Genomic DNA, 110997 nt, shown 5'->3' with positions numbered 1-110997 from the left:
CTCGTGATGGAGCACGGCCGGCCGATCGTGATCGGCACGCCGGAAGCGGTCCGCAACGACCCGCGCGTGATCAAGGCGTATCTGGGGGAAGAGTGATGCTGAAGCTGGAACAGGTCCATACGCACTACGGCGCGGTCGAGGCGCTCGCGGGCGTGTCGATCGAGGTGAACAAGGGCGAGATCGTCACGCTGATCGGCAGCAACGGCGCCGGCAAGACGACGCTGATGATGACCGTGTGCGGCACGCCGCGTGCATCGTCGGGCCGCGTGATGTTCGAGGGCAACGACATTACCGCGATGTCGACGCACCAGATCATGCGGCAGGGGATGGCGATCTCGCCGGAAGGGCGGCGCGTGTTTCCGAGTTTGACGGTGCTCGAGAACCTGAAGATGGGTGGGTTCTTCGCGAGCCGTCATGAGATCGACGACGGCATCGAGCACGTGTTCAAGCTGTTTCCGCGCTTGAAGGAGCGTGCGACGCAGCGGGCCGGCACGATGTCGGGCGGCGAGCAGCAGATGCTGGCGATCGGCCGTGCGCTGATGAGCAAGCCGCGCTTGCTGCTGCTCGATGAACCGACGCTCGGCCTCGCGCCGCTCGTGATCGCGCAGATCTTCGACATCATCCGGACGATTCGCGACGAAGGCGTTACGGTGTTCCTCGTCGAGCAGAACGCGAACAAGGCGCTGGGCGTGGCCGATCGCGGGTATGTGCTCGAAACGGGGCGTGTGGTGCTTGCCGATACGGGCGCGAACCTGCTCGCGAACGATCGGATCAAGCAGGCTTATCTCGGCGGTTGAGGCCGGAAGCCGCCGGCCCGCAACGGGCCGGCGGCGCTTCTGCTTGCCTGGTCGCTTCCGCATGCAAGGCCGGTCGCGGCCTTGTCTTTTCTTTCCTAGCCGATCCTGAACGTGCTTTTCAGCACGTCGCGCAGATGCAGCGCGGCGCGATTGCTGTCGTCGGTCAGGATATAGATCAGGTGCGGCGGGAGATCGGGCAGCACGATCCCCGCGACGTTGCTCGTCAGGTTGCCCGAGACGCGATCGTGTTCGATGAGGCCGACCGCGAGGCCGTTGGCGATACAGGCTTCGACCGCCGGCGAACTCGCGCTCTCGAGCAGCATCCGGTGCGCGATCCGCTCCTTCTTCAGCGCGTTCAGCGCGGTGTCCCGGTACGGGCATCCCTGTAATTGCACCGCGATCGGCAGCGGTGCGTCGGGGTTGAACTTGAACGTTCGCGCGGCCACCCAGACCGGATGGGTCTTGCTGAGCAGCTCGCCATGCGGCAGCGCTTTCGGCACCACGGCGATCGTGATGTCCAGTTGGCCGCGCGCGAACAGGAGCTGCAGTTCCTCGCTGGAGCGTGCTTCGACCGTCAGTTCGAGCAACGGCCGGTCGGCGGCAAAGCGCGGCAGGAACTCGGCCATGAAGTGCGCCGCGTAGGAGTCGGGGATGCCGAGCCGCAGCTTGCCGGTCAGCATCTGCGGCGACAGCGATTCGACGAGCCGGTCGTGGCTCAACAGGAACTCCGTGGTGTCGCTCAACAGTTTATGGCCGTACTGCGTCAGTTCGACCGCCTGATTGTTTCGCGTAAACAAGCGCTGCGCGACCATCTCTTCCAGCTTCTGAATCTGGGCCGTGACCGACGACGGGCTGCGGTTCACATAGACGGCCGCGTCCTTGAAGCGGCCGAGCTTCGCGACGGCGTGGAAGGTACGCAGCAAATCGACGTCCAGGGTGCGCGGCATGATTTTGATTTTCCGAATTAGTGATTCACGTAATCTCGATTGACGGAATTATTGAGCCTCCCTATCCTCGGGTCAACAGGCGGGCATTCGTGCGAGCGTCGCACGTATCCGGGGAACGATTCATGTCTATCGATGATGTTGTCGTGGATGCATGGGTGCGGGACAGGGCGCCGCGGGCGGAGTCGGCATGGACGGTCGAGCATCTCGAAAGGCGGTCGACGTTGAAGCGCATTGACGATGCGGCGCGGCAATGCAAGGCGGATCGAGAAGTATTTTCGTTGATGAGGAATGTGAACGAATCCGCGGTTCGGAATCCTGTGCGTCAACGCAGCCTGCGCGGCGATGTCGAACTGCAATACCGTTGTCCGGGGCTCGAGCCGATCCGAGGCGAAGACCTGGAAGACGCGCGCGCGTCCACGGCAACCTTCAGAAGGGCGCCGCTCGCATGCAACGCTTCCTGATCCAGCTTGTTTTCGTATTGTCGTGGAGTTCGGGCTTCATTGGCGCCAAGCTCGGCGCGGAGACGGCTGGCGCGTTCAACCTGCTGTTCTGGCGTTTTCTGCTCGTGACGCTGTGCCTGGCGATCGTCCTCAACCGGCAGCTCGGGCGACTGACGCTGGAAAAAATCCGCTATCACGCGGTGATCGGCTTCCTGTCGCAGTTCCTGTACCTGAGCTGCGTCTACGTGGCCATTCAGCACGGCCTGCCGCCGGGCATCGCGGCGGTCATCGCCGCGTTGCAGCCACTCATCACCGCGGCGATGACGACCCTGGAAGGCAGCGAGCGCAGCGGGGCGCGACAGTGGGCCGGGCTCGTCGCCGGATTCGTCGGCGTCGGCATCGTGATCGGCGGGCAATACGCGCTGCCGACCGAGTCGGTCGGCATCGTCATGTACATCCTGCCGCTGGTTTCCGCGCTGGGGCTGTCGGTCGCGACGATCTATCAGCGGCGGCGCGCGCTGACGGCCGCGCGCAGCAACGAGGACGGGTTGTTTCTGCCGCTGTTCGTGCAGGGAGGCGTCAGCCTGGTCCTGTTCGCGGTGTGCGGGATCGTCACGGGCGACCTGCACGTGCCGACCCAGCCGAATGTGTGGGTGTCCGTCGTGTGGCTGACGGTATTCTCGACGTTCATGGCTTACCTGACGTTGTGGGCACTGCTCAAGCGCATGCCCGCGACGCGCGTGGCGACCCTCGTCTATCTCGAACCGCCCGTGACGCTGACCTGGGCCGCGTGGATGTTCGGCGACAGCATCCACGTTTCGACTTACCTCGGCATCGTTGTCGTCGCGATCGGCGTGTGGCTGGCCAGCAAGCAAGGCGAGCGAACCGCCCGGGCCCGGCGCGCGGAAATGGAGACGGCCGGCCGCTGAGCCGCTGGTTGCGCGCGCGGTTCCGGTGTAGCTTCGCGATACGACCCGGCCCGCGGAGGAACCCCATGAAAGTCAAACGAATCGTCGCCAATATCGACACGCAATCGGTCGACGACGCGAAGCGTTTCTATCAGCAGATCTTCGGTCTCGACCTGTTGATGGATCACGGTTGGATCGCAACCTACGGCAATGCCGAACGGATGGACGTGCAGATCAGCTTCGCATCGCAGGGTGGGGCGGGCACGCCGACGCCCGACCTGTCGATCGAGGTCGACGATCTCGACGAAGCGCTCGCACGCGTGCATGCGGCAGGCGTTCCGCTCGAATACGGCCCGGCCGACGAGCCATGGGGCGTGCGGCGGTTTTACGTGCGCGATCCGTTCGGCAAGCTCGTCAACGTGCTGGTGCATCGCTGACACGCGGCGGTGCTGTGGCATGCGCGTTCACGCATGCAACGCCAGTCCTTTCACCGCCTTGTCCACAGCCTTCTTCGGCCCGTGCAACGCCAGCCCGACAAGATCCGGATTCTCTGCATCCTCGGCGCGAAACGCCTCGCGATTGGCCGCGTCGTGTCCGGTCGAGAACATCGCGCGCACGTAGGGCACGATCTTGAGTTCGCGCGACAGCGCATGCCGGTGCGCGGCCTGCAGCCCGTTCAAATCAGCCGCGAACACCAGCATCGGCTGGCCGAGCATCCGGCCGTAGCGATTTCCGGCCGCATCCTCATAAGGCTCGCCGAGCGCCTGGGGTGCGCCGGCCGCGACGCCCGTCGCGAGAAACGCGACGACATTGAGTTTCTGCCACGCCGCGAGATCGTCGCGCACGATCAGTGCCACTTTCGTATCGAACATGCTTGCTCCTCATTGGAGCACGCATGATCGGATGCCGCGTGCGATCAGTCTGGAACGTTTGTGCACATCTGCCGGTACGCGGCCGGCGTGATCCGGAACGCGCGGCGGAACCAGCGGCCCAGATGGCTCTGGTCGGCGAAGCCGACGTCCGCGGCCGCCTGTGCGGGCGTGCGGCCGGCCGCCAGCAGCCGACGCGCGGCACGTAACCTCAAGCGCACCAGATACGCATGTGGCGACGTGCCGAATGCGCGCTGGAACAGCCGGGTCAGCCGGAACCGGTCGATCCCGGCGACGCTGGCGAGTTCGTCGAGCCCGATGTTGCCGTCCATCTGCGCATGCAGCAGATCGCGCACGCGCGCGATCGCGGGCGGCACGACACCGCTTTCCAGCGCGAGCGTGCCACGCAGTTCGCCGCCGAGCCGCGTCAGCAGGCGGTCGAGCGTCTGGTCGCGCGCGAGCCGGCCTTCGTTTCCGTGGATTGCGAGAAACGCTTGCCGGATCGCGTCGACGAGGCCGCGGTCGTCGACGAGCGTGTGGCCGAACGCGGCTTCGACGCCGCCGAGGCCCGGCAGATCCAGCCGGCGCGCCGCGCGCTCGACCCATGCTTGCGGCAGGTACAGCATCCCGTAGGTGAAGCCGCCCGCTTCGGGCGCATGGCCGTCGTGCATCGCGCCCGGCTCGATCAGGATCGCGCGGCCGGGCACGCTCGTATGCAGCGACCGGTGGCACTGGAATTGCTGCACGCCCTGTTCGGTGAAGCCGACCAGCATGTCGTCGTGATCGTGTGCATCGTATGCATGGCCGTTGAAATGCGCATGCAGGCTTTCGATGCCGGTTTCCGCATCGCGGCGCGCGACGAGCCAGTGGTCGGTCGTGCCGATGTCCTTTGCTGTTGTCGTCATCGGATGCCTCGCGCGTCGTCGTTGCGTGACCGGTAGTGTACGCAGGTCGCGTGATGGCGGTGGCAGGCACGGGCCATACGTTCGGCGATCGCGCGGGAAGCGGGGCGAGACCCCGGCGCGCATCGCGATACGCGCAGTGGCGGGCATGCGCGGTTCATTCCCCGTTCGCCACCGCCTGTTCGTCACGCGCATATTGCGCCGGCGGCCGCCCGACATGCCGCGTGAACGCGACGCTGAAGGTGCTCGCGGAACTGTAGCCGACGCGCCCCGCGATCTCTGCGATGCGGCCTTCGTTGCGGCGGAGCAGGTCTTTCGCGAGCGCCATGCGCCACGTGAGCAGGTATTCCATCGGCGCGACGCCGACCGCACGGTTGAAGCGTTCGAAGAACGTCGAGCGCGACAGCGCCGCTTCCTTCGCGAGTTCGACGACCGTCCACGGATGCGCGGGGCGTTCGTGCATCCGGCGGATCGCGGCCGCAAGTCGATTGTCGGCGAGCCCGCGCACGAGGCCGGGCGACGCGTTCGTTTCGGTCGTGAACCGCAATGCCTCGATCAGCAGCACTTCCAGCAGGCGCGCCAGCACGATCTCGCGCGCAGGCCGCTGCGCGCGCGATTCGTCGCGCACCAGTTGCACGAGCGTGGTCAGCCGCGGCTCGCCGCGCACGTGCACGAATTGCGGCAGCAGCGACACCAGCAGCGCTGCATCCGGCGAACCGAAGCTACAGTTGCCGGCCATCATCCGCGTGTCGACCGGGTTGCCCGGATCGCCGATCCGGTATTCGCCGTTGTCGAGTGCGACCGGCGGCGCGGTTTCGACGCCCGGCGGCGGCGGTTCGAGGCTGGACATCGCGACGCCGTAGGCCGCCGGAATCAGCACGAAATCGCCCGGCAGCAGCTCGATCGGCGCGTGCCCGTCGATCGCGATCCGGCATCCGCCGTCGAGGATCGCGCAATAGAACGGCTCGCCGGCGACCGTGCGGTTGATCGACCACGGGCTCGCACCGTGAACGGACTTGGAGTACCGCGCGCCCGGTTGCAGCAGCGTCACGACTTCGGTCAACGGGTCGATCATCGCCGGACTCTCGCAAAAGAAAAGCGGATTTTCGATTGTAGCGAATACGGATCCGGCCATCTATCGTACGGACACATGCCCAACACATCCCAGGAGTTCGCATGAAGACCGTACTGATCACCGGCTGTTCCTCCGGCTTCGGCCTCGAGATTGCCCGCCATTTCCTGGCCCGCGACTGGCAGGTCGTCGCAACGATGCGCACGCCGCGCGAGGACGTGCTGCCGCCGTCGGAACGCCTGCGCGTGCTGGCGCTCGACGTGACGAACGCCGACAGCATCCGCGCCGCCATCGACGCGGCCGGCCCGATCGACGTGCTCGTCAATAACGCAGGCTTCGGCGCGGCCGCGCCGGCCGAACTCACGCCGCTCGACACGGTGCGTGCGCTGTTCGAAACCAACACGATCGGCACGATTGCGGTTACGCAGGCCGTGCTGCCGCAGTTTCGCCGGCGTGGGGCCGGCGTGATCGTGAACGTCACGTCGAGCGTCACGCTGAAGGTGTTGCCGCTGGTCGGCGCGTACCGGGCCAGCAAGGCGGCGGTCAATGCGTTCACCGAATCGATGGCGGTCGAACTCGAACCGTTCGGCGTGCGCGCGCATCTCGTGCTGCCGGGCCGTGCACCCGACACGCGTTTCGGCGACAACGCGCGTGCGCACATGCATGGCTTCGAACACGAGGCTTATGCGGAGTTCGTCGGAAAGGCCGTCGCGAGGATGCTCGATGCGTCGGGGCCGATCACCCATGCGCAGGATGTTGCCGAAGCCGTGTGGCGCGCGGCGACGGATCCGTCGAGCCCGATGCGCATTCCGGCCGGTGCCGATGCGAAAGCGTGGGCGGCCGAAGTGCGTTGATCGATCGGGAATCCGTCGCGCCGGTCGCTCGAATCGGCGCGACGAATCGCACGATGCGAAGAAGGGCGTTACCGCGCGGCGGCGTTATACCGCGCGTTCGATCGCCTGTCCGAGCAGCGACAAGCCGAGATCGATCTCGTCCTCGCTGACGGTCAGCGGCGGCGCGATCCGGAACACGCCGCCCATCCCGGGCAACTGCACGATGTTCATGCTGAGCCCGAGGTTCATGCATTCGCGCGTGATCTTCGCGCCGAGCCCGTCCGCCGGTTCTTTCGTGCGGCGATCCTTGACGATCTCGACGCCGAGCAGCAGCCCGCGTCCGCGCACGTCGCCGATGCAGTCGAACCGTTCCATCAGGTCGAGCAGGCCGCGCCTGAGCCGGTCGCCCATCGCGTTCGCGCGTGCGACGAGCCCGTCGCGCTGCACGACGTCCAGCACGCGCAGGCCGACGGCCGCGGGCAGCGGGTCCGACACGTGCGTCGTGTAGAACAGGTAGCCAAGCTCGTGCGCGCGTTCCTCGATCGCCGCGGACGTCACGATGGCCGCGAGCGGCAGCCCGGCGCCGAGCGTTTTCGACAGCGTCAGGATGTCGGGCGTCACGCCGTCGCGCTGGCACGCGAACATCGTGCCGGTGCGCCCGACGCCCGTCTGCGCCTCATCGAGGATCAGCAGCATCCCGCGTTCCTCGCACTTGCGCTTCAGCGCCGCCATATAGCCTGCCGGCAGTTCGATGATCCCGCCCGAACTGAGGATCGGCTCCGCGATGAATGCCGCGAGATTGCCGCTCGACTGGCGATCGATCAGGTCGAACGCGTAGTCGAGTTCGGCGAGATGGTCGTAGGCGCCGTTGCGCTCGAAGCGCGGCCGGTACGTGAACGGCGCCGGAATCGCGAACGAGCCGACGGCAGCCGGGCCGACGCCCTTGCGGCCCGCGCTGTACGTGGCCGATGCGGCCGCGCCCGTCATCCCGTGCCACGACTGCGCGAAGCCGACGATCTCGTACTTGCCGGTGACGAGCTTCGCCATTCGGATCGCCGCTTCGTTCGATTCCGCGCCGGTGCTGAGCAGCAGCGCGCGGTCGAGCCCGTCGGGCGTGATGTCGGCGAGGCGCGTCGCGAGATCGACGACCGGCCGCGACAGCATCCCGCTGAACAGATGGTCGAGCTTGCCCGCGTATTCGCCGATGACGGAGACGATCTCCGGATGGCAGTGGCCGAGCACCGCGCTCATCTGCCCCGACGTGAAATCGAGGATCGCGCGGCCGTCCGCGTCGTAGACGAAGCTGCCTTTCGCGCGCTCGATGATCATCGGCTCGAACGTGCCGCCGTAGCGGACCAGGTGCTGCCTGGCATTGCGCCAGAAGGTTGCGTCGTCGTTCAGGGACATCGGGCTTCTCCGGGCAAAGGGGGCAGGGATCGCTTGCAGTCTAGGCGCGCGTCTGGTTTGATGGAAACGAATAGTTTTTATGCAAGGTAGAAAAGGAGCTAATACCTTGGGACTTTCGCTCGACATCGACCTGCTGCGTTCGTTCGTCGTGATCGCCGAGGTGCGCGCGCTCAGCCGCGCGGCCGCGCGCGTCGGCCGGACCCAGTCCGCGCTCAGCCAGCAGATGAAGCGGCTCGAGGATATCGTCGACCAGCCGCTGTTCCAGCGCACCGGCCGCGGCGTGGTGCTGACCCACCCGGGCGAGCGGCTGCTCGTGCATGCGCAGCGCATCCTGCGGCTGCACGACGAGGCGATGGCCGACCTGTGCGGCACGGGGTTGTCGGGGACGATCCGGTTCGGCTGCCCGGACGATTACGCGGAGGTGTTTCTGCCGTCGCTGCTGCGGCAGTTTTCCAGCCAGCATCCGCAGGCGATCGTTGAAATCGTATGCGGGCCGACGCCGCGGCTGCTCGAACAGCTCGAGAAACGCGCGGTCGATCTCGCGATGATTTCGCTGCCGGACGAAGGGGCGAACGACGACATCATTCGCCGTGAGCAACTGGTCTGGATCGGCTATCCGGGGCTGGAACCCGCGCATTTCGATCCGCTGCCGCTCGCGCTTTCCGATCGCGATACGCTCGATCACATCGCGGCTTGCGAAGCGTTGCATCGCGCCGGCCGCGCTTACCGCGTCGCGTATGCGAGCAGCAGTCTCGCGGGGCTGATCGCGCTGGTGCGCTCGGGGCAGGCGTTCGCGGTGATGACGCAGACGGCGGTGCCGGCCGACCTGGCGATCGTCAACGGCGATCCGCGGTTGCCGGCGTTGCCGGCCGTGGGCATTACGCTGAAGTTCGACCGGAAACGGCCGTCGCATCTGACGGCGGCGTTCGCCGAGCATATCCGGCTGACGCTGCCGCTGTTGTGATGGGCGACGCGCGGCGATTGGCGCCGGCGCGTATGACCGCCGCGCCGCCGTTTGTCGCGGCTTCGAATCAGTCGACCATCGACGAGGTTTGTGCAGGCGTGCGGCCATGCATATCCACTACCGCATCACGCATCCGGATCTTCGCCCGCATGTCCGGCAGATTTAGTTCGGTTTCCTGATATTGATTGACCGGATCGGAATCGGCGACGATGCGGCAGACGATGATTGACCGGAAAACGCGGGGCGCCCGCCGCACCCGTTACGCGCGGGTCAATCGCCGTGCAGCCAGCAACCCGACGGCGAGCAGCACCGCGACATACGCGGCGACGCCCGCCCACGCGCCGTGTTGCCAGAACGACCCGCCGACCGAGCCAAGCACGCTCGACCCGAGATAGTACGCAAGCAGGTACAGCGATGCGGCGTGCCCCTTCGCCGATCCCGCGAGATGGCCGACCCAGCCGCTCGCGACCGCATGGGCGACGAAGAAGCCGATCGTGACGAGCACGATGCCGACAATGATCGCGACGAGCGAATGCGACAGCGTCAGCGCGAGGCCCGCCGCGAATACGAGCATGCCGCTGACCAGCACCGGGGCCCGTCCGACGCGGTCGGCGAGCGCGCCGGCGCTCGATGAAGACACCATCCCGAACAGGTAGGCGCCGAAGATCAGGCCGCACTCGGTCGAGCTCAGATTGAAGGGGGCCGCGGTGAGCCGGAACCCCGCATAGTTGTAGATCGTCACGAACGCGCCCATCACCAGGAAGCCGATCGCGAACACGAACGGGAGCCGGGCGTGACGCAGTTGCGCGTTCCACAGCCGCAAATGGTGGCGCAGCGTCAGGTCGGTGCGCTTCACGAAGCGTCGCGATTGCGGCAGCAGCATCACGAAGGCAACTGCCGCGACGAGATCGACGACGCCGATCGTCAGCATCGCCGTCCGCCACGAGAAGTGCTCTTCCAGCGCGCTCATGCCGATCCGTCCGACCATGCCGCCGAACGCGGTTCCGCCGACATAGAGCCCCATCGAGAAACCGAGCCCGTCGGACGCGATTTCTTCGGCGAGATAGGCCATCGCGACCGCCGGGACGCCGCCCAGCGCGAAACCTTCGAGCGCACGCCAGACCAGCAGCAGGTTCCAGTTGGGCGACAGCGCGGCGAGTACATTGAACAGGGCGGCCAGCGTCATCGACGCGAACATCAGCCCGCGTCGTCCGACGCGTTCGGACAGTGCGCCGGCGCACAAAATCGAGACCGCCAGCATCCCGGTCGACAGCGACAACGACAGCGAACTCGACGCCGCGCCCAGCCCGAACTCCCGTGCGAACGCGGGAAGCAGCGGCTGGACGCAGTACAGCAGCGAGAAGGTGGAAAAGCCGGCGAGGAAGAGCGCCAGCGCGATGCGCTTGTACGCGGCCGAGCGCGGGGAAACGCCGGCAGGCAGCGCATCGGGCGCGGCGTTCCGCGTACCGGGCATGGATCGGGAAATCGAAGCGGAGGACATGGGTGCACTCGATGTGCGACGGAATGTCTGAATTCTTGCGCACCGTCATGTATATGTCCAATATATGAAAGAAACCGTAGCGATATGTTTAACCACTGGCTGACGAGCCGGCCCGGCTCACCGTGAGGTCATGTAGCGAATGGAACTCAGGCATCTCCGATACTTTCTGGCCGTGGCGGCCACGTCGAATTTCACCAAGGCCGCAGAAACGCTCGGCATCGGTCAGCCGCCATTGAGCCAGCAGATCAAGGCGCTCGAGAGCGAACTCGGCGTGGAGCTGTTCAAGCGGACCGCGCGCGGCGCCGAGCTGACGCTGGCGGGCGAGGTCTTCGCGGAAGAGGCGCGCCGCGTGCTCGACGATGCCGAGCGTGCGGCACGGGCGGCAAGGCGGGCCGCACGCGGGGAAACCGGCCATCTGCGTGTCGGCTTCACCGGTACGGCGGCGTTCAATTCGAAAGTGTCGGATCTGATTCGCCGCTTTCGGGAGGCGTTTCCGGATGCGGAGCTGACGTTGCAGGAGGCGACGTCGCGCGTCCTGCTGGAGGCGCTGGATGCCGGGCATCTCGACGTCGCGATCGTGCGGCCGGAACGTCGTGTCGCCGCGACGTTGCGGGTGACCGACTGGGACGAGGAGCCGATGTATGTCGCGCTGCCCGTCGCGCATCGGCTGGCGCAGCGTCGGCGCATCGATTTGGCCGAGCTGGCCGACGAGTCGTTCGTGCAGGTGCCGCGGGAGGCCGGCAGCGCGCTGTTCGACGACATCGTCGCCGCATGCAATGCCGCCGGATTCGAGCCGCGCATGGCGCAACCTGCGCCGCAAATCACGTCTGCGGTGACGCTGGTCGCGGCCGGGCTGGGCGTGTCGGTCGTGCCGAAGGCGATTACGCAGGTGCAGATTGCCGGGGTCGTCTATCGGCCGTTCGCGGGTAATGCGCTTCGTGCAAGGCTGGCCATTGCGTCGCGATGCGACGAGCCGTCGGCGGTCGTGCGCAATTTTCTTTTGCTGGCCTAGCGGGGTGCGTCGAGATGCTTGGGGCGGATCCGTTCCGCGCTTGAATCTCCCGGTGCGCGCCGGGCTTGCATCGGCATCGTGTCGTCGAACGCGATAAAAGCAAAAAACCCGCGAGGCCATGCGCTGTCGCGGGTTTTTGAAAATGCTCGAAACGCGGAGAAACCGCATCTGGTGCCGACGGCGAGACTCGAACTCGCACAGCTTTCGCCACTACCCCCTCAAGATAGCGTGTCTACCAATTTCACCACGTCGGCACTGCACTGCAAGGGGCGCAATTCTAGCGTCACATTGCGCGTTTGTGAAGGGGGTATGACACGGTTGCGGTGTGCGCGAAAGCGATCCCGGTAGAATTCGGGCGATCGGTCCGACGATCATCGCAACCGCAACCCGTTTTCTCCCAGTGACCACCACTCTCGAACAACTGCAGGCCGGACAACTGTCGGGCGCCCGGCAACTCAAGCTCGCGTGCGGGCTGACCGAATTTCCGCGCGAGATTTTCGAGCTCGCCGACACGCTCGAAGTGCTCGACCTGTCCGGCAACGCGCTCGCCGCGCTGCCGGACGATCTGCCGCGGCTGCATCGCCTGCGCATCCTGTTCGCGTCCGGCAACCGCTTCACCGCCTTCCCCGAGGTGCTCGGCGCGTGTGCGCAGCTCGACATGATCGGCTTCAAGGCGAACCGGATCCGCACGGTGCCGCGCGGATCGCTGCCGCGCGCGCTGCGCTGGCTGATCCTCACCGACAACGAAATCGATGCGCTGCCCGCCGAGATCGGCGACTGCTCGCGATTGCAGAAGCTGATGCTCGCGGGCAACCGGCTGCGCGCGCTGCCTGCCGAAATGGCCGCATGCCGTGCGCTCGAACTGGTGCGCCTGTCGGCGAACCGGCTGGACGAACTGCCCGACTGGTTGCCGCGCCTGCCGCGCCTTGCGTGGCTCGCATACTCCGGCAATCCGTTCAGCGCCGCGCCGGAAGCCGCGGCATCAGCCGGGCCGGAGGTCGCGGACGTCGACTGGGCGTCGCTCTCGTGCGAGCAGAAGCTGGGCGAAGGCGCGTCGGGCGTCATTTACCGCGCGCAATGGCGTGCGGACGGTCATGTGCCGCGAGCGGTCGCGGTCAAGCTGTTCAAGGGCGCGGTGACGAGCGACGGGCTGCCCGACTGTGAAATGGCCGCGTGCCTGCACGCCGGCCGCCATCCGAACGTGATTCCGGTGATCGGCAAGGTGCGCGGTCATCCGGACGGCACGCACGGCCTCGTGATGGAACTGGTCGACCCTGCGCTCGCGAACCTGGCCGGGCCGCCGAGCTTCGCAACCTGCACGCGCGACGTGTATGCGGCCGACGCTCGATTCGAGCCGGCGGAGGCGGTGCGGATCGCACACGGCATCGCGTCGGCCGCACGCCATCTGCACGCGCGCGGCATCATGCACGGCGACCTGTATGCGCACAACATCCTGCACGACGGCGAGGGCGGCGCGCTGCTGGGCGACTTCGGTGCGGCATCGTTTTACGACGCGAGCGACGTGCGGCATGGCGCCCGGCTCGAACGGCTGGAAGTTCGCGCGTTCGGCCACCTGCTCGGCGAACTGCTCGCGCACTGCGCGCCGCACACATGGGAGGGGGCGAGGGACCTGGCAGCGCTCGCGGCGGCGTGCGTGAGCGAGGACATCGACACCCGGCCGTCGTTCGACGGGATCGTCGACGCGCTGGCCGCGTGGAAGGTCTGACGGGGATGGGCTGCCCGCCGTGCCGTCCGTTGCCCGGCGTGCGTACGCTTATTAGACCTGCCGCGCAGTCAGCAGCTTGATCCCGAGCCCGACGAACAGCAGCCCGCTGGCGCGTTTGAGCGTGCGCACCGCGCGGCTCATGCCGAAGCCGCGATGGAACCGGCGCACGCCGGCCGAATAGACGCTGTGAACGACCACGACGGTGCACGCGATCGTCACGTACATCACGACGAACTGCAGTGCGAGCGGGCGGTCGTGCACGACGAACTGCGGCATGAACGCCGACAGGAAGATCATCGTCTTCGGATTGCTGCCCGACACGAACAGCGCTTCGCGGAACAGCTTCCCGAGGTCGGGCACGGCGATCTCCGCTGCGCCGGTCGACCCGGCTGCCTTGCGGTTGCCGCGCAGTTGCCGAACGCCCAGCACCATCAGGTACGCGGCGCCGACGACCTTCATCGCGACGAACAGCGGCGGCATCGCGGCGAGCAACGCGCCGACGCCGAGCGCGACCAGCAGCACGACCACGCCCTGCGCGACGAGGTTGCCCGCGATCGTCGCGGCGGTGCCGTGCGTGCCGTAGCGCACCGTGTTGCGGATGACGAGCAGCACGTTGGGCCCAGGCGACAGCGTCGTGGCGAGATAGGCTGCGGCAAACAGCATCCAGGTCTGAATGGACATGCGTCGCTCCGGGAGGCGGTTCCGGCGGGAGGGGTGAAGCGATGATGCCACGCCAAAATGGCGCAGGCACCCGCCGGAACCGGCGCGGTGCGTCAGCGCGCGTCGCGCATGCAGTACGCGGGGATCGACGGCGGCGTATCGATCGCGGCGGGCCGCGTCATCCACGCGATCCACGCGGCCCATAACCCGCAGGCGATCAGCACGGCGACATTCAGCGGCGTCCGGTAGCGGACGATCAGGGCGGCCAGCGGCAGGCGGTTCTTCATGTTCGTCTCCATCGGTAGTTGCGTATGCAACGTTACTGGCCGGCGTACGCCGGCGCCTTCGCGTCGCAGGTCACGGACACCGTCGAGCCGTCCGCGAAATGCAGCCGGAACGGCACCTTCGCGCCGGGCGCGACGGGCTGGCGCGGTTGCTCCAGCATCACGTGATAGCTCTTCGGCTTGAACGTCACGGTGCCATGCGCGGGCACCTCGACCGCGTCGACGTGAACCATCTTCGCGGTGCTGCCGTTCGTCTGCGTTTCATGCACCATCGCCATCCCGTACGCGGGGGTGTCGATGCCTGTCAGCGTGGCGGGCGCATCGCCGTCGTTCTTCAGCGTGAAATAACCGGACGACGGCACCGTCGCCGGCATCGCGCGGATCCAGCAGTTGTCGGCCTGCACGGCCGGTGCGGCGAACGTGACGGGGGCTTGCAGCGCCAGCAGCGCGAAAAGCAGGCCGGTCGGAATCGAGCGTTTCATCGTTTGTTCTCCTTATCGGGTGTGCCGCATGGGGCATCGACGGCAATGCGATCGGCGCAGAACGCCGATGCGCATCGCATGCGTCACTTCAGCGTGAACGTGTAGCGGCCTTTCGTGCGATGGCCGTCGCTGGCTACGGCGATCCACGCGACCGTGTACGTACCGGCCGTCAGGCTGGCCAGCGCGACGTGCATCCGCTTCCGGTTGCCGGCGTCGACGGCCGATTTCCCGTCGGCGACCGACTGCCCGTGGCTGTCGGTGACGGCGATCGAGCTGAAGGCCGGCTCGAGCGCTTCGCTGAAATCGATCGTGACCGTGTGCGGCGCGTTCGAGAGCGTGGCGCCGGCGGCCGGTTCCTGCGTCTTCGGGAGCGCGTGGGCCTGGGCGGCCTGGATGACGACGAAGCCGAGTGCGGCGAGTGCGCCGCGAACGAAAGGGGTGGTTTTCATGGCTGGTTGTGCGAGTGGCGAATCGGATGGACACACGGATTCGACGGACGGATGCGCAAGCGGCATCGCAGCGGCACCGATGCCGGCTGCGGTCGGCGCGACAGTACGCACCGGAAGCGGCCGACCGCACGCACGGCACGACGCCGCGCGCAACACGGTGACACATGATCATCCCTCGAAACGTGACACGTCACGCACGCCGGTGGCGTGCGCGGACCGCGCGATGCGCTACGGCATCACGCGTGACGACGACGGTTCAGGACGCGAGCGGAGGGGCGCGCGGCTGCGCGGCCGTGAGCGGCAGCGCGCGGCGCAGGCTGTCGAAGCGGGTCGCTTCGCGGTGCTGGATGACGCGCACGTCGGCCGCGAACGTCAGTTCGGGCGCGGGCAGTGCGGGTGTATGGGCAAGCAGGCTGCAGTAGCCGCATGCCTGGAGGTGGGCCTGCAGGCTCTTCGACGACGAATCGGCGGAGCGGTCGCCGGTGGCCGGCGCGGCCGTGCAGTAGCCGGCCAGCAATGCATCGACGCGGCCTTGCGTCGTCAGCGCCTGCGAGATCGTCGGCGCGAGCGCCGTCATCAGGATGGCGAGCATCCCGATCAGACTGCCGATCTTCCGGAGACGACGACTCAGCATGCGATGCACGGCGGCGTATGGGCGACGATGGAGCGGATTATGCCACGCACGTCGATTCGCATGTCGGCAGCGGCGTGCGGCATCGCGGCGCGTTATGCGTGCTTCGCCAGATATTTCGTGATCAGCATCATCTGCGCGGCCCAGCCCTGATCGTTCATCTCGCGCGCCTTCGCGCGACGCGCTTCGATCAACTGGTCGAAACCCGTTTCGGTGACCGTCAGCAGCGTGCCGCCGGCCTGCGGGGCGAGCGTGAACGTGACGAGCGTCATCGGCTCGGACGTGTAATCGAAGTTCGGATCGATCGCGAACGGATGCCAGCGAAACGAGAACAGTTGCTTCGGCTCGATGCGATCGACGACGATTTCGAACACAGTGCCCGCATAGGGCTCCTGTGCCTTGGCGATGTCGTCGTCGACGCGCGTCGGCGTGATGCGGCCGAACAGCGGCTGGCCGGCCGCGAACGGCCCGTCGAACGTGACGCCGAACCAGTGGCCGAATTCCCCGGAATTGCTGACGGCTTCCCAGGCGCGGTCGGGCGATGCCGCGAGCAGGGCCTGCTTTTCGATGCGATCGGTTTGCTGGGTCATCACGTTCTCCATGCAGGATCAACCGTTGCAGGACGGCGCGCGCGACCGCGCGCCGCGTCTAGTCGAGCATGACCGCGTCGGGCACGTCGAGCACGAGGTCGGACGTCGCGATGGCCACGCACGGCAGCGTATAGCCGTCGGCCTTTTCCTCGCGGCTCAACCCCGGCCATTCGATCGTATAGCGTACGCTGCCGCCGACGATCCGGCAAAGGCAGCTTCGGCACGTGCCGTTGCGGCACGAGCGCGGCAGCGACACGCGCGCGAACGCGGCGGCCTCGAGCAGCGTCAGCGAGTCGGGCGCATCGAAGGTCGTGCCGAGCGGCTCGATGCGCACGAGGGGAGGGTGTTCCGGGGTGGTCATGGGAAGCGGGCGGCGGATCGGCGGCAACGCGCCAAGCATACCCGAAGCCGCCTGCGGCCGGCGCCCGCCGGCCGCAGGTATCAGTGCCGGCGCAGGTACCGGTACACGGTATTGCGCGCGAGGCCGAGCTCGCGCGCGGCCGCCGACACGTTGCCGCCGTGCCGCGCGAGCACCGCGTCGATCACCGCGGCCTGATGGCTTTGCAGCGTCGTTCCTTCGCGCGGGTCGGCCGGTGCGGTCGCGGCCGCCGCAGCGGGTGCCGCCGTCGCGTCGTCGCAGTCGAGCCAGAAATCGTCGGGCAAATGCGCGAGCGTGATTTCGGCTTCGTCTTCGGCGAGCATGCCGGCCGTGCGCAGCACGTTGGTCATTTGCCGCAGGTTGCCGGGCCAGCGATGGCGCGTGAACGCGTCGAGCACGTCGGCCGCGATGCGGCGCGGCATCGGCTCGCTGCGGGCGAGCCGCGCGAGAATCCGGTCGACGAGCGCGGGCAGGTCGGTACGCGCGGCGAGCGCCGGCAGCGTGACCGCGAGCCCGTTGATCCGGTAGAACAGGTCTTCGCGGAACGTGCCTTCGGCGATCATCGCGCGCAGGTAGCGATGGGTCGCGCAGACCACGCGCACGTCGACCGGCACCGCGCGCGCGCCGCCGAGCGGCATCACCGCGCGTTCCTGGAGCACGCGCATCAGCCTGACCTGCTGTGCGAGCGGCATGTCGCCGATCTCGTCGAGAAACAGCGTGCCGCCGTCGGCCTGCGCGATCTTGCCGGGGCTGCCGCGCTTGCGCGCGCCCGTGAACGCGCCGTCCTCATAGCCGAACAGTTCGGCCTCGATCAGCGAATCGGGCAGTGCCGCGCAGTTGACCGCGACGAACGGGCCGTCCGCGCGCGGCGACGCCTGGTGCAGTGCGCGGGCGAGCCATTCCTTGCCGGTGCCGGTCTGGCCGAGGATCAGCAGCGGCAGGTCGCGCCCGCGGATCTTCGCGACGCGTTCGAGCACGGCGGCCATGCGTGCGTCGCCGGTGTCGAGCGTCGCGAACGTGATCGCGTCGGGGTCCGGCGCGCGCACGCGCGCGGCCGGTGCGGGCGGCGTGACGGCGACGGTCGCGCGCTGCGCTTCCGCGAATTCGCAGCGCGCGAGTACGCGTACGCCGGTCGACAGCGTGAGACGGAACGTCGCGCCGGGCGCGCGCGCCGCCTGCTGCGCGAGCTGGCCGAAGCGCATGCCGAACAGCGCGTCGCAGCCTTGGTGCTGCAATGCATCGAACGGCGCGCCGAGCTGGAATTGTGCGCTGCGGTTCGCGGCGATCAGCCCGCCGTCGGAGCCGAACGCGACGAGCCCCGCAAACAGCGAGTCGACGCAATCCTCGTGCGCGTGAAAGCGCAGCCGCAACGCTTCCGCACACTGGTTAGCGAACAGGTGGTTCTCGATCAGTTGCGCGGACATCCGCACGAGCGCGAGCGTATGCGGGCTCGAGCCGCGCGGGTCGCCGCTGACGTCGAGCGTGCCGAGCGTGCGGCCGAACGGATCGAAGATCGGCGCGCACGAGCAGGTGAGGATGTGATTGGCGCGCAGGAAATGTTCGGCGCCGTGCACCGCGACGGCCTGGCCCGATGCGAGCGCGGTGCCGATCGCGTTGGTGCCGCGCGCGCCTTCGGCCCACGACACGCCGGTGCACAGCGCGACGCGGTTGGCTTTCTCGATGAAGTCCGCGTCGCCGATGCTGTGCAGGATCACACCGTCGGCGTCGGTCAGCAGCACGAGGCTTTGCGTATCGGCGATTTGCGCGTGGAGGTTCTCCATCACCGGGCGGGCGTGCGAGAACAGTGCGTGATTCGTGTCGAGCAGTTCGCGCAGCGCGGTGCGCGACAGCGCCGAGAAATCGGGGCGCTCGTGCGCGCGCAGGCCGACCGCGGTCGAACGCGCATGCGCCTGCGCGAGCAGGTCGGTGCGACCCGCGGTGGCGGGCAGCACGAAGGGTTGCGGCATGACTTGTCTCCTGTCGGCCAGAGTTAGCGCTTCAGCGCTTACTCTGGTCCCATGCTTCTTGATCGGCCAATCCTGTGCCGCGGTGCTTGCCGAAGCCGTATCGCCGAAATCATCTGCGGATTCCACGTTTCGCTTGCGGCGCACCATCGGGCACGAAGGCCGACCATCCGGGTACGCGTCATCATACAAGCGCCACGTGCGATATGCGACCGCGAACAAAATCCACTTGCTTTTAAATGGCCGCCTGCAATGATGGAAATGGAACACGCGCGCGCCGTGTTCCGCATTGCAACATGCATGCGACGCGACATGCATCCGTTCGGGAGACGCATCATGGTTCGGACGGAACTGAGAGTCGTGCTGGCGGCCATCGCCACCTTCATCATGCTGGGCGGCATTGCCGTGGCGATCCACGGGTTGCTGTTCGATCTGACCGATGCGGTGCGATACGGGGCGGCCGCGATTGCGGTGGGCGTCGCGACGGCCGCGATCGCGCTCAACGTCTGGCCCACCGATCCGCGCTGATGCCCGTTTCCGAAACGGTGCCGCAAGCCGCGCTGATCTGATGAAATGCGCGTCGGAACGACGCATGCCGGAAAATTTGTCTCCTGCGCGAAACCGTCTAAAGTGGAAAGCAACCAGCAGGCATTGTCCGCGCCATACCCCGCAGACGGTGCTTCCGCTGGCGAGCCCGCGTACATTTCGTCCGGCCGGTGGCGGACGACGCACGCGGTCATTCGTTTTCTACCGGTCGAGGCGGCTTCCATGCAGATCCATTTCACGAACGAGAAGCCTGAATATTCGGGGCGCGACCTGATGCTCGGGTTTACCGCGCTGGTCAATGGCGAGCGCGTCCAGTGTCAGATCACTGCCGAGGCGCTGGAAGACCACTTCGGCGCGGCATCGCCGCGCTTCGAGGACATGGTCGGCGCATTCGACCAGCACCGCGATCGCATCGAGGCGGCCGCACGTCGCCTGCTGTCGGAGACGCGCGCGCAATGCGTGACGCTGCGCAGCGGTTATGTGCGCTTCTACGAGGCGAACTGGCGCTGAACCGGACGACTGGACAGCGACTGAGCGGGCGCCGAATACCGGCGCCCGTGTCGTATCGGCGCATGCTCGTTCGACCGCACGCTGACGCCGCCTGATGCGCGGCCGATCCGATCGTCGTGCGGCGCGATGGCGTGCCCGTTGTTCCGTTTCGCTCAGTCCGCCCCGGTGAGCGCATACGCGCCACCTGTTTCGCCGTTCGTTCGCGCGATGCGTGCGAAGCCGGTTTCGGCGAGGTGCATTCCCGCAATCAGCAGGTGGTCCGAAGCGGCCTCGGCGAGTGTTGCCGCGCGCGTCGCAAACGCCTGCGACGGATCGTGATCGAACGCGATCGAGACGTCGGGGCGAGCCACCTGAATCGGCGCGAAATGCACGAGATCGCCCCAGATCAGCAGGCGCTCGCCACGCGATTCGATGCGATAGCCGGTGTGACCGGGCGTATGCCCCGGTAGCGGCACGGCCACGATGCCGGGCAGCACGCCGCCTGCTTCGATGGTGCGCAGCTTCGCCCGATAGACGTCGAAAGTGTGCCGCGCGATCCGGAAATTGACGCGAGCTCGCTCATTCGCTCGATCGTACGATTCATCGTCCAGCCAGAACGCGCGTTCCCGTTCGTGAATGACCACCTTCGCATCCGGAAAGGCCGGCTGCCCGCCCGGGTCGAGCAGGCCGCCGATGTGGTCGGGATGCGCGTGCGTCAGCAGGATCGTGTCGATGCCGCGCGCATCGATGCCGGCTCGCGACAGCGACGGAATCAGGCGGCCGCCCCAGTTCCGGATGCCGCCGGCGCCGGCATCGACAAGCACGGTGCGGCCGTTCCCGCGTATCACGTAACAGTTGATGTTCACGCTGGACGGCGTGTGGATGCCCGCCCGGTGCATGATGCCGGCCGCGTCGTCGAGCGCGATGTTCGAAAGCAAGTCGAGGCTGGCCGTCAGCGTGCCGTCGCTTATCGCGGTGACCGAGAAATCGCCGATCCGGCGGAACGGGAAGCAGGGAAGTGGTTCGCTCATGGATCAATGTCGGGCGTGAAGGTGGATCGTGTCGTAGCCGAAGCAGCGGATGCGTGCGACGAATCCGGTGTGGCGGAGAATTTCGCGATCCAGATCGGTCATGAATCGGTTCATTAACTCAGTGGTGCGAAATGATTCGAGGCGATAGCGGATCTCCGCGCTGACGGGATGTCCGCAGCCGTGCCTGACCGGGACATGAACGACATGGACCGTGCCGGGTGCGGCCCGCAACACGTCGGTGCAGAGGGTCGCGCAGGCCGACGAGAGCGCGTCGAGTGCGGCGTTCGACGGCATGCTCGCCTCGGGGATGAAAATCGTGACGCTGGGCATGACTGGGCTCCCGTCAGCGTGCGGACGTCGACGCCGGCGCGCCGACGAGTTGGTCGCCCATCGGCGCGTAGAGCCGGATCGCGGTGTCGGACGGCTCGGACGCGAGCCGCGCCTGATCGTGTGTCAGGACGGCCAGCCAGCGCTGGGCCGGCTGGCGGTCCAGCGCGATCGCGTGAATCGCGCTTGCTGCGATGCCCGCTCGCGCGAATGGGGCAGCGTCGTCGCACACGGCCAGCCACTGATGGCCGGACACGGTCGGCGCGGGTGCTGCGCCGTCGTACACGTTGCGTCTCCACTCGACGATATGCGGCTGCCAGCGCGCGAAATTGCCGCCGCCTTTGTCGCGATACTCGGCCGACGTCAGCACGTCGGGGCTGTCGATCGTGTGAAGCGCGAGGTAGATGGGGCCGTCGCCGCCGACGGCGCGAAAGCGTTGCGACGTGCGGAAGCCGGATACGGAGATCAGCGCCGGAAGTTTGATCCTGCTGTAGAAATCGTTCCACTCGGCTTCGGTGGCACGGTCGGCGAAGCTGCATTCAACGGTATAGATCATCACGCCTCCACGGGGAGCAAGCGGCCTTCAGGATTGATCGCCGCTCGACTGGTTGAGTTTTTGTCATGATAATCAGGCGTTGTAGCGGCGAAAAACGACAATTCGTCACCGTTCATTGATATTTGATCAAGCTTTGACCGACGACCGTCGGACCGGGAGCAATCGTGACGCGACGCAGGATTCCGAGCAATTCGGCATTGATGGCATTCGAGGCCGCGGCGCGGCACGGCAGCTTCGCGCGCGCCGCCGACGAACTGGCATTGACGGAAGGGGCGATCAGCCGGCAGATCGGCCGGCTGGAGACGTTTCTCGGCGTGGCGCTGTTCGAGCGTGTCGGCAACCGCGTTCGGGTTGCGCCGAACGGCGCGCGCTACGCGGCGCAGGTTCGCGAAGTGCTGGACCGGCTCGAGCGCGACAGCCAGTACATGATGGGGCAGCCCGGCGACGGCGGCAGCGTCGATATTGCCGTGACGCCGACATTTGCGACGCGCTGGCTGATTCCACGGCTCAAGCGGTTCCAGGCGCAGCATCCGAACATCACGGTGCATTTCGCGGATCGCGCGGATCCGTTCGTACTGGCCGGCAGCGGATTCGATGCGGCGATTCACTTCGAGCATCCGGCCTGGGCCGGCATGCATACGTACCGGTTATGCGAGGAGGTGCTGGTGCCGGTCTGCCACCCGTCGCTGCTCGCGGGCGGGCATCCGGACGCGTTGCTGGGCACGCTGCCGCGCCTTCACAAGCGCCAGACGCCCGACGCGTGGTCGGCGTACGTGCAGGAGACGGGGGTGCCGGTGAGCAATCCGGCCGCCGGTGCGCGCTACGATCTTTACTCGATGCTGATCGCGGCGGCCCTGGCCGGGCTCGGCGTTGCGCTGGTGCCGCGGCTGTATGTCGACACCGAGATTACGCAAGGGTTGCTCGCCGCGCCCTGGCCGGACGGTCGGGGCGTGGTCAAGCGCTTCTGTCTCGTGCTGCCCGAAGCGCTGGATCTTGGCGACGGGCCGCTGCAGACCTTCGCGCGCTGGGTGCTGGGGGAGGCGGGTACATGATGCGGCGTCGTCCGTGCCGGGCGCATTCGCAAACAAAAACGCCGCCCGAAGGCGGCGTTTCCCATCATGCATCGCGCCGAAGCGCATCCGTCATTCGCTGCCGAGATAGAAGAAGCGGAACAGGAACACGGCCGCGATGATCCACACGATCGGCTTGACCGTGCGGGCCTGGCCCGTCAGCAGCTTGAGGCCGCCGTATGCGATGAAGCCGAACGCGACGCCGTTCGCGATCGAGTACGTGAACGGCATCAGCAGCGCGGTCAGCGCGGCCGGCACGGCTTCCGTCGCATCGTCCCAGGGCACGTCGACCATCTCGCGCAGCATCAGGCACGACACGTACAGCAGCGCAGGAGCCGTCGCATAGCCCGGCACGACGCCGGCGAGCGGCGCGATGAACAGGCACGCGAGGAACAGCACCGCGACGGTGATGGCCGTCACGCCCGTGCGGCCGCCGGCCTGCACGCCCGATGCGCTTTCGATATACGCGGTGGTCGACGACGTGCCGAGCACCGAGCCCGCGACGATCGCCGTGCTGTCGGCGAGCAGCGCCTTGTTCAGGCGGTTCATCTTGCCTTCGACGAGCAGGCCCGCGCGGTTCGCGACGCCCATCAGCGTGCCCGTCGCGTCGAACAGCTCGACGAGGAAGAACACCAGGATCACGTTGATGATGCCGGTCGACAGCGCGGCGCCGATGTCGAGCTTGAACAGCGTCGCGTCGATCGACGGCGGCGCGGAAAACACGCCGTGGAACTGGTTGTTGCCGAAGAAGAACGACAGGATCGTGACGCCGATGATGCCGATCAGGATCGCGCCGCGCACGCGCAGATGGTCGAGCGTGACGATCGCGAAGAAGCCGACGATCGCGAGGATCGTGTCGTGCTTGTGCAGGTCGCCGAGCGTGACGAGCGTGGCCGGGCTGCCGACGATCACGCCCGACGTCTTCAGCGAGATGATGCCGAGGAACAGGCCGATGCCGGCCGTGATCGAGATCCGCAGCGATTTCGGAATGCCGTTGACGATCGCTTCGCGCACGCGGAACAGCGTGACGAGCAGGAACAGGCAGCCGGAGATGAACACCGCGCCGAGCGCGGCCTGCCACGTGAAGCCCATCCCCTTGACGACCGTGTACGCGAAATACGCGTTCAGGCCCATGCCGGGCGCGCACGCGATCGGGTAGTTCGCGTACAGCCCCATGATGATCGAAGCCAGCGCCGCGACGAGGCAGGTCGCGACGAACACGGATTCCTTCGGCATGCCGGCGTCGCCGAGGATCGCGGGGTTGACGAAGATGATGTAGGCCATCGTCAGGAACGTGGTGACGCCCGCGAGTATTTCGGTGCGGAAGTCGGTGCCGGCTTCAGCGAAGCCGAAATACCGCTTGATGGATTCCATTAGGGCGTTTCTCCGGTCGGGTTGTCGTGTTGCTTGTTGTGCCGAATTGTTGTAAAGGCAGCGGCCGGCTTAATGTAACCAGCCACTATTGCCCGGCTATCGGCGGATTGTAATAGCGCGGATAGCTCGGACGATATAGTTGGAGGGCACGATCGGCTGCCGGTGCGCGAACGGTCCGGCAGCCCGGCCTCGCGACGAAGGCGCGCATTTTACCGGTTCGGGCGGAACGGGCAGGCGGAAAGGGTAAAAACGGGAGCGTGACGAACAGGCGGGGGCCGGCCGATGCATGCGCAACGGCACACCGGTCACATTGCGCGCGGCCGGTACGCGATGACATTCGACTGAAACGGAGCGCCTGCATGCTGCACGAATACGGTGCAGGCATGACGTGCGCGATGACGTGCGCGCGAACGCGCGCGCATGGCCGGTGCGAGAGCGCAACGGCGTGCAGCAGCCATTCGTCAGTCCGGGCAGTCGCAGATAACGAGCTATCCTGCGCCGAAGCCGTCCCGCCCGCAACTGTCATTTCGCGATGCGTGGGCGACTGTGGTTTCTGTGTAAAAGATTGCAAGACCCCATCGCATAAACCGGCAAGTCTTTCTAGGATAGATACACCGCGCATGCACACGCCGGCCGGTAATTGCCGACGCGGGGGAGTCGCAGTCCGTGCAGGCCAGGCGGTGAATGGCGGTCAAGGCCGTTGCGCGTTTGGGCAGGCACGGCCGATTGCGATTGCCCGATGCGGGTTCGTCCGTAATCACGGAGGTCAGCATGTTGAACTGGATCAGCCGTTGGGCGATGCGACACGCCCCCACGCCGGAAAAAACCGCTGCGTCGATGCTCGTGACGGCGCGCATGGAACTGTTCGCAGCCGAACAGCGCGTCATCGATGCGAAATTACAGGCGGATTACTGGCGCACACGTGTGTCATTCCTCGAGGAGGTGCAGAAGCAGGGCATCGATCCGTGGGTGACCTCGCAGGCATCGCAACGCCCCGAGCTCGATTCGACTCCCCGCAGCACGGGCCCGCGTCTCGCCGCCAGCACCTGATGCACCTGCTGCATCCGGTTGCTGCGCACGGCGCGCGATCGCTCGCGGCACGCGTTGGCGTGCTGCGTCATTCGATGCGCACCTGCAGCGATTAGCGCCGCAGGTGCGTCTGTTTCCGGTCGCGGCCGTTCCGCGTCTCGCGTGCGTGACGGCGCGTCAATCATCCACTCCTTCTCCATACCCCGACGAGCAAACGTTGCACTTGCGCGAGCGTGCGCCTGAAGCGCTCGCCGCGCCGCACATAGGCGGTCGTGATCGACGCTTCGGCCGATCGGTCGGCATCGGTGCCGATCCAGATGCGGTCGCCGCGTGCGATGCGCAGCACGTCGCCGGGCTGCACCCAGTAGTCGTCGACGCTCGGCGGGCGCGTGATCCATAGCGCCGCGCCGTGTGCGCGGATCTCCGCGTCTTTCGGCGCGCGCCAGGTCATCGTCGTGCGCGGCGCGACCGCGAAACGGATCACGACGGTCGGTAACGCGATCGTGCCGGCGCGGCGCCGGTCGGGACGGTCAAACAGCTGGCTTGCCTGGTCCATCGTCTTCTCCATTCAGTGAGCCGGACGGATGACGCGCACCAGAACAAAAAGGCCTCATCCGTTTCCGGCGAGGCCTTGTGTGACATGCGGTACTGCTCGATTGCTAACGCACAAGCGCCTCCCGTGATCCATTCTTTCGAATGTTCACCGGGCAATGTTTCGCGATGGCGATGAGCTTGAACGTAGGCATGCGAACGAGTTTGTCGTGGCAGCGCGGCGCTGTCAACGACATTTTCGAGATGCGTGGCGGTTACGCGTCGCGTTGCGCGAGCCCGTTCACGAGCAATTCGGACAGCAGGCCCGTCATCCCTTCGGGATGCGTGGCCGCGCGCGCCTTCAGCTGCTCGACGAGTTCGGCGTTGAGCTTGCACGCGAACGGCACGAGGCCCTGTTCCTGGTCGAGCTTGCGCTGCGCGCGGCGGTCGAGCTTTGCCGCGTCTTCGGCGCCCTTGCCGAAACGGGTGGCGCCCGACTGCTTCATCGCATGCGTCAGCTTGAGCGCCTTGTTCTTTTCGAGATCGGTTTTCTTCATGGCCATCGCGGCACCTCCGGGAAATGAAGCCGCGATTGTACGCATTTCGGCGGGCGCCGCCCGCCGCGCCCGCCGGAAACCCGGTTACGCACCCTTCGTGGTGCCCCAGTTGCCGCCGTGCGCGGCTGCCTGCGCGGCGGGCGAGCGCGCGAGGTATTCGAGCGCCTGCTCGGTCGAGCCTTCGTGATGCGGCGTATAGCCTGGCTTGAAATAGCGCAGCGCTGCGCCGATCACCTTCCAGAACGACGGCAGGTGCCCGCGCCGCGAGCCCTGCCGCCACGCGGGCACGAAGCCCGGGTAGCGGCCGGCGTCCGGGTCGCGCCTGTACATGAACTTCGCGCCGGTCGTGATGTAGTAGAGCAGCAGCAGGATCACGAACGCCATGTGCACGCAGCGCTCCGGATAGGTGCCGCCCAGGTGCCGGTAGATGTCGAACGCGACGGTGCGGTGCTCGACTTCCTCGGCGCCGTGCCAGCGCAGCAGGTCGACCATCGTCGGGTCGGCACGGCCTTCGTCGAGCCCGTGCGCGTTGAGCACCCAGTTGCCGAGATAGCCGAAGAAGTGTTCGAGCGACGCGATCACGGCGAGCTGCTGCCGCAGCCAGAAACGCGTATGGCCGATCTTCAGCCCGAGCGGCTGTTCGCCGAGCACGCGCGTGAACAGCCGGTTGAGCTTCTGCGTGAACGGTTTCGTGTCGATCCCGTGCCGGTCGTAATAGTGCTTGAGCACGCCGCCGTGCGAACGCGAGTGCACGGCTTCCTGCCGCAGGAAGCCTTCGGCCTCGTCGCGCAGGCGTGCATCGGTGATCAGCGGCAGTGCCTTGTTGTACACGCGGCAGAACCACAGTTCGCCTTCCGGGAACAGCAGGTTCAGCGTGTTGATGATGTGGGTGCTGCCCGGATCGTTCGGCACCCAGGTGATCGGCGTGTCGCTGAAGTCGAACTTCACGTGCCGGGCCTTGATCTTGTGGTAGTCGGCGGTAGCGGTCATTTGTGTCTGTCTCCCTGTGCGGCGTCATGCGCCGTCAATGCGATGCCATGCTGACGCGGGCGATCATCCGGCCGAGCCACGGCATGAGGCGGCCGACCAAGTGCATCGCGTGCGCTTCGCCGCCGACCGCGACGACGGGGCAGTTGCGCAGCACGCCGTCGACCATCGCCTGCGCGACGGCTTCGGGTTTCAGGCCGCGCATCTGGTACAGCTTCGTCGCGCGCTTGCGCAGCCGCGCTTCGTCCTGCGCGTTGGCGCCGGCGTATTGCGTCGACGCCATGATTCCGGTTTCCGCGAAGCCCGGGCATACCGCGGTCACGCCGATGCCTTTCTCCGCGAGTTCCGCGCGCATGCATTCGCTGAGCATCAGCACGGCGGCCTTCGTCGTCGCATACGCGGGCAGGTCGCGCGACGGGCCGAACGCGGCCGCCGACGCGGTGTTGACGATGTGGCCGCCGGTGCCGCGCGCGGCCATCTGCCGCGCGAACAGCCGCGAGCCGTGGATCACGCCCCACAGGTTCACGTGCAGGATGCGCTCCCAGTGCCGCGTGCTCGTGTCGAGGATGCCGCCGGCCATGCCGATGCCCGCGTTGTTGATCACGACGTCCGCGCCGCCGAGTTCGCTGCCGACCCACGCCGCGAGCGCTTCCATCTCGTCGGCGGACCCGACGTCGACGCGCTTCGCGTGTGCCTGCGCGCCGGTCAGCCCGATCAGCAGCGCAGTGCGCTCCGCGCTCGCGACATCGATGTCGCAGGCGACGACCGTCGCGCCTTCGCGGGCGAACGCGAGGGCCGCGCAGCGGCCGATGCCGCTGCCCGCGCCTGTGACGACCGCGACCTTGCCGCTGAAGCGCCCGCTGGTTGCACGGCGGCGCGCGTTCGCGAGCGCGGGCGGTTCGTGGCCCGATTCGATCGCGTCGATCAGTTGCCCGGCGAGATCCGCGAAGCGCGCGGGATCGGCGAGCGGCAGCCAGTGGCCGGCCGCAACTTCGCGCCGGTAGTACTGCGGTACCCAGCGCGACAGGTTCTCGGACAGCGCGGGGCTCACGTATTTGTCGCCGAGCGGCACGATCGTCTGCACGGGCGCATGCGCGTAGCGTTCGCGCGGCGCGAACAGGCAGCGGATGAAGTTCGCGCGATAGAGGCGCACGCCGCGCGCGCCGTCGTCGGCCTGCGTCGGGCGCGGCGCGGCGGGCGTCTTTTCGAGGCGGCGCAGCAGGCGCGGCCATGCGCGGCCGAGCCACAGCCGCCAGCCGAGCTCGGGGATGAACGGCAGGTGGAACAGGTACACGTACCACGACCGCACGAGCTGGCCGCCGAGCTTGGCCAGCGACGCGGGCGTCGGGCGCAGCACGCGTTCGCGCAGCCAGAAGCCGACGTGGTCGAGGCACGGCCCCGAGCACGACGTGTATGACGCGATGCGGCCGGAAAGGCGCGGATCGGTGACGAATTCCCAGCCCTGGATCGAGCCCCAGTCGTGCGCGATCAGATGGACGGCGCGGCCGCGGCAGAGTGCATCGATCACCGCGATGAAATCGTCGGTCAGCTTCGCGAGGTGATAGTCGGCCGTGCGCTTCGGCACGCCGGACAGCCCCGCGCCGCGCACGTCGTAAGCGATCACGTAGTGCTTGCGCGCGAGCAGCGGTGCGACGTGCCGCCAGACGCTGCTATCGTCGGGATAACCGTGCACGAGCACGACCGGCGAACGGGCCGGGTCGCCCCAGGTCTTGACCGCGAGCGTCAGGTCGCCCGAGGCGACTGCCGTCTCGTTATGAACCGATTCGAGCAGGGCCAGCGGCGCTTCGTCGGAAAGAGGCTGCATCGTGAGTCCGTCGTTCAGGGATTCTGGAAGAAAGGCGCGGGCACGTCAGGCGGCGGCCGGCACGGTCGCGACGGCCTGAGCACGTTCGGTCTGGCGGCGCTGCCAGCGGCGCACGTGCGGCAGGTCGCTGTCGAGCCAGTAGGCGTCGTCGTCGGTGATCACGAGCAGCTCTTCGAATTTCGCGCCGACGCCGGCGAAGCCGAGATGCGGCTCGACGGCCCACAGGCCCGGCACGGGCGCATGCTCGGAGCGGCGATCGATCGACCACAGCGGCGACCAGCCCTGCTGCTTTGCCGCGCGGCCCTGGTCGAGCAGCAGGTTGCGCGTCGCGTTCAGCCCGAAACGCGCGACGAAGCGTGGCTTCGACAGCTTGTGGATCTTCGCGACGCGATGCGCGAGCACCTTGAACGGATAGGCCTTGTGGCGCGGCTCGACGCCCTGGCGGCGGCACAGCGCATCGACTTCCTGCGCGACCTCGGCCATCGATCGGCGCTCCTTCACGAGCCGCACGATCATGTCGCGATGGTCCATCAGGTCGTCCTGCAACTGTTCGAGGATTGGGTTCTCGCCGAGGCAGTGCGCGTAGCCCACGTCGGCCACGATGCCGTCGAGCACGGGCGCGACGTCGAGGATCACCGGCATGTCGGTTTCGAGCTGCCGGTTGCTCGGGAAGAATGCGAGATTGAAGCCGCCCATGTGCTTGAGGCCCGAGAAGCCCTCGAACGCGGTGCGGTCGCCGAACCACGCGAACGGCTTGTGCAGCCAGTCGTGAACGCCGTTGTCCTGCAGCCATTCGGTCAGCAGGCGCGCGGCTTCCTTCTCGGTGATGCCGGGGTAGAGCATCGCACCGACGGTTTCGACGCAGCGGTAGGCAAGCTGCTGGACCGCGCGGAATTGCGGCAGCTCGTCGAGGTGGACTTCCGGCAGCGGGTGGTGGTCGGCCATGATGCGTCTCCATATGTCGGCCAGAGCGGGCGCTTCAGCGCTTATCGACCGGTGTTGGTGCTTCGGCGCGGACTCCGGTCCCACGCAAAGCGCGCTCCGGTCCTGTGCAAAGCGGGGTGCTGATCCGGAATGCATCCGCCGGTGTTCCCGTCGCGAATTATTCAGTCAGCATTTAATGTGCCATTGATTGATGTAATGATGATAGCCGGTTCGGCATGGCGCGCCAGCCCCCGGGGGTGAGGATTTGTCCTAATGAAGGGCCGAAATGGAGGGGAGACTCTAGGTTTCCGGAGGTCGGGGCCGGATGGCTGTGGGCGCACACGCGTACGGATTGGGGACCGGTTGGAGCTTGTCACGAGCGGTCCCGGCGCCGGCCCGGATGGCTGCGTGCGGCCGCCTTGCGATGGCCGGCATGTCGCGTCGGATCAACTTCCCGTCGCGTCGCGACGTGACGCCGTCATATTGCCGAAATAATTTCGTCACATCATCCGCCCCCAGTTCGGAGCCGTCCCGGCTTCGACGCGCCGATGAGCAGCCGGTGCGCGGTGCGCCGCGCAGGGTAGCGCCCGAGCCGATTCGAGATTCGACATTTCCATGGAGAGAGACCATGCAACGCCGCAAGTTCATGAATACCCTTGCCGCGGCGACCGCTGCGACGTCGCTGCTGCTCAAGGCCGGCACGGCCGACGCGAAGAGCGCAACCGCGCCGGACGCGCTGGACCCGGGCCGCTGGTCGCCGTTCAACGCCGCGCGCCTGCAGGCGGTGCTCGACCGGCATGGCGTCGCGAGCGCGCGCTACGACGAAAAGCGCCGCCCGTACGCGGTGTTCGACTGGGACAACACGTGCATCATGAACGACTGCGAAGAGGCGCTGCTGATGTACCAGATCAACCATCTGCAGTACAAGCTGACGCCGGACGAATTCGTCGACGTGATGTGGAAGGACGTGCCGAAGGGCGCGTTCATGAAGGACTACACGACGATCGACGGCAAGCCCGTGACGATGGAGAACCTCGCCGCCGACGTCGAATCCGACTATCGCTGGCTCTACGCGAACTACCAGGGATTCGGCGGCAGCAAGAGCCTCGACGAGATTCGCGAGACCGATCAGTTCAAGGATTTCCGCGCGAAGCTGTACTTCATGTACGACGCGATCTGCGACACGCACCCGCTCGAGATCGGCTACAAGTGGATCATCTACTTCTACAGGAACATGACGACCGCCGAGCTGCAGGCGATGGCGGAAGCGTCGAACAACTACGGCATCGGCGACGCGCTGCGCAAGGTCCGCTACGAAAGCCCGAAGTCGCTGCCGGGCAAGGCCGGCGTGGTGGCCGACACGCATTTCCACGGCATCCGCATTCATGAGGAAATCCGCGCGGTGATGCACACGCTGCGCGCGAACGGCATCGACGTGTACGTGAGCACGGCGTCGCTCGACGACGTCGTGCGCGTGTTCGCCGGCAATCCGAACTATGGCTACGGCGTGCCGCCAGGGAACGTGATCGGCCTGCGCCTCGACATGCGGGACGGCAAGTACACGAGCACGTATCCGGCGGGCTGGCATTTCAACTGGGGGCCCGGCAAGACGGTCGGCATCCGCAACGTCCTCGAATCGAAGAAGGGCTACGGCCCGCTGCTGGTGTTCGGCGACAGCGACGGCGACGCGTGGATGCTGCGCGACTTCAAGGACACCGCGGCCGGCGTGATCGTCAACCGGATGAAGAAGGGCGAAATCGGCGCGGACAGCAAGCTCGCGGCCGAGCAGATCGGCAAGCCGGACGCGCGCTTCCTGCTGCAGGGCCGCGACGAGCACACGGGCCTGATGATCCCGGACGAGAAGTCGATCAAGTACGGCAAGACCGAGCGCAAGCTGCTGGCTTGACGTACGCCGGGCGCCGGGCGCCGGGCCGTCGCGGCCCTGCGTCCGGCGGGATCGACGGCGGCGTCGCGTGGGCCGGGAAACGGACGTGTCAGCGCTCGCGCGGCTTGCCCAACCGGTCCAGCAACGCGCCCAGCAGATCGATCGGCAGCGGGAACACGATCGTCGAGTTCTTGTCCGCCGCGATCGTCGTCAGTGTCTGCAAATAGCGCAGCTGCATCGCCTGCGGCTCCTGCGCGAGCCGCTGCGCGGCTTGCAGCAGCTTCTCGGACGCCTGCAGTTCGCCTTCCGCATGAATCACCTTCGCGCGCCGCTCGCGCTCGGCCTCGGCCTGCCGCGCGATCGCGCGCACCATCGTCTCGTTCAGGTCGACGTGCTTGATCTCGACCGTCGATACCTTGATCCCCCACGCATCGGTCTGCGCGTCGAGCGTCTTCTGGATGTCGGCATTCAGTTGTTCGCGCTCGGCCAGCAGCGCATCGAGCTCGTGCTTGCCGAGCACCGAGCGCAGCGTCGTCTGCGAGAGCTGGCTCGTCGCATCGAAGAAGCGCGCGACCTGGATCACGGCCTTCTCCGGATCGACGACGCGGAAATACACCACCGCATTCACCTTCACCGACACGTTGTCGCGCGTGATCACGTCCTGCGGCGGCACGTCGAACACGACGGTGCGCAGGTCGATCCGCACGACCTGCTGGACGATCGGGATGATCAGCACGAGCCCCGGGCCCTTCACTTTCCAGAACCGGCCGAGCATGAACACCACACCGCGCTCGTACTCGCGGAAGATGCGGATCGACGACGCGACGAGCACCACGACGAAGACGATCAGGACGCTGCTGAAGCCGAAGGTGTAGCCCATCATGTTGGTTCTCCGTGGTGTTGTTGTTCCTGAACCGGCACGTCGTAGAGCGGTGAGACGGTGAGCAGCAATCCCTGGCGGCCGGTGACGCGCACGCGGCAGCCCGCGGCGAGCGGCACGCTGCTCGCGACGCGCCAGCGCTCGCCATGCACGCGCGCCCAGCCCGCGGCCGATGGCGCGGGGCCGGCCGCGCCGTGCGGCTGGTCGGCGCGCAGGCCGTCGTCGAGCACTTCGCCGATGCTGCCGACCATCGCCTCGGCGCCTGTCACGACCGGGCGCCGCCGCGCGCTCAGCGCGACGCTCGACACGCCGGCGACGAGCAGCCCGCCGCCGAGCGCGAGGCTCGCGATCACGGGCCACGGAATCCCGTAGCCGGGCACTTCGGTATCGATCAGCATCAGCGCGCCGATCGTGAACGACACGATTCCGCCGAAACCGAGCACGCCGAAGGTCGGCAGGAACGCCTCCGCGACCAGGCAACCCAGACCGAGCAGCACGAGGCCGAGGCCCGCATAGCTGATCGGCAGCAACTGCATCGCGAACAGCCCGATCAGCAGGCAGATCGTGCCGGCGACGCCCGGCAGCACGAAGCCGGGGTTCGCGAATTCGAAGAAGAGGCCGTAGATGCCGATCGTCAGCAGGATCAGCGCGACATTCGGATCGGTGATGATCGACAGGAAGCGGCTGCGCCAGTCGGGCAGGACCACGACGAGCGGCGCATGCGCGGTCGCGAGCCGCAGCGTGCCGGCGGTGGTCGTCGCGCTGTGGCCGTCGAGCTGGCGCGCGAGGTCGGCCGGATCCTGCGCGATCAGGTCGACGACGTGCTGCGCGCGCGCCTCGGTCGCCGACAGGCTGACGGCCTCGCGCACCGCGCGCTCGGCCCATTCGGCATTGCGCCCGCGCAACTGCGCGAGGCCGCGGATGTAGGCGGCGGAGTCCTGCATCGCCTTGCGGATTTCGGTCGATTGCGTGTCGGTCGGCAGCGCGGCCGGCGACGTACCCGAGGCGCCCGATGCACCCGGCGTCCCGGCCGGCGGTGCTCGCGGCGCAGCGGGGTTGGTGCCCGGCGCCGGCGCGCCGCCGCCGATGCCGAACTGCACGGGCGACGCCGCGCCGAGATTGGTGCCGGGCGCCATTGCCGCGAAGTGGCTCGCATAGACGATGTAGGTGCCCGCGCTCGCGGCCCGCGCGCCGCCCGGCGCGACGAATGCGGCGACCGGCACCGGCGAGCCGAGGATGGCCTTGATGATTTGCCGCATCGACGTGTCGAGGCCGCCGGGCGTGTCGAGCTGCAGGATCGCGAGCGGCGCGTGCTCGCGTGCGGCGCGATCGAGCGAGCGAACGATGAAGTCGGCGCTGGCCGGCCCGATCGCGCCGTTGATGGGGATCACGACGACCGGGCGCGCGGCTGCGGGTGCAGCGGCGGGCGGCGCTGCGGCGACGGCCGCACATACGACGAGCAGCGCCGCGAACAGCGCGGCGCGCGCGACCCGCGCGGACAGCGGGTGACGGGGGCGGCCGTCTGGCGCGGCAGGCGCCGGCGGCGGCCCGTGACGGTGGAGGCGCATCGGGGCGTCCGGGCGGCGCACAGTCGCACGCCGTCCGGCTCGCGGAAAGGGCGTTGGCCCGATGTTTAAAGATTAGGCGGTTTCGGCGCAAAGCGCGAAGCCGGGGCCGGATTCAGCCCGCGCCGCCGCCTCGCGCCAGCACTTCGTCGCGATAGTCGGCCGGACTGCGCCCGCTCCATTTGCGAAACGCACGGTAGAACGCGCTCGGTTCCGCGAAGCCGGTCGCGGCCGCGACGTCGGCGATCGTGCGAGCAGGGTCGGCCAGCGCCTCGAACGCGAGATCGCGCCGCAGCGCGTCCTTGATCGACTGGTACGCATGGCCTTCCTGGTGCAGCTTGCGGCGCAGCGTGGCCTCGGCCACGTGCAGCCGCGCGGCCATCCCGCCCGCGCCCGGCCACGCGGCGGGCGGCATCCCGCGCAGCACCGCGCGCACCCGCTGCGCGAGCGCGTTCGGGTTGCGGTACTTGACGATGAAACTGGCCGGCGCGTTGCGCAGGAACGTCTTCAGCGTCTTCGCGTTCTGCACGACCGGCAGCGTCGCGAATTCGGGATCGAAATCGACATACGAATCGGGCTCGTTGAAGCGCATGTCGTCGCAGAACATCGACGGGTATTCGTGATCGGCGGGCGGCGTGTCGCAGCGGAAGCTCGCATGCAGCAGCGGGATGCGCCGCCCGATCAACCAGCAGGTGAGCCCGTAGACGATGATGAAATAGGTTGCGTACGTGAACATCGCGGGTGTCGCACCGTTGTTGCGGTGCACGAAGCGCAGCCGCACGCGCTGCGGGTTCGCGTCGAGCTCCGCGTGCAGGTCGTCGAGCACGCAGTGCATGAAATTCACCGCGCGCGCCATCGCGTGCAGCCCGTCGCGCGCGGACAGCGCGGCCTGGCTCATCGCGATGAAGCTGCCGCTGCGCATCGGGTGGCGATCCTGCCCGAAAAACTCGTCGTCGAGCGCGCGCGCGATCGCGTTCCACAGCGCGCCGTATTGCTGCGCGGATACACGTGCGCGCGGCTGCCCGAGCAGCGCGGGCGCGATGCCGGCCTGCGCGAGCAGCGGCTCGGCCGCGATGCCGCGCCGGGTCGCGAGCGCGACGCTGTAAGCGACGAGGCTGATCGCGACGGTTCCCTTGTCTTCCTGCTTCATCGTGCCGCCGGTGTGGCAAAAACGCTCAGTGTAAATGAGCGACGCGAGCATCGAACAGTCGCGCGCGCTTGCCTACACTTGTTGCATCGAAACGCAAGGACGGTCGCGCCCGGCGGCCGCGGGAGACAGCAGCGCCATGGACGAGCTTTACACCGAAGACCAGCGGATGATCCGCGACGCCGCGCGCGCGTTTGCCACCGAGATGCTGGCGCCGAACGCCGCGCAGTGGGACCACGATGCGCGGCTGCCCGACGCCGTCGTCGCGCAGCTCGGCGACCTCGGCCTGCTCGGGATGATCGTGCCGCAGGAGCTGGGCGGCTCGTATACGGACTACGTCGCGTATGCGCTGGCGATGGAGGAAATCGCCGCCGGCGACGCCGCGTGCGCGACGCTGATGAGCGTGCACAACTCGGTCGGCTGCGGCCCGATCCTCGGCTTCGGCACGCCAGCGCAGAAAGAGCGCTGGCTGGCCGACATGGCGTCCGGCCGCGTGATCGGCGCGTTCTGCCTGACCGAGCCGCAGGCGGGCTCCGAGGCGAACAACCTGCGCACGCGCGCGGAGCTGCGCGACGGCAAATGGGTGCTGAACGGCGCGAAGCAGTTCGTGACCAACGGCCAGCGCGCCGGTGTCGCGATCGTTTTTGCCATGACCGACCCGGAAGCCGGCAAGCGCGGCATTTCCGCGTTCCTGGTGCCGACCGATACGCCGGGCTTCATCGTCGGCAAGCCCGAGAAGAAGATGGGCATCCGCGCATCGGATACGTGCGCGATCACGTTCGAGAACTGCGCGATTCCGGAAGAGAACCTGCTCGGCAATCGCGGCGAAGGGCTGAAGATCGCACTGTCGAATCTCGAGGGCGGACGCATCGGCATCGCCGCGCAGGCGCTCGGCATCGCGCGCGCCGCGTTCGACAAGGCGCGTCGTTATGCGGGCGAGCGCGTGCAGTTCGGCAAGCCGATCGCCGAGCATCAGGCGATCCAGCAGAAGCTCGCCGACATGGCCACGCAGATCAACGCCGCGCGCCTGCTCGTGCACCACGCGGCGAAGCTGCGCACGGCCGGGCTGCCGTGCCTGTCGGAAGCGTCGCAGGCGAAGCTGTTCGCATCGGAGATGGCCGAGCGCGTGTGCTCGGACGCGATCCAGATCCACGGCGGCTACGGCTACCTGGTCGATTACGAAGTCGAGCGTCACTACCGCGACGCGCGCATCACGCAGATTTACGAAGGCACCAGCGAAGTGCAACGGATGGTGATCGCACGGCAGCTTTGAGTCACGGCGGTCGCGTCAGCAAAAGCATCACGCAGGCACGAGGGCAGCGCGGTAAACGCGGCACGCAACGACGTGACCGTGCGCCGCGCCACAGGGAATCGGGCATGGGCTGCAGCGCATGCACCGGTTGACCGCGAGGCATGGAGACTGGAGGAAACGATGACGGTACAGGCATTCCTGGACGCACGCGACTTTCTGCTGCGCCATCGCACCGACTACGAAACCGCGTACCGCGATTTCGAGTGGCCGGTGCTCGATGCGTTCAACTGGGCGCTCGACTACTTCGACCCGATGGCGCGCGGCAACGACCGGCCCGCACTGTGGATCGTCGACGCGGCGACCGGCACGGGCGATCCGTATTCGTTCGCGCAGATGTCCGAGCGTTCGTCGCGGATCGCGAACTGGCTGCGCTCGATCGGCGTCGTGCGCGGCGACCGCATCCTGCTGATGCTGCCGAACCGTGTCGAACTGTGGGACGCGATGCTCGCCGCGATGAAGCTCGGCGCGATCGTGCTGCCCGCCACCACGCAACTGTCGGCCGACGACGTGCGCGACCGCGTGCAGATCGGCGGCGCGAAATACGCGATCGTCGACGAGAACGAAACCGCCAAATTCGAACAGCCCGACCTCGGCCTCGCGCGGAAGATCGTCGCCGGCGCGCCGCGCGCGGGCTGGCTCGCGATGAACGACGGCTACGCGGCGAGCGCCGTGTTCGAGCCGGACGCCGTCACGCACGCAAACGATCCGATGCTGCTGTACTTCACGTCGGGCACGACGTCGAAGCCGAAGCTCGTCGAGCATACGCACCGCACCTACCCGGTCGGCCATCTGTCGACGATGTACTGGGTCGGCCTGCAGCCGGGCGACATCCACTGGAACATCAGCTCGCCGGGCTGGGCGAAGCACGCGTGGAGCTGCTTCTTCGCGCCGTGGAACGCGCAGGCGTGCGTGTTCGCGTTCAACTACGCGCGCTTCGAGCCGAAGGTCGTGCTCGATGCGCTCGTCAAATACCAGGTGACGACGCTGTGCGCGCCGCCGACCGTATGGCGCATGCTCGTGCAGCAGCCGCTCGCGTCGTTCGACGTGAAGCTGCGCGAGATCGTCGGCGCGGGCGAGCCGCTGAATCCCGAGATCATCGAGCGCGTGAAGAACGCGTGGGGCATCACGATCCGCGACGGCTACGGCCAGACCGAGACGACCTGCCTGATCGGCAACTCGCCGGGCCAGCCGGTCGTCGCGGGCTCGATGGGCCGGCCGCTGCCCGGCTACCGGATCACGCTGCTCGATCCGGACGGCGCGCCTGCGACCGAAGGCGAGGTCGCGCTGCCGATCGGCCCGGACGTCGCGCGCCCGGTCGGGCTGATGAACGGCTATGCGAACAACCCCGACGCGACGGCCTATGCGATGCGCGACGGCCACTACCGCACGTCGGACATCGCGATGCGCGGCGACGACGGTTATTACGTGTATATCGGCCGCGCGGACGACGTGTTCAAGTCGTCCGACTACCGGTTGAGCCCGTTCGAACTCGAGAGCGTGCTGATCGAGCATCCGGCGATCGCCGAGGCGGCCGTCGTGCCGAGCCCCGACCCCGTGCGGCTGTCGGTGCCGAAGACCTTCATCACGCTGCGGCAGGGCTACGAGGAAAGCCCCGCGCTCGCGCTGGAGATCTTCCGCTTCTCGCGCGAGAAGCTCGCGCCGTACAAGCGCATCCGCCGCCTGCAGTTCGCGGAGCTGCCGAAGACGATCTCGGGGAAGATCCGCCGCGTCGAGCTGCGCCGCCGCGAGATCGAGCGCGGCGACGACGCGGCCGCGCGAATGCCCGGCGAATACTGGGAAGAAGATTTCGCCGCCGAACTGAAATGAAATGACCGACCGCGGGCCGCGCGCGCCGCATTCCGCGGCCGCCGCCCGCAGCCGAATTGAACCGGCCGCGCGGCGATATTGCGCTTCGCGGCCCTCTGCAAGGAGAAAGGATCGATGAACGCGAATCCGACGCCCCGGACGGGGCAAGACGTGCCGACGGTCAAGCTGCTGATCGACGGCGCCTTCGTCGAGTCCGCCACGAAAGAGTGGCGCGACATCGTCAACCCGGCGACGCAGCAGGTGCTCGCGCGCGTGCCGTTCGCGACCGTCGCGGAAGTCGACGCGGCCGTGCAGGCCGCGCACGCCGCGTATGCGACGTGGAAGAACACGCCGATCGCCGCGCGCATGCGCATCATGCTGAAGTTCCAGGATCTCGTGCGCACGAACCAGCAGCGCGTCGCGAAGACGCTGACGGCCGAGCAGGGCAAGACGATTCCCGATGCCGAAGGCGACATCTTCCGCGGCCTCGAAGTGGTCGAGCACGCGTGCTCGATCGGTTCGCTGCAGCTCGGCGAATTCGCGGAGAACGTCGCGGGCGGCGTCGATACCTACACGCTGCGCCAGCCGCTCGGCGTGTGCGCGGGCATCACGCCGTTCAACTTCCCCGCGATGATTCCACTGTGGATGTTCCCGATGGCGATCGTGTGCGGCAACACGTTCGTGCTGAAGCCGTCCGAGCAGGACCCGATGTCGACCATGGAACTCGTCCAGCTCGCGATCGAGGCCGGCATACCGAAAGGGGTACTGAACGTCGTGCACGGCGGCAAGGAAGTCGTCGATGCGATCTGCACGCATCCGCTCGTGAAGGCGATCTCGTTCGTCGGCTCGACCGCCGTCGGCACGCACGTGTACCAGCTCGGCAGCGCGCACGGCAAGCGCGTGCAGTCGATGATGGGCGCGAAGAACCACGCGGTGGTGTTGCCCGATGCGAACCGCGAGCAGACGATCAATGCGCTCGTCGGCGCCGGCTTTGGCGCGGCGGGGCAGCGCTGCATGGCGACGTCGGTCGCGGTGCTGGTCGGCGAAGCGCACGACTGGCTGCCCGATCTCGTCGCAAAGGCGAAGCTGTTGAAGGTGAATGCGGGCGCGGAAGCCGGCACCGACGTCGGCCCGGTCGTGTCGAAGACCGCCAAGGAACGCATCCTGTCGCTGATCGAAGCGGGCGTGAACGAAGGCGCGAAGCTCGAACTCGACGGCCGGGGCGTGACGGTGCCCGGCTACGAAAGCGGCAACTTCGTCGGCCCGACGATCTTCTCGGGCGTGAAGACCGACATGTCGATCTACACGCATGAAATCTTCGGCCCGGTACTCGTCGTGCTCGAAGCCGACTCGCTCGACGACGCGATCGCGCTCGTCAACGCGAACCCGTTCGGCAACGGCGTGGGCCTGTTCACGCAAAGCGGCGCGGCCGCGCGCAAGTTCCAGAGCGAAATCGACGTCGGCCAGGTCGGCATCAACATCCCGATTCCGGTGCCCGTGCCGTTCTTCAGCTTCACCGGCTCGCGCGGCTCGAAGCTCGGCGATCTCGGCCCGTACGGCAAGCAGGTCGTGCAGTTCTATACGCAGACGAAGACGGTCACCGCGCGCTGGTTCGACGACGACACGACGGCCGGCCCGGTGAATACGACGATTCGGCTGCATTGAGCGGCGGAGGACACGAACATGAAAATCGGATTTATCGGCCTCGGCCACATGGGTGCGCCGATGGCGCTGAACCTGTTGAAGGCCGGCCACGAAGTGCATGCGTTCGACCTGAGCGCCGATGCATTGCGCGCGCTGCAGGACGCCGGCGCGCAGGTTGCCGCATCGCCGCGCGACGCCGCGTCGGGCGCGGCGTTCGTGATCACGATGCTGCCGGCCGCGCCGCACGTGCGTTCGGTGCTGTCCGGCGAGAACGGCGTGCTGGCCGGCCTCGACGCGGGCGCGACCGTGATCGATTCGAGCACGATCGACCCGGCGAGCGCGCAGGCATTCGGCGCGCTGGTGCGCGAGCACGGCGGCGCGTTCGTCGATGCGCCGGTATCGGGCGGCACCGGCGGCGCGGCGGCCGGCACGCTGACCTTCATGGTCGGCGGCAGCGACGCGGATTTCGAGCGCGTGAAGCCCGTGCTCGCGGGCATGGGCAAGAACATCGTCCATTGCGGCGCGACGGGCATGGGGCAGGTCGCGAAGGTCTGCAACAACCTCGTGCTCGGCATCTCGATGGCGGCCGTGTCGGAGGCGATGTCGCTCGGCGTCGCGCTCGGCATCGACCCGAAGGTGCTGGCCGGCATCGTCAACACGTCGACGGGCCGCTGCTGGAGCTCGGACACGTACAACCCGTATCCGGGCGTGATCGACACAGCGCCGTCGTCGCGCGGCTACTCGGGCGGCTTCGGCACCGACCTGATGCTGAAGGATCTCGGCCTCGCGAACGACGCGGCGAAGCAGGCGCGCCAGCCCGTCTATCTCGGCGCGCTCGCGCAGCAGCTTTACCAGACGATGAGCAGCCGCGGCGACGGGCAGCTCGATTTCTCGGCGGTAATCCGCCTGTACCAACCGGCAACGAAGAAGGACGCATGATGATCGAACTGGACTACGTCGACGACGGCGCGATCGCGTGCGCGACGCTCAAGCGTCCGCCCGCGAACGCCTTTACCGCCGACGGGCTGCAGCAACTGCAGGAAACCGTCGCCGAACTGAATGCGAACCCGCGCGTGCGCGCGCTGGTGATCACGGGCGACGGCCCGAAGTTCTTCAGCGCGGGCGCCGACCTCAACACGTTCGCCGACGGCGACCGCGCGGTCGCGCGCGCGATGGCGTCGCGCTTCGGTGCGGCGTTCGAGGCGCTGCACGATGCGCGCGTCGTGACGATCGCGGCGATCAACGGTTATGCGATGGGCGGCGGCTTGGAATGCGCGCTCGCGTGCGACCTGCGGATCGCCGAGACGCATGCGCAGATGGCGCTGCCCGAGCCGTCGGTCGGCCTGCTGCCGTGCGGGCTCGGCACGCAGACGCTGCCCTGGCTCGTCGGCGAAGGCTGGGCGAAGAAGATCATCCTGACCGGCGCGCGCGTCGACGCGGCGACGGCGCTCAGGATCGGCCTCGTCGAAGACGTGGTCGAGAGCGGGGCCGCACGCGACGCGGCGCTGGCGCTGGCGCGCAACGTCGCGCGGCAAAGCCCGCGCGCGGTCGCATACAGCAAGGAGCTGATCGGCCTCGCGCGCCGCGGCGTGCCGCGCGGCGCGGCGCTCGCGGTCGAGCGCGAACGCTTCGTCGACCTGTTCGACACGAACGATCCGCGCGAAGGCGTGGCCGCGTTTCTCGGCAAGCGCGCGCCGCAATGGAACACCGACGGAGAGCCGCAACGATGAGCACGCCGGTCACGAATCACGACGCGTTCGCGCAGGCCGCGCCCGAGGTGCTGTTCCGCGTGGTGAACCGCGTGGCGCTGATCACGCTGAACCGGCCGGCCGCGCTCAACGCGCTGTCGTACGCGATGATCGGCGAGCTGGCCGCGCTTTTCGAGCGCTGCCGTCACGACGACCAGATCGTCGCGGTCGTGCTGCGCGGCGCGGGCGAAAAGGGCTTCTGCGCGGGCGGCGACGTGCGCGCGCTGTACCGGATGGTCGCGCAGCGCGAAACCTGGCTGCCGTTCTTCGTCGACGAATACCGGCTCGACCATGCGATCCACACGTTCCCGAAGCCGGTGGTCGCGCTGATGGACGGCGTGACGATGGGCGGCGGCATGGGCCTCGCACAAGGCGCTGCGCTGCGCGTCGCGACCGAGCGCAGCAAGATCGCGATGCCGGAGACGCGCATCGGCCTCGTGCCCGACGTCGGCGCGACGCATTTCCTGTCGCGCATGCCGGTCGAGCTCGAGCTGTACGTGGGGCTGACCGGCGCGATGCTGTCGGGTGCCGACGCGCTGACCGCGAAGCTGGCCGATCTGTGTGTGCCGTCCGCGTGGCTCGACACGTTCGAGACGCGCATCGAAAGCGTCAAGTGGGACGGCGACGTGCTGCCAGCGCTGCGCAAGGTGTTCGAGCCGCCGTGCAACGTCGTGCCGCATGCGGCGCTCGACAGCCAGATGCCGTGGATCGTCCGTCACTTCGACAAGCGTTCGACCGTCGAGCGGATCGTCGCGACGTTGACGCAGGAACTCGCGCGCGACGAGCTGACGCGCGAGCACCGTCAATGGCTGCAGGCGACCCTCGATGCGCTCGCCAGCCACTCGCCGACGATGCTGCACGTGACGCGCGAAGCGCTGCTGCGCGGACGGCAGATGACGCTTGCCGAATCGTTCCGGATGGAGCTCGGCATCGTCGCGCGCGCAATCGAGGAAGGCGATTTCTGCGAAGGCGTGCGCGCGCATCTCGTCGACAAGGATCGCAAGCCGCGCTGGGCGCCCGCATCGCTCGTCGAGGTGCGCGCCGAACGCGTGCGGCATTTCCTGACGTCGCCGTGGAAGCTGTTCGCGCATCCGCTCGCCGATCTCGGCGCCGCATGACGCACCCGACGCGCCGTGCGGCGCGTCGGTTTCATTTCATCGCAGTGAACTCATCCCGGCGCTCGATCATCGGCGGAATCGCCTGTGCGAGCGCGTCGATCACGCAGCGAGTCTTGCGCGGCAGGTAACGCGTCTTCGGCCAGATCGCGTGAATGTCGCCTTCGCACACGAAGCAGCGGTCGAGCACGACCACCATTTCGCCGCGCTTCACGTAGTAATCCAGCAGCCAGCTCGGCAGCCATGCGACACCGAACCCCGACGCACCGGCCGCCGCGATCGCCTGCACGTCGTCGAAACTCAACTGGTGCTGCATGTCGACGCGCACCGTCGAGCCGTCCGGTGCGCGCAGGTCCCACGGCTGCGGCACGCCCGAGCGTGAATACGCGATCGTCCGGTGATGCTTCAGATCGTCGAGCGACTTCGGCATCCCGTAGCGGGCGAGATACGACGGCGCCGCGCCGAGGCTGCCGTATTGCGTGCCGAGCCGGCGCACCGCGAGGCTCGTGCTGTCCGCGAGCGTGCCGATCCGCACCGCGAGATCGATGCCTTCCTCGACGAGATCGACGAAGCGGTCGGTGATCGACACGTCGATTCGCAGATGCGGATAGGTGCGCGCGAGGTCGAGCACGATCGGCGTCACGCAGTGGTGCCCGAACGCGAGCGGCACGCTCAGCCGCAGCTTGCCGCGCGCTTCGTTGCGGCCGCAGTCGAGATCGGCTTCCGCCGCTTCCAGTTCCGCGAGCGCGCGCACGCAGCGGTCGTAGTACGCCTGGCCGTCGTCGGTCAGGCTCTGGCTGCGCGTCGTGCGCTGCAACAGCCGCGCGCCGAGCCGCTTCTCGAGCCGCGCGACCGCCTTGCCGACGGCCGAGCGCGTCATGTCGAGCCGCTCCGCGGCGAGCGCGAAGCTGCCCGATTCCACCACCTGGACGAAGGTCGTTACGCCGTCGAGTCTGTCGGTCATGGCAGGGTGTGCTGATTGAGTCCTGTGATTCCCCAGTTCTGAGAAATGGGTGCGTCAATGGGGATCGAAATTCTCACTATAGTACCGATTCCCGTTCAGCGCGCGTAGCCGGCCGCGCGCGGCGAACCCTTCTCACCTGGAGGCGCGCGGCCCATTGCCGGGCCGCCGCGCAATACGCATGACGCTATCCGACTCCCGCAGGAATGCGGTCGCGCTCGCGGCCGTCTGTCTCACGTCGCTGATGTTCGGCCTCGAAATCTCGAGCGTGCCGGTGATCCTGCCGACGCTCGAACACGTGCTGCATGGCGATTTCAACGGCATGCAGTGGATCATGAACGCGTACACGATCGCATGTACGACGGTGCTGATGGCGGCCGGCACGCTCGCGGACCGGTTCGGCCGCAAGCGCGTGTACGTGATCGGCACCGTGCTGTTCGGCGCGACGTCGCTGCTGTGCGGGCTCGCGCCGAACGTGCCGGTGCTCGTCGCGGGCCGGCTGCTGCAGGGCGCCAGCGGCGGCGCGATGCTGATCTGCCAGATCGCCGTGCTGTCGCATCAGTTCCGCGAGGGCCGCGAGCGCGGCCGTGCGTTCGGGATCTGGGGGATCGTGTTCGGCATCGGGCTCGGCTTCGGGCCGATCGTCGGCGGCGCGATCGTCGCGCTGGCGAGCTGGCCGTGGGTGTTCCTCGTCCATGCGCCGCTCGCGGCCGTCGCGCTCGCGCTGATCGGCGGCGCGGTGCAGGAGTCGCGCGATCCGCACGCGGGCACGCTCGACGTCGCGGGCATCGTCACGCTGTCGCTCGCGGTGCTCGGCCTCGCGTTCTACATCACGCAAAGCGCGGAGCTCGGGCTGACGAGCGCGGCCGGCCTCGGCGTGCTCGGCGCGACCGTGCTGGCGCTCGTGGGTTTCTTCGTTGCGGAACGCGCCAGCGCGCGGCCGATGTTCGATTTCTCCGTGTTCCGGATTCGCGCGTTCACCGGCGCGATCTTCGGCTCGATGGGGATGAACTTCAGCTTCTGGCCGTTCATGATCTACCTGCCGATCTGGTTCCAGGTCGCGCTCGGCTACGACAGCGTGACGGCCGGCCTCGCGCTGCTCGCGTACACGCTGCCGACGCTGGTCGCGCCGCCGTTCGGCGAACGGCTCGCGCTGCGCTACGGGCCGGGCGTCGTGATCCCGGGCGGCCTGTTCACGATCGCGGCCGGCTTCGCGCTGATGCGGGTCGGCAGCGCGGCCGACCACGCGAGCTGGCTCACGATGCTGCCCGGCTGCGTGATCGCCGGCATCGGGCTCGGGCTCACGAACACGCCGGTCACCAACACGACGACGGGCGCGGTGCCGAGCGCGCGGGCCGGGATGGCGTCGGGTATCGACATGAGCGCGCGGATGATCTCGCTCGCGCTGAACATCGCGGCGATGGGCTTCGTGCTGGTCGCGGGGATCGTCGCGAGCCTGAAGGGCAGCGCTGCGGGCGCGATCGGCGACGCGGCGCTGCGCCGGCTCGCGCAGGAGATCGCATCGGGCCGCGCCGACGGGCTGCAGCAGATCGCTCCGGCGCTCGCGCAGGCCGACCCGAGCGGCGCGGCGCTGCACGCGGCGCTCGTACACGGGTTCGGCTGGGTGATGGTGTACGGTGCGGCCGGCGTGGCCGTGCTCGCGACCGCGAGCGCGGTGGCGTTCGCGCCGGCGCGGCGCAGGGCGGCCGTGTGCGAATGACACGGCCGGCCCGTTGTGTCGGCACGCCGGTCAGGACGTGCCGCCGCCGAGCGCGCGGTACAGCGTCATCTGGTTGTTGAGCCGGTTCAGGCGCGTCAGTTCGTCGGCGCTTTGCGCGTCGCGCAGCCGCTGCTGCTGGTCGAGCCACGGCTGCACGGCGGTCGCGCCGGCCGCGAATCGCGCGGCGGCAAGCCGTTCGGCGCGCTGCGCCTGGGCCAGCGACAGCGCGCGCTGTTCGGCCTCGCGTTCGAGCTGCACGCGCGCCGACAGCGCATTCTCGACTTCCGCGAGCGCCGTGTAGAGCCGCTGGCGGAACCCGACCACCGCTTCCTCGTACTGCGACTTCGACACCTTGATCTGCAGTTGCATCGTGTTCCACTGGATGAACGGCAGCGCGAGGCCGAGCCCGAGCGTGCCGACCGGATTCGTCAGCACGCGCTCGAGGCTCGTGCTCGACGTGCCGGCGCTGCCGGTCAGCGTGAAGGTCGGGTAGAAGCTCGTGCGCGTTGCGTCGACCTGCGCGAGCGATTCGCGCAGCCGGAATTCCGCCGCGCGCAGGTCGGGGCGTCGGCCGAGCAGGCTGGCCGGCAGGCCGGCGGCTACTTCCGGCGGCGGCGCGTCGGGCAGCGCCGACGGTTCGGCGGCGAGCTGCTGCGGCGGCCGGTCGAACAGGAGCGCGAGCGCGTGGCGCTTCTCGGTGCGTTGCTGGATCAGTTGCGTCTGCGCGGCGCGTTGCGCGGACAGGCTCTGCTCGGCCTGCGCGAGATCGAGCCCCGACACGGCGCCGGCCGTGTGCCGCGACCGGACGACCGCGAGCGTGCGCACCCCATACGCGATGTTCGCGTCGCCGAGCGCGATCTGCCGGTTCAGATAACCGATCTGCCAGTACAGCGACGCCGTCGTGCCGATCAGCGACAGCCGCGCGGCTTCGAGATCGGCGGCCGTTGCGTCGGCTTCCCAGTGCGCGGCATCGCGCAGCGCGGCCAGCCGGCCCCACAGGTCGATTTCATAGCTCAGCGAACCGTTGATGCCGCTCGACCGGCTCATCCGGTGCGTATCGAGCGTGCGCGACACGGCGCCGTTCGCGCCGAGCGATACGGCGGGCGTCAGGTTCGTGTCGACGAGCCCGGCCTGCAGTTGCGCGCGGTACACGCGAATCGCCGCGATCGCGAGGTCGTTGTTGGCACGCAGCGCGTCGCCGATCAGCCGGTCGAGTTGCGGATCGCCGAAGCTGCGCCACCAGTCGCGCGTGGTGGCCGGCGCGTCGGATGTGACCGGCGCTTCCCAGTTCGCGGGCATCGCGACGGCCGGCAGCGGCGCGTGGCGCGCGGCCGTGCAGCCAGCCAGCAGGGCGGCCGCGCATGCGAATGCGCCGAGGCGGCGAAGCGGTGAGGAATGCGTCATGGCAGGGCCCCGTCAGTCGCGCGCGAGCGCATCGATCGGATCGAGCCGCGACGCGTTGCGCGCGGGCATGAAACCGAATATCACGCCGGTGAGCGTCGAGCAGACGAACGCCGTCACGATTGCGCCGGCGGAGAACACCATCTTCCATTGCGTGACGAACATCGAGAACACCGCGCCGAGCCCGAACGACAGCACGATGCCGATCGTGCCGCCGAGCAGGCAGACGAGCACGGCCTCGACGAGGAACTGCTGCAGGATGTCGGACTGGCGCGCGCCGACCGCCATCCGGATGCCGATTTCGCGCGTGCGCTCGGTGACCGACACGAGCATGATGTTCATCACGCCGATCCCGCCGACGACGAGCGAGATCACCGCGATCAGCGACAGCAGCAGCGTCAGCGACTGGCCGGTCTTCTCGACGGTCTTGACTACGCTGTCCATGTTGTACGTGAAGAAGTCCTTGCGGCCGTGGCGCTGGATCATCAGCTTTTCGAGGCTTTTCTCGGCGGCGGCGCTCGGCTGCCCGTCGCGCACGCGCACGGTGATGCTGTCGAGATGGCGCTGGCCGAACAGGCGCCCGCTCGCGGTCGTGTACGGCACCCACACGTTCAGGCTCTTCACGCTGCCGAACGCGCTCTTCTTGTCGGCCGTGACGCCGATCACGACGCACGGCACGTTGTCGACCAGGATCGCTTCGCCGACCGGATTGCGCGTCGCGCCGAACAGCTTGCGGCGCGTATTCTGGTCGATCACGGCCACCTGAGCCTGGCGACGCACCGCGTCCTCGTCGAATGCGACGCCCAGCGCGAAACGCATCCCGCGCGCCTGGAAGAAGCGATCGCCGACGCCGCTCACGAGCGCGTTGACGTCGATGTTGCGGTAGCGCAGCAGCAGCGTGCGCGACGTCTCGGGCGTTGCGCTGTCGACGTACGGCTGCTCGGCGAGCGCGGCGACATCGGCGGGTACGAGCGTCTGGATCGCGTCCGCGCGGCTGTCGCCCCAGTCGGTGCCCGGATAGACGTTGATCGTGTTCGTGCCGATGCTGCCGATCTCGTCGAGCATGTAGCGCTTCGCGCCTTCGCCGATCGCGACGATCGACACGACCGATGTGATGCCGATGATGATGCCGAGCATCGTCAGCAGCGTGCGCAGCCGGTGCGACACGAGCGCGATCCACGCCATCCGGCACGCCTCGGCGAAGCGACCGCTGCCGGCCGCGAAGCGGCGCGCACGCGTGCCGGTTTCGGCGTGGGCGTCGGTGGGCGGCCCGGCATCGTGCCGATCGCGCGTGGCCGGCGTGCCGACTGTCGCTTCGGCCGCGTCGACGAAGGCTTCCGCGAGCGCTTCCGCATAGTGGCGATTCCGCCGGTCGGCGACGATCTCGCCGTCGCTGATCTCGATGATGCGCCGCGCATGGCGCGCGACGTCCTTGTCGTGCGTGACGATGACGATCGTATGGCCGAGCGCGTTCAGCTCGTGCAGGATGCGGATCACGTCCTGGCCGCTTTTCGTGTCGAGCGCGCCGGTCGGCTCGTCGGCGAGGATTACCTGGCCGCCGTTCATCAGCGCGCGCGCAATGCTCACGCGCTGCTGCTGGCCGCCGGACAGTTGCCCGGGCCGGTGGTGCGCGCGATCCGCGAGCCCGAGGCGCGCGAGCAGCTCGCGTGCGCGTTCGTGCCGCTCCGCGCGCGTGGTGCCCGCATAGATCGCCGGCATTTCGAGGTTCGCGGCCGCGTCGACGTGCGGCAGCAGGTGATAGCGCTGGAACACGAAGCCGAAGTGCTCGCGGCGCAGCTGCGCGAGCTCGTCGCTGTCGAGCATGTGCGTGTCGCGTCCGCCGACCGTGTAGATGCCTTCGCTCGGATGGTCGAGGCAGCCGAGGATGTTCATCAGCGTCGACTTGCCGGAGCCCGACGCGCCGACGATCGCGACGATCTCGCCCGCGTCGATCGACAGGTTGACGTTGTTCAGGACGACGACGTCCTTGTCGCCGGCCGGAAAGCGCCGCGTGACGCTCGAGAGTTTCAGCAGGGGCCGGCTCATCGTCACACCACGTCCGCCAGCGGCGCGTGCTCGTCCGCGGCGGCTTCGCCGATCACGACGCGCTCGCCGTCCTTCAGGCCGGCCAGCACTTCGACGCGTACGTTGTTGTTGATGCCGATGCGGATGTTGCGCGTGACCGTGCTGCCGTCGGCGCGCAGCACGCGGACCGCATAGCTGCCGTCCTTGCGCTTTTCGCCGAGCGCGGCGGCCGGAATGCTGAGCGCATTGCGCGCGTTGCCGAGCACGATGCCGACCTGCGCGGTCATCGCGATGCGCAGCCGGTGCTCGGGATTCGGTACTTCGAACAGCGCGTTGTAGAACACGGCGGCGTTCGGTTTCGTGCCGCCGCCCGCGCCGCCGCCGAGCGCGCTCTGCGCGTCGGCGAAGTTCTGCGGCGCCGGCTCGATCGCGCGCAGCCTGCCGTAGTGACGCTTGTCCGGTTCGCCGAGGATCGTGAAATACGCGGTCTGGCCGGCGCTCACACGGATCACGTCGGCTTCCGACACCTGCGCCTTCACGGTCATCGTGTCGAGATCCGCAAGCTTCAGGATCACCGGCGCCTGCTGCTGCGCGATCACGGTCTGGCCTTCCTGCGTGACGATCGCGACGACCTCGCCGTCGATCGGCGCGACGATGCGCGTGTAGCCGAGGTTGGCCTGCGCGGTCTCGATCTGGATGCGGGCCGAGCGGATTTGCGCGGCGAGCGACGCGAGCGTCGCGCGCTGCATGTCGAGCGTCGCGCGCGCGGCCTCGAACGACTCGCGCGACGTCGCATCGTCGGGCAGCATTGCCTGCTGGCGCCGGAATGCGAGCTCCGCCTGTGTCAGTTGCGCGGCGGTCGATTGATGCTGCGCGCGCAGGCTTTCCTCGCTGGCGCGCGCCTGGCGCAGCGCGTTTTCGGAGATCACGGGATCGATTTCGGCGAGCCACTGGCCCTTCGCGACCTTGTCGCCGAGCTTGACCTTCAGCGTCTTCAACTGCCCCGATACCTGCGCGCCGACATCGACCTGCTTGAACGCCTGCAGCGCGCCGGTCGCGAGCACCGCGCTCTCGAGATCGCCGCGCGTGACGGGCGCGGACAGGTACTGCGGATGCTTGTCGGGCGCGAATACCGTGAGCGAGACGCCTGTGACGATCGCAACGACTGCGATGATGGCCAGCACGATGCGCCGGCGGCGATGGGGCTTCTGAGTCATGAGAATGCGGCGAGGATGAAGCGGGCGCCGGCGATGCGTGCGACCGGGCGGGACGATCCGGTCGGCGCCGCATGCCGGGCGTGTTGCCCGCGACGGCATCCGCGTACGCATCGCGCGGGCGTGCCGATTCGAATCAGGCGCTCATGGTAAGCGAGGATTTCGCGCCAAATCGTATGGAAATTGTGCTGAATTGTGCTAGCGCCGCGCCAGAGTGGGGGCCGGGCGGTGACATTGTTGCGATCTGTGAAAGGGGCGGGGAAGGCCGTGGCGCGTTGTTACCGCTGTGCGGCGACGATTGCCATCATCGGCCGGTCGCGTTCCTCGTCGAGCGCGGGCATCGCGTCGACCTTTTCGGCGTCGGCCCCCATTCGTCGAGATGCGCGAGCGTGAAGCCGCTGCCGATCAGCAGGTTCACGAGTGTGCCGAGCGTGCGATTCCGCGAGATTACACGCGCGGCCCGCCTGCGTCGATTCTGCGTCGCGTATCCGCGTCGACGATATCGCGGATCGCACTGAACAGCGGTGCGGCGTCGGTATACCGCCGGCCGTAGCCGAGATTGAACGCGTAGTCGAAATCGGGCGGATTGCTGCCCTGGTTGTGCTGCAGGATGGTCTCGAGCTTGTCGAGCGCCTTCGCGGCGCGCGCTTCCGGCGACGCGGCCGCCTCGTATTCATCCCACAGCGCGACGATCTCGTCGCGCAGCGTGCGATCGAGCGACGCCGTCAGGGTCAGCAGGTCGTCGCGTTCGTGCGCGCTTTTGTCCGGGTGCGCGGCCTGCTCGATCGCGGGGATGTCGCCGTGCAGCGCCTCGCCGAGATCGTGGACGACGCACAGCTTCAGCAGCTTCAGCGTATCGATGCCGGGCAGCGCGTCGGCGAACACGAGCGCCATCAGGCACAGCCGCCAGCTATGCTCGGCCGTGCTTTCCGCGCGCCCGGCCGACGTGTGGCCGCTGCGCAGCACATCCTTCAGGCGTTCGGCTTCGCGCAGGAAATCGAGGCGTGCGTGGATCGTGTCGGGGTTCATGGTCGGAGTCCTTGCGGTGAGCCATCAAGCGTAAGGCGGCCGCGCGCGGTTCGTCCACGCATGAAATATGCGCGGCGTGCTAGAGCGTTTCGACCAGCCGCGCGGCCGAGCCGTCCGACAGCGTCATCCGCGTCCACCGGCATGTGCTGCCGCGGATCGGCACGACGCGCGACGCATTCGCGCCGGTGTCGAATTCGACGCTCGGCGGCCCCGCGCGGTCGTGCCAGCCGAGCGTGTCGAGCGCGGCTTCCATGCGGACGATTTCCGGCGTCGCGTAGCGCCACAGCGACGTGCCGAGCAGCATCGGCAGCGGCTGCGAGAACTCGGCCGCACGCGCCGGCGAGCTTGCGAGCAGGCGGTGCGTGAGGTCGCACACCAGATGCATGCGGCCCGCGCTGCCCGCGATGAGCCGCGCGAGCGCGTGGTCGCCTGCGGAATCGAGGCGCGCGGCGAGCAGCCGCTCGGCCGTCGCGCGCTCGTCGGGCGACATCTGCTGGATGCCGGCCTCCCAGCGCGAGATCGTCGATTGCGCGACGCCGAACAATTCTGCGGCGTGGCTTTGCTTCACGCGGTGCAGCGCGCGCCAGCGCTTGAGCTGCGGGCCGAGCGGTGGCGTGTGAAGCGGTGAGGTCGTCATGGCAATGCTCCGGTTGCGGTCGTCGTGAGCGCTCGCGTGTCGCAGGCCGCTGCCATCGGTGCGGCAGGGGTGCCGCGCGCGCCGTTACATGAACCGGAGGCCGCTGCTTGACTGGAGCGCGATGGCCGCAAACGGCACGAGCACGATGCCGCCCAGCACCAGCACACCGTCGGCGGCAACCGTGATCGGCGTGGCGAGGATTCGCAGACCCATGCCGACGACGGAAGGCGACTCTCTGATGAAAACCGAGTACGGGCGGTTGAACGGCTGCGCGGCCGCCTGGTCCTTCGCGGCGAAGCCATCCGTCGAATAGCGCTTGCCGTCGATGTCGCCTTCGAGCGCGAGACCGGCCGACGCGGGGGTGAACCCGTCCGCGGCGGCTGCCTGTCGATCGTCGTCCGACGCGTCCTTCGGCAACACGATCCGGTAGTGGCCGGTGACGCTGCCGCCGCTCGCATGAAAGCCGGCGAACGTGGTGCGCAGCGATTTCCGGTAGCCGGACTGCAGTACCGGCCGCAATTGGGCCGGCAGATCGAAGATGTAGTGATAGCGCGTGCCGAGGACGACCAGCTTCTTGCCGTCCTCCGTAATCAGGAATCCGGATACGTTTTCGCTGTACGTGTCGTCCTTGTACAGCTTCGGCGTGAAACAGCCCGACAGCGCGAGGCTGCTCGCGGCCAAGCCGGCGGCCAGCAGGCGCCGGCGCGTGATCGATATGCTCATTCTTGTTGTCCCGTCTGGTGCGGTTCAGTTCAGTGGCTTTCGCCCTCGGAAGCAGGATTCTGGCGCATCCGCCGCGTGTTGTCGAACGGGAAATCTGCCGTGGCAGCGTTGTCGATCGCACCGCACCCGGCGGCGCGCCGGGACGCCCGGGCCTGCCGAAAACGTTTGCGTCAGGCTTTCACCCGACTCCTCCATATCTTATTATTCGGCCAGAGCGGTGCGTGCCGGCCGCCATCGGTCATGTCGACGGCATGACGCGCCGGCAACGATTGCCGCTTTCCGACCGGCGCGTGGCGCGGCGTACGGTCGGAATGACAGGAAACGCGTGGGCCGCGCGTTTCCCGAAAAAATGACACGAGGGCGCGATGGTACGACTGATCTTGCTGCTGCTGGGCATCGAATATCTGCGAACCCGCTGGCGCGGGCTGACCGTGCTTGGCTGGCTGTGGGTCGTCGCGGGCGTCGTCATCTTCGTCGATGCGCTCGACGGCGCGCTGCATTTCCCGATCGAGCTGTTTGCGTGGCTGTTCCTGATCGAAGGGCTCGCAACGCTCGCGGTGGCCGGCAGCGGCGTCGGCGGGCAGCGCATCCTGCGCTACGTGAAGGGCATCGTGGTCGTGGCGGCCGCGGGGCTCGTGTTTGCCGGCCATCACCACGGCCATTTCCTGCTGTCGATGATCTTCGGCACGCTGTTCCTCGTCGACGGGCTGCTGCAATGCACGTCCGCATGGATGGTGCGCTACCGCCGCTGGAACGTTGCGTTCGCGTGGGGTGTCGTCGAAATCCTGCTGGCGATCTTCTTCTTCCAGCCGTACCCGACGCACTATGTGGGCACCGTGCCGTACTGCCTCGGCCTGCTGCTGATATTCGGCGGGATGCACATGCTGAGCCTCGCCGCGCGCGTGCGGCGGCTCACGCGCAATCCCGCGTTCGCGACGTCGCCCGCGCCGGCGCTCGTGCCCGACCTCGACGATGCGCGCGACCGGCCGCATTTCGCGCAATCCGAATGGGACGGCCCGCCGGCCGACGGCGAGCGCGCGCTCACCGTGCACGTGTGGACGCCGACCGGCACGTCGAAGGCCGAAGCGCAGCGCTATCCGGTGATCGACCGCTATATCGCTGCGGTGGACGTCAACGGCGTGATCTCGACCGGGCACGCGGCGCTGGAGTCGCCGGAGGGCATCTATATCAGCCTGTATCCGGGCGTCGAAATCGATCGTTCTCCGGACGAATTCACGCGCATCCTGCGTGCGACGCGCGAGAACGATGTGCCGGGCCTGTTCCAGCCCGACTACGCGACCGAGTCGAAGGCGTGGTGCCCGTCGACCGTGCGCGTGCGGATCCGCAACTACGATCCGGCGAAGCTGGATGCATTCTGGTCGGCATACCGGCAGAACGTGACGTACAACCTCACGCACCGCAACTGCTCGAGCACCGTGTCGAACGCGCTCGAAGCCGCGCTCGACGGCGCGGTGTGGCGGCTGAAGGGCACGCGGGCCGGGTGGGGCGCGTTCGTCCGGCTGCTGCTCACGCCCGAGCTGTGGGTCGCCGCGCAGATCCGCAAGCGCGCGGTGACGATGGCGTGGACGCCCGGGCTCACGCTCGACTATGCGCGCGCGCTCAGCATGCTCGCCGACCCGCGGCCGTTCGCGTGGTGGAAGGTCGCGCGCTCGGCGGTGAAGGCGATCATGACGTCGCGCCGCGCGTGGCGCGAGCAGGACAGCGCGGCGCTGTCGTCCGGCGGATCGGAGGCTGCGTCGGTGAAGTAATCGCGTGGCGCCGGACGAGGGCCCGGCGCCGCAGGAGCCGCCACCGTGCGGCCCGGCGAAGTTGCCCGCCGTCAGAACCCGCAGACAAACCACAAACGACAATGAACAAGACGAGCGCTTTCCGCATCCTGATTCCCGCTGCGCTGGCGCTGGCAAGCGCCGGCCTCGCGCAGGCGAGCACGGACGACGTGCCGCGCATGAGCAACGACGTGTACCGGATTTCGGTGTCGTTCTGCTCGAACGTCGCGGCCGCCGAGAAGATCGAGTGCCAGGGCGACATGATCGCCGCGGGCAGCCGGATCGTTGCGGCGATCGGCGGGCTGCCGCCGGCGTCCGCCACATCGATCGACGAAGGCGCGCGCAGCAAGCTGCCGGCGGAGGAGCGCAACGGGCTCGCACCGGTCGAGCCGGCCGCGATCGACAAGGACGACGACGTGGCCGGCCTCGCCGGCATGGTGCGCCTGTGCGACGTGTACGAATCCGGGCCGGCGTCGCGTGCGCGGCATCACGCGGCGCTGAAGCAGCAGGCGCCGGATGCCGCGCCGCGCGTCGAGGCGTTGCTGGCCGATTCGTCGACGGCGGCGCGCCGGCGCGTCAGCGTCGGCGTGTGGCAGATCCTCGTGCTCGAAGGTCCCGAATCGGTTGCGCGCGCATGCAAGCAACTGGGTGCCGGATCGTGAGCAACGGCGTGCCGCCGGAGTGGCGGCACACGTCGGCCGTGTGCGGTATCGGGCACGGGCGCGGCACGAGCTGCCGCGCCCGTGCCTGCTTTCCGCGACGGTTACGCGCGACGTGACGGTGCGTGCCCGCGCCACCGCACATAATTCGGCCACCTTCACATTCGTGCCACGTTGCGGTAGCAACAATCGCAGGCAGACATTCGACAATCTTGCGGCGCATCCCGCGACCGCAAGCCTTTTCCGAGGAAACGCCATGCTCAAGACGCTCGCCCGCGCTGCTGTCGCACTCGCCGTCGCTTCCGCCTCGCTGCCCGCCACCGCGCAGACCAGCTACGACTACCTGTTGCTCGCCGCGTCGTGGGAGCCCGGTTTCTGCGCGTCGCACGACACACCCGAATGCACGAACCTCGCCGGCTCGTATGCGGCGACGAGCCTGTCGCTGCATGGCCTGTGGCCGAACCGGTACGACGGCAACCAGCCGTTCTACTGCGGCGTGCCGCAGAACGACGTCGACCTCGACAACGCGCATCAGTGGTGCAGCATGGATGCCTACCCGATCAGCAGCGCGACCCGCAACACGTTGTCGACGTACATGCCGGGCGTTGCATCGTGTCTCGACAAGCACGAGTGGTTCAAGCACGGCACCTGCTCGAATTCAGCGTCGCCCGATGCGTACTGGAACGAGGCGGCAGGCATGATCGGCCGGCTCGGCAACACGTCGTTCAATGCATACCTGCAGGCGAACGCGGGCAAGACGGTCACGCGTAACCAGTTGCTGTCCGCATTCGAAGGCGCGTTCGGCAGCAATACGCGCAGCGCGGTGTCGCTGAAGTGCACGAAGACCAATGGCGTCAGCTATTTCACCGAAGCGTGGATCGCGGTGAAGACGAATGCGACCACGCAGTTCCCGAGCGCCGCGTCGCTCGTGACGGACGGCAATACGCAGGGCACGTGCCCGACGTCGGGTGTGTTTATCGCGAAGTAAGGGGGAGGGCGGCCGGCGTGCGCGGCATCGCGCACGTCGTCGCCCGTCATGGCTTCGGCGGGATGCGCGATCACCGCAGCCGGGCCGGTTCCTGCGCGTCGAACGGGTGCTCGTGGTCGTCGACCGTGTCGGGCTGCGCATGCTACGGCGCCGCCCCATGCGGCATCCGCGACGCGCTGCTGGCCGGTGGTCAGTACCGCCAGCAGCGCGCTCCACGCGACGAACAACCGGGTCCGTTATCCGAGCAGCCGCAATGCGTCCGCGAGCGACAGCACCGTCGTGCGCGATTCGAACGCGGTGGAGAACAGATGCTCGTGGACGATCGGGTCCGGGTCGTAACAGCAGTCCTTGACCGTATACAGGCGGAAGTCCGCGTCGCTCGCGTAGGCGATCGACGACAGCATCACGCCGGTCGACGCGATGCCGACCATGATCAGCGAATCGACGCCTTGCGCGACCAGCCGCGCCTGCAGATCGGTGCCGAAGAATACGCTCGCGCGGTGCGCGACGATCTGCGGTTCGTCGGGCTGCCGGCCCAGCTCCGGGCACGTGCCGTCGTCGACGAACAGGCCGAGCTGCTTGATGCCTTGGCCGTTCTTGTTGCGCGGGCTGACTTCCGGATAGCCGGGGCTGAACCGGAGGTTCGCGAACCAGACGCCGACGCCGCCGGCTCGCGCCGCGTCGCACAGCTTGCGCGTATTGGCGAGCAATTCGGGTGCGACCGACGGAAAGAGTCCCAGGATGTCGGTCTGGTAATGCATGACGAGCAGCGCGGTTTGCGACGGATTGATGGCGGGAACCGGTGCGGAAGCGCTGCCGCCGGGGTTCGCGTGGGCCGCCATTGCGACATTCGATACGTTGTCCGGATTCATGCGTGATGTTCTCCTCCAGTAACCGCTGCGGGGTTTCAGAAAATCGATCGTTCCGTATACGTCGTCAACCACTCCAGCGCCAGCGTGATTGGATTCCGGAATATAAACCCGGATGTGGTTTCTTTGGTACCGAGCGGGCGGGTGAACGCTACGCTGCATTGGGTGTCGGGGATCGGCCAGAAACGGTCGCTCGACGCTGCAGCCTGGATCGCCGACAATTGGACGCCGATAGTCCATTCGAACGTCACTATGAACGCTAGGAGTTCTCGCTTCTTTATCACCGGCTGTACTGAGGAGCCTGTTTTTGTCCTGGATGGTATCGCTTCGGAATGGTTGTTCGTTTCAAAATTCTGGCAAAGGGTAAACACCTTGCTTGGAACAATGTTCGATCAGTTCGAAGAGGAAGTAGCCGAGCCCGCGACACTCAGCCAAATCGCGTGTGAGCTGACACATCAAATTTGCGATCTTGAGGAGCGGAAAGACGAGATTATTAGCTTCGTCTACAGATGGACACCACACGGGGAAGTCTATGTTCTGGAGACACGTCGAGCGACCCTTATCTCGCAGTTGGAAACAGTCCGTGACTTCCTTTTCCAGGCCGCAAAAAATGATGAGGTACTCGAATTGAGTCTTTAGGGAGATCAGCTGGCAAATGGCTTGCATCTCCGGACGCAGCAAAGTTTCTTGATATCGGCGTGACCAATGTTAGGTGGCGGCATTATCCGCTTCGGGTTGGTAACGGTCGACCCTCGAACGGGTAAGCGTAGGCAGTGGCGTAGGTTTGTGCACCGAGCCTTGTCAGATAACGCGCAGGTACTGCTGCATCATTGGGGTGACGGGTGCAGGTGCTGCGGCGGGTTGCGTGCTCATGTGACCGGGAAAAGTTGCTTTGGCTGCTCGAGTTTACCAGCGGCCAGAACGGGATCGGTCGAAGTTCACCATCCCGCCAGTTGTCGGCGGCGATGGCGAGCGGCAGCTACCGGCCGAGGCTGTGTCAAAACGTGCGCGGCTGCAGGTCAGCGGAGAAAGCTACCCACCAGAACGCTCTGTATCGGCGTCGTGGCACTTCGGGAGGGGTAAAGTGATACCCGAAAACCGAGGAATTTCGCGTTTTGACACAGCCTCGGCCAGGAGCGGCCGGTCGACAAGAGTGCGTGAATCGTCGACAATCCGAGCAACCAGCCTAGTTCTTAATGCCGACAACAAAGGCGGCCCATCCCGCGGACCATCAATAAAACACTCTCGCAAATGCTGTTTAACAAAAGACCCGAATTTCGACGCCGACCGCCGAGTCCGTATCGCGAAGGAAGTCTGGTCAATCGTGCGACCATGCTGTTCTCGTGGCTAGGTCGGGGAATATTCGGTCTCTTGAGCGTTGTTTTGTTACTCGCGACGGCAGTGGCAGCGCCTGGAGCGGACTTGCCAACATCGAAGAAAGGGTGGTTCGCATTGGCTGCCATCATCGGTGGTGGCGTCCTTATTTGTATTGTTGTAGTTCGCTGGCTGCACCTTCCGGTTACTCAGAAAAGGTAATATTGCTTTTTTGCATAGAGACGCTTGCGAGGGATGCTGGACCTCATGAGGCTGAGTGCGGCCAGTAGCAGTCGGTCGACGTCGAGCCGTCGATTGCTAACAATTTCGCTGTTTCCGGCGATTGAGCGCGTCGTTTTGGTCACTGTGCGGCTCCCGCCTCGGGCATCGTCCGGCATAATCAGGCTCTACATTACGACGCGCGTCGAACAGATCATCCGCCGACGCATGGGACAGTTCAAAACCAGGCAACGGGGGAAGAATGCCGCTGAGTGAAATTCGAGACTCGATCAAAATTCAACTTCTTGAGAAAGTGAGAAGGCACGAATTCGGGCGGTATCTATTCAAGGCAAGCCTTGGGCGCATTCGTGGTTTTTCGGGAGAGGACATCACGTTCGACTTCCCGGTAACCGCCCTTATCGGTCCAAATGGCAGCGGAAAATCGGCAGTACTTGGTGCGGCTGGATGCGCATACAAGCCGATCAAGCCAGGAACCTTTTTTCCCAAGAGCACAGTCGGCGACGAATCAATGTCGGGCTGGAGCGTTGAGTATGAGCTTGTCGACAAGCAGATAAACACACGTCAACTCGTAAAGAGAAATTCCAGCTTCCGCCAAGCAAAGTGGGTGCGCAGAGACGTTGCCGACCGAGAGGTACTTTTTTTTGGCATTGAGCGGACCGTACCAGCGGGCGAAAAAACGCGCTACAAAGCGTTGATGCGCTCGACATACATCCATCGCCCACCTCTTGAGCCTCTTAATGCAGACGTTGCAACACAAGTTGAACATATCCTCGGAAAGTCAGTACAGGACTATCGCATAACGAAGTACGGCTTTGATGACACTTTCTTAGTCGGTCGATTCGGGGTTAACAACTACTCAGAGTTTCATTTTGGCGCTGGAGAATCTTCTGTAATCCGTATGGTGTCACGTATTGAAAACGCCCCGGAGAACAGCCTGATATTGATCGAAGAAATTGAAAATGGTCTGCACCCAGTTGCGACTCGCCGAATGGTCGAATACCTCATCGATGTTGCCGAACGGAAGTCGATCCAGACGATCTTTACTACGCACAGCGACTATGCTCTGTCGCCGTTACCAAATGAGGCAATCTGGGCGAGCATCGATGGCAAGCTGAGGCAGGGCAAACTCTCTGTTGAAGCACTGCGAGCGGTCTCGGGCAGGGTCGATAAGAAGCTTGCCGTCTTTGTCGAGGATGAGTTCGCGAAATGCTGGGTCGATACGATTCTGCGCGAAATGCTGGGCGCCGACTACGATCAAATCGAAGTCCATGCGGTTCATGGAGACGGAAACGCTGTGAAAACTCATCGTTCCCACATGCATAATCCGGCGATTGATTTTAGATCGCTCTGTGTGATCGATGGCGACTCCGCTCAACAAGAGGACTCGGACGCGAAAGTAATACGCCTCCCTGGCGGTCAACCAGAATTGTCCGTTTTTGATGCAATTCGCGGTAGCCTGGATGAGAATCTAGCGATTCTTACTGTGTCGTGTCAAAGAGCGCCAGAAGCGCAAGAGCTGGTTCGGCGCTCAATAGATGAGGTTTCCCGAACGAATAGAGATCCGCACTTACTATTTAATCAGGTCGGCATCAAGATCGGCTTTGTGCCAGAAGCGACCGTGCGGGGTGCATTTTTAGTTCTTTGGGTGCGCTCTCATCTCGACTTTTGCAACGAACTCGCAACGAAAGCGAAGCAGCTTATCGACTCGTAGCGGTTGTCCTCCATGTCGTACGTGCAAATGGCCAACGGCCGCTTTGGGGCGGAGCGAGGGACCGCTATCCGATCATCGGACTAATCAGATACTAGGGGAATCCAATGACCAGAGCCGTGATCGAAAGCGTAATCAACGAATTCCTTGACAGCAAAAAGCCAGAAATTCTCGCGATCAGTGGCAAGTGGGGCGTAGGGAAAACGTATGCCCTGCAGGAAATGGTCAAGGCCTATAAAGGCGAGAATTCTCTGGCCTGGTACTCGTACGTTTCGGCGTTCGGGGCAAAATCGATCGGCGACCTTCGTTCGATGATCCTGGTCAAGGCGAGACCGTTCCCCGTTAAGAAAGGCAGAGTGGGCGACGCTGTCGAGGAAGCCGAAGCAGTCTTTGCAAAGGGGCGCGGAGGTGCCATCTACAAGGCGGCAATGGCCTTGCTGGAGAGGGTCCCGTACGGTGGAAAGCACGTAACGGTTTTGCTCGAAACAGTCGCGACTTCGCTCATTCGCAAGACGGTCGTATGTATTGACGACATCGAGCGCCTTGGCTTAGGAATCGCGATGGATGAACTGATGGGCCTCGTATCCGAACTCAAAGTTGAGTCGCAATGCAAGATCATCCTGCTGTTCAACGAAGCCCAGCTAGGAGAGCGAGCGAAGCAGTACGAGCAAGCCAGCGAAAAGGTCGTGGACAAGAAACTGGCGTTCGTGACGACCGCGAGCGAAGCTCTCGACCTCGGTCTGCCTGCTGATACACCGCTGCGAGAATACGTGGTTCCCTGTGTCGAACGGCTCGGCATCAGCAATATTCGCACCGTCCAGAGGATCGCGAACGGACTTCGAACTATCCATAGTGTCATCCCCAACTGCTCAGGCGCGGTTAAACAGCAAGCTGCCATTGCGGTGGCGGTATTTGCTGGGGCCTTGTATGAGGGAGGAATTGGCTTTCCGAATCCTGAAGAGGTCGTCAGCTGGAATTGGTATTCCCACGCTATGGGCGTGGGTAAGGACACTATCGAGGAGTCGTGGCGTGACAAACTGCACGCGTGTGGATTTTTAGCATGTGACGAGTTCGACACCGAAGTGCTGTCCATATTGAAGAATGGCTACGTGCACGGATCGGAGCTTGCAAGGTATGCCAACGAGTTAGATGAGGTTGCAGACCGAGCAAGGCTGGAAGGCATCTTCACTGAGGTGTGGAATACGTTTCACGACAGGATCGACGGAACAGCCGACGAATTAATGCGTAAATTTGTCAGCGCTGTCGAAGTCGCAGCGACAGTGATATCGCCGCTCAATCTGAATAACACGGTTAAGCTTCTTCGTGAACTCGGTTTTAGCGCCGAAGCGGACGAAGTGATCGAGAAGTATGTGGAATTAAATGCGAGCCGTACCGGCCTGTTCAAAATTGACGATTCACCCTGGAGTAAAGATATAGACGACGAGGGGCTCAGGCAACGATTCGCGAAGGTGATGGCGGAAGAGGAGGGCCCACTCGATCTGGCAACCGTGGCGGCACTGCTGCTTGAAGACGGGCGTTGGGACGACAGGATGCAGGAAACCTTGTTGAACGCATCGCCGGATGACTTCGTTGCTCTGTTAAAGGAAAACCAGGGTGAGGCTATGCAGAAGCTGATCGATTCTCTATATCGTGTAGCGAATTTTCGCGGAGCCGAAACAGCGCCAATTGCGGTCACGGTAAGCACTGCGCTAGATAAAATCGCGAATGAGTCGAGGCTCAACGAGATTCGCGCAAAGCGCTGGCGCAGGTAACAGCCTATGTCGAAGAAAAGGCTCATCAAGGGTTTGATACCGACCAATGACTGCTTTCGAGAAATCTGGATGTCGCTTTCGGGTCGGGTTGAGCCAGTCGCAGTCCGCCGGGACTGCGGCCGGCCGGGTCCGGCCAGAAGCGGTCCTTCGACTTCGACGCCCAGATCGTCCACAATCGGCATCGCACATTCTCGCCTGAACCGCCATGACCATGTACACGCCCACGCTACGCCTAATCGACCGCCAGTCGTCGAACGACATAGAACGTCTGCAAGCTGTGCTCGAAGGTGCTCCAGGCTATAGCCTTGCCGTGGAAGGCAAGCTGCCCCCTCCGAACGCCGCCATCGAGGTACTTGATGCGCTACCGCCCGGCAAAAGCCACTCGGACAAATTCGTCTACGAAATCTCTCACGATGTCGAGGCGGTTGGATGTATGGAAATGGTGCGGGGCTATCCAGAGGTCGACATCGCTTTCATCGGCCTGCTGTTGTTCCGGGAAAGTTCGCAGGGACGGGGCTTTGGCCCGCAGGTTCTGCGTCTCGCCGAAGCAATCGGAATGGGCTGGCAATGTCGCGCATTACGCATTGCAGTCATCGATACAAATCCGAGAGCGTTCGAATTCTGGAAACGCGAAGGCTTCATTGAGTTGCTTCGCAAACCAGCGATGGATTTCGCCGCCCAAGCAATCGTGATGGAGCGTGCGCTACCGGCCGCAATATTTATCTAAGGCAGCTCATTGTCCCATTGAGTTCGATACATCGCGTCTGTTCGTTATCGGCATCAGTCGGCCACAACCAGCCACTCGTGCGCTGCGACGCAACGGCACTTAAACGTCCGCTTCGGAGCGGATAACGGTTGTACTCCGTCGACGGGTTTGAATGCACCGCTCCGTTGTCGCACTCAGGTATCGGAAGGCGGTCACTGCACCCACAACCAACAACACGACGGAAGCGATTAGCGCCTGCTCCATGCCGCGCATGAATGCGATCATCTCGGTATGGCGAACCAAGAAGCCGAACAACGCTACGCCCATCACGCCTCCGACCTGGCGGGCCGCGTTCAGCAAACCGGACGCAATACCCGATTGCGCACTGCATACCGCAGCAAGCATCGCATCGGTAATGGTCGGTATCGTCAGGGCGATGCCGCTGCCAGCCAGCAGCATGGGCAACGCGAGCAGCCAGTGGGACTGCGCGGCAAGCGCCGGCAGCATCGCCAGATAACCGACAGCAGAAATCAGCATGCCGGCCGTTGCCAGTGTGCGTGCGCTGATCCGGCTCGCCAGTCGCCCGGCGACGACATTAACGATCATGAGAATACCCATCATCGGCATGAACGCAACGCCCGTGCGTACGGGCGTCATATGCCAGCCCCACTGAAAGAGCAGGCTCAATGTAAAGACGATGCCGTAGAAGACGAGATTCGCGATCATGCCGATCACGGTCGTGCTGCGAACCGTCCTGTCCTGCCACAATGCGAGCGGTAGCATTGCGGCGGGATTGCCCGCTTGCAACCGGATGAATGCGATGCCCGATGACACGCACAGCGCGAATGCGCCGAGAATGACCGGATTCCCCCAACCCAGGGTGCTGGCTTCAGTCAACGCGAACGTGAGCGCAGCCAGTGTTAGGGCGCCCGTCAGTTGCCCGGGAACATCCAGGTTGCGGCCGCGTTGTGGGCTGGTGTCGGGCGCAAAGCGCCACGTCATCCAGATGCCGGCGACGCCGAGGGGCACGTTCACCAAGAAGATGCTGCGCCATCCGAGTGCAGCGACAAGCAATCCACCGATCACCGGGCCGGCGGCCAGCGCGATGCCGCCGCCTGCTCCCCACCATCCGATTGCCCGGCTGCGCGCCGCAGTGTCCTGAAATGCCAATCGCAGGATGACGAGCGAATTCGGAACCAGCAGTGACGCGCCCACACCCTGGACAAGACGCCAGGCGATCAGTTCCGGCAGGGACCACGCAATGCCGCAGCCGATCGACGCAAACGTAAAGATTGCGTAGCCGACCATGAAGGCGCGCTTTGCTCCGAACCGGTCGCCGAGCGCCCCCGCCAACAGCAGCGACGACGCGAAGACGAGAGCATACGCATTAACGACCCATTGCAGACCCGTGATGTCTGCTCGGAAGGCGGATCGCAACGCGTCGAGCGCGACATTGACGACGCTGACGTCGACCAGCACGACGACGAAACCGAGGCATGTCGCGATCTGAACCAGTCCAGGATGGAGTTTTGAGGGTGTCTGCATTGGCGATCCTTCGAATTTGGAAGGTGCAGCGTAAAGGATCGCCCTCTGTGCGGATATTCCGTAAAATCGCACATCAACCCGGAGAAAATGCACTGATGTTCGACTGGGAAAACCTTCGCTTCTTCGTCGCCATCGCACAATCGGGCAGCCTCTCGGCAGCAGCCCGGCGGCTGAAGGTCGACCACGCAACGGTCAGCCGACGCTTGAGCGCACTCGAAGCCGAGTTGAACATGCGCCTCGTCGATCGGTTGCCACGCGCCTGTCGACTGACCGCCACGGGCAGGCAGATTCTCGGGTTCGCCGCGAAGATGGAGGAGGACGCCTTCGCCATCGAACGGCTGGCACTGGCAGAGCAGGCGCCCATGCAGGGTACAGTGACGATTAGCACGCCGCCGGTCCTCGCGAATAATCTCTTCGCGAACCACCTGCATGCGTTCGCGCAATCGCATCCCGGCATTCGGTTGGCGATCGCCAGTCAAGCGCAAAGCGTGTCGCTGGGGCGTCGCGAAGCAGACATCGCGGTGCGCTTGTTTCGTCCCGAGGAGCCACGAAGCGTCATCCGCAAACTCGGCGAAATGTCCTTTGGGCTATATGCAAGCCGTGAATACGTGCAGGCGTCGGAATCGGACAATTGGGCATTCATCGGCTATGAAGCGCAATACGCAGAGATGCCGCATCAGAAGTGGCTTCAGTCGATCGCTCAAGGTCGCCGAATCGTCTGCGAGGTGAGTGATATCACCACACAGCAGGCGGCCGCCCGCACGGGAGTTGGTGTTGCAGGCCTGCCGGTGTTCATGGGCGATTGTGATCCCGCACTGCAGCGCCTGCCATTCGACGGTGAGCCTTTCCATCGCGAAATCTGGCTGGTTGTGCACCCCGATCTGAGGTATTCCGCGATGATTCGCGCGGTCATTGACTTCATCGTGGACGTTGTCCGTAAGACATTCGAGCCGATTGCCGAATCGTAACGCCATTCAACGCTCGCAAACTTGGGCGTAGGCGTCCGATATGCATGCTCGAGTGGACATTCTTTGCGTGAATTCACGATTGCCCGGATAGGGTCGGCTGCCACCGATCACGATCAACGACAACCACTGAATCGATGCAGGGCCGGTATGGCGCACCGGGGTCAATAGCACGTGATTGCGGCGCTATCCGCGTTTGCGCAGCGGCTCGAGTAAGCCTCTCAGGCCGTTATGGTCAATTTCGTGCATCAGCGCGAGCTGCCGGCCGAGCTCGCCCCGGGGGAACCCTTCGCGGGCCAACCAATTGAGGTAATGCCCGGGTAGATCGGCGATGAGTCGGCCTTTGTATTTTCCGAAGGGCATGGTGACGGTGACAAGGCATTCAAGGTCTGGAACTCGCATGCGGTATTGTGCACGGCTTTCCGCTCTCGTACGCCCGTCACGACGCTCTCACCGTGTGCCGACCGATCCACGACGACTGAAACCGGCCGGGCCTAACGGTAGGAATGCCCCATCGTTGATTTCTAGTGGCGAGAGGCGATCGGCTTCTGGGCTCACGTGTGGCGGCATGCGGCCAAAATCCAACGCTCGGCCGGATTGTCATAACGACCGGCCACGCCGGAATAGCAGCCAAAGCGATAAATAACCGTCAGCCGGCATTGATCGACGCTCGCCAGCGCCGAGGCGGGGAGAGCGCTGCGGATTGCCCGCCTTGAGCGCGGCATCGGCCGGTGACCTTCGTTGGCTGTCGGCTTCCCGGTCTACGAATGAATGGTTTCGCCGCGATTCAGCATGTCGATGAACTCTTCGATCTTGCGCACCCGTGTTGCGGGCATTTTGGCGTTCTGTATCCGAAACAGGATGGCGTAGCGGTTTCGGCCGTTCAGCGTCGCAAAGAACGCGCTGGCCTTGGGATTGGCATCCAGTGCGGCCTGCAGGTCGTCCGGCACGACCGAGTTGCTGGCGGACGTATAGGCAGCCTCCCAGCGGCCATCCTGTTTGGCTTTCTCGATTTCCCGCATGCCCGAAGGCAGCATTCTGCCTGCGGCGATCAGCGCTTCGGCCCGGTCTTTGTTGAGCCTGGACCAGATGCTTTTTGCGGAGCGTCGAGTGAAGCGTTGCAACCAGTATGCTTCGCTTTCAGTTTGCTTTTGACCGTCGATCCAGCCATGACAAAGGGCACTTTCCAGCGCCTGTTCGTAAGTCAAGGTGGGTTGCCCGGCGCCTTTTTTGGCAAGACGCAGCCATATCCCGGTCGAGGTCTCGCCGTTTTGCGTCAACCAGCCTTCCCATTCGTTCTGGTCACGGAATGTCAGACGAGGCTCAGTCATGGTGCGATCCGAATGGTTGCATTCAGGCTATCGGCAATTCAACGCGTATTCCGTCGGCGGGAAGATGGAGGTCTTGCCTGGCGGGGCGTCCAGTTGACCGGTTCTTCCCCGCCTCAAAAAATCGACCTTCCCGTATAAGTTGTCAACCACTCCAATGCCAACGTCCCCGCGCTCCGTGTATATAAATCGATGGTGGCCGGATCAGGGTATCGCACCACTGGTGTATGGTGTCAGCTGCCGAGGTGCCTGAACGCACGCGCTTGGGGAAGATAAGTCGCATGTAATTGCTTCGGCACCGCCTGGATGGGTGAGCGGCACGCCTCCTGTGGCCTTCGCGATTGGCCACAAGAGGCCGCGCGCTGACGTGTCGGGATTGTCAACAATGCGGCGGAATCGATAAGAAAGAGATTGGAACGAAAGCAGTACGGTCAGGGGGCGTTCGCGACCTTTGCCGCTGTAACGGTCACCTCAACCAGCCAGCCCGGTTCGACAAGTCCAACTACCTGTGCGCGAGTCCGGACCGGCAGATTCGGTTGCACTGCCGAGCCAAAATATTGAGCATAGACGCTCGAAAAACCCTCGTAGTTTGGGGTGCCGCCGTTCGCGGGATCAGCGACAAACAGCGCTTGCACGGCAATCACATCTCCCAATGCATACCCTTTTCCTTCGAGGATTCGCTGGATTTGATCCAGCACACTTTTAGTTTGCGTTTGTATATCACCGAAATAGTCTATCGTGTGCGGCTCGGTATCGGGATTCGACGGCAGTGCGCCTACTCCGCTCAACGTAATGATTGTCGCGCCTGAAGGGATCTCGATCGCTTCCGAAAATTCACGTGCCCAAGATTCTTCCAGATACGCGGGGGTGCGGTACCGCACAATGTTGACGCTCATCAGAGGCTCCAGAGGTAAGGCTGACGGTCCTGGTGCCGTCAGTTGAATTGCCTTTCCGTGACGTACATCTGCCACTTGCGACGAGCCTGCTCGTTGTCGATTCGGATATCGAGGCTGTGTCGATAGATAATGATACGAACGCACCGATGATCAAAAAAGTGAATTAATTCGATAAAATCGTTCGACAGTATCGATCGATGCTGCTACGCCGGCCTGAGCTCGCTGGGAGACATATGGAACTGCGCCACCTTCGCTATTTTCTGGCCATTGTCGAACTCAACAACCTTTCCCGTGCGGCCGAAACAATGTGCGTCGCACAATCCACGCTATCGCACGCCCTTCGGCAACTCGAAGAGGATTTAGGGATTGCGCTGTTCGATCGAGTAGGGCGTGGCATTCGGCTCACGCAGGCCGGCCGGGTTTTCCATGACTACGCCGCACGCACGTGCAATGAAACGATGCGAGCGAGACGTGCGCTGCAGGAACTGAGCGAGCTCAACGCGGGAATCTTTACCTTGGGTGCGATCCCGATATTTCCGCTGTCTTTTTTGCCTCGAGCTGTCTCGTCCTTCAATCAGCAGTACCCGAAGGTCCGGATCGTAGTTGAGGATCTACTCGCAACTGAGCTTGAGGAAAAACTGGCACTCGGGACACTCGATCTCGGTCTGGCCTTCCATCCAGCTTCGCGGGACGATGTCGAATCGGAGTATCTCTTCACGGAGCGACTTGTCCTTGCTGTCGGCCATAGCCACCCTTTCGCACAGAAGCGTCGGGTCCAATGGAAAACACTCGATTCAGTTCCTCTTGCACTGCTGACACCAAAATTCTCGACGCGCATCCTAATCGAAGAGGCGTTCAAAACTGCCGGCATCCAACCGAGGGTAGTCGTAGAAATGGGTACCACGGAGTCGCTTCTGGCAGTTGCCGCGGAAGGGCAACTTGCAACTATCGTTCCGGAGCGTGCCGGTTCCGGCTTCGAACGCATCAACTTGGTACCCGTAACGCATCCGGAGTTGTCTCGAAATATCGGTTTGTTATGGCCGAAAGGAACGGGGCGAACCCGTGCCGCAACTACTTTTGCAGACGTGCTGAAAGCTGCGTCTGCGAATCTGCGGCGCTGCTAGAAAATGTGATCCGTGGCCGAATCAATTTGGCTTGCGACAATTCGTACGTGATAACGCTGTGCCACCACGGCTCAGCACGCTCCGATACCCGGACAATGCAACGGCGCCTTTCATGCACATGTCGAATGACCAATACTGGGCCAGCGATATGACTGGTTCGGGTTGATCGCCGCCAAAGGACGAATTTCCAATTCCGTGTGCTGGTGCTTGCTGAACCAACCTGCCGCCATTGCAAATGGTTGAGTTGCGTTCGACCGTGACACCTCAAAAAATCGACCGCCCCGAATAGGTAGTCAACCATTCCAAAGCCCTGGTCCCCGCCAGCGAGTTCCCATTAGCATCGAGCCCCGGCGCCCACACGCACACGGCCATCTCGCCGGGCAGCACCGCGACGATTCCGCCGCCGACGCCGCTTTTCGCGGGCAGCCCGACGCGATACACGAAATCGCCGGCTGCATCGTAGGTGCCGCAGGTCAGCATCAGCGCCGACAGCCGCTTCGCGGAACTCGAATCGACGATCCGCTCGCCGGTCACCGGCGCGACGCCGCCGTTCGCGAGGAACAGCGCGGCGCGCGCCAGCTCGACGCAGTTCATCGTGATCGCGCACTGGCGGCAATACGCGTCGATCACCGTGTCGGGCGGCATCTGCATGTTGCCGAAGCTCGCCATGAAATGCGCCATCGCGCGGTTGCGCTCCGCGTGCTGCAGTTCCGACAGCGCGACGCGCGAATCGTAGTCGATATCGGTCGCGCCGATCAGCCGCCGCACGAATTCGACGAGCGCCGTCTCGGCCTTCACAAAGCGGCGGCACAGCACGTCGGTGACGACCAGCGCGCCGGCGTTGATGAACGGATTGCGCGGCTTGCCGCGCTCGCTTTCTAGCTGCACCAGCGAATTGAACGCGGTGCCGGACGGCTCGCGGCCGACCCGCTCCCACAGCGCATCTCCTAGCAGCTGGAACGCGAGCGTGCACGCGAACAGCTTCGAGATGCTCTGGATCGAGAAGCGCTCGTACGCGTCGCCGACCGTGTAAACGTTTCCGTCGAGCGTCACGACGGCCATCCCGAACTTGTCGGCGGGGATTTTCGCGAGTTCGGGAATGTAGTCGGCGACCCGTCCCTGGCCGATCCAGGGGGAGAGTTCGGTGTGGATGCGATCGAGGATGGTCTGGTAATTCATCACGTCAGGCAGGATAGATGCGTGGCCGGGATTCCGGCGAGCCCGTATGGAACCGTCCCGGCGCCGATTCGTCAAGCGCGACCGGCATCGCGCCCTTATTTTTGAGACAGGCAAACGGGCAATCGGCGGGCGCAGTATCATGCGGTACGTTTCGGCCGATGGCCGGCGTCGGGAATGACCGGCGCCGCCGCGGCCTCCTCGATGACCCAACCGTTGCCCATGTCTTTTCGCATCCTGCTCGTCGAAGACGACACCCGCCTGTCCACGCTGATCGCCGGCTACCTGCGCAAGAACGACTATGAAGTCGACACTGTGCTGCATGGTGATGCCGCGGTGCCGGCGATCCTGTCCATTCGTCCCGATCTCGTCATTCTCGACGTGAACCTGCCGGGCAAGGACGGCTTCGAAATCTGCCGCGAGGCGCGCAAGCAGTACGACGGCGTGATCATCATGGTGACGGCGCGCGACGAGCCGTTCGACGAATTGCTGGGCCTGGAATTCGGCGCGGACGACTACGTGCACAAGCCGGTCGAGCCGCGCATCCTGCTCGCGCGGATCAAGGCGCAGCTTCGCCGCGCGCCCGCGCGCACGGTCGAGAGCGCCGCGTCGCAGCCCGAGCGCTACGCGTTCGGCAAGTTCTCGATCGACCGCACCGACCGCACCGTCGTGCTGCCCGACGGCAGCACGCCCGATCTGACGTCGGCCGAATTCGACCTGCTGTGGGCGCTGGTGTGCCATGCGGGCGAAGTCGTCAGCCGCGACGATCTGATGCTGCAGTTGCGCGGCGTCGAATTCGACGGCCTCGACCGCACGATCGACGGGCGCATTTCGAAGCTGCGCCGCAAGCTGCGCGACGACGCGAGCAACCCGCAGCGGATCAAGACGATCCGCAGCAAGGGTTATCAATTCAGCAAGCACGCGTGGGAATGACGCCGCCGTCAGGCGACGTCGTCACATTCCGCGCGGGCAATCCGCCCGCCAGCCGGGAGCCGCGATGATCCGACGAACCCGTTCGCACCCCGATGCACTGCCGTTGTCGACGCTGCGCTATGTCCGATGGCGCTGGCTGCATTTCCGTCGCGCGTGGACCGATACGCGCGCCGACCGCATTCCGAGCTGGTCGCGCCTTTACGTGCGCACCTACCTGCATCTGCTCGGCCTCGTGCTGCTGACCGCGCTCGTGCCGGCGCTCGCGCTGTGCGTCGAATTGTCGCCGCAGGTCGTGTGGCATGCGTTCGACGCGCTGCCGGGCGATATCTGGATCGTGCTCGCGTTCGTGTTCGCCGCGCCCGCGCTCGCCGCGTACCGGTGGATGCGGCCGGTCTGGTCGGATCTCGTGATGGTGCGCGAACGCGCGATCGATTTCACGGGCGGGCGCTTCAACACGCGCGCACGCGAATCGCACAGTGTGATCATCGGCCCGCTCGCGCGGACGCTGAACGCGCTCGCGATGCGGATGGAGCGGCTGATCGCCGCGCAGCGCGATCTCACGAACGGCATCTCGCACGAGCTGCGCACGCCGCTCGCACGCGTGCGCTTCGCGCTTGAGATGCTGCGCGAGCCTGCTTCCGCTGCCGAATACCAAGGCGCGCTCGAGAGCATCGCGCAGGACGTGACCGAGCTCGAGGAATTGATCGACATGAGCCTCACGTTCGCGAGGCTCGAATACAGCTCGCTACAGTCGAACCTCGAGATGACCGCGCCCGTCGCGTGGTTCGAGCACCAGGTCAACGACGCGCAGTTGCTGTATCCGGAGTGCACGATCGAGTCGCGCGTCGCGCTCGAGTCGAACCTGCGCGTTAAGATGGACCGGCGGCTGATGTCGTACGCGATGCGCAACCTGCTGCGCAACGCGAGCAAGTATGCGCACTCGCGGATCGTCGTCGGCATCGCGATGGAGCACGGCAACATCGGGATCTTCGTCGAGGACGACGGCCCCGGCGTGCCGGAGCAGGAGCGCGAACGGATCTTCGACGCGTTCGTGCGCCTCGACCGCCGCACCGGCGGCTACGGGCTCGGCCTGTCGATCACGCGGCAGGTGCTCCACGCGCACAACGGCCGGATCGCGGTCGTCGATCCGGTCGAGCTCGGCGGCGCGCGCTTCGAGATCAGCTGGCCTGTCTAGCGATACGCCGCGCGAGGCCCGTCCCTCAACGGCAATGACGGCCACGCGCGGCGGTTTCGGGCGCATCGTCGGCATTCCCTGCGTTGCGTTTCCCGCACGGATACTGTCCGTACCGCGTTCCCCTGACGCCTGCGCGGCGATGCCGCCGAAGCGGCTTCCGCGCAGGGTCAGTACGTGCGGCCGAGCTGGAAATACAGGTTGTGCCGGCCGCCCGGCGCGAGCGCGATACCGACATAGATCGGCCCGAACGACGTCGTCAGGCTGGTGAAGAACGAATAGCTCTGCTTCAGCGGCCCCGAGCTGACGGACGTATCGAGCGACCACACGTTGCCCAGTTCCGCGCTGGCGCCGACGAACAACGCCTTGATCGGCGATGCGTTGAAGGACATCAGCTGGTTCATGTAGGTCACCTGCCCGTAGACCAGCGCGTTGCCGTTGAGCTGGTCGGCCGCATAGGCAGACAGGTGCTGGAAGCCGCCGAGCGTGAAGTCCAGCTGATTGACCGGGCTCACGCCGCCGAAGCTCTTGCCGGCCTCGATGCTGGCGTTCACGCTGTGCCGCCCGAACTGCTGCGCGACGATCGCCTTGCCGAACACTTCGGTGTACTGCTGCTGGTTGCTCGACACCAACGAGCGCTCGACGCGGACTTCGCTGAAATAACCCTTGCGCGGGAATTGCGGATCGTCGAGCTGGTCGATCAGCAGCCGGGCGCGCGCACTGAGCTGCCGCCCGTTCGTGCCGTCGAACAGGAACTCGGTCGGCTGGCCGTTCGGCCCGAAGTCGAGCGGGACGTTGTAATCCGGCGATGCATAGCCGTGCGCATACGCGAGGCCGACCCGGAAATCGCCGAGGCGCTGGATCGGGACGCCGAAATCGAAGCCGACGCGTTCGGTCTGCAACCGGTACTGCGTGAGCTTGATGTCGTCGGCGTAGACGTTCGCGAAGCGCCGCTCGTATTCCGCGTACGGCGCGACATAGAGCCCCGTGCTCGACGACAGCGGCTGGCGCAGTTCGAGATGGACCGACTGCCGGTCGCTGCCGAGCGTCGTATCGCCGCGGAACTCGAGGCCCGACTCGGTGAGCCACGGCCGGCGATAGCCGAGATGCAGGCGGAAGCCGCCTTCGTCGCTCGAACTGCTCGACATCCCGAGCCCGAACAGCAGGAAGTTCGGCCCCCAGTATTTCTCGCGCGCGTCGATCACGAGCCGGTTCTCGTTGCCCTCGCTGACGACCTGCTGCGTGACGCTCTCGAAGTTGCCGCTCGTCGTCAGCGCAAGCAGGTCCTTGCTGACCGAGTTCGGATCGTAGATGTCGCCCGGCTTCACGTGCAGCGCATCGTGGACGACGCGTTTCGGCACGCCGCCGTTGGTTCGCACTTCGATGCTCGTGATCCGGACCGGCGGCGGCAGCGGTTGTGCGTGGGCCGACCGGTACGCCGCGTATTGCTCGGGCGTGAGCGCGAAGCGCTTGAGCTTCGGCAGCGCCGCGGTCGCGGCAGCCGCGCCGGCGGCGATCGCCTGGCCCGCGTTCTGGAAATCGGTGAACGCGAGCGAGCCGAGGTTCGGCGTGAGCAGCACGTCCTGCGCGGCGAGCTGCTGGCGCTGCGCGGTCACGTTCTGGCGAATCAGGATGCCGACCATCTGCTGCATCACGTCGGCGGGCGACGCGAGCGCGTCGAGCGGGCGCAGCTGCGAGCCGATGTCGACGGCGATCACGACGTTCGCGCCCATCTGCCGGGCGGTGTCGACCGGCAGGTTGCTGACGAGGCCGCCGTCCACCAGTGCGCGGCCGTTGATCTCGGCCGGCGCGAACAGGCCGGGCATCGCCATGCTCGCGCGGATCGCGAGCGGCAGCGAGCCGTGGTCGAGCACGACCATCTGGCCGGTCTGCAGGTCGGTCGCGACCGCGCGGTACGGAATCGGCAGCCGGTCGAACGGCTGGTTGGTCGGCACGGCGGCGGTCCAGTCCGCGAGTAACGCCTGCAGCCGGTTGCCCTGCACGAGGCCGGCCGGTGCCTTCACGCCTTTCGCGCCGAAGCCGAGCGTCAGGCCGTTGATGTAGTAGCGCTCGTCCTCGCGGCGGCTTTGCGGGAGGTCGGCGCGGTCGGTCACGTCGAACGCGACGTCGGCGAGGTTGACCTCCGACAGGCGCTTCTGCATGTCCTCGGCAGCCATGCCGCTCGCGTACAGGCCGCCGACCACGGCGCCCATGCTGGTGCCCGCGATGCAGTCGATCGGAATGCGGTTTTCCTCGAGCACCTTCAGCACGCCGAGGTGCGCGTAGCCGCGCGCGCCGCCGCCGGACAGCACGAGGCCGATCGACGGGCGGCCGGCCTGGCCGCCTTCGGCCGTGCAGATGTGCTCGGGCGTGGCGGGCGCGGCCGGCATGGCAGACGGCGCTTGGGCAACGGCGACCTCGGAAGCGGCGGGTGCGGTGGCCGGCAGCGGTTGCGCGGCGACCGTGCAGCACCAGAAGGCGACGAGCGTCGTGCAGAGCGGGCGCACCCGCGCCCAGCGGGAGGAAACGGTCGCTGTCATGGAGGAAATACCTGGCGTGATCGGGCGTCTGAAGCCTGCCGGGAGCAGGCAAGACCGAGAGATTACCGTGTTTTACAGGCGCAACGCGAGAGACCGTTTCGGAGTCCCACACCATCGAAGTGCTGTTTTCGGCAATTTCGTCGCGAAATAATCATCGGAATTGGCTAAAGTATCGGCACGATTTGCCGCTAACTTCATGATGGGGCGGCAGGCGCGCCGCGGGGATGCGGCGGGGCCGTCCCGGCCCGATCGTTCAAAAAGGCTTGATATGTCGACACCGCTGTTCGGAAAGTTGTTTGCGCAACCCGTTGCGATCGATCCTGGGACGGCGAGTACGCAGATCTATACGCACGAGCGCGGCGTGGTGCTGAACCAACCGTCGGTCATCTGCTTCCGCAAGGCCGGCGCGAACGACGCGCGGCCGACGCTCGAGGCCGTCGGCGAGCGTGCGAAGGCGCTGCTCGGCCGCGAACCGGGGCATCTCGAAGCCGTGCGGCCGATGCGGCACGGCGTGATCGCCGACGCGCACGCGGCCGAACAGATGATCCGCAGCTTCATCGACATGTCGCGCACGCGTTCGCGCTTCGGCCGCCGCGTCGAGGTCACGCTGTGCGTGCCGTCCGATGCGACGGCCGTCGAGCGCCGCGCGATCCGCGAGGCCGCATTCGCGGCCGGCGTGTCGGAGGTCGAACTGATCGAGGAATCGCTGGCTGCCGGGCTCGGCGCGGGCCTGCCGGTGACCGAGCCGGTCGGCTCGATGGTCATCGACATCGGCGGCGGGACGACCGAAGTCGCGGTGATCGCGCTCGGCGGCATCGTCTACCGCGAAGCGATCCGCGTCGGCGGCAGCCAGTTCGACGCGGCGATCGTGAACCATGTCCGCAACCTGTACGGCGTGCTGCTCGGCGAGCAGACGGCCGAGCACGTGAAGAAGACGATCGGTTCGGCCACCAGCGCGGTGCCGCGCACGACGACGCGCGCGGTCGGGCGCGGCATCGGCGACGGCCTGCCGCGCTCGGTCGAGCTGTCCAACCACGACGTCGCGGACGCGCTGGCCGCGCCGCTCAAGCAGGTGATCGGCGCGGTGAAATCGGTGCTGGAAAACGCGCCGGCCGAACTCGTGACCGACATCGCGAATCGCGGCGTGGTGCTGACGGGCGGCGGAGCGCTGCTCGCGGATCTCGAACGCCTGCTGTACGACGAGACGGGGGTGATCGCACGGATCGCCGACGAGCCGGCCACCTGCGCGGTGCGCGGCGCCGGCGAGGCGATGGGGCGGCTGGCGATGTGTCCGGCCGATTGACGCGGTTCGATTCGGTTCGGGCCGGGCATCACTGCGCAACGCAGCCGCTCACATTCTTTCGATCTCCATAGCGCCGGCCTGCCCTCCAGCGCAAAGCGAGTCGGTCTTCTTCCCAACAGGTCGGTAACGGGCCGGCATCGGCCGGCCGCGTGGACACGCGCGAGCGCGCCGTGCTAGCGTTACGCGCCCATGCCGGGCCGGGCCAGCCGATACGCCCGACGACCTGAGAGACCGAAAACCTTGAATTACCAAACCAAACGGGGCTTTGCGGCCCGGGCAGGCCGCCTGCTGGCCGTCGTCGCGGGCATCTGGGTTGCCGCAGCCGTCGCGCTCGTCGCGTACGGGATGCGGATGCCGAGCGAACCGGCCGACGTTGCCGTGATCTTCGGCAACGCGCTCGACGATACGGGTGCGCCGAAGCCCGTGCTCGCGGCCCGGCTCGACGTCGGCGTGCGCTGCTACCGCACGGGGCAGTGCCCGGCGTTTCTGGTCAGCGGCGCGATCGACGGCCCGGGGCTGAACGAAGCGACGGCCATGCGCGACTATCTCGTGGCGCGCGGCGTGCCGGCCGACCGGATCGCCGTCGACGACCAGGGCGACAACACGCTCGCGACCGCCCGGCACACGCTTGCGTACCTGCAGGCGCACCGCCTGTCGCGCGTGCTGATCGTCAGCCAGTACTACCACCTTGCGCGGGCGCGCCTTGCGTTCGAGCGCGTCGGTATTGCGCGGGCGAACATCTCCGCCGCGTATCCGCGCCGCTTCCAGTTGCGCGATGTCTATTCGAGCTGGCGCGAGGTGCCGGCCTACGCGGTGTATGCGATGCGTCTGTGGGCGAATCCCGACGCGCGGCCGGTCTCGTTCCGGCCGATGCTTTACCTGATGAGCCTGTTTTCATAAGACAGCGCACGGAGCGATAACGATTCGCGTTTAAGGTTTGATGCGAGACGGAAATGAGGCAATTTTGGCGGGTTTGTGAAAATCCGGCTTGTATTGTTTATTAAACGGATAGTTATTATCCGCGTAAGCGATTCGCCAGAATGAAAATATTGCGCTGCAAAAATCGTGTTCCCTGAATCGAGGTCGTATATCAGCGTTTCCACGGATGCGGCGATTCCGGTGTTTTTGAGAAAGATCAAAACAAGCCGGCGAAAACACGGGATTCTGCTTCCGGGTACGCGTTGGCGGGTAAAAAATACATGCTCATTCCGCCCTTGACCCGATGGGAAAACAGCAGCAACTGGAAAATGGCGTGAGTTTGATATAGCCTTGTCTGACAAAAAGCAGGGCAGTAATCAAATCAACCAGAAAGTCGCTGCATAAAATCAGGGGCCGCCATCATGCCATTCGACTAGTTTCGCATCCGCAGTCCGGGGCTTATCAAAAATTCATCACGAATAAACCGACGTCGCATCGCGACCGCCGGCGGGCACGCTTTTGACCGCGGATTTTCTGCTGCATGCCGTTCGGCGTAGGCGCAATACCAATATCAAAGAAAAAATGAGGGAAAGCATGAATCTTGCGCGTTCGAAAAAAGCCGGCGAGCCGTTTCCGAGGCTGCTGTTGCCGACCGGTGTTTTCCTGGCGCTGTCCGGCGCCGGCGTCGTTCCCGCCCATGCGACCTGCAGCACGGCAGGCACCACGGTGACCTGTTCCGGCGTTGCGAACCCGCTGGCTCCCAGTTACGCGAACAGCGCGAACAACCTGAACGTGACGGTCAACCCCGGCGCGAGCGTCGGCGTGCTGCTCGGCGTCGGCGGCACGGCGATGTCGCTGACCGGCAACAACAACACACTGACCAACAACGGCACGATCGATCCTTCCGCGCTTGGCTCGGGGCTCGGCGTGCTGTCGAGCGGAGCCGTGGTCGGCAACGCGTCGGCGAGCCACACGACCGTCGTCAATAACGGCACGATGAACGGTTCGACGGGGGTGGCGATCAGCGGCGTGACGGGCATGGCGCTGTCAGTGCAGAACGGCACGGGCGGTACGTCGGACATCACGAACACCGGCACGATCGGCTCCAGCCCGCTGGTCGGCGCGACCCTCGTCGGCGCGGACGCGCCCGTGGTCGCTGCATACGGCGGCGGTCAGGTCAATATGTCAAACAGCGGAACGATCACCGGCCGCGTATCGTTCGGCTCGAGCGGCACGCCCGGTCAGGGCAATACGTTTACCAACTCGGGCACGATCAACGGCGGCGTGTCGATGGGCGCGAACAGCACCAACACGTTCAATGCCGTGACGGGCTCGTCGGTCAACACGGCGGGCGGCACCGGCGGCGCGTTCAACATCACGGTCGGCCCGGTCACGCTCGGCGTCGCGGCGACGGGCGTCGTCGATGGCGGCGCGGGTGGCAACAACACGCTCAATCTGCAGCAGGGCGCCACCGCGAACGGTACGATCGCGGTCAACAACTACATCAACTTCAACCACCTCGACGTCAACAGCGGCAACTGGACGATCAACGGTGCGTCTACCGCGCAGGACGCGACGCTGAGCGGCGGCGTCGCGATTATCAACGACAATGCGTCGCTCGGCACCGGCAACGTCACGGCCAATGGCGGCGCGCTGCAGGCGGGCACGGCAGGGCTCAACGTCTCCAACAACGTGACGCTCAACGGCGGCGGCTTGACGGTGCAGGGCACGACCGGGCTCACGCTGTCGGGTACGGTGACGGGCGCTGGCGCGCTGACGAAGAACGACAGCGGCACGCTGACGCTGTCGGGTGCGAGCACGTATGCGGGCGGCACGAACCTGAACGGCGGCGGCCTGGTCGTCGGCAACAATGCATCGCTCGGCACGGGCGCGCTGAACGTCAACACGAACGCGTCGCTCGACACGAGCGCAAACGTGACGCTCAACAACGCGGTCAATCTCGCCACTGGCACGACGCTGACGATCGGCGGCAGCAACGATCTCGGGCTGGCCGGCACGATCGGCGGAGCCGGCGGCCTCGTGAAGAACGGCGCGGCGATCACCACGCTGACCGGCGCGAATACGTATACCGGCGAAACGACGATCAACAGCGGGACGCTCGCGCTGGGCGCGGGCGGCAGCCTGGCGGCGACGGGCACGGTCAACCTGACCGGCGCGGGCGCGACGTTCGACGTGAGCAACGCATCGGGCGCGCAGACGATCGGCTCGCTGGCCGGCGCGGCCGGCACGAACGTGAACCTCGGCGGCAATTCGCTGACGCTCAACGGCAGCGCCAATGCGACCTATGCCGGCACGATCGGCGGGGCGGGCAGCGTGACGCTGTCAGGCGCCGGCACGCAAACGCTGACGGGCACGAACACGTATACGGGCGGCACGAACCTGAATGGCGGCAACCTCGCCGTCGGCAGCAATACGTCGCTCGGCTTCGGCGCGGTGAACGTGAACGGTTCGTCGACGCTCGATGCGACCACCAACGTGTCGCTCACGAACGGCGTCAATATCGCGACGGGCACGACGCTGACGCTCGTCGGTAGCACCGGAATCGGCCTGGGCGGCGTGATCGCCGGCGGGGGCGGGCTCGTGAAGAACGGCGCGGCGGCGTTGACGCTGTCCGGCGCGAACACCTATACGGGCGGCACGACGCTGAACGCCGGCGGCCTGGTGCTCGGCAACGGCTCGGCGCTCGGCACCGGCGCGCTGACCGTCGGCGGCGCGGCGACGCTCGATACGAACACGAGCCTGACGATCGGCAACGCAATCGATCTCGGAACGACCACCACGCTGACGCTCGGCGGCAGCAACGCCCTCGGGTTGAGCGGCGCGATTTCCGGTGCGGGCAGCCTCGTGAAGGACGGCGCGGCGACCACCACGCTGACGGGCGCAAACACGTATACAGGCGGCACGACGATCAACGCGGGCACGCTGGCGCTGGGCGCGGGCGGCAGTCTCGCGGCAACGGGCACGGTGAATCTCGCCAACGCCGGTGCGGCGCTCGACATCAGCACGGGCGGTGCGCAGGCGATCGGTGCGCTGTCGGGCGTGGCGGGCACGAACGTGAGCCTCGGCGGCAATGTGCTGACGCTCGGCGGTACGGCCAGCGGCACCTTCAGCGGCGCGATTTCCGGCACCGGCGGCCTGACGCTGGCCGGCACCGGCACGCAGACGCTGAACGGCGCGAGCACCTATACGGGCGGCACGAACCTGAACAGCGGCGGCCTCGTGCTCGGCAACGCCGCGGCGCTCGGCACGGGCGCGCTGACCGTCGGCGGCGCGGCGACGCTCGATACGAACACGAGCCTGACGGTCGGTAACGCGGTCAATCTCGGCACGGGCGCGGCGCTCACGCTGGGCGGCGGCAACGCCCTCGCGCTGAGCGGCGGGATTTCCGGCACCGGCAGCCTCGTGAAGAACGGCGCGACGACGACGACACTGACCGGCGCAAACACGTACTCGGGCACCACGACGATCAACAGCGGCACGCTCGCGCTCGGCGCGGGCGGCAGCTTCGCGTCGACCGGCGCGGTGAACCTGGCCGGCGCGGGCGCGGCGCTCGACCTGAGCGGTGCAACGGGTGCGCAGTCGCTCGGCGCGCTGTCGGGCGTCGCGGGAACGAACATCAGCCTTGGCGGCAACGCCCTGACGCTCGGCGGGACCGCCAGCGGCACGTTCAGCGGAACGATCGGCGGCGCGGGCAGCCTGACGCTGGCCGGCACCGGCACGCAGACGCTGAACAGTGCGAATACCTATACCGGCGGCACGAACCTGAACAGCGGCAGCGTCGTGCTCGGCAACGCCGCGGCACTCGGCACCGGCGCGCTGAACGTCGGCGGCGCGGCGACGCTCGATACGAACGCGAGCCTGACGGTGAGCAACGGGGTCAATCTCGGCACGGGTGCGGCGCTCACGCTGGGCGGCAGCAACGCGCTCGGGCTGAGCGGTGCGATTTCCGGCGCGGGCGCACTCGTGAAGAACGGCGCGGCGACCACCACGCTGACCGCTGCGAACACCTACACCGGCGGCACGACGATCAACGCGGGCACGCTGGCGCTCGGTGCGGGCGGCAGCCTCGCGTCGACGGGCGCGGTGAGCCTGGCCGGCGCGGGCGCGACGTTCGACGTGAGCGGTGCGACAGGCGCGCAGACGATCGGCACGCTGTCGGGCGCGGCCGGCACGAACGTGAATCTCGGCGCGAATGCGCTGACGCTGAACGGCGCCGGCACCGCATTCGGCGGAGCGATCGCCGGCACGGGCGGCGTCACGGTGGCGAGCGGCACGCAGGTGCTGACCGGCAGCAACACGTATACGGGCGGCACCACGATCGCGGCCGGCGGCACGCTGCAACTCGGCAACGGCGGCACGTCGGGCAGCATCGCCGGCAACGTCGTCGACAACGGCGCGCTGGTGTTCAATCAGTCCGGCAGCGTGACGGTTGCAAGCGTGCTGTCCGGCACCGGTTCGCTGACGCAGGCCGGCAGCGGGCAACTGACGCTGACGGGCACGAATACGCTGAGCGGCCCGACCACCGTCAGCGCCGGCACGCTCGCCGTCAACGGTTCGCTCGCCCAGTCGGCCGTGACCGTGCAGAACGGCGCGACGCTGACGGGCACGGGCACGATCGGCGGCCTCGTGGTGCAGGGCGGTGCGACGGCGGCCGCATCGCAGCCGGGCACGGCGCTGAACGTGGCCGGCAACGTCACGTTCCAGCCGGGTTCGACGTTCCAGGTCGCGGCCACGCCGCAGCAAAGCGGCAGCGTCGCCGCGACGGGCACGGCGACGCTGAACGGCGGCACCGTGCAAGTGCTCGCGAACCAGACGGGCTATCAGCCGGGCACGACTTACACGATCCTCACCGCCTCGTCGGGCGTGCAGGGCGCATTCAACCAGGTGACTGCGAACTACGCGTTCCTGATGCCGACCCTCAGCTACGATCCGGATCACGTGTATCTGCAACTGGTCGGGAACGGCACCGCGCTGCCCGACGTCGCGACGACGCCGAACCAGCGCGCGGTCGCGACCGCGCTCGGCGGGCTCGGCGCCGGCAACCCGCTGTACGACGCGGTGCTGACGGCCGACGCGGGCACCGCGCGCCGCGCATACGGGCTGCTCGACGGCGAACTGCAGGCGAGCCTGAAGAGCATGCTGCTGCTCGACAGCCGTTATGTGCGCGACGCGGTGACCGATCGCGTCCGCCAGGGTCTCGCGCCCGGATCGGGCCCGCTCGCGGCGCTGTCGTCGGGCGGTGCCGCGCTGTGCGGCGACAACACGGCCGGCGCGGTCGACCCGACGCTGTCGTCGGAACGCCGGATCGGTTCGCGCGACGGCTGCTACGGCGGCACGCCTTACCAGCCGGTCGTCTGGGGGCAGGCGTTCGGCGGCCGCAGCCGGCTTGCCGGCGACGGCAACGCATCGACGATCAAGCGCAGCATGACGGGCTTCATCGCCGGTGCCGACATGGCGCTCAACGACAAGTGGCGTGCGGGCCTGGCCGCGGGCGTCACGCACGGCTCGCTCGACAACGACCAGAGTTCGTCGGCGTCGGTGAACAGCTACTACCTGTCGCTGTACGGCGGTGCGCAGTACGGTGCGCTCGGCGTGCGCGGCGGCGCGTCGTACACGTGGTACCGGATCAACAGCGACCGTTATCCGGGCTTCGCGGGCTTCTCCGATCACGACTCGGCCGGCTACAACGCGAATTCGGCGCAGGTGTTCGGCGAAGTCGGCTACGCGCTGCCGGTCGGGCCCATCGCGCTCGAACCGTTCGCGGGCATCGCGTACGTGAACCTGCATACCGACGGCTATACGGAAAGCGGCGGCGCGGCAGCGCTGCGCGCCGGCGGCGAGACGACCCACGTCGGCTTCTCGACGCTCGGCCTGCGCGCGGCGTCGCAGCTCGGCTCGATCGCGAGCGGCACGTTCACCGCGCGCGGGACGGTCGGCTGGCGCCACGCGTTCGGCAACGTGCGGCCGTCGTCGACGTTCGCGTTCGCGAACGGCGGCACGTCGTTCCAGGTGTCGGGCGTGCCGATTGCTCGCGACAGCGCAGTGCTCGAGGCCGGCATCGACGCGAACATCACGAAGCGCCTGACGCTCGGCCTCACGTACAGCGGCCAGTACGGCAGCGGCGTGCGCGACAACGCCGTGCTCGGCAACATCCTGTGGAAGTTCTGACCGGCGCGTAACACGCCCACGTCGGCGCCGGCCCCGGCGCCCGCTCGCGACGCCATGCGGCGACGGAAACGTCGCACGGCGTCGCGGCCGTTTCGTCGCTGCGCGCGTCCCCCGTTCTGGCCTATCCTGTGCGAAACACGCGACGCGCGCCGCGCGTTGCGCCTCGACACAGGAGCATCGATGCCGAATCACGCCGAAGCCACGACGACGCAGGCGCCGCAAGTCGCGCCTGTTGCCCCGACCCCAGTGTCGGGCCCTGCATTCATCGCACCCGAAGCCGATCCGCAGGCGCTCGCGCGCGGCAACCAGTACGTGCTGAAATCAGGCGACGCATTCGTGGTCGGCGATGCGCTCGGCGACATCGGCGGCCACGACGACGGCCTGTTCGTCGACGACATGCGCGTGCTGTCGAAATGGCGCCTGACGTTCGGCGGCCGCGCGCCGTCGCTGCTGTCGGGCGCGACGAGCGCCGACAACGCATCGTTTACCGCACACCTGACCAACCGCCCGCTGCCGCCGCTCGGCGGCCACGAGACGCCGGAGGGCGTGATCCATATCGAACGGATGCGCGTGCTCGCGGGCGACATACTGTACGAAGCGCTGACGCTGACGAACTACGGCGCGAGCGAAGCCGAGGTGCCGCTGTCGCTGTCGTTCGCGGCCGATTTCAAGGACATGTTCGAGGTGCGCGGCACGCAGCGCCCGAAGCGCGGCACGGTGGCTGCTCCGCGCGTCGACGCGGGCGCGGTGCGGCTGCGCTACGACGGCCTCGACGGCGTCGAGCGCAACGTGACCGTGCATTTCTCGCCGGCGCCCGACGCACTGTCGGTCGATCGCGCCGACTACACGCTGACGATCGCCGCGCAGGCGTGCGTGTCGATCTACCTGACCGTCGACGCGACGCTCGGCCCGGCGCACATCGAAGGGCCCGGGTGCGGCCGCGTCGCGTTGCGCACCGCGCTTGTCGGCGTGCACCGCGAGATGCGCGCGCGGCGCGAGTCGATGGCGCGCGTGAACACCGGCAATCCGCTGTTCGACGCATGGCTCGATCGTTCGCTCGCGGATCTCGGGCTGCTCACGACGCAGCTCGACACGGGGCCGTACCCGTATGCGGGCATTCCGTGGTTCTCGACGCCGTTCGGCCGCGACGCGGTGATCACGTCGCTGCAGATGCTGTGGCTGCAGCCGTCGCTCGCGCGCGGCGTGCTGCGTTTCCTGGCCGAGCATCAGGCGCGCGAAACGTCCGCGTTCCGCGACGCGGAGCCCGGCAAGATCATGCACGAGTTCCGCCGCAGCGAGATGGCCGCGACGGGCGAGGTGCCGTTCGCGCTGTACTACGGCGGCGTCGACACGACCCCGCTGTTCATCGTGCTGGCCGGCGCGTATGTCGAGCGCACCGGTGACGATGCGCTGATCGACGAGCTGTGGCCCGCGCTCGAGCGCGCCGCGCAATGGGTGATCGACAAGTGCGACCGCAATCCTTACGGACTGCTCGATTATCAGCGCACGTCGGAGCGCGGCCTCGCGAACCAGGGCTGGAAGGACAGTCACGATTCGGTGTTTCATGAGGACGGCCGCTTTCCGGACGGGCCGATCGCGCTCGTCGAAGTGCAGGCCTATGCGTGCGCGGCGCTCGATGCGATGTCGGCATGCTCGCACCGGCGCGGCCACGCGGCCGACGCCACGCGCTACGCGCTGCGCGCGAAGGCACTGCGCGAGCAGGTCGACGCGCTGTTCTGGATGCCGGAAGGCGATTTCTACGGGATCGCGCTCGACGGTCATGGCGACCTGTGCCGCGTGTTCGCATCGAACGCGGGCCACCTGCTCGCCTTCGGGCTGCCCGATGCCGAGCGCGGCGCGGCGGTTGCCGGCGTGCTCGGCTCGGCGCTGTTCCAGACGGGCTGGGGCATCCGCACGCTGGCGGCCGGCCAGCCGCGTTTCAACCCGATGGCGTATCACAACGGCTCGGTGTGGCCGCACGACAATGCGCTGATCGCACGCGGCCTCGCGCGCTACGGCGACAAGACGGCCGCGGTGAACCTGCTGCGCGCGCTGTTCGAGGCGGCGGTGAGCTTCGAGATGCGGCTTCCCGAGCTGTTCTGCGGGTTCCCGCGCCGGCGCGGCGAACCGCCGACCGCGTATCCGGTCGCGTGCCTGCCGCAAGCGTGGGCGGCAGGTGCGCCGTTCATGATGCTGCAGGCGTGCCTCGGCGTGAGCATCGATGCATCGCGCCACGAGGTGCGCGTCGAGCGCCCGACGCTGCCGGAAGGCGTCGACTGGCTGCGGATCGATGCGCTGCGCGTCGGCGACGAAACCGTGTCGCTGACGTTCCGCCGCGTCGACGGCCATGTCATCGCATCGGCCGAGCAGCCGGGCCGCGTGAAGGTGGTCGCGGTGCTGTAGTGCGGCGACGTGCAAACGTTGTGCGATGTCGCGCCACGTTTGCACGCAGCGGCATAGAATCGTGACATGACCCTTGAACGATGGCGGAGGTAGACGATGACGACCGACAACCGGCCCGACGACGGCGAACAGAAGCTCGAGAATCTGGAGGCGGCGGTCGACCACCTGCACAAGTCGATCGAATCGCAGAGCATCGCGGTCGGCGCGGCGAAGGGCATCCTGTTCAGCCTGATCGAAACGCTCGGCGCACTGATCGGGGATCCCGACCTGCCCGAGCATGCGCGCTCAGGTTACGAAGCGCTGCGCGACAAGGCGAGCGAATTGCGCGGCGGGCTCGACCGGCATTGACGCGCGGATTGCGCCGGCGCCCGCCGCACGGGCGGCGCCGGCGCTGCCCGATTCTGCAGACGAAGCACAAATTCCCTTGCGCTCAATGAGTTAGGCGGCCGATGCGCAGGATATCCACAAGCTTGCCAACACAATCTGTGGAGAACCGGCCGGGTGCACGGCCCGCGCCCGGCGTGCGGTTCGAATGACCTTGCGCTGCCGCATCATTGACCCGTCAAGGTCCGTAAATCGAATCCCCTTGTGTATCAATATGTTACGCGTCTGGTCTGGCGGATATCCACAGGCTTGCCAACAAAATCTGTGGACAACTCGCCATCGATTGCGTCGCAATGGTTGAGGATCCGGCCTGAACGCGATCGGCATGCGAGGCCCGTGCGTACGGGCTGCCCGATGTCTGCGTCGCGGCGGTAATTCGTGCGCGATCAAGGGCTTAGGTCCCGGGTACCCAGGATATCCACATCCTTGCCAACACTTTCTGTGGACAAGCGCAGCCGCGTTACGCGGCCTGCGCCGGGTCGGCCGCTTCGGCCGCGATCCAGTCGCGAAAGAGCGTCATCGCGGGCGTGAGCGGTTTCGACTTCAGCGACGTGAGCCAGTAGCCGCCGGCATGCACGTCGATGTCGAGCGGCCGCGCGAGCAGGCCGAGCTGCAGTTCGCGCGCGAACATGCAGGCCGGCGCGAGCGCGACACCCGCGCCCTGCATCGCGGCCTCGACCATCAGCCGCGAAGAATCGAACACCGGCCCGTTGACCGTCCACGGTTCGAGCTGCGCGGCGTCGAACCAGCCGAGCCATTCGTCGGTGCGGTACGAGCGCAGCAGCGTTTCATTCGCGAGATCCGCCGGCTGCGCGAGGCGCCGCGCGATTTCCGGCGCGCACAGCGCGGTGAGCGGCGCATCGAGCAGGCGCTCGTTGCGCGTCGCCGGCCAGTTGCCTTCACCGAAACGGATCGCGAAGTCGAGGCCCTCGGCGGCGAGGTCGACGACGTTGTTGTTGGTCCGCAGCCGCAGCTCGACGAACGGGTGCGTATCGCCGAACTGTTTCAGCCGTGGCATTAGCCAGCCTATGGCAAAGGTGCCGACGACACCGAGCGTCAGCACCTCGTGGAAACGCCCGCCGTCGAACTGCTTGAGCACCGTCTCGATGCGGCTGAACGCATCGCTCAGCACGGGAAGCAGCGCGCGCCCCTCGTCGGTGAGCCCGAGCCCGCGCGGCAGCCGCGTGAACAGCGTGCAGCCGAGCCGTTCCTCGAGCGAGCGCACCTGCTGGCTGACCGCGGCCTGGGTCACGCTCAGCTCGAGGCCGGCGCGCGTGAAGTTCAGGTGGCGCGCGGACGATTCGAACGCGCGCAGCGCATTGAGCGGAAGATGAGGGCGGAGCTTAGTCATAAGATTTTCTTTTGTCAGCGCTCAATTATCGTTGCTTGTCAGGGAACCGTAAAGTCCCGATAGTGCTGTCTCGGCGGCCGGCCGTTTTCAACACCATTTCGCGTTCATTCCATCACGAGACAACCGACATGACCTACTCATCGAAACGTCGAACCCTGTTGCTGGCCGCCGCGACGGCGCCGCTCGCCCTGACCGTCGCGGCGTGCGCGTCGTCGCAGGCCGTTGCGCCGGACGAGGCCACGGACGCAGCGGCGGCTGTGGCGTCCGCTGCCGCCGCGGCGACGCTCGTCCATCTCGAACGCGACGCGGGCGGCCGTCTCGGCGTGTGCGCGATCGACATAGCGAGCGGCCGGCGCGTGGAGCATCGCGCCGCCGAACGCTTCCCGTTCTGCAGCACGTTCAAGGCGATGCTGAGTGCGGCGGTGCTCGCGCAGAGCGTCGCGCGTCCGGGATTGCTGCAACAGCGCGTGACGTACGGAAAGGCCGATCTCGTCAACTATTCGCCGGTGACGGAGAAGCATGTCGGTGCGGGCATGACGGTCGCCGAACTGTGCGAGGCCACGATCCAGTACAGCGACAACTCGGCCGCGAACCTGCTGATGAAGCTGATCGGCGGCCCGTCGGCGGTGACCGCATATGCGCGCTCGATCGGCGACGACACGTTCCGGCTCGATCGATGGGAGACCGAACTGAATACCGCACTGCCGGGCGACCTGCGCGACACGACGACGCCGGCCGCGATGGCCGCGAGCATGCGCGTGCTGGCGCTCGGCGATGCGCTGCCGGCCGCGCAGCGTGCGCAGTTCGTCACGTGGCTGCGCGGCAACAAGGTCGGCGACAAGCGGATTCGTGCGGGCGTGCCGGCCGGGTGGACGGTCGGCGACAAGACGGGCACCGGCGACTACGGGACGACGAACGACGCGGGCGTCGTGTGGGCGCCGTCGCGTGCGCCGATCGTGCTGGCCGTGTATTACACGCAGGCGCGTGCCGATGCGCGGGCGAAGGACGATGTGATCGCCGACGTCGCGCGCGTCGTGGTTGCGGCATTCGGTTGAGCAGGGCGATGCGGCGTGCGCGACGGGATGCGCATGCACGCCGTGCCGCAGTCGTGACCCGCGCGATCAAACGTTGTGCGATCAACGACTTAGCTCGCGCATGCTCAGGATATCCACATGCTTGCCAACAAAAATTGTGGACAAGCTCGCGGGCGGCCGCGTTCGTCGTGACGCGCGCTGTCGTGCCGCGTTTGAAGCGGCGCGGACAAAGTCTTACGGATCAAGCGCTTGGCCTCGGTATGCGCAGGCTATCCACATGCTTGCCAACAAAATCTGTGGACAAGCGGGTACGCCGGCGCGGCAGGCTGCCCGTCACGCGTCGAGGCGATGCACGAGCGGCGATTTGCCGGCCGCGTGCCGTATTCGAAGCGGCGCGGACAAAGTCTTACGGATCAAGCGCTTGGTTGCGGTATGCGCAGGCTATCCACATGCTTGCCAACAAAATCTGTGGACAAGCCCGCGCGTGCGCCGTCGCGGCGTTCAGCGTTGCCGATCGTCGACGGCGGGCCAGCGCGCGAACGCGAACACCCACAACATGATGAAGTTCAGGACCGGGACGAACATCGCCAGGATCCACCAGCCCGAATGCCCGGTGCGCCGGACGATGCGGACATACGGATAGACGACGACAGCGACGAGCACGAGCGAGACGAGCAACTGCCACGCGGTGAAGTGTTCCATGGCCTTCCTCGGAGTGATGTGTCGTGGTGCGGCGCCGGCGGAACGGCCGGCACGTTGCGCCGACGCGCGAAGCCGGCGATGCGCGGCTGCGTGCGGCTCGCGTGATCTTGACGCTTGGCATGCGCGGGCGTCAAGGCGCGGGCGGTGCGTTGCTGTCGCGCCGGATCCTTCCGTATTCGTTCATGCTCGCGCCGCATGTTGCCGAAATGACGACGCAGCGCATGAACCGTTGGCCGATCAACGGGTTAGCGCATGCTTGCGCAGGATATCCACAAGCTTGCCAACAAAATCTGTGGGTAAGTGGCGCGGCACGCACGCGAAGATTGCGTTGTGCATCGCCGTGGCGTCGTGATGCGAAGTGCGGCGAAGCGGTGCGCGCGCAGGCCATCGCACGCGCCTCGTCTGCATCACGCGTGCCAAAGTCCATCGGATCAAGGGTTTAGCGTTGCGGTGCGCAGGATATCCACAAGCTTGCCAACATTTTCTGTGGAGAACTGCGCGTTCGCGATCGGCGGGCACGATACCAGCCGATGCCACGGGTTGCCTCGATTCGCGCGGGAGCTCACGCGGTGCAAATACCGGCCACGCCGACTTTCTGGAACAGGTGCGGGCTGGCGACGGCGGATGACGGATAGGCCGAGAGCTTGGCGACGAACTCGGGGTGCGTGAAGGCCGCGCGAAACGCGTGCGTCGATTCCCAGATCGCGTAGTTCAGGTAAGTCGGACTGTCGCCGAGCGCGCGATGAAGCTGCGTCGAGATGAATCCCGGCTGCCGCTTCATGAATTCGGCATCGTCCTTCCACACGGCCAGAAAGTCCGCTTCGTCCGCGGGATCCAGCGTGAACACGTTGACGAGGACGACGGGCTCCGCGTCGATGGCGATCTGTTGCTGGATCGGAAAGGCCGGATCCATCGGCTTGAACTGAGGCATGGGAACTCCTGTGGTTCATGGGTCAATCGAGCGGTCACGCGTGGCCATCCTGGCCATGCGCGACGGACATCGCCGACAGCACGCGAATCGCCGCATCCAGGTCGGCCGAACTGAACTCGCCGGCGATGTCGCGAACGTGCTGTTGCCATTGCCCGACCACGGCCTGATAGGCCGCATCTCCGCGAGGGGTTAGCGCATACAGCGGCGAGCGCTTGTGTGCCGGGTTCGGCAGCGACCGGACCAGCCCGTCGTCGACGAGTACATTGACCTGTTTCAGCACGGCCTGCCGGGTGATGCCCATCGCGTCGGCGATCTGCGGGATGTTCGGGGCTTCCGGCGCCATCGAGATCGCGCCCAGTACTTGCCAGCGCGCACTGGTCAAGCCGTGCGGCCCGGCAAAGGCGTTACCCCATTCGATCAGCAGGCCGTTCAAGCGGAATACGGACAGCGCGACGGCGGTCAACTTTTCGGATTTCGTCATATTCCATCCGCGGGATGAATTGACAACTACTTTACGTAAACGACAACTGGTTGTCGAATTTGCGTATATTCGCGACCGCATGGCGCATTTGCCGCGCACGCGTGAAAAATCCTTTCCGATCAATGGCTTGGTGCCGTTGGTGGAAGGTTGTCCACAAGCTTGCCAACATAATCTGTGGAAAAGCCGCCCGTCACGCGTGCATCAGACTGGTGCAGGGAAGCGCACCGTGACGGTCAGCCCGCGCCCGCCGCGCGTGGTGCCGAGCGCGACCGTCGCGCGATGCTGTTCGGCGATCCGCTTGACGATCGACAGCCCGAGCCCGCTGCCCGACGACGTGGCCGCCTGCGCACCCTCGCCGCGATAGAAGCGTTCCCACACATCGGTGCGCTCGGCTTCCGGGATTCCGGGGCCGTCGTCGGCGACTTCGAGCACGGGCGTCGTGCCGTCGATGCGCGCGGACACGTCGACGCGCGCGCCGTCGCCCGCATAGCGGATCGCGTTGTCGACGAGGTTGTTCAGCAGCACGCGCAGCGTGTCGGTATTGCCCGTGGCGATCACGGGGGCTGCGACGATCGCGCCGAGATCGATCCGGTGCGCGTCGGCGACGCGCGCGCGGTCCGCGACCACCGACCGGCACAGCGCGGCGAGATCGACGGGCGCTGACGCGGACGTGGCCGCTTGCGCATCGGGTTCGAGGCGCGCGAGCGTCAGCAGCTGTTCGGCGAGGTGGCCGAGGCGTGTCGTGCCCGCATGGATCTGCGCGAGGATACGCTCGCGCTCGTCGGCGGTCGCCGCGCGCCGCAGCAATTGCGACTGGATCGACAGCCCCATGATCGGCGTGCGCAACTCGTGCGCGGCATCGGCGATGAAGTGCCGCTGCAGCGTGAACGAGCGGTCGAGACGCGCGAGCAGGTCGTTGATCGCTTCGGCGAGCGGCCGGACCTCGTTCGGCATCGATGCGACATCGACCGGTTCGAGATTGTTCGCATTCCTGCGCTTCAGGCCGGATGCGATCGTGCGCAGCGGCCGCAGCCCCGCGCCGATGCCGAACCACAGGCCGATCGCCAGCACCGGCAGCATCGAGAACACCGGCCACAGCAGGTGCACGGCGATCCCCGCAATCGCTTCCCATCGCGCGTGACGCGCCTGCGCGAGCCGGATCGTCGTGCCGCCGCGCTCGGTCACGTAGGTGCGCCACGGCTGGCCGCCGACATCGATGCTCGCGATGCCCGTCTGCGCGGGCGGCGGCAGCTTCGAATCGCGGTCGGTCGAATACACGAGCGTGCCGTTGCGCCAGACCTGCAGCAGCACGGCATCGGGATCGCTGGCCTCGAAACCGTGCTTGCCGTTGGTGCGGTTGCTGAACGACAGCTCGCCGTTCGGGCCGACGACGATCTGCTTCGACATGCTGCGCATCTGGTCGTCGAGCAGGTCGTCGAGTTCGCGCAGCGCGCCCCAGTAGGTGCCCGCGCTCGCGACCAGGCCGATCACGCACGCGGCCGGCAGCAGCCACATCAGCAGGCGCCGCCGCAGCGACGCGCTGCGCCAGCGCTCGATCGCGCGTTGCACGCGCATCATGCGCCGTCACCGATCCGGTAGCCTACGCCGCGCACCGTGCGGATCATGTCGTGGCCGAGCTTCTTGCGCAGGTTGTGGATGTGTACCTGCACCGCGTTGCTTTCGATTTCCTCGCCCCAGCTGTACAGCCGCTCCTCGAACTGCTCGCGCGAAATCACCGCGCCCGGCTCGCGCATCAGCTCGTGCAGCAGCACGAACTCCTTCGGCGACAGCGGCACTTCTTCGTCGTCGAGCCAGACGAGGTGCTTGACGGGATCGAGCCGCAGCGGGCCGATCGCGAGCGTCGTCTGCGCGCGGCCCGCATGGCGGCGGTTGACCGCGCGGATGCGGGCGAGCAGTTCGTCGAGCGCGAACGGCTTGACGAGATAGTCGTCCGCGCCGCTGTCGAGGCCCGCGATGCGGTCCGGCACGCCGTCGCGCGCGGTGATGATGATCGCGGGCAGGGTTTCGTCGCGGCGGCGCAGCGCGGCGAGCACCGACAGGCCGTCGCGGTTCGGCAGCCCAAGATCGAGCAGCAGCAGGCCGTAGCCGGTCGAGCGCAGCGCGAGCGACGCGGCGTCGCCGTCCTTCACCCAGTCGACCGCGAAGCCTTCCTGTTTGAGGCCCTGTTCGAGCCCGCTGCCGATCAGCGGATCGTCCTCGACGAGCAGTACGCGCATGGATTCGTGTCTCTTCAGCAGGGCGCCGCGGCGCCCGGGGTTCCCATGATAAGCGTACGCATCTTAGGCCGAGCTTAAATGCGGGCGCCGCGTGGCGGGCTTTCGACCCCCCCGCCCGATGCGGCACCGTGTCGCCTCGGCGCGACCTTCAGGTTTGCTTAATCTTACGGTCCGTAATCTGGTGCCGTCGCGTTCAACGGGGCGCGGCGTCACATCGAAGAAGAGGAACGACATCATGAAACACCTGGCCAGAATCCTGACGGTCGCGCTCGCCACGCTGCCTGCCGCCGTCTACGCGCAATACACGGGGCCGTCCGCGCTGACGACGACGACCGTGAAGGAGCTGCTCGCGAACGGCAAGGACGATCAGCACGTGCAATTGCAGGGCCGCATCGTCAAGCATGCCGGCGGCGAGGATTACGAGTTCGCCGACGCGACCGGCACGATCCGCGTCGAGATCGACAACAAGCTGTGGGCGGCCGGCCAGCCCGTCAGCGACAAGAGCGAAGTGAAGCTGACCGGCGAATTCGAGCGCAAGTGGTCGGGCAAGGTGAAGGTCGACGCCGACCACGTCGAAGTGCTGCGCTGACCGGTGCGCGCGGGGCCGGTGATACCATGAACGACCGGTTCCCGTTCCCACCAAGATGGCCGCCAATTTCGACGAACTCGCGTCCCGGATCCGGGCGCAATTTTCCGAGCTGAGCCCGCAATTCCAGGCGGGCGCCGCATTCCTGCTCGATCATCCCGACGAGGTCGCCACCGCGTCGATGCGCAAGGTCGCGCAGCGTGCGCAGGTGCAGCCTGCGTCGCTCGTGCGGCTCGCGCAGCAATTCGGTTTCCCCGGCTGGAACGAGCTGCGCGACCTGTGCGTCGCGCGCGTGCGCACGCGCCCCGAGCCGCTCACGCAGCGTGCGCGCTCGCTCGTGCGGCCCGATGCGAAGGCGTCGCTCGCGCACGACCTGCTCGCCGCGCAGCAGCACAACCTGTCGGCCACCGCCGCGCAGAACGAGCACGCGCTCGCGGATGCAGCCAGGCTGATTCGCAAGGCGGCGCACGTGCATGTCGCGGGGTTCCGCTCGTGCTATCCGGTCGCGTTCGGGTTCGTGTACGGCTACCGGCTGTTTCGTCCGACCGTGTCGCTGCTCAACGGCGTCGCCGGTTCGCTCGAAATGGAGCTGCGGACGATCGCGAAGCAGAGCGTGACCGTGGTCGTCAGCTTCGCGCCGTATTCGGCGGAAGCGACGCGCGTCGCGCAGGCCGCGAAGGCGCAGGGCAGCCGGATCGTCGCGATCACCGACAGCGCGGTGTCGCCGATCGCGCTGCACGCGGACGCGCAACTGATCTTCACGCACGACAGCCCGTCGTTCTTCCCGTCGCTGGTGGCCGCGCACGCGATGGCCGAGGCACTGGTCGCGCAGTTGCTCGCGCTCGAAGGCAGCGATGCGATCGCGGCGCTCGAGCGCACCGAAGCCGAATTGCACGCGAAGGGCGCTTACGTCGTCTGACGCGGCACGTGCGGCTTCGGCCGTCCGTCATTCACGATTCAACCCGACTTCAGCCCGACGCAACCGATGACGTTCACATACGAAGTGACCGACGCGGGCGATGCGAACGCGCGCAAGCAGATCGTCGCGCCGCTCGTCCGCTTCAACGAAAGCCAGGCCGGCCCGGCCGACTTCCGTCCGCTGGCCGTGCTCGTGACCGATGCGCAAGGCGCGGTGGTCGGCGGCCTGTGGGGCGGCACGGCGTTCGGCTGGCTGCACGTCGACCTGCTCGTGGTGCCCGAGGAAGCGCGCGGTCAGGGCGCAGGCACGCGCATCATGGATCTGGCCGAAGCGGAGGCCGTCGCACGCGGATGTCACAGTGCATGGCTCGATACGTTCGACTTCCAGGCGCGGCCTTTCTACGAGAAGCGCGGCTATGTCCGCTTCGGCGAACTGCCGGATTATCCGGTGGGGCACACGCGGGTTTTCCTGACGAAGAAGCTCGCGGGTTGAACGGCGGCGCCGCATGCAGGCGACGCGCGGCACGGTTGACGATGCCGCCGGCTGTCGCCTAGCATACCGGTCAGCGATGCAGGTCGCTTCCGGGTCCGCGGAAAGGGTTGAACCCACCTGTCGCAGCAAATCCAGTCTTCCCCTGTCCTTTGTGCTGGCGGTATTGCGGACCTTCGGCCATTTCTGCACGAGGATCCGCATGAACAAGCTGCCTCCCAAGGCCAATCCCGATCATCTGAAAAAGCAGGCCAAGGCATTGTTGCGCCTGTACCGGCAGGGCGACGCGCAGGCTGTCGCGCGCTTTGTCCGGTCTCTTCCCGCCGCCGCAAACCGCACGCACGACGAAGCGATCGCGCTCGGGCTGCGCCTGCACGACGCGCAGTCGTGCATTGCCCGCGAGTACGGCTTCGCGTCGTGGGCCGATCTCGGCGTGTTCGTCGAAACGCAGGCGCTCGCGCGGCAACAGCGGTCGCTGCTGATCCGGCGCTGGCTCGGCCTCGCATACGGCGGCGACGTGACCGGCAGTTTCGACACGGCCCGGCCGCGTGTCGCCGCGCAACTGCTGCGCGACCAACCCGATCTTGTTTCGGAAGATCTGACCATCGCGTGCGCGGCGGGCGATCTCGACGCCGTGAAGGCTGCCCTGGCCGGCGATCCCGGATGGATCGCGCGCGCCGGCGGCGCGCTGAACCTGCCGCCGCTCGTCGCCGTCACGCATTCGCGGCTCGGGCAGATGCCCGAGTTTGCCGCGAGGCTGCGCGCCTGCATGCGTCATTTGCTCGATGCCGGCGCCGACCCCAACCAGCGGATCGGCAACCGGTTTCCGCCGGCCTCGCTCGCCGCGCCTGACGAGTCGGGCCCGCTGTCGGCGCTGTACGGTGCCGCGGGCGTCAATCGCGATCCGGTTCTCACGGCGATGCTGCTGGAAGCCGGCGCCGACCCGAACGACGGCGAATCGCTGTATCACTCGCTGGAGAACCCGGCGTGCACGCGCCTGCTGCTCGAACACGGCGCGCGGGTGGGCGGGACGAATGCGTTGCGGCGGGCGCTCGACATGCGCGACGCAGCCGCGCTCGAATTGCTGCTCGCGCATGGCGGCGACCCGAACGAACCGGCGGGAGAGGGGGCGACGAATAGGTGGGGCGCACCGTTGTTGCGGGCGATTGCCGTGCGCTGCTCGGCGAGCCATGTCGCAGCGCTGCTGGCGGCCGGTGCCGATCCCGGTGCGCGGACGGTAGCGGGCGTCAGTGCGTACCGGCTGGCCATGCAGACCGGGTTGTCCGATGTCGCGGCGTTGTTGCGCGCGGCCGGCGCGGAAGAGGCGCTCGGCGCGGCAGACGCGTTCGTGGCGGCCTGTGCGCGTGCCGACGCCGACGACGCACGGCGCATCCAGGCGCGGCATCCCGACTTGCCCGGTGCGCTGCCCGAGGACCGGCTGCGGCTGTTGCCGGACGCCGCCGCATGGGGCTCGGGCGACGCGGTGAAGGTCATGGTCGAACTGGGCTGGCCGGTGGCCGCGCGCGGCGGCGACTGGGACGCGAGCGCGCTGAACCACGCGGTGTTCCGCGGCGATGCCGATCTGCTGACGTTCCTGCTCGCGCACGGCGCAAGCTGGCGCGAGACGCACGGGTTCGGGAGCGACGCGCTCGGCACGTTGTCGTGGGCGTCCGTCAACGAACCGGAGGGCGTCGGCCATTCCGACTGGGAAGCCTGCGCGCGCGTGCTGATCGCGCACGGCGTGCCGCAAGCGGTGCACGACCCGTCGAATCCGGACCGCGTGCTGATCGACGGTCGCGCGATGCAGTTCTCCGAGGCCGTCACCGACGCGTTGCTCGGCATCGACGGCGGGCAGTCCGCATCGACATGAACGAAGGCGGGCGGGCGGCGGTACTTGCCCGCTCGCTGCCGGCTGCCGGCGCGCCGCCGACTTTTTCCTGCCGCACGGCGACATTTCGGCCATCGCTGAAACGTCGCGCGCACGGCCGGCGTAAGCTCACCCGTCAACACCTTCCGGGAGTCCGCGATGACCCGTTCCGACCTCCAGGCCCGCCAAGCCGAAATGTTCCGCACGCTGCACACGCGCCCCGGCGCCTTCATCATCCCGAACCCGTGGGACGCCGGCACCGCCCGCTTGCTCGCGATGGCCGGTTTCGAGGCGCTCGCCACCACGAGTGCCGGCTACGCATTTTCGAAAGGGCAGCCCGACAACGCGATCGACCGCGACGCGATGCTCGATCACATCGCCGATCTCGTCGCCGCGGGCGGCCTGCCGGTGAGCGCCGATCTCGAGAACGGTTTCGGCGACGCGCCCGACACGGTGGCCGAAACGATCCGGCTGGCGGCCGAGGCCGGCGCGGTCGGCGGCTCGATCGAGGATGCGACGGGCCGCGCCGATGCGCCGATCTACGCGCGCGACGCGGCAGTCGAGCGCATCGCGGCGGCCGTCGACGCGGCGCGCGCGCTGCCGTTTCCGTTCACGCTGACCGCGCGTTGCGAAAACTACCTGCACGGCCGTCGCGACCTCGCCGACACGATCGCGCGGCTCGTCGCCTATCGCGACGCGGGCGCCGACGTGCTGTATGCGCCGGGCATCACCGACGCCGCCGAGATCGCGGCGGTGACGCAGGCGGTCGGCGCGCCCGTCAACGTCGTGATGGGGCTGCAGGGCGGGTTGCTGAGCCTCGACGAGCTGGCGGCGCTCGGCGTGAAGCGCGTCAGCGTCGGCGGCGCGCTGGCGCGGGCCGCGCTCGGCGCGTTCCTGCGCGCCGCGACGGAGATGGCGTGCGACGGCACGTTCACGTTCACCCAGGCGGCCGTGCCGGGGCGCGATATCAATCGCTGGTTTGCGGCACCCGATAATTCACCGGTTTCATTCGGGGAATGATCACAAATAAAACGTGGGATCGTTTCCAGTCGAAGCATTGATTGACAATAATCAACCGATTTCGCGTCGGGTTTAAACGCCGATGACGACGCGAAAATCATCGTTTATTCTCCGCATTCCGCCGGTTCGACCGGATTTAGCGCGCAAACCACGCCGAATCTAGCGGTCAGCCTTCCACGGCGCGCGCCGATACCGCGCATTGTTGCATTTTTACAATCAGCGAATTTTCGTGCGCGGGAGTTGCCGTTTATTTTTTTGATTGTTAATCTGCGGCAAATTCAAACGACCGGTTGTGCGGGTCGCCGGAATATCAATATATTCAATATATAAAAAATCGAGAGAGCGATGACGATCCGAGAAAATCAGCGCGTCAGGTTTCGCGTCGGCGATGTCGTGACGCTGAAGACGGGTGGGCCGCGCATGACCGTCACCTATGCCGGGCCGGTCGTGTTCGACGACGCCGACTGGCTCATCTGCCAGTGGTTCGACGAAAACGGCGAGTTCCGGCAGGAAATGTTCCATCACGACACGGTGGCGCTCGAGCCGCGCGCGATTTCGGCCGGGCGTGTCCGGATGCGCATGCAGTCGCAACGCTACCGGTCGGCTGCCTGAAGCCGGCCTGCCGTTGCGATGCTGCAATGTGTGCGATGCATGCGATACGCAGCGCCCGGGCGACGACATTTCACGCGAACCCGAAACATGCGGCAGCGCACTGCGCCGATACTGCTCGCATGAACCCGAACCCGACCGATCCCATTGCCGCGGTGACGCACCGCGATCCCTATCCCTACTATGCGGCGCTCGTCGACGGGCCGCCGCTCGCGTTCGACGCCGCGCTCGGCCTGTGGGTCGCGAGCCGCGCGGCGACCGTGACGGCCGTGCTTGGCCATCCGGCCTGCCGCGTGCGTCCGCTGGACGCGCCCGTGCCGCCCGCGTTGCGCGGCACGACGGCCGGCGCGCTGTTCGGCGAACTGGTGCGCATGAACGACGGCGCGTTGCGGCACGACGTGCCGAAGCAGGCGCTGCGCACGGCATTCGCGCCGATCGACACCGGTGCGCTGCGTGACCGTGCCGCGCAGCTTGCCGCGCGGCGGCTGCCGGCGCCGGGCGATGCCGACGCGCTGAATGCGTGGTGCATGACGGTGCCGGTCTGCGCGGTTGCCGATCTGCTCGGCTTCGACGAGACGCAGCTCGACGACATCGCGGCGCGGGTCGTCGACTTCGTCGCCGCGCTGTCGCCGCTGTCGGACGCGGCCGCGCTGGCCCGCGCGAGCGACGGCGCGCGGCAACTGCTCGAGCGGATGACCGAGCGCGTCGCACAGACGCACGCGCACGACGGCACGCTCGTCGCTGCGGTGCAGCAGGCGGCCCGCGCGTCGGGCTGGCAGGCGAGCGGTGCGCTGGTTGCGAATCTCGTCGGCTTGCTGTCGCAGACCTGCGAGGCGACGGCCGCGTGGCTCGGCAACACGCTGGCGGCATGGAGCGGGGAAGCGGAAGCCGCGCGCGACGCACCGGACGACGCCGCGCTCGACGCGTTCGTCGCCGAAGTCGGGCGCTTCGATGCACCGGTGCAGAACACGCGCCGCTTCGTCGCGTCGCGCACGACGATCGAGGGCGTGACCGTCGAAGCCGGCGACGCGATCCTCGTCGTGCTCGCTGCGGCGAACCGCGACCCGGCTGTGCATCGCGATCCTCACCGGCTGATGCCAGGCCGCGCCGCGGGGCCGAATTTCGGCTTCGGCACGGGGCCGCATGGGTGCCCGGGCGAGCGGATCGCGCGGGCGGTGACGGCGGGGGCGTTCGCGGCGTGGTTGCGCGCGGGCGGCTGGCCGCCGCGCGACGGGCTGACGTGGAATTACCGCGCGTCGACCAACGTCAGAATGCCGAAGTTCGACGCGGCACGGTGAAGGGAAAAGAGGGGCTTAACGGCAGCCTTGCTTCTCCGCCCATTGCTCCTGGGCGGCGACGCGGCGCTGCACGCGTTCGACGAGGCCGGTCGAGAAGGTCCGCATGCTGATGCCGCGGCGCTTCGCGAGGATCGTTTGCGCGACATCGGTGCGCGGGTTCGGCTGGCACGCCCAGTACAGCGTCATCAGCCAGCCGATGCCGGTCCACCCGAACAGCGCGTTGAACATCGCGATCGTCAGCTTGTCGTGCCGGCCGCGCCGGTCGGCGATGACGGCCGGCAGGAAATAGAGCGCGATCGCGACGACCGAACCGGCCACTTGAATCAGGACTGCATCATTCATTGTGCTGCTCCGTCCGAACTGCAATGTGGCTGATTGTCGCGCTTTTTCCGTTTGTGTGCCGGCAATTGATTGTTGCGTTTTTAATGACGATCAGCGGGCGTCGGCGTCCGCCGGCTGCAGTTCGTTGCTCAACGCGAAACCTTCGTCGAGCCAGCCCGTCACGCCGCCGATCATAAGCTTGACGGGGCGGCCGAGGCGCGCGAGTTCGATCGCCGCGCGCGCGGCGCCGTTGCAGTGCGGGCCCGCGCAGTAGACGACGAACAGCGTGCCGGCCGGATAACCGGCGAGCTTGCCCGCGACGATCTTGCGACGCGGCAGGTTGCGTGCGCCGGGCACATGGCCGGCGGCGAACTGGTCGGGGCCGCGTACGTCGAGCAGCACGAAATCGGGCGCGCCGGACACGAGCGCGTCGTGCACGTCCCAGCAATCGGTCTCGAATCGCAGCGATGCCTCGAAATGCGCGAGGGCGGCGGGGCTGTCGGCGGCGGGCACGTCGGTGACGAAGGACATGGGCAGGCTCTCCTGGATGAACGGGCGCGGAATGCGCCGGGATGGAGGGCAGTATCGCGGTTCGGCGCGGTTCGCGGCAGTGGCGCGATCGACAAGTTCCGGTAACATCGCGCCATGCACAATCATCTCGTCGTCGCGCTCGCCTACGATCGCCTCTGCACGTTCGAATTCGGCTGCGTGGTCGAACTGTTCGCACTCGAACGCCCCGAACTCGGGGTCGACTGGTATCGCTTCGCGGTGTGCGCGAGCGAGCCGGGGCCCGTGCGCGCGGCGGGCGGCATCACGGTCGCCGCGCCGTACCGGCTCGCGACGCTCGATCGCGCGGACACCATCGTGATTCCCGGCTGGCGCGATCCGGACGAACTGCCGCCGGAGCCGCTGCTGAAGAAGCTGCGGGCCGCGCATCGGCGCGGCGCGCGGCTCTGTTCGATCTGTTCGGGCGTGTTCGTGCTGGCGGCGGCCGGCGTGCTCGACGGGCTCACCGTGACGACGCACTGGCGTTACGCGCAGCGCCTGCAGGCGCGTTACCCGGCGCTGCGCGTGAATCCCGATGCGCTGTACGTCGACGAAGGGCAGATCGTCACGTCGGCCGGTTCGGCGGCGGGGCTCGACATGCTGCTGCATCTGGTGCGCCGCGATCACGGCGGCGCCATCGCGAACCGTGTCGCGCAACGCCTCGTGCTGCCGCCGCATCGCGACGGCGGCCAGGCGCAGTTCGTGCCGCGTCCGGTCGCGCCGGGCGGCAGCGACCGGCTCGCGAAGCTGATCGACTGGATGCGCGCGCACGCGGCCGAGCCGCACACGCTCGCGTCGCTCGCCGCGCAGGCCGCGATGAGTACGCGTACGCTGCAGCGCCAGTTCGCGGATGCGACGGGGATGTCGCCGCTCGCGTGGCTGATCCGCGAACGCGTGAACGTCGCGAAGGACATGCTCGAAGCGCAACCCGCGCTGCCGCTCGCGCAGGTCGCGGCGCGCGCGGGGTTCGGCTCCGAGGAATCGTTGCGCCGGCATTTCCGGCGCGTCGCGGCGACGAGCCCGGCCGCGTACCGGCGCGGGATGGATCGCGGCGGAAGATAGCGGGCGCCCGACCGAGCACGCTCGGCGCGTGTTCGTATCGCGCCTGGCTTGCCGGATACACGCGATCAGGTAAACATCGTCCTCGATTTCGACGCCGTGCGTGTCGTGCGTGTCGTGCGCGAAGCCGGGGAAGCACAAGTCATACTGGGGTGCATTGGAAGTGCGCCGCCGGCGCGCGCGACAACAATTTCTTCCGAAGGGTGATTTCAATGACGATGCTGCCCTCCCGTTTGCCGCTGATCCAGGCCCCGATGGTCGGTTCGCTGAGCCCGCTCGCGATCGCGGTTTGCGAAGCCGGCGGGCTCGGTTCGCTCGCGTGCGCGGCGCTCGGCCCGCAGCAACTGCGCGACGAGATCGCGGCGATCCGGGCGCGCACGCCCGCGCCGTTCAACGTGAACTTCTTCTGCCATACGCCGCCGGCGCCCGACGCGGAGGTCGACGCGCGCTGGCGCGCCTCGCTCGCCGGCTACTACGCGGAAGCCGGGCTCGATCCGGCCGACGTGAAGGTCGGCCCAGGCCGCGCGCCGTTCGACGATGCGATGTGCGCGGTCGTCGAGGAGTTGCGGCCGGCCGTCGTGAGCTTCCATTTCGGGCTGCCGGGCGACATGCTGCTCGACCGCGTGCGGCGCACCGGCGCGCTGGTCGTTTCGTCCGCAACGACCGTCGAGGAAGCGCGCTGGCTCGATGCGCGCGGCGTCGACGCGATCGTCGCGCAGGGCGCGGAGGCTGGCGGCCATCGCGGGATGTTCCTGACCGACGACATCCACGCGCAACCGGGCCTGTTCGCGTTGCTGCCGCAGATCGTCGACGCGGTGCGCGCGCCGGTGATCGCGGCCGGCGCGATCGCCGACGGGCGGGGCATCGCGGCCGCGTTCGCGCTCGGCGCGCGTGCGGTGCAGATCGGCACCGGCTTCCTGCTGACACCGCAGGCCGGCCGCTCGGCGCAGCATCGCGCGGCGATACGTGCCGCGCACGACGACGGCACGCGCGTGACCAACCTGTACACGGGCCGCCCCGCGCGCGGGCTGCTGACGCGCTTCATGCGCGAGCAGGGGCCGATGAGCGCGCTCGCACCCGCGTTCCCGCTCGCGACGGCCGCGGTCGAACCGCTGCGCGGTGCGTTCGAGCGGCAGGGCCGCGACGATTTCTCGCTGCTGTGGTCGGGCGAGGCCGCGGCGCTCGCGCGCGAAGAGGATGCCGGCGAACTGACGCGGCGCCTGTGGGACGACGCGCTCGCGTGCGCGGCGGGGCTGCGCGACGCGTTCCCGCACGCGGTCTGAACGCACGCGGAAGGGGGCGCGGACGGCGGATCAACGGCGTATGATCTGGATTTTCGTCAGCCCGATCCCGGCCCCCACCATGACCTCCGTCGACACTACCCCCGTCCTCGACCATGACAAGCTCGTTACCTTCATCGAGCGCAAGTGGAACGATGAAATCCTCCACGCACTGACCGACTACATCGCGATCCCCGCGAAGAGCCCCGCGTTCGATCCCGACTGGGAGAAGCGCGGTTATCTCGAGCGCGTCGTCACCGATGCCGCGCAGTGGGCCGAACGCCAGCCCGTGAAGGGCCTGAAGCTCGAGATCGTGCGCTTGCCGGGCCGCACGCCGGTGATCTTCTTCGAATCGCCGGCCACGCGCTCGGGCAGCACCGACACGATCCTGCTGTACGGCCACCTCGACAAGCAGCCCGAATTCGACGGCTGGCGCGCGGACCTCGGCCCGTGGACGCCGAAGTTCGAGAACGGCAAGCTTTACGGCCGCGGCGGCGCGGACGACGGTTATGCGATCTACGCGAGCCTCGCGGCGCTCGGCGCGCTCGACGAGCAGGGCATCGAACGGCCGCGCTGCGTCGGCCTGATCGAGACCTGCGAGGAATCGGGCAGCTACGACCTGCTGCCGTATGTCGACGCGCTGCGCGACCGGCTCGGCCAGGTGTCGCTCGTGGTGTGTCTCGATTCGGGCGCGGGCAACTACGACCAGATGTGGCTCACCACGTCGCTGCGCGGGCTCGTGTCCGGCGACCTGCAGGTCGAGGTGCTGGAAGAAGGCATCCACTCGGGCGTCTACGGCGGCATCGCGCCGTCGAGCTTCCGCGTGATGCGCCAGTTGTTCGAGCGTCTCGAGGACGCGAAGAACGGCAACCTGCTGCCGGGCGTGTTCCATTGCGAGATCCCGTCGAGCCGCGTGCGCGAAGCCGACGCGGCCGCCGCGATCCTCGGCGATGCAGTATGGAAGGGGCTGCCGTGGGCGTGCGGCGCGGACGGCAAGCCGGTGCTGCCGACCACGACCGATCCGCGCGAGGCGCTGCTGAATTCGACGTGGCGTCCGTCGCTGTCGGTGACGGGCGCGGCCGGCATGCCTGCGCTCGCCGATGCGGGCAACGTGCTGCGTCCGCGCACCGCGTTCAAGCTGTCGCTGCGCCTGCCGCCGCTCGTCGATGCCGCGCAGGCCGTGCAGCAGCTGAAGGAACTGCTCGAACTCGATCCGCCGTACAACGCGAAGGTCACGTTCAAGCCGGACGCGGGCGCCGCGACGGGCTGGAGCGCGCCGGATCTCGCGCCGTGGCTCGCGTCGTCGCTCGACGCCGCGTCGCGCCGCCATTTCGGCGCGGACTGCGCGTACATGGGCCTCGGCGGCACGATCCCGCTGATGAACGTGCTGCAGGAAGGCTTCCCGTCCGCGCAGTTCATGGTGTGCGGCGTGCTCGGGCCGAAGTCGAACGCGCACGGGCCGAACGAGTTCCTGCACGTGCCGTACGCGAAGAAGCTGACCGCGGCGGTTGCCGACGTGATCGCGACCGCGCGCTGATCGTCGCGGCCGTTCGACGTCCCGATTGCCCAACCCGATCCGACCTGACGGAACCCTGCCGATGACCGCACTGCCGACGCCCGATACCGAACCGCTGCGCATGCGCGCCGAACCGCTGCATGCATTCGTCGCGGCACTCTGGGAGCGGGCCGGCAGCAGCGAGCGCGAAGCGCGGCTCGTCGCCGATCATCTGGTCGGCGCGAATCTCGCGGGCCACGATTCGCACGGGATCGGGATGATCCCGAACTACGTCGCGTCGTGGCGGGAAGGGCAGTTGCAGCTGAACGGGCACGCGTCGATCGTCCGCGACGGCGGCGCGGTGCTGACGATCGACGGCGGCCGCGGCTTCGGCCAGGTGATCGCGTTCGAGGCGATGGTCGAGGGAATCGAGCGCGCGCGGCGCATGGGCATCTGCGCGATCGGGCTGCGCGACGTGCATCACCTCGGCCGCATCGGGCACTGGGCCGAGCAGTGCGCGCGCTCGGGGCTCGTGTCGTTCCATTTCGTCAACGTGCCGGGCGACCTGCTGGTCGCGCCGCTGCACGGCACCGATCCGCGCTTCGGCACGAACCCGTTCTGCGCCGCGTATCCGCGTGCGGGCCGGCCGCCGCTGCTGCTCGATTTCGCGACGAGCGCGATCGCGTACGGCAAGACGCGCGTCGCGCACAACCAGGGCAAGCGCGTGCCGGCCGGGTCGCTGATCGACCATCGCGGCCAGCCGACCGACGATCCGGCCGTGATGCACGAGCAGCCGTTCGGCGCGCTGCTGCCGTTCGGGCTGCACAAGGGCTATGCGCTCGCGACGATGTGCGAGATCTTTGGCGGCGCGCTCGTCGGCGGGCATACGACGTACGGCGATACGCTGCAGAAGACGAGCGCGATCGTGAACGGGATGCTGTCGGTGCTGATCGATCCGAAAGCGTTCGACGCGGCCGATGCCGAGCGCGAAGCCGATGCGTTCGTCGCATGGGCGAAGGCGTCGCCGCAGGCGGGCGATGCGCCGGTGCAGGTGCCCGGCGAGCCGGAAGAGGCGAGCCGCGCCGCGCGCGGCGCCGGCGGCATTCAGGTCGATCGCGCGACGTGGCGGCAGATTCGCGACAGCGCGGCGGTGGTCGGCTTCGACGACGCGGCGCTCGATGCGTGGACGCAGCGCTGTATCGGCGCCGCTTGATGGACAAGGGCGGCCGATGAGCTGGCAGGCGGACAAGGCGCACGGCGAGGAGATCGCGTACCAGATCGCGAGCCTCGGCCATATCGAAGTCACGCGTTTTTTCAGCGGTGCTGCGCTGCGGCTCGACGGCGTGATGTTCGGCTTCCTGGCGCGCGGGTCGCTGTTCCTGCGTGTGGACGACGTGAGCCGTCCGGCGTTCGTCGCGGCGGGGATGGGGCCGTTCTCGTATTCGGGACGCACGCGTACCGTCGCGCTCGAGGGCTACTACGAGACGCCGGCCGACGTGCTCGAGGATGCGGGCGCGCTGTTCGACTGGTGTCGCGGCGCGTATCGCGCGGCACTGCTGGCGGGGCCGCCGAAGCGCAAGGCGAGGGCGGTGACGAAGACGGTATCGAAGACAGCGCCGAAACCCGCGTCGAAACCGACGACGGCGCGGAAATCGAAGCCGGCATCGCAACGGACTGCAAAGCCGTCACCGGAAACGGCACCCAAACCGGCTTCGAAATCGTCACCGACACGTAAGAAATCCTAGTGTCGATCGCGTGAAGCAACGGCTTCGCGATTTCTGCATGCTTCACAACGGCGGCCCCGGCGTTTATGATCGGCGCGGATCGCGCTCGTGCCCGCGCGCGACCCGCGCCGGCCTCGCCGCCGGCTCCGCGAACGGCGCATCGTACGCCGCGCGGCACGCTCCCCCACTCATCATTCCAGACGGAGACAGCCGATGCTCGTCCTGATTCTCGGTTTAGCGATCTTCCTCGGTGTGCACTCGATCCGGATCGTCGCCGACGGCTGGCGCTCCGCGATGATCGCGCGAATCGGCGAGAAAGGCTGGAAGGCCGGCTATGCGGTCGCGTCGATCGTCGGCTTCGTGCTGATCGTCCGCGGTTACGGAATAGCGCGCGAGGGCGCGGCGCTCTTGTGGGTGTCGCCCGTCGGCGTGCGCCACCTCACCGGCATGCTGACCGCAGTCGCGTTCGTGCTGATCGCCGCGTCGTATGTGCCTGCGAACCGCGTCAAGACGCTCGTCGGGCATCCGATGCTGGCCGGCGTGATGGTCTGGGCGGTTGCGCACCTGCTCATGAACGGCACGGTGCACGCGGTCGTGCTGTTCGGCGCGTTCTTCGTGTGGGCGCTCGTCGATTTCGTCGTGTCGCGTACGCGCGATCGCCGCGACGGCGTTCGTTATCCGGCCGGCAAGCTGTCGGGCGACGCGGTGACGATCGTGGCCGGGCTCGTCGTGTGGGCCGTGTTCGCGCTGTTCCTGCATGGCCCGCTGATCGGCGTGCGGCCGTTCGGCTGAACGCCCGCGCCGGCCCGGCCCGGCAGCCACGGCAGGAAATCGTCGAGCATCGCGCCGAGCAGGATCGCTTTGTGCCGGGCCGCGGGCGTTGAACCGGAATGACTGCCGCAGCGGCGGCAACGGCGTGCGTGTATCAGATCGGCTTGACGAACAACCCGACGGTGAGCAACGCGCCGATGCAGACGATCCCGATCCGCAGCACGCGTTCGTTCACGCGATGCAGCGCCCACGTGCCGAGCAGCCCGCCGACGATCGCGCCGCCGCCGAGCGCGAGTGCCGCGCCCCAATGCAACTGCGGTGACGTCAGGAACAGCACGACGGCCGATGCGTTCATCACGCCCGCGAGCGCGTTCTTCGTCGACATCGCGTGACGCGGCGACAGGCCGGCCATCGTCAGCGTGGCCATCATCAGGAAGCCGAGCCCGCCGCCGAAGTAGCCGCCGTAGATCGCGATCATGAACTGCGAGATCGCGGCGGGGACGGTACCGAGGTGTGCGGTGCCTTCGCTCGGCTTGCGGAAAAAGCTGCCCCACGCGAACACGATCGTCGCGAACAGCACGAGCCACGGCACGAGGCGCGAGAAGATCGACGAAGGCGTCTTCAGCAATAGCAGCCCGCCGAGCGCGCCGCCGACGACACTGATCGCGAACAGCGCGCGAAACGACAGCTTGCCCGCGCCGCGCACCATGTTTCGGCTCGCCCAGCCCGTCGTGACCTGCGCGGGAAACAGCGCGACCGTCGACGTGATGTTCGCCGCGAGCGGCGACATGCCCGACACGATCAGCGCGGGCAGCGTGACGAACGAACCGCCGCCGGCGAGGGTGTTCTGCAGGCCGGCCCAAAGGCCGGCGAGGATGACGAGGGCGAGCATCGGTGCGGAAACGGGGAGGTGGCTGGGCTCGCTTGCCTGAGGCGGGCAGGCGCGGCGGACGCAAGATGGTAATGCAGGATCGCGGGCGTGGGAAGGAAGAACGCCGGGGGCATCCGGGGAGCCGATGCGGAACGTCCGTCGCGTCGTGGCGGGGGCGAACGTGCCGGCCGGATTCCGCTTGGCGGCGATTCCGGTCAGGAAAAGCTCGATTTAACGCTTCATTACGATGGGCTTAACGGAAAGATGCTAGATTCGCCCATCGATATCTCATAAAGCGGAAAGGGCAGGCAGATGCTGAAGAAATTGGCGGGGATGGCAGTGGTGGTTGGTGCGACGGCGATGGCGTCGCTGCCTGCCGTGGCAGGCGACGCGAACAATGCACTGGGCGGCGCGCTGGGTGGCGTCGCGGGCGCGGCGGTCGGCAACGCGGTTGGCGGAAGCACGGGCGCGATCATCGGCGGGGCCGTGGGCGGTGGCGCGGGCGGTGCGGTGACGTCGAACAAACGCGAACGCACGGGTGCCGTCGTCGGCGGCGCACTGGGGGGCGGCGCGGGCGCCGCTGCGGGCAACGCGATGGGCGGCACGGCCGGCAGCCTCGTCGGCGCCGCGGTGGGCGGCGGCGCGGGTGCGGCGCTGGGCGGCCACGTGTCGCGCAACAACTCGCGCTCCAACGATCATTACCACGGCAACAAGCACAAGCACAAGAACAAGAAGCGCTACAAGCACGACGACTGACCGGCGGTTCGCCGGCAAGCCGCAGCGGGGCGAGCGGCGAGCGCACGACGGCGAAGCGCACATCGCGCGACGTCGACCCGCACCTCCCCGGCGAGCGCTGATGGTGCCGGGGCAGGGCATGCCTCCGTGATCGCCGCGCATGTGGCGACGGAGGCGGTCAAGCGGTCATTCCGTCTTCGGTGATCAGCGCGTTGAGCACCAGGCTCGAGATGGTGCGGTAAGCCGCGTCGAAATCGTCGCTTCCCAGCGTGCGCTTGCCGAGCACCAGCAGCATCTGGAGAGCGAAATCCGCATACGCTTGCGTGGCTGCCCAGATCAGGAAGAACAGGTGCTCCGTTTCGACCTGCCTGACCTTGCCTTCGTCGATCCAGCGTTCGAGCACCCGGATGTCGTCGCGCAACACCGGAATCAGTTGCTTGCGGATTTCCTTTCCGTAGGTCTTTGGCCTGCCGATGATTTCCAGCGCAAAAACCCGCGATCCATGCGGGCGATTTCTGGAGAATTCGAGCTTGGCCCGGATATAGGCCGACATCGCTTCCGCGGGCTCGCGATCGGGCGCCGCAAACTCCCGCATCCTGCCCAGCCAGTCGCGCAATACGTCGTCCAGCACGCGTTTGTAGAGCGCCAGTTTCGTGGGGAAGTAGTACATCAGGTTCTGCTTCGACAAGCCGGCGGCCGCCGCGATCGTCGCAACGGAACTCCCCTCGAAACCGTACGTGGAAAACGATTGTTCGGCAGCGGCGAGAATGGCCGCCTCGAGCGTGTCGCGCAGCGCTTCCCGCCGGCCGTGGGGCCGGGCGGGCGTTCCTGCAATCGGCCCGGACGGGTTCATCGCTTTTCTTCCACCAGCATGTCGGACCAGCGTCGTCGTTGCCCGCTCAACGCGTGCCCGCTTCAGGATAGGTGATGCGTTCCGGCGCGCGCTGCATGATGACCTTCCCGGCGCGGAGCGACATTCGCACCTTTGCCTGCTTGCGTATCACTTCATAGTCGCAATCGGCATCGAGGATCAGCAGATTGGCCGGCCGCCCGACGGCGATGCCATAACGATCGCCCAGCGACATCGCATGTGCGCTGTGCTCCGTGACGAAGTCGAGGCATCGCTGCAGGTCGTCATAACCGAGCATGTGACACACGTGCAGGCCGACGTCGAGGATGCGCAGGATGTTGCCGTTGCCGACGGGATACCACGGATCCTTGATCGAATCCTGTCCGAAGCACACGTTGATGCCGGCGCGATCGAGTTCCGCCACCCGCGTAATGCCGCGTCGTTTCGGGAAGGTGTCGAAACGTCCCTGCAGGTGGATGCTTTCGGTCGGACACGATACAAAATGGATTCCCGACCGTTTCAGCAAGCGGAACAGCTTCGAGCAGTAAGCGTTGTCGTAGGAACCCATGGCGGTCGTGTGGCTGGCGGTGACGCGCGCGCCCATCCCGTGAACCCGCGCTTCCTCGGCTAGCACCTCCAGGAAGCGCGAATGCGGATCGTCGGTCTCGTCGCAATGGACATCGACCAGGCAGCCCTTGCGTTCCGCGAGATCCATCAGGAACTTGATGGAGCTCACGCCCTGATCGCGGGTGTTCTCGAAATGCGGAATGCCGCCGACGACGTCGGCGCCCATTTCGATCGCGCGCTCCATCAGCGCACGTCCGTTCTCGAACGATTCGATGCCTTCCTGAGGGAAGGCGACGATCTGCAGGTCGATCAGATCGCGCGCCTCGTCCCTGACCTCGAGCATCGCTTTCAATGCGGCAAGCGTGTGATCGGTGACGTCCACATGCGTGCGCACGTGCTGGATGCCGTTGTCGCGCAGCATCCCGATCGTGGTGTGGGCGCGGGCTTTCGTATCGTCATGCGTAATGGTGGCCTTGCGCTGGCCCCACCGCTCGATGCCTTCGAACAGCGTGCCGCTCATGTTCCACTCGGGCTCGCCGGCGGTCAGCGTCGCATCCAGATGGATATGCGGCTCGACCAGCGGCGGGATGACGAGATTGCTGCCTGCATCGATGACGTCGTCTCCTTGCGGCGTCAGCGGCGATGGCTGGAGGTCGATGCCGCGAATCGTGTCCGTATCGATGTCTATCGTGAAGAGGCCGCTATGGCCGCGCAATCTGGCGTTGACGATTTTCATGAGGATTCCTTTTGTTCGTGGGGTCCGGGCGGGCGTGAAGCGAAATCATTCACCCTGGACGGACGGTTCGCGAGAGAACGCACGGGAAATCTGCAGCAGCGCGATGTAGGCGGCGGCGGACGCCGCGATGCCGACGATCGGTGCGATCCACGGCGATGTATAGGCGAGTATGGCGCCGATCGCATACGCGGCCAGACCGACCGGATTGAAGCGCGGCAGGCGGGCGGTGGCAAGCGACGGGTATGTCCCGCGATGGCGGTACCAGTAGTCCGCCATGATCACGCCGCCGACGGGAGGAATGATCGAGCCGAGCAGCACCAGGAACGGAATCAGCAACTCGTACATCCCGCCGACCGCGAGCACGATGCCGATCGCCGCGCCCACGAGGACGAGCGTGCGGCGCCGTTCGGTGCGCAGCAGATGGCATCCGGCGGCCGCCACGTTGTACATCGTCGGCCCCTGGATGGTCCAGAGATTGACGCACAGCATCACGACCGCTGCGATCGACAGGCCTTGCAGCATCATCACCTCGACGATGTCGGCTTGCTGATAGACGATTGCACAGTATGCGCCCGCGACGATCATCAGGCCGTTGCCCGCGAAGAATCCGATCATGCTTGCCCACACGGCGCTGCGCGCGCTGCGTGCGAGGCGCGTCCAGTTGGTTGCCTGGGTGGCGCCGCTGGCAAAGGTGCCGATGACCA

105 protein-coding genes and 1 tRNA gene (2 of these 106 only partly in view) are annotated in these 110997 nt (G+C 66.7%); 52 read left to right on the top strand and 54 right to left on the bottom strand.

Going from position 1 to position 110997, the window contains the following annotated elements; translation table 11 throughout:
- Nucleotides 1-96 carry the end of a high-affinity branched-chain amino acid ABC transporter ATP-binding protein LivG gene (livG, locus tag AC3WLY_RS05975; RefSeq protein ID WP_492308091.1) on the top strand. It extends 678 nt beyond the left edge of the window, so 96 of the gene's 774 nt are visible here — the last part of the coding sequence; the start codon falls outside the window, past its left edge; its stop codon occupies nt 94-96.
- Nucleotides 96-797 carry an ABC transporter ATP-binding protein gene (locus AC3WLY_RS05970; protein ID WP_175959701.1) on the top strand — a complete coding sequence of 234 codons (702 nt, stop codon included), beginning with the start codon at nt 96-98 and terminating at the stop codon, nt 795-797. The genes livG and AC3WLY_RS05970 overlap by 1 nt, the downstream gene beginning before the upstream one ends.
- 95 nt (nt 798-892) lie before the next feature.
- Here AC3WLY_RS05970 and AC3WLY_RS05965 read toward each other — a convergent pair whose 3' ends face one another.
- The gene (locus AC3WLY_RS05965; protein ID WP_175959700.1) at nt 893-1744 is read right to left on the bottom strand and encodes a LysR substrate-binding domain-containing protein; all 852 of its coding nucleotides are present in this window, start codon (nt 1742-1744) and stop codon (nt 893-895) included.
- 122 nt (nt 1745-1866) lie between these two features.
- Here AC3WLY_RS05965 and AC3WLY_RS05960 point away from each other — a divergent pair, with 122 nt between their 5' ends.
- From AC3WLY_RS05960 to AC3WLY_RS05950, 3 genes are all read left to right on the top strand, one after another.
- Nucleotides 1867-2205 carry a hypothetical protein gene (locus tag AC3WLY_RS05960; RefSeq protein WP_175959699.1) on the top strand — a complete coding sequence of 113 codons (339 nt, stop codon included), beginning with the start codon at nt 1867-1869 and terminating at the stop codon, nt 2203-2205.
- Nucleotides 2190-3113 (top strand): DMT family transporter, encoded by a 924-nt coding sequence (locus AC3WLY_RS05955; protein ID WP_492308092.1) that lies wholly within the window; start codon nt 2190-2192, stop codon nt 3111-3113. Before AC3WLY_RS05960 ends, AC3WLY_RS05955 begins: the two co-directional genes overlap by 16 nt.
- Before the next feature lie 65 nt (nt 3114-3178).
- Nucleotides 3179-3529 carry a VOC family protein gene (locus tag AC3WLY_RS05950; RefSeq protein WP_492308093.1) on the top strand — a complete coding sequence of 117 codons (351 nt, stop codon included), beginning with the start codon at nt 3179-3181 and terminating at the stop codon, nt 3527-3529.
- Between the two features lie 27 nt (nt 3530-3556).
- Here AC3WLY_RS05950 and AC3WLY_RS05945 read toward each other — a convergent pair whose 3' ends face one another.
- The 3 genes from AC3WLY_RS05945 to AC3WLY_RS05935 form a co-directional block, all read right to left on the bottom strand.
- Nucleotides 3557-3964 carry a DUF2000 family protein gene (locus AC3WLY_RS05945; protein WP_310132487.1) on the bottom strand — a complete coding sequence of 136 codons (408 nt, stop codon included), beginning with the start codon at nt 3962-3964 and terminating at the stop codon, nt 3557-3559.
- Nucleotides 3965-4008: 44 nt separating this feature from the next.
- Nucleotides 4009-4866, bottom strand: a complete 858-nt coding sequence (locus tag AC3WLY_RS05940) for an AraC family transcriptional regulator (protein ID WP_492308094.1) — start codon at nt 4864-4866, stop codon at nt 4009-4011.
- A 154-nt stretch (nt 4867-5020) separates the two neighbouring features.
- Complete coding sequence (locus AC3WLY_RS05935) at nt 5021-5998, bottom strand: AraC family transcriptional regulator (RefSeq protein ID WP_492308095.1); 978 nt, start codon at nt 5996-5998, stop codon at nt 5021-5023.
- Between the two features lie 41 nt (nt 5999-6039).
- On the opposite strand from AC3WLY_RS05935, the gene AC3WLY_RS05930 reads away from it, so the two are divergent.
- Nucleotides 6040-6789, top strand: coding sequence for an SDR family oxidoreductase (locus AC3WLY_RS05930; RefSeq protein WP_492308096.1), 750 nt, complete (start codon nt 6040-6042; stop codon nt 6787-6789).
- A gap of 84 nt (nt 6790-6873) precedes the next feature.
- On the opposite strand, the gene AC3WLY_RS05925 is transcribed toward AC3WLY_RS05930, so the two are convergent.
- Complete coding sequence (locus tag AC3WLY_RS05925) at nt 6874-8175, bottom strand: aspartate aminotransferase family protein (protein WP_492308097.1); 1302 nt, start codon at nt 8173-8175, stop codon at nt 6874-6876.
- Between the two features lie 79 nt (nt 8176-8254).
- Here AC3WLY_RS05925 and AC3WLY_RS05920 point away from each other — a divergent pair, with 79 nt between their 5' ends.
- A complete protein-coding gene (locus AC3WLY_RS05920; protein WP_492308098.1) occupies nt 8255-9139 on the top strand; it encodes a LysR family transcriptional regulator in 885 nt (294 codons plus the stop codon).
- Nucleotides 9140-9206: 67 nt separating this feature from the next.
- Here AC3WLY_RS05920 and AC3WLY_RS05915 read toward each other — a convergent pair whose 3' ends face one another.
- Together AC3WLY_RS05915 and AC3WLY_RS05910 are read right to left on the bottom strand one after the other, a co-directional pair.
- The gene (locus tag AC3WLY_RS05915) at nt 9207-9395 is read right to left on the bottom strand and encodes a hypothetical protein (RefSeq protein ID WP_310132503.1); all 189 of its coding nucleotides are present in this window, start codon (nt 9393-9395) and stop codon (nt 9207-9209) included.
- 3 nt (nt 9396-9398) lie between these two features.
- A complete protein-coding gene (locus AC3WLY_RS05910; protein WP_175959687.1) occupies nt 9399-10640 on the bottom strand; it encodes an MFS transporter in 1242 nt (413 codons plus the stop codon).
- Nucleotides 10641-10779: 139 nt separating this feature from the next.
- On the opposite strand from AC3WLY_RS05910, the gene AC3WLY_RS05905 reads away from it, so the two are divergent.
- Nucleotides 10780-11652 carry a LysR family transcriptional regulator gene (locus tag AC3WLY_RS05905; protein ID WP_175959686.1) on the top strand — a complete coding sequence of 291 codons (873 nt, stop codon included), beginning with the start codon at nt 10780-10782 and terminating at the stop codon, nt 11650-11652.
- Nucleotides 11653-11821: 169 nt separating this feature from the next.
- On the opposite strand, the gene AC3WLY_RS05900 is transcribed toward AC3WLY_RS05905, so the two are convergent.
- A tRNA-Leu gene (locus AC3WLY_RS05900) sits at nt 11822-11906 on the bottom strand.
- Between the two features lie 146 nt (nt 11907-12052).
- On the opposite strand from AC3WLY_RS05900, the gene AC3WLY_RS05895 reads away from it, so the two are divergent.
- Nucleotides 12053-13378 carry a leucine-rich repeat-containing protein kinase family protein gene (locus tag AC3WLY_RS05895; protein ID WP_492308099.1) on the top strand — a complete coding sequence of 442 codons (1326 nt, stop codon included), beginning with the start codon at nt 12053-12055 and terminating at the stop codon, nt 13376-13378.
- Nucleotides 13379-13429: 51 nt separating this feature from the next.
- On the opposite strand, the gene AC3WLY_RS05890 is transcribed toward AC3WLY_RS05895, so the two are convergent.
- The 8 genes from AC3WLY_RS05890 to AC3WLY_RS05855 form a co-directional block, all read right to left on the bottom strand.
- Nucleotides 13430-14059 carry a LysE family translocator gene (locus AC3WLY_RS05890; RefSeq protein WP_492308100.1) on the bottom strand — a complete coding sequence of 210 codons (630 nt, stop codon included), beginning with the start codon at nt 14057-14059 and terminating at the stop codon, nt 13430-13432.
- 92 nt (nt 14060-14151) lie between these two features.
- Nucleotides 14152-14325, bottom strand: coding sequence for a hypothetical protein (locus tag AC3WLY_RS05885; RefSeq protein ID WP_310132516.1), 174 nt, complete (start codon nt 14323-14325; stop codon nt 14152-14154).
- Nucleotides 14326-14357: 32 nt separating this feature from the next.
- Nucleotides 14358-14804, bottom strand: a complete 447-nt coding sequence (locus tag AC3WLY_RS05880; protein ID WP_492308101.1) for a copper chaperone PCu(A)C — start codon at nt 14802-14804, stop codon at nt 14358-14360.
- Between the two features lie 83 nt (nt 14805-14887).
- On the bottom strand, nt 14888-15253 hold the full coding sequence (gene copC, locus AC3WLY_RS05875) for a copper homeostasis periplasmic binding protein CopC (protein WP_175959681.1): 366 nt from the start codon (nt 15251-15253) through the stop codon (nt 14888-14890).
- Between the two features lie 256 nt (nt 15254-15509).
- Nucleotides 15510-15887 (bottom strand): DUF2946 domain-containing protein, encoded by a 378-nt coding sequence (locus AC3WLY_RS05870; RefSeq protein WP_175959680.1) that lies wholly within the window; start codon nt 15885-15887, stop codon nt 15510-15512.
- A 92-nt stretch (nt 15888-15979) separates the two neighbouring features.
- Nucleotides 15980-16474, bottom strand: a complete 495-nt coding sequence (locus AC3WLY_RS05865) for an SRPBCC family protein (RefSeq protein ID WP_175959679.1) — start codon at nt 16472-16474, stop codon at nt 15980-15982.
- A 58-nt stretch (nt 16475-16532) separates the two neighbouring features.
- Complete coding sequence (locus AC3WLY_RS05860) at nt 16533-16835, bottom strand: 2Fe-2S iron-sulfur cluster-binding protein (RefSeq protein WP_492308102.1); 303 nt, start codon at nt 16833-16835, stop codon at nt 16533-16535.
- Nucleotides 16836-16915: 80 nt separating this feature from the next.
- Nucleotides 16916-18820, bottom strand: a complete 1905-nt coding sequence (locus AC3WLY_RS05855; protein WP_492308103.1) for a sigma-54-dependent Fis family transcriptional regulator — start codon at nt 18818-18820, stop codon at nt 16916-16918.
- A 249-nt stretch (nt 18821-19069) separates the two neighbouring features.
- Between AC3WLY_RS05855 and AC3WLY_RS05850 the strand changes: the two genes are divergently transcribed.
- Nucleotides 19070-19345, top strand: coding sequence for a DUF2964 family protein (locus AC3WLY_RS05850; RefSeq protein WP_244137239.1), 276 nt, complete (start codon nt 19070-19072; stop codon nt 19343-19345).
- A 240-nt stretch (nt 19346-19585) separates the two neighbouring features.
- On the top strand, nt 19586-19873 hold the full coding sequence (locus AC3WLY_RS05845; RefSeq protein WP_034180648.1) for a DUF1488 family protein: 288 nt from the start codon (nt 19586-19588) through the stop codon (nt 19871-19873).
- Nucleotides 19874-20025: 152 nt separating this feature from the next.
- Here AC3WLY_RS05845 and AC3WLY_RS05840 read toward each other — a convergent pair whose 3' ends face one another.
- From AC3WLY_RS05840 to AC3WLY_RS05830, 3 genes are read right to left on the bottom strand one after another with little or no spacing between them, the layout of a single operon-like run.
- Nucleotides 20026-20883, bottom strand: a complete 858-nt coding sequence (locus AC3WLY_RS05840) for an MBL fold metallo-hydrolase (protein ID WP_492308104.1) — start codon at nt 20881-20883, stop codon at nt 20026-20028.
- 3 nt (nt 20884-20886) lie between these two features.
- Nucleotides 20887-21213 carry a hypothetical protein gene (locus tag AC3WLY_RS05835; RefSeq protein WP_175959675.1) on the bottom strand — a complete coding sequence of 109 codons (327 nt, stop codon included), beginning with the start codon at nt 21211-21213 and terminating at the stop codon, nt 20887-20889.
- A gap of 13 nt (nt 21214-21226) precedes the next feature.
- A complete protein-coding gene (locus AC3WLY_RS05830; protein WP_492308105.1) occupies nt 21227-21766 on the bottom strand; it encodes a sugar ABC transporter in 540 nt (179 codons plus the stop codon).
- 200 nt (nt 21767-21966) lie between these two features.
- On the opposite strand from AC3WLY_RS05830, the gene AC3WLY_RS05825 reads away from it, so the two are divergent.
- Nucleotides 21967-22818, top strand: coding sequence for a LysR substrate-binding domain-containing protein (locus AC3WLY_RS05825; protein WP_175959673.1), 852 nt, complete (start codon nt 21967-21969; stop codon nt 22816-22818).
- A 90-nt stretch (nt 22819-22908) separates the two neighbouring features.
- Here the strand turns inward: AC3WLY_RS05825 and AC3WLY_RS05820 are convergent, their stop codons facing one another.
- Entirely contained in the window at nt 22909-24210 is a 1302-nt protein-coding gene (locus AC3WLY_RS05820; protein WP_492308106.1) for an NCS2 family permease, read from the bottom strand.
- A 771-nt stretch (nt 24211-24981) separates the two neighbouring features.
- On the opposite strand from AC3WLY_RS05820, the gene AC3WLY_RS05815 reads away from it, so the two are divergent.
- Entirely contained in the window at nt 24982-25260 is a 279-nt protein-coding gene (locus AC3WLY_RS05815; RefSeq protein ID WP_047902603.1) for a hypothetical protein, read from the top strand.
- A gap of 160 nt (nt 25261-25420) precedes the next feature.
- On the opposite strand, the gene AC3WLY_RS05810 is transcribed toward AC3WLY_RS05815, so the two are convergent.
- From AC3WLY_RS05810 to AC3WLY_RS05790, 5 genes are all read right to left on the bottom strand, one after another.
- A complete protein-coding gene (locus AC3WLY_RS05810) occupies nt 25421-25795 on the bottom strand; it encodes a DUF2917 domain-containing protein (RefSeq protein WP_492308107.1) in 375 nt (124 codons plus the stop codon).
- A 250-nt stretch (nt 25796-26045) separates the two neighbouring features.
- The gene (locus AC3WLY_RS05805) at nt 26046-26333 is read right to left on the bottom strand and encodes a hypothetical protein (RefSeq protein WP_034180641.1); all 288 of its coding nucleotides are present in this window, start codon (nt 26331-26333) and stop codon (nt 26046-26048) included.
- 78 nt (nt 26334-26411) lie between these two features.
- Nucleotides 26412-27317, bottom strand: coding sequence for a metal-dependent hydrolase (locus AC3WLY_RS05800; RefSeq protein WP_492308108.1), 906 nt, complete (start codon nt 27315-27317; stop codon nt 26412-26414).
- Between the two features lie 34 nt (nt 27318-27351).
- Complete coding sequence (locus AC3WLY_RS05795) at nt 27352-29139, bottom strand: SDR family oxidoreductase (RefSeq protein ID WP_492308109.1); 1788 nt, start codon at nt 29137-29139, stop codon at nt 27352-27354.
- Nucleotides 29140-29184: 45 nt separating this feature from the next.
- Complete coding sequence (locus AC3WLY_RS05790; RefSeq protein WP_492308110.1) at nt 29185-30084, bottom strand: M24 family metallopeptidase; 900 nt, start codon at nt 30082-30084, stop codon at nt 29185-29187.
- A 607-nt stretch (nt 30085-30691) separates the two neighbouring features.
- On the opposite strand from AC3WLY_RS05790, the gene AC3WLY_RS05785 reads away from it, so the two are divergent.
- Complete coding sequence (locus AC3WLY_RS05785; RefSeq protein ID WP_492308111.1) at nt 30692-31969, top strand: HAD family hydrolase; 1278 nt, start codon at nt 30692-30694, stop codon at nt 31967-31969.
- An 88-nt stretch (nt 31970-32057) separates the two neighbouring features.
- Here AC3WLY_RS05785 and AC3WLY_RS05780 read toward each other — a convergent pair whose 3' ends face one another.
- From AC3WLY_RS05780 to AC3WLY_RS05770, 3 genes are all read right to left on the bottom strand, one after another.
- Nucleotides 32058-32831, bottom strand: coding sequence for a slipin family protein (locus tag AC3WLY_RS05780; RefSeq protein ID WP_175959666.1), 774 nt, complete (start codon nt 32829-32831; stop codon nt 32058-32060).
- Nucleotides 32828-34396, bottom strand: a complete 1569-nt coding sequence (locus AC3WLY_RS05775) for an NfeD family protein (protein ID WP_175959665.1) — start codon at nt 34394-34396, stop codon at nt 32828-32830. Before AC3WLY_RS05775 ends, AC3WLY_RS05780 begins: the two co-directional genes overlap by 4 nt.
- Nucleotides 34397-34508: 112 nt before the next feature.
- The gene (locus AC3WLY_RS05770; RefSeq protein WP_162631713.1) at nt 34509-35543 is read right to left on the bottom strand and encodes an AraC family transcriptional regulator; all 1035 of its coding nucleotides are present in this window, start codon (nt 35541-35543) and stop codon (nt 34509-34511) included.
- Nucleotides 35544-35679: 136 nt separating this feature from the next.
- Between AC3WLY_RS05770 and AC3WLY_RS05765 the strand changes: the two genes are divergently transcribed.
- From AC3WLY_RS05765 to AC3WLY_RS05740, 6 genes are all read left to right on the top strand, one after another.
- Nucleotides 35680-36813: an acyl-CoA dehydrogenase family protein gene (locus AC3WLY_RS05765; RefSeq protein ID WP_492308112.1), complete on the top strand. Its 1134-nt coding sequence runs from the start codon at nt 35680-35682 to the stop codon at nt 36811-36813.
- 159 nt (nt 36814-36972) lie between these two features.
- On the top strand, nt 36973-38679 hold the full coding sequence (locus AC3WLY_RS05760; protein WP_492308113.1) for an AMP-binding protein: 1707 nt from the start codon (nt 36973-36975) through the stop codon (nt 38677-38679).
- Nucleotides 38680-38793: 114 nt separating this feature from the next.
- A complete protein-coding gene (locus AC3WLY_RS05755; protein WP_492308114.1) occupies nt 38794-40323 on the top strand; it encodes a CoA-acylating methylmalonate-semialdehyde dehydrogenase in 1530 nt (509 codons plus the stop codon).
- Between the two features lie 18 nt (nt 40324-40341).
- Nucleotides 40342-41241: a 3-hydroxyisobutyrate dehydrogenase gene (gene mmsB, locus AC3WLY_RS05750; RefSeq protein ID WP_310132576.1), complete on the top strand. Its 900-nt coding sequence runs from the start codon at nt 40342-40344 to the stop codon at nt 41239-41241.
- Complete coding sequence (locus AC3WLY_RS05745) at nt 41241-42032, top strand: enoyl-CoA hydratase (RefSeq protein ID WP_492308225.1); 792 nt, start codon at nt 41241-41243, stop codon at nt 42030-42032. The genes mmsB and AC3WLY_RS05745 overlap by 1 nt, the downstream gene beginning before the upstream one ends.
- A complete protein-coding gene (locus tag AC3WLY_RS05740) occupies nt 42029-43168 on the top strand; it encodes an enoyl-CoA hydratase/isomerase family protein (protein WP_492308115.1) in 1140 nt (379 codons plus the stop codon). The genes AC3WLY_RS05745 and AC3WLY_RS05740 overlap by 4 nt, the downstream gene beginning before the upstream one ends.
- Nucleotides 43169-43199: 31 nt before the next feature.
- On the opposite strand, the gene AC3WLY_RS05735 is transcribed toward AC3WLY_RS05740, so the two are convergent.
- Complete coding sequence (locus tag AC3WLY_RS05735) at nt 43200-44129, bottom strand: LysR family transcriptional regulator (RefSeq protein WP_175959660.1); 930 nt, start codon at nt 44127-44129, stop codon at nt 43200-43202.
- A gap of 178 nt (nt 44130-44307) precedes the next feature.
- Here AC3WLY_RS05735 and AC3WLY_RS05730 point away from each other — a divergent pair, with 178 nt between their 5' ends.
- On the top strand, nt 44308-45846 hold the full coding sequence (locus AC3WLY_RS05730) for an MFS transporter (protein ID WP_492308116.1): 1539 nt from the start codon (nt 44308-44310) through the stop codon (nt 45844-45846).
- 30 nt (nt 45847-45876) lie between these two features.
- Here the strand turns inward: AC3WLY_RS05730 and AC3WLY_RS05725 are convergent, their stop codons facing one another.
- From AC3WLY_RS05725 to AC3WLY_RS05700, 6 genes are all read right to left on the bottom strand, one after another.
- Entirely contained in the window at nt 45877-47250 is a 1374-nt protein-coding gene (locus tag AC3WLY_RS05725; RefSeq protein WP_492308117.1) for an efflux transporter outer membrane subunit, read from the bottom strand.
- A 12-nt stretch (nt 47251-47262) separates the two neighbouring features.
- On the bottom strand, nt 47263-49293 hold the full coding sequence (locus tag AC3WLY_RS05720; protein ID WP_492308118.1) for a MacB family efflux pump subunit: 2031 nt from the start codon (nt 49291-49293) through the stop codon (nt 47263-47265).
- Between the two features lie 2 nt (nt 49294-49295).
- Nucleotides 49296-50489: an efflux RND transporter periplasmic adaptor subunit gene (locus AC3WLY_RS05715; RefSeq protein WP_492308119.1), complete on the bottom strand. Its 1194-nt coding sequence runs from the start codon at nt 50487-50489 to the stop codon at nt 49296-49298.
- Between the two features lie 444 nt (nt 50490-50933).
- The gene (locus AC3WLY_RS05710) at nt 50934-51515 is read right to left on the bottom strand and encodes an HD domain-containing protein (RefSeq protein WP_492308120.1); all 582 of its coding nucleotides are present in this window, start codon (nt 51513-51515) and stop codon (nt 50934-50936) included.
- Nucleotides 51516-51594: 79 nt separating this feature from the next.
- A complete protein-coding gene (locus AC3WLY_RS05705) occupies nt 51595-52152 on the bottom strand; it encodes a helix-turn-helix transcriptional regulator (RefSeq protein WP_310132598.1) in 558 nt (185 codons plus the stop codon).
- A gap of 84 nt (nt 52153-52236) precedes the next feature.
- On the bottom strand, nt 52237-52875 hold the full coding sequence (locus AC3WLY_RS05700) for a hypothetical protein (protein ID WP_175959653.1): 639 nt from the start codon (nt 52873-52875) through the stop codon (nt 52237-52239).
- A 365-nt stretch (nt 52876-53240) separates the two neighbouring features.
- Here AC3WLY_RS05700 and AC3WLY_RS05695 point away from each other — a divergent pair, with 365 nt between their 5' ends.
- The 3 genes from AC3WLY_RS05695 (at nt 53241) to AC3WLY_RS05685 (ending at nt 56309) form a co-directional block, all read left to right on the top strand.
- Nucleotides 53241-54644, top strand: a complete 1404-nt coding sequence (locus tag AC3WLY_RS05695) for an HdeD family acid-resistance protein (RefSeq protein ID WP_175959651.1) — start codon at nt 53241-53243, stop codon at nt 54642-54644.
- Between the two features lie 101 nt (nt 54645-54745).
- Nucleotides 54746-55324 (top strand): hypothetical protein, encoded by a 579-nt coding sequence (locus AC3WLY_RS05690; protein WP_175959650.1) that lies wholly within the window; start codon nt 54746-54748, stop codon nt 55322-55324.
- A 253-nt stretch (nt 55325-55577) separates the two neighbouring features.
- A complete protein-coding gene (locus AC3WLY_RS05685; RefSeq protein ID WP_425133021.1) occupies nt 55578-56309 on the top strand; it encodes a ribonuclease T2 in 732 nt (243 codons plus the stop codon).
- Between the two features lie 236 nt (nt 56310-56545).
- Here AC3WLY_RS05685 and AC3WLY_RS05680 read toward each other — a convergent pair whose 3' ends face one another.
- Nucleotides 56546-57181: a cysteine hydrolase family protein gene (locus tag AC3WLY_RS05680; RefSeq protein WP_175959648.1), complete on the bottom strand. Its 636-nt coding sequence runs from the start codon at nt 57179-57181 to the stop codon at nt 56546-56548.
- 141 nt (nt 57182-57322) lie between these two features.
- On the opposite strand from AC3WLY_RS05680, the gene AC3WLY_RS05675 reads away from it, so the two are divergent.
- From AC3WLY_RS05675 to AC3WLY_RS05660, 4 genes are all read left to right on the top strand, one after another.
- Entirely contained in the window at nt 57323-57817 is a 495-nt protein-coding gene (locus tag AC3WLY_RS05675; RefSeq protein ID WP_492308121.1) for a hypothetical protein, read from the top strand.
- Between the two features lie 1156 nt (nt 57818-58973).
- The gene (locus AC3WLY_RS05670) at nt 58974-60443 is read left to right on the top strand and encodes an ATP-dependent nuclease (protein WP_492308122.1); all 1470 of its coding nucleotides are present in this window, start codon (nt 58974-58976) and stop codon (nt 60441-60443) included.
- A 104-nt stretch (nt 60444-60547) separates the two neighbouring features.
- Nucleotides 60548-62212: a P-loop NTPase fold protein gene (locus AC3WLY_RS05665; protein WP_492308123.1), complete on the top strand. Its 1665-nt coding sequence runs from the start codon at nt 60548-60550 to the stop codon at nt 62210-62212.
- Nucleotides 62213-62417: 205 nt separating this feature from the next.
- Entirely contained in the window at nt 62418-62939 is a 522-nt protein-coding gene (locus AC3WLY_RS05660) for a GNAT family N-acetyltransferase (RefSeq protein ID WP_239483213.1), read from the top strand.
- A gap of 99 nt (nt 62940-63038) precedes the next feature.
- Here AC3WLY_RS05660 and AC3WLY_RS05655 read toward each other — a convergent pair whose 3' ends face one another.
- Nucleotides 63039-64463 (bottom strand): MFS transporter, encoded by a 1425-nt coding sequence (locus AC3WLY_RS05655; protein ID WP_492308124.1) that lies wholly within the window; start codon nt 64461-64463, stop codon nt 63039-63041.
- 95 nt (nt 64464-64558) lie between these two features.
- Between AC3WLY_RS05655 and AC3WLY_RS05650 the strand changes: the two genes are divergently transcribed.
- A complete protein-coding gene (locus AC3WLY_RS05650) occupies nt 64559-65431 on the top strand; it encodes a LysR family transcriptional regulator (protein WP_175959646.1) in 873 nt (290 codons plus the stop codon).
- Nucleotides 65432-65614: 183 nt separating this feature from the next.
- Here the strand turns inward: AC3WLY_RS05650 and AC3WLY_RS05645 are convergent, their stop codons facing one another.
- The 3 genes from AC3WLY_RS05645 to AC3WLY_RS05635 all read right to left on the bottom strand — a co-directional run bounded on the left by AC3WLY_RS05645 (nt 65615) and on the right by AC3WLY_RS05635 (nt 67652).
- Nucleotides 65615-65830: a DUF3820 family protein gene (locus AC3WLY_RS05645; protein ID WP_310132627.1), complete on the bottom strand. Its 216-nt coding sequence runs from the start codon at nt 65828-65830 to the stop codon at nt 65615-65617.
- A gap of 359 nt (nt 65831-66189) precedes the next feature.
- Nucleotides 66190-66759 (bottom strand): YdeI/OmpD-associated family protein, encoded by a 570-nt coding sequence (locus AC3WLY_RS05640; RefSeq protein WP_492308125.1) that lies wholly within the window; start codon nt 66757-66759, stop codon nt 66190-66192.
- 428 nt (nt 66760-67187) lie between these two features.
- A complete protein-coding gene (locus AC3WLY_RS05635) occupies nt 67188-67652 on the bottom strand; it encodes a Rid family hydrolase (RefSeq protein WP_492308126.1) in 465 nt (154 codons plus the stop codon).
- Nucleotides 67653-67885: 233 nt separating this feature from the next.
- Here AC3WLY_RS05635 and AC3WLY_RS05630 point away from each other — a divergent pair, with 233 nt between their 5' ends.
- Complete coding sequence (locus AC3WLY_RS05630; protein ID WP_492308127.1) at nt 67886-68776, top strand: LysR substrate-binding domain-containing protein; 891 nt, start codon at nt 67886-67888, stop codon at nt 68774-68776.
- Between the two features lie 264 nt (nt 68777-69040).
- Here the strand turns inward: AC3WLY_RS05630 and AC3WLY_RS05625 are convergent, their stop codons facing one another.
- Entirely contained in the window at nt 69041-69955 is a 915-nt protein-coding gene (locus tag AC3WLY_RS05625; protein WP_492308128.1) for a glutaminase, read from the bottom strand.
- A gap of 219 nt (nt 69956-70174) precedes the next feature.
- Here AC3WLY_RS05625 and AC3WLY_RS05620 point away from each other — a divergent pair, with 219 nt between their 5' ends.
- Both AC3WLY_RS05620 and AC3WLY_RS05615 read left to right on the top strand, forming a co-directional pair.
- On the top strand, nt 70175-70885 hold the full coding sequence (locus tag AC3WLY_RS05620; protein WP_072444290.1) for a response regulator: 711 nt from the start codon (nt 70175-70177) through the stop codon (nt 70883-70885).
- 64 nt (nt 70886-70949) lie between these two features.
- Nucleotides 70950-72080 (top strand): ATP-binding protein, encoded by a 1131-nt coding sequence (locus AC3WLY_RS05615; protein WP_492308129.1) that lies wholly within the window; start codon nt 70950-70952, stop codon nt 72078-72080.
- 167 nt (nt 72081-72247) lie between these two features.
- Here the strand turns inward: AC3WLY_RS05615 and AC3WLY_RS05610 are convergent, their stop codons facing one another.
- Nucleotides 72248-74617 (bottom strand): patatin-like phospholipase family protein, encoded by a 2370-nt coding sequence (locus tag AC3WLY_RS05610; protein WP_175959640.1) that lies wholly within the window; start codon nt 74615-74617, stop codon nt 72248-72250.
- A gap of 268 nt (nt 74618-74885) precedes the next feature.
- Here AC3WLY_RS05610 and AC3WLY_RS05605 point away from each other — a divergent pair, with 268 nt between their 5' ends.
- The 5 genes from AC3WLY_RS05605 (at nt 74886) to AC3WLY_RS05585 (ending at nt 85778) form a co-directional block, all read left to right on the top strand.
- Entirely contained in the window at nt 74886-75920 is a 1035-nt protein-coding gene (locus AC3WLY_RS05605; RefSeq protein WP_175959639.1) for a rod shape-determining protein, read from the top strand.
- Between the two features lie 240 nt (nt 75921-76160).
- Nucleotides 76161-76820 (top strand): YdcF family protein, encoded by a 660-nt coding sequence (locus AC3WLY_RS05600; protein ID WP_347067636.1) that lies wholly within the window; start codon nt 76161-76163, stop codon nt 76818-76820.
- Nucleotides 76821-77432: 612 nt separating this feature from the next.
- Entirely contained in the window at nt 77433-83027 is a 5595-nt protein-coding gene (locus AC3WLY_RS05595; protein WP_492308130.1) for an autotransporter domain-containing protein, read from the top strand.
- 180 nt (nt 83028-83207) lie between these two features.
- Nucleotides 83208-85430: an amylo-alpha-1,6-glucosidase gene (locus tag AC3WLY_RS05590; protein WP_175959636.1), complete on the top strand. Its 2223-nt coding sequence runs from the start codon at nt 83208-83210 to the stop codon at nt 85428-85430.
- Between the two features lie 96 nt (nt 85431-85526).
- A complete protein-coding gene (locus tag AC3WLY_RS05585; protein ID WP_034180596.1) occupies nt 85527-85778 on the top strand; it encodes a hypothetical protein in 252 nt (83 codons plus the stop codon).
- Between the two features lie 496 nt (nt 85779-86274).
- Here the strand turns inward: AC3WLY_RS05585 and penR are convergent, their stop codons facing one another.
- Nucleotides 86275-87165, bottom strand: coding sequence for a beta-lactamase transcriptional regulator PenR (gene penR, locus AC3WLY_RS05580; protein WP_310132650.1), 891 nt, complete (start codon nt 87163-87165; stop codon nt 86275-86277).
- 128 nt (nt 87166-87293) lie between these two features.
- Here penR and blaPEN-bcc point away from each other — a divergent pair, with 128 nt between their 5' ends.
- Entirely contained in the window at nt 87294-88220 is a 927-nt protein-coding gene (gene blaPEN-bcc / locus AC3WLY_RS05575; protein ID WP_492308131.1) for a PEN family class A beta-lactamase, Bcc-type, read from the top strand.
- 480 nt (nt 88221-88700) lie between these two features.
- Here the strand turns inward: blaPEN-bcc and AC3WLY_RS05570 are convergent, their stop codons facing one another.
- The 5 genes from AC3WLY_RS05570 to AC3WLY_RS05550 all read right to left on the bottom strand — a co-directional run bounded on the left by AC3WLY_RS05570 (nt 88701) and on the right by AC3WLY_RS05550 (nt 92550).
- Nucleotides 88701-88901, bottom strand: coding sequence for a hypothetical protein (locus AC3WLY_RS05570; protein ID WP_492308132.1), 201 nt, complete (start codon nt 88899-88901; stop codon nt 88701-88703).
- A 562-nt stretch (nt 88902-89463) separates the two neighbouring features.
- Nucleotides 89464-89832 carry an antibiotic biosynthesis monooxygenase family protein gene (locus AC3WLY_RS05565; protein ID WP_034180591.1) on the bottom strand — a complete coding sequence of 123 codons (369 nt, stop codon included), beginning with the start codon at nt 89830-89832 and terminating at the stop codon, nt 89464-89466.
- A 34-nt stretch (nt 89833-89866) separates the two neighbouring features.
- Nucleotides 89867-90313 (bottom strand): MarR family winged helix-turn-helix transcriptional regulator, encoded by a 447-nt coding sequence (locus AC3WLY_RS05560; protein ID WP_492308226.1) that lies wholly within the window; start codon nt 90311-90313, stop codon nt 89867-89869.
- 201 nt (nt 90314-90514) lie between these two features.
- Nucleotides 90515-91891 (bottom strand): ATP-binding protein, encoded by a 1377-nt coding sequence (locus AC3WLY_RS05555; protein ID WP_310132659.1) that lies wholly within the window; start codon nt 91889-91891, stop codon nt 90515-90517.
- Nucleotides 91888-92550 carry a response regulator gene (locus AC3WLY_RS05550; RefSeq protein WP_175959630.1) on the bottom strand — a complete coding sequence of 221 codons (663 nt, stop codon included), beginning with the start codon at nt 92548-92550 and terminating at the stop codon, nt 91888-91890. The genes AC3WLY_RS05555 and AC3WLY_RS05550 overlap by 4 nt, the downstream gene beginning before the upstream one ends.
- 235 nt (nt 92551-92785) lie before the next feature.
- Between AC3WLY_RS05550 and AC3WLY_RS05545 the strand changes: the two genes are divergently transcribed.
- From AC3WLY_RS05545 to AC3WLY_RS05515, 7 genes are all read left to right on the top strand, one after another.
- Nucleotides 92786-93139 (top strand): NirD/YgiW/YdeI family stress tolerance protein, encoded by a 354-nt coding sequence (locus AC3WLY_RS05545; RefSeq protein WP_072444273.1) that lies wholly within the window; start codon nt 92786-92788, stop codon nt 93137-93139.
- Nucleotides 93140-93194: 55 nt separating this feature from the next.
- Nucleotides 93195-94055: a MurR/RpiR family transcriptional regulator gene (locus tag AC3WLY_RS05540; RefSeq protein WP_072444271.1), complete on the top strand. Its 861-nt coding sequence runs from the start codon at nt 93195-93197 to the stop codon at nt 94053-94055.
- Nucleotides 94056-94121: 66 nt separating this feature from the next.
- Nucleotides 94122-94547 carry a GNAT family N-acetyltransferase gene (locus tag AC3WLY_RS05535; protein ID WP_072444269.1) on the top strand — a complete coding sequence of 142 codons (426 nt, stop codon included), beginning with the start codon at nt 94122-94124 and terminating at the stop codon, nt 94545-94547.
- A gap of 199 nt (nt 94548-94746) precedes the next feature.
- Entirely contained in the window at nt 94747-96414 is a 1668-nt protein-coding gene (locus AC3WLY_RS05530; protein WP_492308133.1) for an ankyrin repeat domain-containing protein, read from the top strand.
- A gap of 156 nt (nt 96415-96570) precedes the next feature.
- Entirely contained in the window at nt 96571-97431 is an 861-nt protein-coding gene (locus tag AC3WLY_RS05525) for an isocitrate lyase/PEP mutase family protein (RefSeq protein WP_492308134.1), read from the top strand.
- A 345-nt stretch (nt 97432-97776) separates the two neighbouring features.
- Complete coding sequence (locus AC3WLY_RS05520; RefSeq protein ID WP_175959627.1) at nt 97777-98043, top strand: YodC family protein; 267 nt, start codon at nt 97777-97779, stop codon at nt 98041-98043.
- A gap of 119 nt (nt 98044-98162) precedes the next feature.
- Nucleotides 98163-99338, top strand: coding sequence for a cytochrome P450 (locus AC3WLY_RS05515; protein WP_492308135.1), 1176 nt, complete (start codon nt 98163-98165; stop codon nt 99336-99338).
- A 15-nt stretch (nt 99339-99353) separates the two neighbouring features.
- Here the strand turns inward: AC3WLY_RS05515 and AC3WLY_RS05510 are convergent, their stop codons facing one another.
- Together AC3WLY_RS05510 and AC3WLY_RS05505 are read right to left on the bottom strand one after the other, a co-directional pair.
- A complete protein-coding gene (locus AC3WLY_RS05510; RefSeq protein ID WP_034180582.1) occupies nt 99354-99680 on the bottom strand; it encodes a superinfection immunity protein in 327 nt (108 codons plus the stop codon).
- Nucleotides 99681-99770: 90 nt separating this feature from the next.
- Nucleotides 99771-100190, bottom strand: coding sequence for a rhodanese-like domain-containing protein (locus AC3WLY_RS05505; protein WP_492308136.1), 420 nt, complete (start codon nt 100188-100190; stop codon nt 99771-99773).
- Between the two features lie 114 nt (nt 100191-100304).
- Here AC3WLY_RS05505 and ftrA point away from each other — a divergent pair, with 114 nt between their 5' ends.
- The 6 genes from ftrA (at nt 100305) to AC3WLY_RS05475 (ending at nt 106555) form a co-directional block, all read left to right on the top strand.
- Nucleotides 100305-101267, top strand: a complete 963-nt coding sequence (gene ftrA, locus AC3WLY_RS05500; RefSeq protein ID WP_072444261.1) for a transcriptional regulator FtrA — start codon at nt 100305-100307, stop codon at nt 101265-101267.
- 209 nt (nt 101268-101476) lie between these two features.
- Nucleotides 101477-102547 (top strand): NAD(P)H-dependent flavin oxidoreductase, encoded by a 1071-nt coding sequence (locus tag AC3WLY_RS05495; protein ID WP_492308137.1) that lies wholly within the window; start codon nt 101477-101479, stop codon nt 102545-102547.
- 79 nt (nt 102548-102626) lie between these two features.
- Nucleotides 102627-104081, top strand: coding sequence for a M20 family metallopeptidase (locus tag AC3WLY_RS05490; protein WP_072444257.1), 1455 nt, complete (start codon nt 102627-102629; stop codon nt 104079-104081).
- A 61-nt stretch (nt 104082-104142) separates the two neighbouring features.
- A complete protein-coding gene (locus tag AC3WLY_RS05485; RefSeq protein WP_492308138.1) occupies nt 104143-105252 on the top strand; it encodes a malate/lactate/ureidoglycolate dehydrogenase in 1110 nt (369 codons plus the stop codon).
- A 16-nt stretch (nt 105253-105268) separates the two neighbouring features.
- Nucleotides 105269-105784, top strand: coding sequence for a TfoX/Sxy family protein (locus tag AC3WLY_RS05480; protein WP_492308139.1), 516 nt, complete (start codon nt 105269-105271; stop codon nt 105782-105784).
- A gap of 192 nt (nt 105785-105976) precedes the next feature.
- A complete protein-coding gene (locus tag AC3WLY_RS05475) occupies nt 105977-106555 on the top strand; it encodes an NnrU family protein (protein ID WP_072444251.1) in 579 nt (192 codons plus the stop codon).
- Between the two features lie 133 nt (nt 106556-106688).
- Here the strand turns inward: AC3WLY_RS05475 and AC3WLY_RS05470 are convergent, their stop codons facing one another.
- Nucleotides 106689-107426: a sulfite exporter TauE/SafE family protein gene (locus AC3WLY_RS05470; RefSeq protein WP_175959619.1), complete on the bottom strand. Its 738-nt coding sequence runs from the start codon at nt 107424-107426 to the stop codon at nt 106689-106691.
- Nucleotides 107427-107717: 291 nt separating this feature from the next.
- Between AC3WLY_RS05470 and AC3WLY_RS05465 the strand changes: the two genes are divergently transcribed.
- Nucleotides 107718-108161 carry a hypothetical protein gene (locus AC3WLY_RS05465; protein WP_492308140.1) on the top strand — a complete coding sequence of 148 codons (444 nt, stop codon included), beginning with the start codon at nt 107718-107720 and terminating at the stop codon, nt 108159-108161.
- A gap of 157 nt (nt 108162-108318) precedes the next feature.
- Here the strand turns inward: AC3WLY_RS05465 and AC3WLY_RS05460 are convergent, their stop codons facing one another.
- The 3 genes in view from AC3WLY_RS05460 to codB are tightly spaced (at most 46 nt apart) and all read right to left on the bottom strand, a layout consistent with a single transcriptional unit that may run on beyond the window.
- Nucleotides 108319-108993 (bottom strand): TetR/AcrR family transcriptional regulator, encoded by a 675-nt coding sequence (locus tag AC3WLY_RS05460; RefSeq protein ID WP_492308141.1) that lies wholly within the window; start codon nt 108991-108993, stop codon nt 108319-108321.
- Nucleotides 108994-109039: 46 nt separating this feature from the next.
- On the bottom strand, nt 109040-110293 hold the full coding sequence (codA, locus tag AC3WLY_RS05455; RefSeq protein WP_492308142.1) for a cytosine deaminase: 1254 nt from the start codon (nt 110291-110293) through the stop codon (nt 109040-109042).
- A 45-nt stretch (nt 110294-110338) separates the two neighbouring features.
- A protein-coding gene (gene codB, locus AC3WLY_RS05450; protein WP_175959615.1) for a cytosine permease crosses the window boundary here: on the bottom strand, nt 110339-110997 show its 3' portion. Its footprint extends 637 nt past the window's final position; 659 of the gene's 1296 nt are visible here — the last part of the coding sequence; its start codon lies beyond the right edge, outside the window; the stop codon is at nt 110339-110341.

This window comes from Burkholderia sp. FW306-1C-G01B, assembly GCF_058781685.1.
Note: the sequence above shows the minus strand (reverse complement) of the source record. Positions and strands in the feature narration are given on the sequence as shown.

Bases quoted from the DNA above. Each gene is read 5' to 3' on its own strand.
- AC3WLY_RS05970 (WP_175959701.1), top strand. From the start codon at position 96: ATGCTGAAGCTGGAACAGGTCCATACGCACTACGGCGCGGTCGAGGCG.
- AC3WLY_RS05965 (WP_175959700.1), bottom strand. From the start codon at position 1,744: ATGCCGCGCACCCTGGACGTCGATTTGCTGCGTACCTTCCACGCCGTC.
- AC3WLY_RS05960 (WP_175959699.1), top strand. From the start codon at position 1,867: ATGTCTATCGATGATGTTGTCGTGGATGCATGGGTGCGGGACAGGGCG.
- AC3WLY_RS05955 (WP_492308092.1), top strand. From the start codon at position 2,190: ATGCAACGCTTCCTGATCCAGCTTGTTTTCGTATTGTCGTGGAGTTCG.
- AC3WLY_RS05950 (WP_492308093.1), top strand. From the start codon at position 3,179: ATGAAAGTCAAACGAATCGTCGCCAATATCGACACGCAATCGGTCGAC.
- AC3WLY_RS05945 (WP_310132487.1), bottom strand. From the start codon at position 3,964: ATGTTCGATACGAAAGTGGCACTGATCGTGCGCGACGATCTCGCGGCG.
- AC3WLY_RS05940 (WP_492308094.1), bottom strand. From the start codon at position 4,866: ATGACGACAACAGCAAAGGACATCGGCACGACCGACCACTGGCTCGTC.
- AC3WLY_RS05935 (WP_492308095.1), bottom strand. From the start codon at position 5,998: ATGGCCGGATCCGTATTCGCTACAATCGAAAATCCGCTTTTCTTTTGC.
- AC3WLY_RS05930 (WP_492308096.1), top strand. From the start codon at position 6,040: ATGAAGACCGTACTGATCACCGGCTGTTCCTCCGGCTTCGGCCTCGAG.
- AC3WLY_RS05925 (WP_492308097.1), bottom strand. From the start codon at position 8,175: ATGTCCCTGAACGACGACGCAACCTTCTGGCGCAATGCCAGGCAGCAC.
- AC3WLY_RS05920 (WP_492308098.1), top strand. From the start codon at position 8,255: ATGCAAGGTAGAAAAGGAGCTAATACCTTGGGACTTTCGCTCGACATC.
- AC3WLY_RS05910 (WP_175959687.1), bottom strand. From the start codon at position 10,640: ATGTCCTCCGCTTCGATTTCCCGATCCATGCCCGGTACGCGGAACGCC.
- AC3WLY_RS05905 (WP_175959686.1), top strand. From the start codon at position 10,780: ATGGAACTCAGGCATCTCCGATACTTTCTGGCCGTGGCGGCCACGTCG.
- AC3WLY_RS05890 (WP_492308100.1), bottom strand. From the start codon at position 14,059: ATGTCCATTCAGACCTGGATGCTGTTTGCCGCAGCCTATCTCGCCACG.
- AC3WLY_RS05885 (WP_310132516.1), bottom strand. From the start codon at position 14,325: ATGAAGAACCGCCTGCCGCTGGCCGCCCTGATCGTCCGCTACCGGACG.
- AC3WLY_RS05880 (WP_492308101.1), bottom strand. From the start codon at position 14,804: ATGAAACGCTCGATTCCGACCGGCCTGCTTTTCGCGCTGCTGGCGCTG.
- copC (WP_175959681.1), bottom strand. From the start codon at position 15,253: ATGAAAACCACCCCTTTCGTTCGCGGCGCACTCGCCGCACTCGGCTTC.
- AC3WLY_RS05870 (WP_175959680.1), bottom strand. From the start codon at position 15,887: ATGCTGAGTCGTCGTCTCCGGAAGATCGGCAGTCTGATCGGGATGCTC.
- AC3WLY_RS05865 (WP_175959679.1), bottom strand. From the start codon at position 16,474: ATGACCCAGCAAACCGATCGCATCGAAAAGCAGGCCCTGCTCGCGGCA.
- AC3WLY_RS05860 (WP_492308102.1), bottom strand. From the start codon at position 16,835: ATGACCACCCCGGAACACCCTCCCCTCGTGCGCATCGAGCCGCTCGGC.
- AC3WLY_RS05855 (WP_492308103.1), bottom strand. From the start codon at position 18,820: ATGCCGCAACCCTTCGTGCTGCCCGCCACCGCGGGTCGCACCGACCTG.
- AC3WLY_RS05850 (WP_244137239.1), top strand. From the start codon at position 19,070: ATGATGGAAATGGAACACGCGCGCGCCGTGTTCCGCATTGCAACATGC.
- AC3WLY_RS05845 (WP_034180648.1), top strand. From the start codon at position 19,586: ATGCAGATCCATTTCACGAACGAGAAGCCTGAATATTCGGGGCGCGAC.
- AC3WLY_RS05840 (WP_492308104.1), bottom strand. From the start codon at position 20,883: ATGAGCGAACCACTTCCCTGCTTCCCGTTCCGCCGGATCGGCGATTTC.
- AC3WLY_RS05835 (WP_175959675.1), bottom strand. From the start codon at position 21,213: ATGCCCAGCGTCACGATTTTCATCCCCGAGGCGAGCATGCCGTCGAAC.
- AC3WLY_RS05830 (WP_492308105.1), bottom strand. From the start codon at position 21,766: ATGATCTATACCGTTGAATGCAGCTTCGCCGACCGTGCCACCGAAGCC.
- AC3WLY_RS05825 (WP_175959673.1), top strand. From the start codon at position 21,967: ATGGCATTCGAGGCCGCGGCGCGGCACGGCAGCTTCGCGCGCGCCGCC.
- AC3WLY_RS05820 (WP_492308106.1), bottom strand. From the start codon at position 24,210: ATGGAATCCATCAAGCGGTATTTCGGCTTCGCTGAAGCCGGCACCGAC.
- AC3WLY_RS05815 (WP_047902603.1), top strand. From the start codon at position 24,982: ATGTTGAACTGGATCAGCCGTTGGGCGATGCGACACGCCCCCACGCCG.
- AC3WLY_RS05810 (WP_492308107.1), bottom strand. From the start codon at position 25,795: ATGGACCAGGCAAGCCAGCTGTTTGACCGTCCCGACCGGCGCCGCGCC.
- AC3WLY_RS05805 (WP_034180641.1), bottom strand. From the start codon at position 26,333: ATGGCCATGAAGAAAACCGATCTCGAAAAGAACAAGGCGCTCAAGCTG.
- AC3WLY_RS05800 (WP_492308108.1), bottom strand. From the start codon at position 27,317: ATGACCGCTACCGCCGACTACCACAAGATCAAGGCCCGGCACGTGAAG.
- AC3WLY_RS05795 (WP_492308109.1), bottom strand. From the start codon at position 29,139: ATGCAGCCTCTTTCCGACGAAGCGCCGCTGGCCCTGCTCGAATCGGTT.
- AC3WLY_RS05790 (WP_492308110.1), bottom strand. From the start codon at position 30,084: ATGGCCGACCACCACCCGCTGCCGGAAGTCCACCTCGACGAGCTGCCG.
- AC3WLY_RS05785 (WP_492308111.1), top strand. From the start codon at position 30,692: ATGCAACGCCGCAAGTTCATGAATACCCTTGCCGCGGCGACCGCTGCG.
- AC3WLY_RS05780 (WP_175959666.1), bottom strand. From the start codon at position 32,831: ATGATGGGCTACACCTTCGGCTTCAGCAGCGTCCTGATCGTCTTCGTC.
- AC3WLY_RS05775 (WP_175959665.1), bottom strand. From the start codon at position 34,396: ATGCGCCTCCACCGTCACGGGCCGCCGCCGGCGCCTGCCGCGCCAGAC.
- AC3WLY_RS05770 (WP_162631713.1), bottom strand. From the start codon at position 35,543: ATGAAGCAGGAAGACAAGGGAACCGTCGCGATCAGCCTCGTCGCTTAC.
- AC3WLY_RS05765 (WP_492308112.1), top strand. From the start codon at position 35,680: ATGGACGAGCTTTACACCGAAGACCAGCGGATGATCCGCGACGCCGCG.
- AC3WLY_RS05760 (WP_492308113.1), top strand. From the start codon at position 36,973: ATGACGGTACAGGCATTCCTGGACGCACGCGACTTTCTGCTGCGCCAT.
- AC3WLY_RS05755 (WP_492308114.1), top strand. From the start codon at position 38,794: ATGAACGCGAATCCGACGCCCCGGACGGGGCAAGACGTGCCGACGGTC.
- mmsB (WP_310132576.1), top strand. From the start codon at position 40,342: ATGAAAATCGGATTTATCGGCCTCGGCCACATGGGTGCGCCGATGGCG.
- AC3WLY_RS05745 (WP_492308225.1), top strand. From the start codon at position 41,241: ATGATCGAACTGGACTACGTCGACGACGGCGCGATCGCGTGCGCGACG.
- AC3WLY_RS05740 (WP_492308115.1), top strand. From the start codon at position 42,029: ATGAGCACGCCGGTCACGAATCACGACGCGTTCGCGCAGGCCGCGCCC.
- AC3WLY_RS05735 (WP_175959660.1), bottom strand. From the start codon at position 44,129: ATGACCGACAGACTCGACGGCGTAACGACCTTCGTCCAGGTGGTGGAA.
- AC3WLY_RS05730 (WP_492308116.1), top strand. From the start codon at position 44,308: ATGACGCTATCCGACTCCCGCAGGAATGCGGTCGCGCTCGCGGCCGTC.
- AC3WLY_RS05725 (WP_492308117.1), bottom strand. From the start codon at position 47,250: ATGACGCATTCCTCACCGCTTCGCCGCCTCGGCGCATTCGCATGCGCG.
- AC3WLY_RS05720 (WP_492308118.1), bottom strand. From the start codon at position 49,293: ATGAGCCGGCCCCTGCTGAAACTCTCGAGCGTCACGCGGCGCTTTCCG.
- AC3WLY_RS05715 (WP_492308119.1), bottom strand. From the start codon at position 50,489: ATGACTCAGAAGCCCCATCGCCGCCGGCGCATCGTGCTGGCCATCATC.
- AC3WLY_RS05710 (WP_492308120.1), bottom strand. From the start codon at position 51,515: ATGAACCCCGACACGATCCACGCACGCCTCGATTTCCTGCGCGAAGCC.
- AC3WLY_RS05705 (WP_310132598.1), bottom strand. From the start codon at position 52,152: ATGACGACCTCACCGCTTCACACGCCACCGCTCGGCCCGCAGCTCAAG.
- AC3WLY_RS05700 (WP_175959653.1), bottom strand. From the start codon at position 52,875: ATGAGCATATCGATCACGCGCCGGCGCCTGCTGGCCGCCGGCTTGGCC.
- AC3WLY_RS05695 (WP_175959651.1), top strand. From the start codon at position 53,241: ATGGTACGACTGATCTTGCTGCTGCTGGGCATCGAATATCTGCGAACC.
- AC3WLY_RS05690 (WP_175959650.1), top strand. From the start codon at position 54,746: ATGAACAAGACGAGCGCTTTCCGCATCCTGATTCCCGCTGCGCTGGCG.
- AC3WLY_RS05685 (WP_425133021.1), top strand. From the start codon at position 55,578: ATGCTCAAGACGCTCGCCCGCGCTGCTGTCGCACTCGCCGTCGCTTCC.
- AC3WLY_RS05680 (WP_175959648.1), bottom strand. From the start codon at position 57,181: ATGAATCCGGACAACGTATCGAATGTCGCAATGGCGGCCCACGCGAAC.
- AC3WLY_RS05670 (WP_492308122.1), top strand. From the start codon at position 58,974: ATGCCGCTGAGTGAAATTCGAGACTCGATCAAAATTCAACTTCTTGAG.
- AC3WLY_RS05665 (WP_492308123.1), top strand. From the start codon at position 60,548: ATGACCAGAGCCGTGATCGAAAGCGTAATCAACGAATTCCTTGACAGC.
- AC3WLY_RS05660 (WP_239483213.1), top strand. From the start codon at position 62,418: ATGACCATGTACACGCCCACGCTACGCCTAATCGACCGCCAGTCGTCG.
- AC3WLY_RS05655 (WP_492308124.1), bottom strand. From the start codon at position 64,463: ATGCAGACACCCTCAAAACTCCATCCTGGACTGGTTCAGATCGCGACA.
- AC3WLY_RS05650 (WP_175959646.1), top strand. From the start codon at position 64,559: ATGTTCGACTGGGAAAACCTTCGCTTCTTCGTCGCCATCGCACAATCG.
- AC3WLY_RS05645 (WP_310132627.1), bottom strand. From the start codon at position 65,830: ATGCGAGTTCCAGACCTTGAATGCCTTGTCACCGTCACCATGCCCTTC.
- AC3WLY_RS05640 (WP_492308125.1), bottom strand. From the start codon at position 66,759: ATGACTGAGCCTCGTCTGACATTCCGTGACCAGAACGAATGGGAAGGC.
- AC3WLY_RS05635 (WP_492308126.1), bottom strand. From the start codon at position 67,652: ATGAGCGTCAACATTGTGCGGTACCGCACCCCCGCGTATCTGGAAGAA.
- AC3WLY_RS05630 (WP_492308127.1), top strand. From the start codon at position 67,886: ATGGAACTGCGCCACCTTCGCTATTTTCTGGCCATTGTCGAACTCAAC.
- AC3WLY_RS05625 (WP_492308128.1), bottom strand. From the start codon at position 69,955: ATGAATTACCAGACCATCCTCGATCGCATCCACACCGAACTCTCCCCC.
- AC3WLY_RS05620 (WP_072444290.1), top strand. From the start codon at position 70,175: ATGTCTTTTCGCATCCTGCTCGTCGAAGACGACACCCGCCTGTCCACG.
- AC3WLY_RS05615 (WP_492308129.1), top strand. From the start codon at position 70,950: ATGATCCGACGAACCCGTTCGCACCCCGATGCACTGCCGTTGTCGACG.
- AC3WLY_RS05610 (WP_175959640.1), bottom strand. From the start codon at position 74,617: ATGACAGCGACCGTTTCCTCCCGCTGGGCGCGGGTGCGCCCGCTCTGC.
- AC3WLY_RS05605 (WP_175959639.1), top strand. From the start codon at position 74,886: ATGTCGACACCGCTGTTCGGAAAGTTGTTTGCGCAACCCGTTGCGATC.
- AC3WLY_RS05595 (WP_492308130.1), top strand. From the start codon at position 77,433: ATGAATCTTGCGCGTTCGAAAAAAGCCGGCGAGCCGTTTCCGAGGCTG.
- AC3WLY_RS05590 (WP_175959636.1), top strand. From the start codon at position 83,208: ATGCCGAATCACGCCGAAGCCACGACGACGCAGGCGCCGCAAGTCGCG.
- AC3WLY_RS05585 (WP_034180596.1), top strand. From the start codon at position 85,527: ATGACGACCGACAACCGGCCCGACGACGGCGAACAGAAGCTCGAGAAT.
- penR (WP_310132650.1), bottom strand. From the start codon at position 87,165: ATGACTAAGCTCCGCCCTCATCTTCCGCTCAATGCGCTGCGCGCGTTC.
- blaPEN-bcc (WP_492308131.1), top strand. From the start codon at position 87,294: ATGACCTACTCATCGAAACGTCGAACCCTGTTGCTGGCCGCCGCGACG.
- AC3WLY_RS05570 (WP_492308132.1), bottom strand. From the start codon at position 88,901: ATGGAACACTTCACCGCGTGGCAGTTGCTCGTCTCGCTCGTGCTCGTC.
- AC3WLY_RS05565 (WP_034180591.1), bottom strand. From the start codon at position 89,832: ATGCCTCAGTTCAAGCCGATGGATCCGGCCTTTCCGATCCAGCAACAG.
- AC3WLY_RS05560 (WP_492308226.1), bottom strand. From the start codon at position 90,313: ATGACGAAATCCGAAAAGTTGACCGCCGTCGCGCTGTCCGTATTCCGC.
- AC3WLY_RS05555 (WP_310132659.1), bottom strand. From the start codon at position 91,891: ATGATGCGCGTGCAACGCGCGATCGAGCGCTGGCGCAGCGCGTCGCTG.
- AC3WLY_RS05550 (WP_175959630.1), bottom strand. From the start codon at position 92,550: ATGCGCGTACTGCTCGTCGAGGACGATCCGCTGATCGGCAGCGGGCTC.
- AC3WLY_RS05545 (WP_072444273.1), top strand. From the start codon at position 92,786: ATGAAACACCTGGCCAGAATCCTGACGGTCGCGCTCGCCACGCTGCCT.
- AC3WLY_RS05540 (WP_072444271.1), top strand. From the start codon at position 93,195: ATGGCCGCCAATTTCGACGAACTCGCGTCCCGGATCCGGGCGCAATTT.
- AC3WLY_RS05535 (WP_072444269.1), top strand. From the start codon at position 94,122: ATGACGTTCACATACGAAGTGACCGACGCGGGCGATGCGAACGCGCGC.
- AC3WLY_RS05530 (WP_492308133.1), top strand. From the start codon at position 94,747: ATGAACAAGCTGCCTCCCAAGGCCAATCCCGATCATCTGAAAAAGCAG.
- AC3WLY_RS05525 (WP_492308134.1), top strand. From the start codon at position 96,571: ATGACCCGTTCCGACCTCCAGGCCCGCCAAGCCGAAATGTTCCGCACG.
- AC3WLY_RS05520 (WP_175959627.1), top strand. From the start codon at position 97,777: ATGACGATCCGAGAAAATCAGCGCGTCAGGTTTCGCGTCGGCGATGTC.
- AC3WLY_RS05515 (WP_492308135.1), top strand. From the start codon at position 98,163: ATGAACCCGAACCCGACCGATCCCATTGCCGCGGTGACGCACCGCGAT.
- AC3WLY_RS05510 (WP_034180582.1), bottom strand. From the start codon at position 99,680: ATGAATGATGCAGTCCTGATTCAAGTGGCCGGTTCGGTCGTCGCGATC.
- AC3WLY_RS05505 (WP_492308136.1), bottom strand. From the start codon at position 100,190: ATGTCCTTCGTCACCGACGTGCCCGCCGCCGACAGCCCCGCCGCCCTC.
- ftrA (WP_072444261.1), top strand. From the start codon at position 100,305: ATGCACAATCATCTCGTCGTCGCGCTCGCCTACGATCGCCTCTGCACG.
- AC3WLY_RS05495 (WP_492308137.1), top strand. From the start codon at position 101,477: ATGACGATGCTGCCCTCCCGTTTGCCGCTGATCCAGGCCCCGATGGTC.
- AC3WLY_RS05490 (WP_072444257.1), top strand. From the start codon at position 102,627: ATGACCTCCGTCGACACTACCCCCGTCCTCGACCATGACAAGCTCGTT.
- AC3WLY_RS05485 (WP_492308138.1), top strand. From the start codon at position 104,143: ATGACCGCACTGCCGACGCCCGATACCGAACCGCTGCGCATGCGCGCC.
- AC3WLY_RS05480 (WP_492308139.1), top strand. From the start codon at position 105,269: ATGAGCTGGCAGGCGGACAAGGCGCACGGCGAGGAGATCGCGTACCAG.
- AC3WLY_RS05475 (WP_072444251.1), top strand. From the start codon at position 105,977: ATGCTCGTCCTGATTCTCGGTTTAGCGATCTTCCTCGGTGTGCACTCG.
- AC3WLY_RS05470 (WP_175959619.1), bottom strand. From the start codon at position 107,426: ATGCTCGCCCTCGTCATCCTCGCCGGCCTTTGGGCCGGCCTGCAGAAC.
- AC3WLY_RS05465 (WP_492308140.1), top strand. From the start codon at position 107,718: ATGCTGAAGAAATTGGCGGGGATGGCAGTGGTGGTTGGTGCGACGGCG.
- AC3WLY_RS05460 (WP_492308141.1), bottom strand. From the start codon at position 108,993: ATGAACCCGTCCGGGCCGATTGCAGGAACGCCCGCCCGGCCCCACGGC.
- codA (WP_492308142.1), bottom strand. From the start codon at position 110,293: ATGAAAATCGTCAACGCCAGATTGCGCGGCCATAGCGGCCTCTTCACG.